Genomic DNA, 115,343 nt, shown 5'->3' on the forward strand with positions numbered 1-115,343 from the left:
TATTGGGTCAACTTCGCCCGCAACGGCGACCCGAACGGCCAAGGCCAAGCCCAGTGGCCCGCCCACACCGCGCAGGACAGGGCCTACCTGGCCTTCACCGACGCGGGGCCGGAAGCGAAGGCCGGGCTGCGCAGTCCCCTCTGCGGACTGCGCCCGCCGGCGCCCTGAGGCGATGGCGCCCCGCTACGCCGCCGCGCGTTCCGCCACCGGCCTGCGGCGCAGCTCCGCCCTAAGGATCGCTGGGGACTGGTAGGCAGCCTGAAGCGTGCCGATATCGGCACCGGGCGGCACGATGGCGTCGATCCGGTCCAGGATGTCATCCGTTAACCGCACCTCGGCCCCCGCCAGCAGGTCATCCAACTGCGCCAGGGTTCGGGGGCCCAGGATGGCAGCGGTCACGCCACGGTGGGCGATGGCGAAAGCCATGGCCAGGTGGGTCAGGGACAAGCCGGCCTCTTCCGCCACACCGATCAACTGCTCCACCGCGTCCAGCCGGCGTTCGTCCGCCATCTGCTTGGGAAAGCGGCGCGCGCGCAGGCTGTCGGGCAGGTCCTGGCCCTTGCGGTAGCGGCCGGTCAGCATGCCCATGGCCAGCGGGCTCCACACCATGGCGCCCATGCCGTAACGCTCGCATACCGGCAAAACCTCCCGTTCAATGCCACGGTTCAGGATCGAGTACGGCGGCTGTTCCATCCGAAAACGGGCCAGGCCGCGCCGCTCCGCCACCCATTGCGCCTCCACGATGTCGGACGCCGGAAAAGTGGAGGTGCCGATGGCCCGCACCTTACCCGCACGTATCAGATCGGTCAGGACGGATAGCGTCTCCTCGATGTCTGTGTCGGGGGCGGGCCGATGGATGAGGTAAAGATCGACGTGGTCCGTTCCCAGCCGGCGCAGCGAATCCTCCAGCGCGCGGGTAATCCAGCGGCGGGAATTGCCCTGCTGGTTGGGGTCCTCACCCATGGGCAAATGGGCCTTGGTGGTCAGCACCACACGATCACGCCGGCCCTTCAGAGCCTTGCCCACGATCTGCTCGGACTCGCCCTGGCTGTAGAAGTCAGCCGTGTCGATGAAGTTGATCCCGGCGTCCAGCGCCTTGTGGATGATGCGGATGGCCTCGTCATGGTCGGGGTTGGCCATGGCGCCGAACATCATGGCGCCCAGGCAATAGGGACTGACCTTCATGCCGGTGCGGCCCAGCGTGCGGTACTGCATCGCCCTCTCCTTCTCTCTCGCGTCGATGGATGCTATGAATAAACGGAACGGTGTTCCGATCACACATACGGAACAGCGTTCCGTTTTTCAAGTGAGGATGGCGTGAGCGGCAAAGCGGGAGAGATCCGTCTGGAAGAAGACGGCAAGCGGCGGGTTCGGGCCGACGCGCAACGCAACCTGGACGCCCTGTTGAGCGCAGCGTTGGCGGTGTTCACCACATCCGGCGTCGATGCGCCGGTGCGGGAAATCGCGGAGAAGGCGGGTGTTGGTGTCGGTACCCTCTACCGCCATTTTCCCCAGCGATCGGATCTGATTATCGCCGTTTTCCGGCAGGAGGTGGATGCGTGCGCCGATGCGGCCACCTCCCTGGCAGCCCGGCATGAACCAGGGGAGGCGCTGGCCCTCTGGATGCACCGTTATGCCGATTTCATCGCCGCAAAACGCGGCCTCGGGGCGGCCCTGCATTCGGGCGATCCCGCCTATGACGTCTTGCCTGGCTATTTCAAGGACCGGTTGGTGCCGGCGCTTCAAATGCTGCTGGAAACCGCTGCGGCGGCCGGGGCGATACGACAGGGCTTCGACGCCACCGACCTGCTGCGGGCCGCCGCGGTTCTGGCGTCACCGTCCCAAGACAGGGAACCGGACCATGGGCGGCGCATGGTGGGCCTGCTGGTGGATGGGTTGCGCTACGGCGCCAACCCATCCGCCTGATCCGCTTCAGCTTTCCAGCCGGTCGGCCATTTCCTCCAGCGACACGCGCTTGGTTTCCGGGAAGAACAGCAGCACCACCACGAACTGCACGGCCATCATGGCGGCGAACAGGTAGAAGGGCGCGCCCTTGGAGTATGTGGCCACCAGGGGGAAGACGCCGGACAGGAAGGCGTTGGCCAGCCAATGGGTGGCGCTGCCCAGGCTTTGCCCCCGCGCCCGCACCGCCGTGGGAAAAATCTCCGCGATATAAACCCAGATGACCGCCCCCTGGCTGAACGCGAAGGAGGCGATGAAGCCCAGAAGCGCCCAGATGAGATAAGCGGCGCTGCCCATGCCCGACAGGATGAGGGCGGCCGCCGCTAGGCTGAGGGCCATGCCCACGGCGCCCATTAGCAACAGCGTCCGGCGCCCCATTCGATCGATGACCGTCATGGCGATGCCGGTGAACGCCAGGTTGGTCGCCCCCACCGCCACGGATTGCAGGTCGGCCGACACCTTGCCGAAGCCGGCGGCGGCGAAAATGTCGTTCAGGTAATAGAGGATGGCGTTGATGCCGCTGAACTGGTTGAACAGCGCCAAGCCCACGGCCAGCAGGATGGGCCGGCGATGGTGGCGCCAGGACAGGCGCCCTGCACCCACGGCCCCCGCACCCGCTGCCAGCGCGCGGACGGCGGTGTCGCCGCCCGCGGGCGGCCCCATGCGGCGCAGCACCGTCGCGGCCTCCTCCACCCTGCCCTTCACCGCCAGCCAGCGCGGGCTGTTGGGGATGAAGGCCAGCAGGATGAGGAACACGGCGGACGGCACGGCGGTGACCGCCAGCTTCCACCGCCATTCGGCGTCGCCCAGGTCCAGGCCGCCGACCAGGTAGTTGCTGAGGTAGGCCACCAGGATGCCCAGGACGATGTTCATCTGGAACAGGCCCACCAGGGCGCCGCGCCGCTGTGGCGGCGCGATCTCCGCGATATAGACCGGGGCCAGGACGGATGACCCGCCGATGCCCAGGCCACCGATGAAGCGGAAGAAAACGAGGGAGGGCCAATCCCACGCCAGGGCTGAACCCACCCCGGAGACGAGGTAGAGCAGCGCCATGACGCGCAGGCAATCACGGCTGCCATACCGGTCGCCCGGCCCGCCGGCACCCAGGGCGCCGACGCAGGTGCCGACCAGGGCGCTGGACACAGTGACACCCACCGCCCCCGGCGACAGGTTCATGACCGTCCGCAGGTCGCCGGTCACGCCGGCGATCACCGCCGTGTCGAAACCGAACAGTAGGCCGGCCAACGCGGCGGTCGCGATGCTGAGGAACAAAAATGCCATAGGCAGGCCCCTCCCCCTTTTTTATTTAACTAAGTTGTTTTATTAAATTGCCAATGCTGCTTTGTCGATAGCCTGTACTAGGATCGGCAACCAGCCTGGTCGGGAAAGGGCGCCCTTCAGCACCTATGTCCGGCCTGAAGAATAATGGGTGGCCCACCGGGCCAACGAGGGAGGGTATCCTTGATGCACGGGATCGATAAGCCGAATGCCGTCCGGCGCCTGCTGTGGGCCTCGCTGATGGTGTCCACCGCCTGGGCCGCGCCTATGAACGCCCTTGCGTCTGACAACGCTGTCAGCGCTGGCCCGTACAATGCCGCCTTCCTGGCGGGCGGCGATGGGCTGACCAAGTCCCTGGGCGGCATCACGCTCCCCGCTGAAGGTCCCTGGACACTCTCCACCTGGTTCCAAGCCGATGAGGTCGGCACCGCGCTGCTGGCCGGCGTGGGCGACCCGGCCCAGGGCCGCTATTTGGGGCTGAAGGACGGCCGGCTGGCCCTGCGCACCGGCACCGGCGAGGGCATCAGTGGCGGGGCGGCCGTGAAGGCGGGCGCCTGGCACCACGCCCTGGCCAGTTCCGACGGCAAGACCGTCCACCTCTACCTGGATGGCGCCGAGGTGGCGCAGGGCGCGGCAGCAAGGAATGCCGTCACGCCGGTGGTTGGGCTGGCCCCGCGCCTGGGGGGCGCCTTCGCCGGCCGCATCGCCGGCTTCACCGTCAGCGCCCAAGCGCTGAGCGCGGCGGAGGCCAAGGCCGCGGCCCAGCGGACGCCCACCGCCGACCTGATCAATTTCGAGGCCGCCAGCCCGACCTGGCCGGTGCAGGTCAAGCAGATGATGGGCCAGGTGACGCCGCAGGATGCCTGGACCCTGCCCAAGAGCGCCGCCCCGTTCTCCCAACCCGTGGCCAAGCCGCTGCCCAACGGCCCGGCGCTGAAGGCCGACGGCGCCGGCAATTGGACCGTCGGCGGCTGGCGCCTGGCGGAGGCACCCAAGGTGCGGGGCGATGGCGCGCGCATCTCCCAGCCCGGCTTCGATACCGCGGCCTGGTACGTGGCGACGGTGCCCGGCACCGTGCTGACCACCCTGGTCGACCGCGGCGTATATCCTGATCCGGATTACGGCCTGGACAACCTGGCCATCCCGGAAAGCCTGAACAAGCAGGATTACTGGTACCGCACGGAATTCGACGCCCCGGCCGACCTGCGGGACCGCCACCCGCTGCTGACCTTCAAGGGGATCAACTACGCCGCCGAGGTGTGGCTGAATGGCGAGCGGCTGGGCGGCGTGCGCGGCGCCTTCATCCGGGGGCGGTTCGACGTCACCGGCCATCTGCGCCCCGGGCAGAAGAACGTGCTGGCGGTCAAGATCAGCCCGCCGCCCCACCCCGGCCTGCCGCATGAGCAGTCGATCGCCGCCGGCGTGGGCGAGAACGGCGGCATGCAGGCCCTGGACGGCCCCACCTTCATCGCCAGCGAAGGCTGGGACTGGATACCCGCCGTCCGTGACCGCAACACCGGCCTGTGGCAGGACGTGACCCTGACCGCCACCGGCCCGGTGCGCATCGGCGACAGCCAGGTGGTGACCAAGCTGCCCCTGCCCGACACGTCCAAGGCCGACATCACCATCACCGTGCCGGTGGAAAACCTGACAGGCCAGCCGGTGCAGGCCGAGATCCGCGCCGCCTTCGATACCGTGACGGTCACCAAGACCGTGACCCTGGCGCCGGGTGCGGGCAGCGTTATCCTGTCCCCCGCCGAGTTCCCGCAGCTAAGCGTGAAAAACCCGGCGCTGTGGTGGCCCAACGGCCTGGGCGAGCCCGCCCTGCACACCCTGACCCTGACAGCCGCCGCTGGCGGCACCCGGTCGGATGAGAAGCACACCCGCTTCGGCATCCGCGAGGTCAGCTATGAGCTGTCGCTGATGGATGCGACGGGGCATGTCCGGCGAGTGGAGGTCGACCCCACTTTGGCGCAGGGACAGCAGGTGGTGGACGGCAGCCACACCGGCATCCACAAGATCGCCGGCGGCTGGGTGTCGTCCCTGACGCCGGGGGCCGAAAAATCGCCGGCGGTGAAGCCGTTGCAGGACTCCAGCCTGGCCCCCTATCTGATCCTGAAGGTCAACGGCGTGCGCGTGCCGGCGCGCGGCGGCAGCTGGGGCACCGATGATTGGCGCAAGCGCGTGTCGCGCGACCGGCTGGAGCCGTTCTTCCGCCTGCACCGCGAGGCCCACGTCAACACCATCCGCAATTGGGTGGGTCAGAACACCGAGGATGTGTTCTTCGACTTGGCCGATGAATATGGCCTGATGGTGCTGAACGACTTCTGGGAAAGCACGCAGGACTACAACATCGAGGCCCAGGACGTGCCGCTGTTCCTGGACAACGCCGCCGATGTCATCCGCCGCTATCGCAACCACCCCTCCATCGTGCTGTGGTTCGGCCGCAACGAGGGCGTGCCGCAGCCGGTGCTGAACGAGGGGCTGGAAAAGCTGGTCACCAGCCTGGACGGCACCCGCTATTACAGCGGCAGCTCCAACCGCGTGAACCTGCAGGACAGCGGACCTTACGACTACCGCGACCCGTCGCAGTACTTCACCAAGCTGTCCCGCGGTTTCGCGGTGGAGGTGGGCACGCCCAGCTTCCCCACGCTGGAGGCGTTCGAGGCCGCGGTGCCGGAGGGCGACCGCTGGCCGGTCAGCGACACTTGGGCCTATCACGACTGGCATCAGTCCGGTAACGGCGACACCCACGGCTTCATGGCGGCCATGGACCGCAAGCTGGGGACAGCCACCAGCCTGGCCGACTTCGAGCGCAAGGCCCAGCTGATGAACTATGAAACCCACCGGGCCATCTTCGAGGGCATGAACGCCGGCCTGTGGACGGTGAACAGCGGCCGCCTGCTGTGGATGACCCAGCCGGCCTGGCCCAGCACCAACTGGCAGATCATGAGCCATGACTACGACACCCACGGCGCCTTCTACGGCGTGCAGAAGGCGGCGGAGCCCCTGCACGTGCAGCTGGATGCGCCGGACGACGGGATCACCGTGGTCAACAACACCCGTGAGGCCAAGAAGGGTCTGACCATCCGCGCCCGCGTCCTGACCGTGGCCGGCCAGGTCATTAGCGACCAGACCCAGAAGATCGATGCCCCGGCCGATGCCGTCGCCCACGCGCGGAAGCTGGACCTGGCGGCCGCCATCCAGGCCAATGGCCTGGTGCTGGTGGCGTTGGATCTGTCGGACGCCGCCGGCACGCTGTCGCAGAATGTCTACTGGCGCGTCGCCGACGAGGCCGCCACCCGCCACCTGAACGACCTGGCGCCGCAGCCCGTCGCCCTATCCACCCGCACGGAACGGGCCGGCGATGAGATCAAGGTGCATGTGACCCTGACCAACACCGGCGGCGCCGCGTCGTTGATGAACAAGCTGACCCTGCAGAACGCCGACGGCAGCCGCCTGCTGCCGGCCTATGCCAGCGACAATTATGTCTCCCTCCTGCCGGGTGACCGGCGTGAGGTGACCATCGCCTACCCCGCCGCCCTGGCGCAGGGCCAGCCCAAGGTGGCCTTGCGCGGCTGGAACACCCAGCCGGCCACGGCGGCGGTGACGGTCCCCTGAGCCGGATACGGAAAGCCCGTCCGAGCCGATCGCGATGACCCTGGCCCACTGCCCGGGTCATCGCCCCCTCTACGCCGGCTTGGGCGGTGTTCCGCCCGGTTCCCGCCCCTGCTCCATCAGCCAATCGCGGAAGACCGTGAGGGGGCGGTAGGTTTTGCGGTTGGCGGGATAGACCAGGTAATAGCTCGTCTCGGCCGGCGACGCTCGGCCCGGCAGGATGACCAACTCGCCGGACGCAAGTTCCTCCCGCACCAGGAAACGGGGCACCAGCGCGCAGCCCAGGCCGGCGACGGCGGCACGAATGACCAGAAGGAATTGCTCGAACACCAGGGCCGGCTGCCCCGGCGGGCGTTTCAGGCCCTGGGCCTCGAACCACAGCGTCCAGCTGTCGAGACGGGTTTCCTGCAACAGCAGGGGCAGCCGCGCCAGGTCGGCGGGGCGCGGCGGACCGTTCGGGCCAATCAGGGCCGGGGCGGCGACCGGCACCAGCTCCTCCCCCATGAAACGCTGGCGGATGAGGTCCGGCACCGGCGGCAGGGCACTCATGATGGCGGCGTCCAGCCCTTCCGCGCGCGGGTCGATGGGCCGCACGCGGGTGGAGAAATTGATGCTGATGTCGCGGTGGCGGGCGAAGAAATCGGGCATGCGCGGAATCAGCCAGCGGGCGCCGAAGGACGGCAGGATGGCCAAGCCCAGGCTGCCGCTGCCGCTTTCAAAGGCGATGGCCTGGGCGCCGGCCTGACCCAGCCGGGCCAGGATGTCGCGCACCTGCTCCGCATAGAACTGGCCGGCCAGCGTCGGCACCACCCGCTGGCGCACCCGCTGGAACAGCGGTACGCCCAACTGCGCCTCCAACTGGGCCACCTGCCGGCTGACCGCCCCTTGCGTCAGGTTCAATTCATCCGCCGCCAGGGTGAAGCTGGAATGGCGGGCCGCTGCCTCGAACGCGACCAAGGCCGCCGTGCTGGGAATAAGGCGACGGGAAAGCACGGGGGTACATCCTCATGATGTCCAATACGATATTGAACAGGAATAAGGTGTTGAGGTCCATAGATCATGAGTAATTCGCATCACCTCATGACGGGACATGACTTGCCCCACCCTGGTCCGGGCGCTTAAATCCAGGGGTGGCGCCCCCGTCGAACCGGCGCCGTCGAGAGGGATCGCACAAGATGGCCAAAGGTGACGCCGCCTCGTTCCAGTGGGACGACGCCTTCCTGCTGAACGCGCAACTGGGTGAGGAGGAGCGCCTGATCCGCGACACCGCCCGCGCCTACGCGCAGGACAAGCTGGCGCCCCGGGTGGTGGAGGCCTTCGCCACGGAGCATACCGACAGGGCCATCTTCCAGGAGATGGGCGCGCTGGGCCTGCTGGGCCTCACCCTGCCAGAGGAATACGGCGGCGCCAGCGCCAGCTATGTCTCCTACGGGCTGGTGGCCCGGGAGGTGGAGGGGGTGGACAGCGGCTATCGCTCGATGATGAGCGTGCAGTCCTCCCTGGTCATGCACCCGCTTTACGCCTACGGCAGTGAGGAGCAGCGCCGCCGCTACCTGCCCCGCCTGGCGTCCGGGGAATGGGTGGGCTGCTTCGGCCTGACGGAACCGGACTCCGGCTCCGACCCCGCCTCCATGCGGACCCGGGCGGAAAAGGTGGCCGACGGCTATCGCCTCACCGGCAGCAAGATGTGGATCACCAACGCGCCCTTGGCCGATGTCTTCGTCGTCTGGGCCAAATCCGACGCGCACGACGGGGCCATCCGCGGCTTCGTGCTGGAAAAGGGCATGGCCGGCCTGTCCGCACCCAAGATCGCCAACAAGCTGAGCCTGCGCACCTCCATCACCGGTGAGATCGTGATGGATGGCGTGGTGGTGGGGGAGGAGCACCTGCTGCCCGGCGTCTCGGGCTTGAAGGGTCCCTTCGGCTGCCTGAACCGGGCGCGCTACGGCATCGCCTGGGGCGCCATGGGGGCGGCGGAAACCTGCTTCCACGCTGCCCGGACCTACACCCTGGACCGCCAGCAATTCGGCCGGCCCCTGGCCGCCAACCAGCTGGTGCAGAAGAAGCTGGCGGACATGCAGACGGAAATCACGCTGGGCCTGCAGGCGGCGTTGCGCGTCGGCCGCCTGTTCGACGAGGGCACCGCGACACCGGAGATGATCAGCCTGATCAAGCGCAACAACTGCGGCAAGGCGCTGGACATCGCCCGCGCCGCCCGCGACATGCACGGCGGCAACGGCATTTCCGGCGAGTTCCCGGTGATGCGCCACATGATCAACCTGGAAACCGTGAACACGTACGAAGGCACCCACGATGTCCACGCCCTGATCCTGGGCCGCGCCATCACCGGCATCGCCGCGTTCTGATCGGCGGGCTTGAACGCATCATGACGGGCGCGCTGACGGGCATCCAGGTCCTGGACCTGAGCCGCATCCTTGCCGGCCCCTGGGCGACCCAGCTGCTGGGCGATTTCGGGGCCACCATCATCAAGGTGGAAAAGCCGGGGGAAGGCGACGATACCCGGCGCTGGGGGCCCCCTTTCGTCGGCGGGGTGGGGGCGGAGGAGGACGGAACCGCCGCCTATTTCCTGGCGGCCAACCGCAACAAGCGCTCCATCGCCGTGGACTTCACCACCGCCGAGGGCCGGGCGCTCCTGATCGACCTGGCCGCCCGCTCAGACGTGGTGGTGGAAAACTACAAGGTTGGCGGACTGGCCAAGTACGGCCTGGATTATCCCAGCCTGCGGACCGTCAACCCGCGCCTGATCTACTGTTCCATATCGGGCTTCGGCCAGGACGGGCCCTACGCCCATCGCCTTGGCTATGACTTCCTGGTCCAGGGCATGTCCGGGTTGATGAGCGTCACCGGCACGGCGGAGGGTGGGCCGCAGAAGGCGGGCGTGGCCCTTGCCGACATCATCACCGGACTCTACGCCGGCAACGCCATCCTGGCGGCCCTGCACCACCGGGAGAAGACCGGCGAGGGCCAGCATATCGACGTGGCGCTGCTGGACTGCATGGTGGCGGCCATGGCCAACCAGGCGCTGAACCACCTGGCCAGCGGCCGTGACCCGCAGCCCCTGGGCAACGGCCATCCCAGCATCGTCCCCTACGACACCTTCCCCACCGGCGATGGCCACATCAACCTGGCGGTGGGCAACGACGGCCAGTTCGCGCGGTTGTGCGCCGTGCTGGCGGTGCCGGAGCTGAGCACCGATCCCCGCTTCGCCACCAACAGCCAGCGCGTCGCCCATCGCGCGGCATTGACCGACCGGCTGACGGCCCGGCTGACGACGGCCCCGTCGGCGCATTGGCTGGCGCGGCTGGAGACGGCGGCGGTTCCCGCCGGGCCCATCAACACCCTGAGCCAAGTCTTCGCCGACCCGCAGGTCAAGCACCGCCGGCTGGCCCTGACCCTGCCCGATCCTGTACTGGGCTCGGCCCCCGGCGTCGCCTGTCCAGTGAAGCTGTCGGGAACACCGATCATGGATGGAAGGGCACCACCCGCCCTGGGCGCCGATACGGCTACGGTATTGCGCGACGTCCTGGGCCTGGACCAGGCGCGTCTGGCGGCGCTGGCGGCGGCCGGGGTGATTGGGGCGCCCTCGGGCTATTCCGCTGGCGACGGCGCGCGGAACACGTAACCCTGGCCGTACACCATGGCCACCGGCAGCTCAACGCCACACGCGTCCAGCACCTTGCGGCGCAAGCGGCTGATGACCGCGTCAAGATTGCGGTCGTTATGAACCATGGACGGCCGCTCCAGCGAGGCGATAAGCTCGGCCCGCGACACGATGGCCCCGCAGGTCTGCATTAGCCGCGCCAGGAAGGCGAATTCGGTGGCGGTCAGCATCGTCCTGTCCCCCGTCGGCGCGACCAGTCGCCAGTCCGCCGCCTCAAGCCACCAGTCGCCCGCTGCTGGCACGGAAACCTTATGCTCCACCGCGCGGGTGCGCAGCCCGCCCAGGCGGCGGATCAAGCCGCGCAGATTGGCTTCGACTTCCCGCATGCTGGTATGTTTGACCAGATAGATATCGGCGCCGCTGGCGAGGCCTTCGACCTTGTCATCGATGCTGCTGTGCCCGGTGAGCATGATGATGCCGCAAACCAGGCCATGGCGCCGGCGGAACTCGCGGGCCAGATCAAAGCCGAGGCAATCGGGTAGGCCAACGTCCAGGATGAAGACCGTGGGCTGACGGCTCTCCGCGATCCGCAGCGCCTCCGCCCCCGTGCCGGCGCCGGCGGCCTGGAACCCTTTCAGGATCAGGTAATCGACCAGGTCCGCACGGGGACCATCCGCGTCCTCGACAACCAGCACGTCCAGCATGCAGCCCCTCTCGCCCCCTGCCGTCCATCTACACCCGCCAGCGGACGGCATCTGTCGGTTTGGGTCTATGCCCCATAATCCGAAGAATCTGCAGGCGCTGTTCCAAGTCCATCCGTCTATCCATCAGGTAATATTTATGCGGATGTCGCTGGTGATTTCAAATTTTATTGGTTCTCAGCCGCCATTAACCGGTGAACTGGCTAGAATTGTGATAGAGCGGCAACCATATTTGATAGATTTTCACACATTCCACCAGAATTCATAGAATTAAACAGAATTGATCATTGTACTTCCCCCGCGCGACCGCATACCCAAGTAGCCCTACCTCTGTAGGATTAATCCCGAATACGACGCCCTGGTTGGCGCCGTAGGTGGGCGGCGGCAAAACGCTCCGAGGCAAGGAGCGGCGGTTAAACGTCAGGCATTGTTGGGGGATGTGATGGGGCTGAACGGTGGGTTGCGCCAGGCGCTGCTGACGGGGTCTTCGCTGGTCATTTTGGCTGCCGTGGCGGGCGCGTCCCGACCGGCGGCGGCCGATATCGTTATCGGCAGCAACCAGCATGACCTTGGGATAACCACCGACCAGGGTATGGTCAGCATACAAAGCGGCGTGCTCGCCACGGGCATTTATGGGGCCTCGATCTCAGCCATCATCGGCACGTTCATCAACAACGGAACCATCGGTGCCAGCGAAGGCTTCGGCCTTTACAGCAGCCTTTCCATCGGCACGCTGGTCAATACCGGCACCATCAGCGGATATACGGGCGCCTTCAACGCCGGCACTATCGGCACGCTGAGCAATAGCGGCACCATCAAGGGTACGGCACGGGGTATTCTGAACGATGGCACCATCGCCACGCTGAGCAACAGTGGATCGATAGTGGGAGCCACCTACGGCGTCCATAACCGCGATGGCACCATCGGCACATTGAGCAATAGCGGCACCATCAAGGGTGCGGCATGGGGTATTCTGAACGTTGGCACGATCGCCACGCTGATCAACAGCGGATCGATAGGGGGGGGCACCACCGGCATCTATAACAGCGGCAGCACCATCGGCGCGCTGATCAATAGCGGATCGATAGGGGGTGCCGCCTCCGGCGTCTATAACAGCTATGGCACCATCGGCACGCTGATCAACAGCGGCACCATCGGCGGTGGCCTTCATGGGGTGCTTTCCACCGGCACCATCGGCACGCTGGACAACAGCGGCACCCTGATCGGCGTCGGTGCCAGCAGCGGGGGCGGCACGGCGGCCGCCGTGTACAACATCGGTAGCGTCGCGACGCTGTCCAATAGTGGGGTCATGCTGGCCGATGGCACCAACCATTTCAGCCTCGGCATTTTGAACAGAGGCACCATCGACACGCTGATCAACAACGGCGGCACCATCGTCGCGCTTCAGAGCGGTGCCGCCGTCGGCAACTTGGGCTTGATCGGCAGCCTTAGGAACACCGGCATTGTCCTCGGCGTCAGCACCGGCGTGGATAACCGGGGCACCATCCTGGTGCTCAACACTGACGGCACCATCACCGGTGCCAGCGCCCTGGAAAACAGCGGCACCATCGGCGCCCTGATCAACAGCGGCAGCATTGGCGGCTATAATGGCCTCTATCAGCACGACGGCGGCACCATCGGCACGCTGGTCAACAGCGGCACCATATCCGGCAATGTGATCAACGAAGGTGCCGGCGATCTGACCATCGGCGGGGGCACCGGTGGGGTCGTAGGCACGTTCACCAGCGGTCAAATCCGCAGCTCCCAGAACGGTGTGGTGTTCACCTCGGGCGCGCTGGCCATCGGGGACAGCTTCGATGTCAGCGCCAACACGGTCACCAACACGGGCGCCAGCCTGACCCTGACCAACGCCATCAGCGTCACCGGCGCCTATAGCCAGTCGGCGGGCACGCTGGTGGTCAACCCCGATGCCGGCGGCCTGCTGATCGTCAGCGGCGTGGCCAATATCAGTGGTGGCACGGTCCTTTCCAGCCTGTCCAGCACCGGCAATTACCTCGCCGGGGACTACACCCTGGTGCAGGGCACCACCGGTTCCAGCTACGCCGGCGCCACCACCACCGTCGTCGGCGACGTCGCTGGCGTCAGCGCCCACAGCTCGACCGCCGCCACCGACAGCACCGCCGCCCTGCTGCTCACTTTCGACAACAATTACATCGGCGGTGCCCTGGCGTATCTCGACAATACGCTGACACTGGCCACGAATTACGCGGTGTACGTCGCCAGCACGGGCAGCCTGGACCTTCTGGAAAACCATGGCACCTTGGGTTCGACGGTTACCGGCCAGGTGTCGCGGGCGATCGTCGTTGGCGGCACCCTCGGAAGCCTCAGCAACTATGGAGTCATCAGCGCCGTAAGCGATAGGGGCGCGGCGATCCTTGTCGACGGCGGCATCGGCACGCTGAGCAACAGCGGTATCATCAGCGGTTCAGCGACGGCCATCAGGCTGCGCGACGCGGGCACCCTCAGCTTGCTGGACAACCAAGGAACCATCGCCGGCAATATCCGTAATGATGGCGCTGGGGCACTGACGATTTCCGGGGCGAATGGGTGGCCCTTCGGCACGCTCACAGGTTATGGCCTCGACAGCCAGGGCACCATCCTCAGTACTGATTCCAACGTGGTGTTCGCCGGCGGCAATCTGTGGCTGAACGACAGCATCAATGCCGGCGCCAACACGGTGCTGAACACCGGCGCCAATCTTGATCTGCCCAATACCGTCAGCATCACTGGCACCTACAGCCAGTCTGGCGGTAGCCTATACCTGGAGGCGGGTGCCCAGCTGGTGGTCAGCGGACCGGTCACCATCACCGGCGGCGGTGTGACGGGCGGGTTCTCACCGGCCGGCAACTATCTTCCCGGCAGCATCGTCGGCACGCTGATCACGGCGGGCGCACCCTCGGATTATTCCGGCGCCGTCGTGTCAGCCGACCTGACCGGGCTGGCGGTCGGCGGGACCGCCGGCAATGACGGCCGCGACCTGATCGCCGTGGCGCAAAACTACTACGTGGGCGGCACGCTGGCCGGCATCACCAACGCCGCGGCGATCACGGGCGTCACCTCGCCCGTCTTTGTCGCCGCCTCCGGGGTTCTGGGCAGCCTAGTCAATACCGGCCAATTGTTCGGCTTTGGGGCCATCGACAACAATGGCGCCATCGGCACGCTGACCAACAGCGGCTCCGCCACTGGCGTGTATGTCGGCATCGGCAACCAGGGCACCATCGGCACGCTGACCAACAGCGGCCGGATTTCAGGTGGTTCCACCGGCATCCGCAACTACGGCACCATCGCGACACTGATCAACAGCGGCACCATCAGTGGCCCGAACGCCGCCATCATGAACGGCGGCGGCCTTTCCAGTTCGTCCACCGGCGTTCACAACAGCGGCACCCTCGGCACGCTGGTCAACAGCGGCGTAATTGCCGGCGTCATCGCCAATTTCAGCAGCACCCCCCTGACCATCGTCGGTGGATCGGACGGAACGGTCGGCACCCTGACGGGCTATGACCTCATCAGCCAGGGCACGATCACCAGCCCCGGCGCCAATGTGGTGTTCGCGGGCGGCAGCCTGCTGCTGAACGACAGCATCGTCGCCGACGGCCAGACCGTGTTCAACACCGGCGCCACACTGACGCTGTCCAGCATCGTCAGCGTGACCGGCAACTACAGCCAGTCCGCCGGCGTCCTTGACGTGGGCACGGATGGGCGACTGGTGGTCAGTGGGGCGGCCAGCATCACCGGCGGCACCGTTCAGACCACGCTGTCCAGCACGGGGAACTATCTGGCCGGCGCCAGCGCCGGCACCCTGGTCCAGGGCGGCCTGGGGTCCAGCTACAATGGGGTCAGCATCGCCGCGGGCGTCACCGGCCTGACCGCAACCGCCGGATCGGTCGCCATGGGTGACCAGGTCGACCTGGTGGCGATGGCGGCCAACGACTATGTCGGCGGCACCTTGGACGCCCTGGGGAACGATACGACCATCAATGGCGTGGATTCCGCCGTCTACATCGCCGGTACCGGCTGGCTGGGCACGCTGGTCAATGGCGGCACCCTGAACGGCAGCATCAACGGCGTCCTCAACCTCTTCGGCACCATCGGTACGCTGGCCAACAACGCCATCATCGAGGGTGGCGCCCAAGGCATCCTCAATGACGGTGTCATCGGCACGCTGTCCAACGGCGGCACCATCAGCGGCGGCAACATCGGCGTCAGCAACGTTGGCAGCATTTCGACGCTGTCCAATACCGGCACGCTGAGCGGGGACCTTTACGGTCTGCTCAACCAGCGCCGCATCGACACTGTCATCAACCAGGGAACCATCTCCGGCACGGTGGCGCTGTACAACCGGGGCACCATCGGCACCGTCCTCAACTATGGCAGCCTGATCGATGCCGCCGCCCCCGTGGCGGCGGGCCTGGCGAATACCGGCTTGATCGGCCTGGTCGATACCCACGGGACCATGACGGGTGCCGTATTCGGCCTGAACAACACCGGGACCATCGGGACGGTGGACAACAGTGGCCTCGTCGCCGGCACCGGCGCGAACGGCGGCATCGGCGTCTACTCCTCCGGCACCATCGGCACGCTGGCGAACAGCGGCACGATTCGGGGCGTGACCACCGCCGTGCGCCTCGGTGGATCGGGCAGCATCGGCCTGTTGTCCAACAGCGGCGTGATCGCGGGCGATATCCGCAACGGCAGCGGCACCGCCCTGACCATCGCGGGCGGGACGCACACCACCGGCACGTTGACCGGCGCCAACCTGGTCAGCCAGGGCACCATCCGCAGCACCGACGCCGATCTTGTGTTCGCGTCCGGCAACCTGCTGCTGAACGACAGCATCAACGCCGGATCCAACACGGTGCTGAACGCCGGCGCCAGCCTGACGCTGCCCAGCACCGTGACCATCACCGGCAGCTATCGCCAGACGGACGGCACCCTGGCGCTGAACGCCGGCGCCAGTGCGCTGATCATCAGCGGAGCGGCCACCATCACCGGCGGCACCGTCGTGGGCAGCCTGGACGCCGGCGGCAATTACACCGTGGGGGCCACCCCCTACACCCTGGCGCAGGGCGGCGCCGGGTCCAACTATGCTGGTGCGACCGTCACCAGCGGCCTGGCCGGCCTGGCGACCGGCAGCACCTCCGACGGCCAGAACCTGCTGATGACCATCGCCAACGACTATGTCGGCGGCACGCTGGCCAACCTCAGCAACAGCGGCACGATCAGCGCCGCCACCGGCATCTTTGTGGCCGGCACGGGCAGCGTCGGAACCCTGTCCAACGACGGCACGCTCAACGGCACCTGGGGCGTCAACAACCAGGGCGGCGCGGGTACGCTGCTCAACAATATGTTGATCAGCGTGGCCGGCACTGGCGTCATCAACGGCGGCACCATCGGCCTGCTATCCAACAGCGGCACGCTGCTGGCCGATGGCACGAACGGCATCGTCAACATCGGCCGCATCGGCACCCTGGCCAACAGTGGCCGCCTGATCAACACGCAGATCAACGCCGGGTCCGGCACGGCGGCGGCCGTGCTGAACCAGGGCACCGTCGGCGTGCTGTCCAACAGCGGCCTGATCAGCGGGCCCGTCGCCCTGGAAAACAGAGGCACCATCGGCCTCGTTGCCAACAGCGGCACCATCGCCGGCGATATCCGGAATGACGGGGCCACCCCCCTCACCATCACCGGCGGCACCGATTTGTCGGTGGGCACGCTGACGGGCTACACCCTGGGCAATCAGGGCACCCTCACGAGCGGGTCCAGCGACCTGGTATTCGCGGGCGGCAAGCTGCTGCTGAACGATGTCATCGACATGGGCGACCACACGGTGTTCAACGCCGGCGCCTCGCTGTCGCTGCCCAACACCGTCAGCGTGACCGGCAACTACAGCCAATCCGCCGGCACGGTGGCGCTGGGCGTGGGCGCGCAACTGGCGGTCAGCGGTGCCGCCACCATCACCGGCGGCACGGTGGTGGCCACGCTGTCCAGCAGCGGCAACTATCTGGCCGGGGCCATCGCCGGCACGCTGATCACGGCGGGTGCCGTCTCTGATTACTCGGGCGCCACCGTGGCCAGCGGCTTGAGCCCATTGGCGCTCGGCGGGACCGTCAGTGGCGACGGACGCAACCTCTTGGCCCTGGCGCGCAATGATTATGTCGGCGGCGCGCTGGAAGCCATCGCCAATACCGGCACGATCCGGGGCGTCAACTCCGCGGTGTACGTGGCCGCCTCCGGCGTGCTGGGCAGCCTGAGCAACAGTGGGCTGCTGTCGGGCCGGTTCGTCGGTCTCAGCAATGATGGCGCCATCGGTACCCTGGACAATGGCGGCAGCATCAACGGCTATAGCGGCGTGACGTCCAGCAACAGCATCGGCCTGCTGATCAACCGCGGCACCATAACATCGACGTCCTCCGCCATCGGGAACAAGGGCACCATTGGCGAAATCCGCAACAGCGGCGTCATCCTGGCCCGGGGCAGCACCAGCGCCGCCGCCGTCGGCGTCTATTCCACGGGCGCCATCGGCACGCTGTCGAACAGCGGCGTCATCAGCGGCAAGACCTACGCGATCTGGATCAGCCAGGGTGGCAGCCTGGGCACGCTGGTCAACAGCGGCACCATCGCCGGCGATGTCCGTAACGACGGGCCGGCCGGCCTGACCATCGTCGGTGGCGCCGACGGGCAAATCGGCACGCTGACCGGCTTCAACGGCGGCAGCGGCACGCTGAGCAGCCCGCAGGCCGACGTCGTGTTCGCGGGCGGCAGCTTGGCGCTGAACGACGACATCACTGTCGACACCCATACGGTGGTGAACAGCGGGGCGGCCCTGTCGCTGCTGCGGACCGTCAGCATCACCGGCGGCTACAGCCAGAGCGGCGGCACGCTGGCGCTGGGCACCTACACCCTGGTGGTCAGCGGCGTGGCCGACATCAGCGGCGGCACGGTGACCACCACCCAGTTGGACGCCAGCGGGAATTACCTGGTGGGCGACAGCCACGGCACCCTGGTCCAGGGCGCCATCGGGTCCAGCTATACCGGGGTCAGCATCCTTTCCGGCATCACCGGCCTGACCCTGGCCGCGAACACCGCCACCATCGGCGGCACGGTCGACCTGCTGCTGACCGCGGCCAGCGACTATGTCGGCGGCACGCTGACCAACCTGGAGAACACCGGCACCATCACCGGCGTGCGGACGGCGGCCTACGTCGCGGACGGCGGCGCCATCGGTACCCTCAGCAACAGCGGCGTGCTGCACGGAACCCGCTACGGCCTATATAACAATGGCGGCATCGACACCGTCAGCAACGCCGGCACCATCAGCGGCACGGTAGGCCTGTACAATGTCGGCACCATCGGCACGGTGCTGAACGCCGGCAGCCTGGTGGACGATTTCGCCCCCAGGGCGGCGGGCCTGGTCAATTGGGGCCTGATCGGCGGTCTGGACAACCGGGGCACCATCACCGGCGAGTCTTATGGCCTGTACAACCTGGGGACCCTGGGCACGGTCAGCAACAGCGGCACCATCGCCGGCCGTATCGGCTTGATCAATGAGGGCACCATCGCGGTCTGGGCCAATGCCGGGGCCGGAACCATCGCCGGTGTCAACACCGGCGTGGAAAATGACGGTGTCCTGGGCACCCTGACCAACAGCGGCACCATCGCCGGCTTCTCCATGGCCCTATGGAACACCGGCAGTATCGTCACGGTGACGAACGGGGCGGTCATCGCCAGCAACCACACCGCGCTGCTCAACCAGGGCACCGTGGGCACCCTGGTCAACCAGGGCACGATCAGCGGCGGAACCTATGGCGTGAACAACGCCGGCACGGTGGGCGGCATCGCCAACAGCGGCGTCATCGCCGGCATCACCGCGCTGTACACCAGCGGCAGCCTGGGCACGATGGCCAACAGCGGCACCATCGCGGGCAACGTGGTGAACACCAGCGCCAACGCCCTGATCATCGTGGGCGGCGGCAACGGCACGGTGGGCAGCTTCACGGGCGGCACCATCACCAGCACGCTGGCGGGGGTGACCCTGGCATCCGGCACCCTGTTGCTTGGGGACGCGGTGAATGTGGGCACCGGCAGCCTGGTCAACAGCGGCGCGTCGGTGACGCTGGCGGGAGCCATCCAGGTCACGGGCTCCTACAGCCAGGCGGCCGGCAGCCTGTCCCTGGGCGGGCAGGCGCTGACGGTCAGTGGTGCGGCCAGCATCACCGGCGGCGGCGTGCTGGCCGGCCTGTCGAACGAGGGCAACTATGTGGCGGGCGGGGTGACCACCCTTGTTGCCGCCGGGGCGGGCTCCACCTACACCGGCGCCACCGTCAGCAGCGGGGTCACGGGCCTGATCGCCACGGCGGGGGCCAGCGGCGACAACCTGGTGCTGACGGCGATCAACGACTATGTCGGCGGCAGCTTGGCCAGCCTGACCAACAGCGGCACGGTGTCGGCGGCCACGGCGGTCCACATCGCCGCCAGCGGCAGCCTGGGTACCCTTGTGAACAGCGGCCTCATCGAGGGCGCCGTCGTCAACCTGTCGTCCCAGGTGTTGAGCATCGCCGGCGGTACGGGCGCCACCATCGGCACCCTGACCGGCTTGGCCGGGGCGCAGGGCACCATCACCAGCACCGGCGCCAACGTCGTGCTGGCCAGCGGCAACCTGGTCCTGAACGATGCGGTGACCGTCGGCACCGGCACCCTGGTCAACAGCGGCGCCAACGTGCTGCTGACCAGCATCGTCAGCGTCACCGGCAACTACAGCCAGACCAGCGGCACACTGGCCCTTGGGCTCAACACGCTGGTGGTCAGCGGCGTCGCCAGCCTCACGGGGGGCACCGTTTCCACCACACAGATGCTGTCCAGCCAGGCGAACCACCTGGTCACCGACAGCGCGACGCTGGTGCAGGGTGGCGCCGGCTCCGACTATGACGGGGTCCGCGTCGTGGCCGCCATCAGCGGGCTGGCGCTCACCAGCAGCACGGCCACCATCGGATCCACCGTCGACCTGCTGTTGGGGGTCGCCAACGACTACATCGGCGGCACCCTGGGCACGCTGAACAACACGGGCACCATCGCCGGCGTGGCGACGGCGGCCTACGTCGCCACCGGCGGCAGCCTGGGCACCCTGGTCAACACCGGCCTGCTGAGCGGCACGCTCTACGGCATCCAGAACCTGGGCACGATCAGCCTGGTCAGCAACAACGGCACCGCCACGGGCCTCGTCGGCCTGTACAACCAGGGGACCATTGGCACGGTGGTCAACACCGGCGCCCTGCTGGACGCCCCGGCGCCGGCCGCCGCCGGCCTGAACAACGCCGGCAGCATCGGCGTAGTGGCCAACAGCGGCACCATCGCCGGCGTGACCGCCCTGTACAACCAGGGCAGCATCGGCACCATCGCCAACAGCGGCGTCATCGCCGGCAACGTGGTCAACAGCGGCGCCAACGCCCTGGTCTTCACCGGCGGCAGCGGCACGGTGGTCGGCACCCTGACCGGGACCAACGGCATCGGCACCCTCACCAGCACGGGCGCCAATGTCACGCTGGCCAGCGGCAACCTGTTGCTGAACGACCAGGTCAACGTCGGCACCGGCACCCTGGTCAACAGCGGCGCCAACGTGCTGCTGACCAACGTCCTCAGCGTGACGGGCAACTACGCCCAAAGCGCCGGCACCCTGGCCATGGGCATCGGCAGTGGCACGGCAGGTGAGCTGCTGGTCAGCGGCGACGCCGCCTTCACCGGCGGCACCGTGGCGGTCACGGCGCTGTCGGGCAGCAACCTGATCGCCGGGCAGAGCTACACCATCGCCGAGGTCGGCGGTTCCCTGACCACCGGCGGACTGACCGCCGCGGCCACGGGCTTCAGCGCCACCCTGGGCACAGGCGCCAATGGTGCTGCCACCGACCTGCTGCTGACCCTGCTCAGCGACTATGTCGGCGGCACCCTGGGCACGCTCAGCAACACCGGCACCATCAACGCCGCCACGGCGGTGCTGATCACCAGCGCCGGCAGCCTGGGCACGCTGGCCAACAGCGGGGCCATCATAGGCAACGTGGTCAACGCCAGCGCCAACGACCTGGTCATCGTCGGGGGCTCTGGTGGTACCGTGGGTAGCTTCTCGGGCGGCACCATCCGCAACAGCCTGAGCAACCTGACCTTCGCGGCGGGTGCCGTCAGCCTGGCCGACGCCATCGACGTCACCGGCCACACCGTCAGCAACAGCGGGGCATCCCTGACCCTGGCCGGCGACGTCAGCATCACCGGCGCCTACAGCCAGACGGCCGGTACCCTGGCCGTGGCCGGCCACGTGCTGAGCGTCAGCGACGCCGCCAGCGTCAGCGGCGGCGTGGTCAACGCCGGCCTGGCGGGCACCGCCAACTACCTGGTGGGCGACAGCGTCACCCTGATCCAGGGTGGCACCGGCTCCAGCTACACCGGCGCCACCGTCACCAGCGGCCTGACCGGCCTGGACGCCGTGGCCGGCACCAGCGGCAGCACCCTGCTGGCGGTCGCGGGCAACGACTACATCGGTGCCAGCCTGGCCACGCTCAGTGTCACGGGGACCCTGGCCAACACGGCCGGGGGCGCCACGGCGCTGTACATCGCCAGCACCGGCACCCTGGGCAGCCTGGCCAACAGCGGCACCATCAGCGGCAACATCACCAACCTGTCGGCCAACGACCTGGTCATCCAGGGCGGGACCAACGGCACGGTGGGCCGCTTCAGCGGCGGCACCATCACCAACACCACCAGCAACGTGGTGTTCGCCAGCGGCGCCGTCAGCCTGGCCGACGCCATCGACGTCACCGGCCACACCGTCAGCAACAGCGGGGCATCCCTGACCCTGGCCAGCGACGTCGCCATCACCGGCGCCTACAGCCAGACGGCCGGCACCCTGGCCGTGGCCGGCCATGTGCTGACGGTCAGCGGCCCGGCGCTGGTGACGGGCGGCACGGTCAGCGCCGGCGTTAGCGGCGTGGGCAACTACTTCGTGGGCGACAACGTCACCCTGATCCAGGGCGGCACGGGCTCCAGCTACACCGGCGCCACGGTCACCAGTGGCCTGACCGGCCTGGGCGCCACCGGGGCCACCAGCGGCACCAGCCTGCTGGCGGTGGCCGGCAACGACTATATCGGCGCCAGCCTGGCCACCCTCTCCGTCACCGGCACGCTTGTTAACACCGCCGGCGGCGCCACGGCGCTGTACATCGCCTCGACCGGCACCCTGGGCAGCCTGGCCAACAGCGGCGTCCTCATCGGCAACGTGGTCAACACCAGCACCCGCGACCTCACCATCAACGGCGGGGCCAACGGCACGGCGGGCCGCTTCAGTGGCGGCACCATCACCAACACCGCCAGCAACGTGGTGTTCGCCAGCGGCGCCATCAGCCTGGCCGACGCCCTCAACGTGGCGACGCACACGGTCAGCAACACCGGCGCCAGCCTCACCCTGGCCAGCAATGTCGGCATCACGGGCAACTTCGCGCAGAGCGGCGGCACGCTGGCCACGGGCGGCCATGTGCTGACCGTCAGCAATGCGGCCAGCGTGACGGGCGGCGTGGTCAACGCCGGCCTGGCGGGCACCGCCAACTATCTGGTGGGCGACAGCGTCACCCTGATCCAGGGCGGCACCGGCTCCAGCTACACCGGCGCCACCGTCACCAGCGGCGTCACCGGCCTGTCGGCCAATGCGGTCACCAGCGGCGGCACCCTGCTGGCGGCGGCGGGCAATGACTATATCGGTGCCAGCCTGGCCACCCTGAATGTCACAGGCACGCTGGCCAACACCGCCGGCGGCGCCACGGCGCTGTACATCGCCAGCACCGGCACGCTCGGCACCTTGGCCAACAGCGGCACCATCAGCGGCAATGTGGTCAACCTCAGCGCCAACGACCTGGTGGTCAGCGGGGGCGCCACGACCAGCGCGCCGGGCGTGTTCACGGGCGGCACCATCGACAACCGCCTGTCCAACCTGCGCTTCACCAGTGGTGCCGTGCGGCTGGCCGACGCGGTGAACGTCACCGGCCACAGCGTGGTCAACAGCGGGGCCACCCTGCTGGTGACCAGTGCCGTGAACATCACCGGCGGCTACAGCCAGACGGCCGGCGGCCTGGTGATCGGGGCCACGTCGCAGACCAGCTACGGCAACCTGGTGATCAGCGGCAGCGCCAGCCTGACGGGCGGGTCGGTGACGCTGCAGGGGGCGGGCGGCAACGCCCTGCAGGCCGGCACCTACACCATCGCGGCGGCGGGCGGCGGGCTGAGCCTCAGCGGCGTCAGCTTCAGCGCCACCGGCTACACCGTGACCAGCGACGTGGTGACGGTGGGCGGCACCACCGACCTGGTGGTGAAGGTGGCGGGCACCGCCACCAACTACACGGCGGTGGGCAACGCCCAGGGTGGCGCGGCGGTGGGCACGGGCTCGGCCCTGGACCAGATCGCGGCGCTGGCCAGCAGCAGCATCACCACCAACACCCAGGTGGCGGCGTTCACGCAGCAGGTGCTGGCGCCGCTGGCGACCCTGACGCCGGCGGCCAAGCAGGTGGCGGTGGCGCAGCTGTCGCCCAGCCAGCTGACGCCGCAGCTGACGGCGACCTCGGTCACGCCCACCACCACGGCCATCAGCCAGCACCAGGAGACGGTGGCCAGCCTGATGGACGGCGGGGAGAAGGGTCTGGCCGCGGGCTCGGCCGGGCGCCAAGGCGTGCTGTGGGGCGAGGTCGTGGGCGCCGGCGTGCTGCGCGGCACCACGACGGAGGCCGCTGGCTACCGCGCCAGCAGCGCCGGCCTGGTGCTGGGCGCCGACTGGTTCGCCGATCCGGAAGTGATGGCCGGCATGGCCTTCAGCTGGATCAACAGCGCCTCGGTCGGCCAGGGGGTCATGGCGGGCAGCACCACCCGCGTGGGCAGCTACCAGCTCACCGCCTACAGCGTCTACCGCCCCGACTGGGCGGACCAGAAGCTGTCGGTCGAGGGCCAGCTGGGCTTCGGCTACAACCACTTCGACCAGCGCCGCGTCATCCAGTTCCTGGGCACCCGCGCCAACGCCAACTACGGCGGCGAGCAGTACCTGGGCAAGGTCACCGTCGGCTATGAACTGCCATCGGCGGCGGACTTCACCCTGACACCGCAGGTGAGCGTGCGGGCCGTGCGGCTGACCAACCATGGCTATGAGGAGCGGGATGCCGGGGCGGCCAACATGGCGGTGGACTCCCTGGTGACCAACGCCATCACCCAGGAACTGGGGATGAAGGTGGACACGACGTGGGACACGGGCATCGGCCGGCTGTTCCCGGACCTGCGGGTGTTCTGGGTGCACGACTACCTGAACGGCCCCATCGCCACCACGGGCGCGCTGGCGGGCGTCAGCTTCGCCAGCACCACCGGCCGCCCGCAGGCGGACGGCCTGGGCCTGGCGCTGGGCACCACCCTGGAGAAGTCGGACGGCTTCAAGCTGCGGCTGGAGTACACCGGCGAACTCCGCCGCGACTACCAGAGCCACGGCGGCATGCTACGCGCCAGTTGGGACTTCTGACCCGGCACCCCTGCAAAACGGGCCGGCACCGCAAGCAGACGGCGCCGGCCCTTCTTTCCGAGGATGGAACGCTTGGGGAGGACGATCAGGCTACCGCCACCCCTTTCAGTTCCAGGAATTCCCCCAGCCCGAACTCGGCATACTCCCGGCCATTGCCGGACTGCTTGTAGCCGCCGAACGGCACGGCCGGGCTCCAGGCCGGGTCATTGATATAGATGGTGCCGGCGCGCAGCTGCCGGGCCACCGCCTGGGCCTGGGCGGCATCGCCCGACTGGACATAGGCAGCCAGGCCGTAAACGGTATCGTTGGCCAGGGTCACCGCCTCCTCCACCGTCCGATAGGTCAGGATGGACAGGACGGGCCCGAAATCTCCTCCCGCGCCACCGTCATTGACGGGGTGACGCGGCCGAAAACCGTGGGCCGGACATAATAACCGCGCGTCAGCCCCGCCGGCCGGCCAGAGCCGCCCGCGATCAGCTCCGCCCCCTCGGCGACACCGACCTCGATCAACCGCTGCACCTTGGCGAACTGATTGGCGTTGGACACCGGTCCCATCGTCGTGGCGTCGTCCAGGGGATCGCCGACCACCACGGTTCCGGTCGCCTCGCGCGCGATCGCCGCGACCTCCGCATAGCGATCCTCGGGCACCAGCATGCGGGTCGGCGCGTTGCACGACTGGCCGGTATTGTTGAAGCAGCGCAGCACCCCCTGCCGGACGGCCCGCGGGATATCGGCATCCGGCAGGATGATGTTGGCCGACTTGCCGCCCAATTCCTGGCTGACCCGCTTGACCGTATCGGCCGCCAGTTTCGCCACCTGCACGCCCGCCCGGGTCGAGCCGGTGAAGGACACCACGTCGATGTCGGGATGGCCGGCGATGGCCTGTCCCACGCCAGCGCCATCGCCATGGACCAGGTTAAAGACGCCGGCGGGCACGCCCGCGGCGTGCATCACCTCCGCGAACAGGGTGGCGCTGAGCGGCGCCAGCTCACTGGGCTTCAGCACCATGCTGCAGCCGGCCGCCAGCGCCGGCGCCACCTTGCAGACGATCTGGTTCATGGGCCAGTTCCACGGGGTGATCATCCCGGCAACGCCGATGGGCTCCCGCCACAGGCGCAAGGGGCCCCGCTCCTCCTCGAACACGAAGTCGCGCAGCGTGTCGACCATCTGCGCCAGGTGAGCGGCGCCGATGCCGGCCTGAACCTGGCGGGCGAAGCCCAGCGGCGCCCCCATCTCCTGCCGGATGGCATCACCGATGTCCGCCATGCGGGCGCCATAGGCCGCCAGGATGGCGGACAACAGGTCCAGGCGCTGCTGTCGGCTGGTCCGGGAGAATGTTTCAAAAGCGCGCCGGGCCGCCGCTACGGCCAAATCCACCTCGGCCGGGCCGGCAAGGGCCACCTGGGCGCAAGCGGCCTCGGTCGCCGGATTGATGACATCCAGCAGGCGCCCCCCTTCAGGCTGACGCCATTGGCCATCGATGTAACAGGGGAGAAGCGGAAGCGAAGACATGGGGTTCGATCCAAGCAGTGAAACCGAAGGAAGTGGGAAGCCGGGCTGCGGGGAGGTCTAGGACCGACGGCGCGCGGCGATGAAGGCGGCGACCGATAGCGCCAGCAGCAGCGCCCCCTGCGCCGCCACGGCGACATAGGTCCCGGCATAGTCCAGGGTGTAGCCCGCCACCAGCGGACCCAGGGCGGCACCGCCGCCGATGATCATGTTGGACAGGATCACCAGCCCGCCGCCGTCATCCGTATCGGCCAGCGCCGCCAACAGCATGGGCACCAGGAAGGACCAGCAGACCTGCAGCAGCACCACCGCGCCGATGAAGGCGCCCCGGCCGGGCGGAAAGGCCAACACCAGCAGGCAGGCCAGCAAGAGACCGAAGACGCCCACCGTATAGGCGCCCCGCCGCCGGGAATGTCCGGAGACGGTGGCCAGGACGGACCCGAGGATAGCGGTGAACATCGCCGCCGCCGTCAAGGTGCCCACCCCGTCCTCCGTCAGGCCCAAGGCCAGACCCGGCACACCGACGAAGGCCCAGGCGCCGCTGATGGCCAGGTAATAGCAGAAGATCGCCAGCAAATTCAGGCGGGCCGCCCCCGAACCGCCGCCCCGCTCAAAACCCGACTGCTCCGGCCAAGCGGCGGGCAGGCCCGCCACCACGGCCAGGGCCAGCAACGCCGCCGCGGCGAGGAGGACGTAGAACCCGGCAAGGCCGACATGCCCGAACAGCCGCGGCAGGTAAAGCAGCCCCAGGGCGGCCGACACCGTCTGTCCGCCCGTCCAGCAAGCGAAGGCGCGATGAGGATCGGCGGATCTGCCCGCCGCCAACAGGCAGACGACCGACAGCACGCCACCCCCCGCCCCGCCGAGGAAGCGCAACGGCATGAGCCAGGCGGCATCGCCGCCGGCCCGGGCCACCAGGGCCGACCCCACCCCGGCGCCCACGAACACCAGGGTGGCCACCACGGTCAGCGGCCGCCAGGAGAAGCGCCGCAACAGAAAAACCGCCGGGAAGGAGACCAGGGCGGCCCCCCCAACTCCACCGACATGAGCAAGCCGATGTCGCCAGGGGACCAGTGCCACTCAAGCGCCAACTGGCCGGCGATGACGGGCGATACCAGGAAGACGAAGGGCCCGATGAGGCCAAAGGCGGTGATGGCCGCCAGCGAGAGCATCAGCGGGACCGGTTGGTCCGTGGACGTGGTAACGGATGCCATGAAGCCTCCCCAGGGGTAAGCGGCGGCGCGTGGCGGGCCACGGCGCCTTACCAGGTCTTCGTCAGGTTCAGGCCATAGCTGACGGGCCGGCCATACACCGAATAATAGCTGCCCAGGCCGTCATTGCTGCGATCGGTGAAGTAATGCCGGTTCAGCAGGTTCTTGCCCCACAGCGACACGCTCCAGCCATCCTGGTCCGATGCCAGGGTCAGCCGCCCGTTCAGCAGACCGTAACCGCCGATGTTGCGCATGGCGCCGTCGACCAGGGTGCTGCCGATCACCTGGGCGCTGCGCACATCGAAATCGAGCTGCGCCGTACCCACCAGATCCGCCGTGACCGCATGGTCGTACCGGGCGCTGAACGAACCGGTCCATCGCGGCGAGTAATCGATGCGCCGTCCCTGCCAGGGCAGGGCCCGGTTGTCGAAAGAGTAGAGCACGTCGTTGCTCTGCGTCACCTCGGCATCGACATAGGCGCCGGACGCCTGCAACGTCAGGCCCGGCAAGGGCTTCAACGTCGTTTCCAGTTCGATGCCGTCGTGGGTGGCCTTGCCCACATTGGTCAGGCGGAAGATGAACTGGCCGGGCGTCAGCACGCTGGGCAGGGTGGTCAATGCCTGCAAATTACTATGGTCGTAATGGAAGCCGGCCAGGTTGACCTGCAGCCTGTGGTCCAGCCAAGTGCTCTTCACCCCCGTCTCATAGGCCCAGACGATTTCCTCCTTATACGGGGTCACGTCGCCCGGTTCCTGGGGGAAGCCGCCGAAGACGCCGCCTGACTTGTACCCACGGGCCGCCGAGGCGTAGAGCAGGACGGTATCGGTCAGGTGGTAATCGGCTGACACCTTGCCCGACACATGGTCGTGCAGGCGGTAGGTGGAGTTCAGGTTGTTCAGCAGGGTGATGCCGGCCAGGGGAAAGAAGTCCTTACCGTTGCGGAAATCCGTCTCCTCCGTCGCGTAGCGCAGCGAGGCCGAGAGGTTCAGGCGGTCGGTCAAGGCGTAGTCGCCCTGGCCATAGATCGAGGCGTGGCGCGTCTGCTGCCGGTACTGCACCGCCAGCACGCCGTCCTGCTGCGGCACGCCCAGCGGGGTGAAGGAGGCGGAGACGACGGCCACGTTGTCGCGCATGTCGAAGGTGCGGTACTCCTGGAAGCCGGTCTGGGCATAGACCGCACCGGCCAGCCACTTGAACCGGCTGTCGCCGGTGGAGGTCAGGCGCAGTTCCTGGGACAGGTTGCGGATGGTGGCCCGTTCCGCCTGGTCACCCAGCCGCAGGTTGGTGGCGTCGTAGTCGTAGACCTGGCCGTAGTGGAAATAGTCCGCCGCGCTGATCGACGTGAGCCGGGCGGCGTCGAAGTCATAGTCCAGGGTCAGCGTGGCGCCCCATTCGTGATTATCCAGCCGGTTGATGGGGCTGGAAATGACGACGCGGCCATCGTTGGACTGGCTGGCCGAGGACAAGGCGCCGGTGGTGCCGGTGATGAGGTTGTTGAACTGGGCGAAGTTCAGGCAGGAGGCGTTGCCGTTGCCCCCACCGGCCACGGCGCCGCAGAAGCCGCCGGTGGCATCATAGGCGGCGTTGCTGGTGGCCAACGTCGTCTGTGACTGGTCCCGGCTGCCGAACAGCTTCAGCTGGGCGGTGAAGCGCTCCGACGGCTGCAACAGGGCCTGAAGGCGGGCCGAGGTCCGGTCGGGCGCCCCCCATCGGGTATTGCCGGCCAGGGTCTTCTGCCAGCCATCGCCCCCTTCCTGCACCGCGGCGAGGCGCAGCGCCAGGGTATCGGTGACAGGGATGGATTGCGCCCCCTCCACCCGGTATTCGTTCCATTTGCCGTAATCGACGGAGGCATAGCCATCCGTGGCGCCCAGCTTGGCCGGCTTGGACAGCACCTGGACGGCGCCGCCGGTGGTGTTGCGGCCGTACAGCCCGCCCTGCGGGCCCTTCAGCACCTCCACCCGCTCCAGGTCATAGAGCGCGCCGCCGCCCATGACGGCGGAGCTTTGGTAGACGTCGTCGATGTAGATGGCGGTGGCGGGGTTGTTGTTGGCGTTGAAGTCGAACAGCGCCACGCCGCGGATGACCCAGGTGGGGGCGCCGCCGCCCTTGTCGTTGTGGATCTGGACGTTGGGGATCATGCCGCCGATCTGGTCGATGGAGGTCACCCCCCGGCTTTTCAGGTCGTCGCCGGCGAAGGCGCTGACCGACACGGGCACATCCTGCAAACTTTGGGCGCGCCGTTGCGCCGTCACCACGATGTCCTGCAACACGTCGTCGGAGGCGCCGCTTGTGGGTGCGGCGGCCGGTTCCGCAGCGCGTGACGATACCCCCAAAATCAGGGAGCAAGACAGGCCAAGGGCCGCATAGGCATACCGTTTCCGCTTCATTTCCGTCTCCCGAATCTTCCCGTTCATCTGTGCGCGGCACGCCTTGGCGGCGGCCATTATCCGGCAAACCGTCCCCGTCCGGGGACGCTTTCGCACCCCGCCAAAAGGACCCGCGCCCCAAAGGGCCAGCCTGCATCGGAAATCACCGGACGGTCGTCCCGTACCGGAGCATCAAAGCCGTTCCCGGCCAGACCCGGCCGGATACCCTGTTCACGTCAATGTTTGATCATTTGACCAATTTATGCCCCAAGTGCGACGCATTTCGGAAAGGTTGTCAAGGATAAAGATTCAAGGTTCGACGAATTATCTGCGAAAGCCACACAGGGGTCGTTTCAAAATTATTCGTTCATAAACAATATGATATATGGATTTTCCCTAGTCGCCATACCGTGCATCCCCTGAGAGGCGCGACAAAAATCCGCCGATTGGCGCCCCATCCTCAGCCCGGACAGGGCCGAAGATAAATTGATCAATTGACTAAATATGATTGACAGCACCATGGACTGCCTGTAACCAGGAAACATGACGAACGTCGATCCGGCCCCCGGGCGCCCCATAAGGCACCCCTAAACCGGTCCGCGGCCTGGCAACGACCCGCCGCACGACGCTGACGCCTTCTTAAAAAATGTCTTTCAGGAACAGGGACAGGACATGGGCGGCACCGCGCTTTGGCAATGGGATGCCACGGATCTGGCATCCGCGATCCGGGAACGACGGGTCTCGGCACGGGAGGCGACGGCCGCCTGCCTGGACCGTATCGCCACCGTCAATCCGGCGGTGAACGCTCTCACCGAGATAAGCCGTGACCCCGCCCTGGCCGCCGCCGCCGAGGCCGACGCCCGGAGGGCGGCAGGCGCCCATCTGCCGCCGCTGCATGGTGTGCCTGTCACGACCAAGATCAATGTCGACCAAGCCGGCAGCGCCACCACCAACGGCGTCGCCGCCTTCACCAGCCCGGTGGCGGCGGAGGACAGCCCGCCGGTGGCCAATTGGCGCAAGGCCGGAGCCATCCTGCTGGGCCGCAGCAACGCCCCCGCCTTCTCCTGCCGCTGGTTCACCGACAACGCGCCGCACGGGCTGACCCTGAATCCCTGGAACGCCGCCCTGAACGTGGGCGGGTCCAGCGGCGGCGCGGCGGCCGCGGTGGCCACCGGCATGGTGCCGCTGGCCCACGGCAACGATCTGGCCGGGTCGGCCCGCCTGCCGGCCAGCGCCTGCGGCGTCTACGGCCTGCGCCCCACCACAGGCCGTGTTCCCGCCTACAACCCCACGGGCAAGGCCGAGCGGTCGCTGTGCCTGCAATTGGGATCGACCCAGGGCGTGCTTGCCCGCTCGGTCCGCGATATCCGCCTGGGATTGGAGACCATGGCGGTCCGGGATCCGCGTGACCCGGCCTGGGTCCCGGCTCCTCTGGACTTCCCCGACGACACGGCTCGGGTCCGGGTCGCCCTGTTCACCGGCACGGCGGACCACGCTGCCGACGCCCCCGTCCTGGCCGCCCTGCGCCGCGCCGCCGACTGCCTGGCCGACGCCGGCTATGAGGTGGTGGAGGCGGCACCGCCCCGCTTCGAGGAGGCGGCAGAGTTGTGGATGACCCTGCTGTCCAACGACTGCCGCAGCCCCGGCGCGCGCGCCACCTTCGCCCTGGGCGACGAGACGTTCCTGCGCTCCCTGGACCTGACGGCGGCCTGCGTCCCCACCCTGTCGGCGGAGGAGATGCTGGCCGGCCTGGCCAGCCGCACCACCTTCCAGCGCGCTTGGCAGATGTTCTTCGAGGATTTCCCGCTGCTGCTGATGCCCACCGCCTGGTCGGCGCCCTTCCCTGTCGGCTACGATGTGCGTGGCGTGGAGGAGGCCCGCCGGCTGCTGACCGCGCACAGCCCTTGCACGGCGACGGCCTTCCTGGGCGTGCCCGCCCTGTCGGTGCCGGTGCACCGGGGAACAAACGGCCCCCTGGGCGTCCAACTGGTGGCCGGCCGCTTCCGCGACGGCCTGGTGCTGGCCGCCGCGGCGGCGCTGGAGGAACGGCTTGGGCCTATCATCCCGATTGATCCCCAGCCGCCATCAACCGCCGCCGTTGACCCCCGCTAACACCCCGATCAGCATGCCGTCCCGCCCCACCGCCCGCGCCACCGCTCGCCCCAGGGGCCAGCCGCCCGCGAGACCAGAGGAAACGCCCGTGTCCAAGCCCCCCAAAACCAAAGGCGAGGAAAAGCGCGAGGAAAAGCGGGAAGCCATCATGGCCGCCGCCGTCACCGTCATCGCCCGCGAAGGCGTGCACGGGACCACCACGCGCAAGATCGCGGGCGAAGCCAGCGTGAACCTGGGCACCCTGCACTATTATTTCGACGGCAAGGACGCCGTGCTGATGAACGTGCTGACCCACCTGGTGGCGAAGTCACGTGAGAGCCTGGCCGCCTATTTCTCCACGCCCGAACGGCTGCACGACCGCATCGACCACCTGCTGACCTTCATCCGGGGAGAGGTGGAGCGCAGCCCCGATGAGCAACTGGCCCTGTTCAACCTGACCCTTTACGCGCTGAGCACGCCGGGGTCCGAATGGCTGGCCAAGCGCAAGTATGAGGAATATCTGGACCTGTACCGGTCCGTCCTGGCCGACGCCAGCGATGTCCGCGACGGCAGCATCAAGCCGGACATCGACGGGCTGGCCAATTTCATCTTCACCGGCTTCGTCGGCATCCTCCTGCAATGGCTGGCGACCGCCAACAGCTTCCGCTCGCGCCAAGCGGTGCAGTCCCTGATCATCGCCGCGCAGCGCACCTACCTCTAAGAACCGGAGAGCGTCATGGGCCAGCCCATCGAGTCCGCCTGCCGCCCGGAATCCGCCTGCGCGGAACCGGTCGATGTCGCCATCATCGGGGCCGGTTTCGCCGGCCTGACCGCCGCCCGCGCCCTGGTGAACGCCGGCCTGCGCGTCACGGTGCTGGAGGCGCGCGACCGCGTCGGCGGCCGCATCCATACCCGCCATGCCCAAGACGGCACCCCCATCGACGTTGGCGGACAATGGGTGGGGCCCGGCCAGGACAAGGTGCTGGCCCTGGCCGAGGAGCTGGGGGTGGAAACCTTCACCTCCTTCGAGGAGGGGGAGAACCTTTGTCTGCACAACGGGCGCCTGATGCGCTTCACCGGTCTGCTGCCGCCCCATGAGCCGGCGGCCCTGGCGGAGGTGGAGGCGACGTTCCAGGCACTGGACACCCTGGCGCAGACGGTGGATGCCGAGGCCCCCTGGACCAGCCCCGACGCCGCCGCCCTGGACAGCGAGAGCTTCGACGCCTGGATCATCCGCACGGCCACCAGCGATGAGGCGCGGTTCTGGATGCGCTTCCTGGCCCGCTCCGTCCTGGCGTCGGAGGCGCGGGAGCTGTCGCTGCTGCACGTCCTTTTCTATATCAAGGCCGCCGGCGGGCTGGCCGCCCTGATCAGCATGGGCGGCGGCGCGCAGGAACGGCGCTTCAGCCTGGGGGCGCAGCATCTGGCGGAACGGCTGGCGGACACGGTGCGGCCGCACCTGCGTCTCGATACCCCGGTGGCCGCCCTGGCCCAGGACGGGAACGGCGTGACCATCACCACCGCCACGGGCGACATGGTCCGCGCCCGCCACGCCATCGTGACCCTGCCCCCGGCGCTGGCGGCCCGCCTGCGCTACAGCCCGCCGCTGCCCGGGACGCGGGACCATCTGGCCCAGCGCATGCCCATGGGCGCCTGCATCAAGGTGCAGTGCCTTTATCCCACCCCCTTCTGGCGAGAGGAAGGGCTGTCGGGGATGGCGATCAGCGAGGACGGCCCGGTCAGCCTGATCTACGACAATTCCCCCGCCGGCGGCACGCCCGGCATCCTGGTCGCCTTCATCGAGGGGGACGAAGCCAAGGAATGGACCGCCCGCACGCCGGCCGAGCGCCAGACCGCCATCACCCGGTCCCTGGCGCGGCTGTTCGGGCCCCGGGCCGCCGATATGCGGGAGTATATCGAGCTGTCCTGGCTGGAGGAGGAATACGCCCGGGGCGGCTATGCCGGCGTTATGGTGCCGGGGGCCTGGACCAGCCTGGGCGCGACCTTGCGCCAGCCTACGGGACGCATCCATTGGGCCGGTACGGAAACGGCCAGCCGCTGGCCCGGCTATATGGACGGCGCCATCCGGTCCGGCGAGCGGGCCGCCGCCGAAATCCTGGCGGCACGCTGAGACACGGCACGCTGAGATAGGGGGACGACAGTGGATCAGACCAAGCTGGACCGCCTGCGGCAGCGCTACGGCGCCGCCTCGCCGGCCGATTTTTTCGACCCGCATTTCCGTGACGTGGCGGAGGCGGTGTTCCGGGGCGCGGAGGCGCCGCGCCAGCCCTTCGCCGACGCCGGCACTCTGCTGGACGCCCCCCTGCGTCCCGAGCTGGCGGCACTGGACGATTTCGGCGGCCTGGACATCGCCTTGGTCGGCGTGCCCATGGATTTGGGCGTCACCAACCGGGCGGGGTCGCGCTTCGGTCCCCGCGCCGTCCGTGGCATGGACCGCATCGGCCCGTATGAGCATGTGCTGCGCCTGGTTCCCTCCGCCCAGGCCAGTATCGCCGACATCGGCGACGTGCCCTTCAGCAACTATCTGAGCCTGGCGGCCTGCCACCACGACATCCAGGCCTTTTACGGCCGGCTGGCGGCGACGGGGGTGGTGCCGCTGAGCGTGGGCGGCGACCATTCCGTCAGCTATTCCATCCTGAAGGCGCTGGGCCGGGAGCGCCCCGTGGGCATGATCCATTTCGACGCCCATTGCGACACCAGCGGCAGCGACGACAGCGCCCGCTTCCACCACAGCGGCCCCTTCCGCCTGGCCGTGCTGGACGGGGTGCTGGACCCGGACCGCACCATCCAGATCGGCATCCGGGGCAGCGCGGAATTCTTCTGGGAATTCTCCTACGACGCCGGCATGACCGTGCTGCACGCCGAAGACGTGGCGGAGATGGGCGCCAAGGCGGTGATCGCCAAGGCGCGGGAAGTGGTCGGCGACGGCCCGGTCTATATCTCCTTCGACGTCGATTGCCTGGACCCGGTCTACGCCCCCGGCACCGGCACGCCCGAGGTGGGCGGCCTGACCTCGCGGGAGGCGCTGGCCATCCTGCGCGGACTGGCCGGCCTGGATGTGGTCGGCGCCGACGTGGTGGAAATCGCCCCGCAATACGACCCCACCAGCAACACGGCCCAGGTCGGCGCCCAAATCCTGTTCGAGCAGCTGTGCCTGGCCACCCTGGCCCTGGACCGGCGACGACAACGCGGCTGACGCCGCGACACTTTAGTCGGCCTGACTTTTCCCATCGACCCGCCGGTCCACCCCGCCCATGCGCCGACGGGATCGCCGCCCCCTACCCTCGCCGCGGAGGATGCCCCATCATGTCCCGTAACGCTGACCTTCTTGCCCGCCGCACCAAAGCCGTGCCGCGCGGCGTGGCCCATGCCACCGCCATCTATGCCGACCGCGCCGACAACTCCCTGCTATGGGATGTCGATGGACGGCGCTATATCGACTTCGCGGGCGGCATCGCCGTGCTGAACACTGGCCACCGTCATCCCCGGGTCATGGCCGCCGCCGCCGCGCAGATGGAGCGGTTCACCCACAGCGCCTTCCAGGTGGCGGCCTACGAGCCTTATGTCGCCTTGGCGGAGCGCCTGAACGCGCTGGCCCCGTTCAGCGGCCCTGCCAAGACCGTGTTCTTCACCACGGGCGCCGAGGCGGTGGAGAACGCCGTCAAGATCGCCCGCGTCGCCACCGGGCGCAGCGGCGTCATCGCCTTCACCGGCGCCTTCCACGGCCGCACGCTCATGACCTCCGCCCTGACCGGCAAGGTCAATCCCTACAAGAAGGACGCAGGCCCCATGCCGCCGGAGGTGTGGCACCTGCCCTTCCCGATACCGCACCATGGCACCACCGTCGCCGACAGTCTGAAGGCGCTGGACTTCCTGTTCCGGGCCGATGTGGAGCCGGAGCGCGTCGCCGCCTTCATCCTGGAACCGGTGCAGGGCGAGGGCGGCTTCAACCCCGCCCCGCCGGAACTGCTGCGCGAACTGCGCCGCCTGTGCGACGCCCATGGCATCCTGCTGATCGCCGATGAGGTGCAGGCGGGCTTTGGCCGCACCGGGCGCATGTTCGGCATCGAGCATACCGGCGTGGAGCCGGACCTGGTCACCATCGCCAAGTCGCTGGCCGGCGGCTTCCCCTGTCCGGCGTCATCGGCCGGGCCGCGATCATGGACACGGTGGCGCCCGGCGGCATGGGCGGCACCTATGGCGGCAACCCCGTGGCCTGCGCCGCCGCCCTGGCTGTGCTGGACGTCATCGAGGAGGAAGGGCTGCTGGCCCGCGCCGATGCCATCGGCGAACGCATCAAGACCAGGCTGGAAACGGTACGGGAGCGCAACGACACCCTGCCCATCGGCGCCATCCGCGGTCCCGGCGCCATGGTGGCCTTCGAGATCTTCAAGGAACGCGGCGGCGTGGACCCGGATACCGACGCCACCCGCCAGGTCACGGCGCGGGCGCTGGAACTGGGCCTGATCCTGCTGTCCTGCGGCGTCCATGGCAACGTCATCCGCATCCTGGCGCCCCTGACCATTCCCGACGCGCAGCTGGACGCCGGCCTGGATATCCTGGCCCAGGCCCTGACGGTGCCGCGATGAGCGCCGGCACGGACCTGAGCCACCTGGCGCTGGCGCGCCCGGACCTGCTGCGCCAGGCCAGCCATATCGGTGGACGGTGGCTGGCGGCCGATGCGGAGACGGTGGCGGTCACCAACCCCGCCACCGGCCAGATCCTGGCCCGCATCCCCCGCGCGGGCGGGGCCGAGGCGCGGGCCGCCGCCGATGCCGCCCACGCCGCCCTGCCGGGCTGGCGCAAGCGCGCGGCCAAGGACCGCGCGGCCATCCTGCGCCGGTGGTTCGACCTCATGGTCGCCCATACCGAGGACCTGGCCCGCCTGCTGACGGCGGAGCAAGGCAAGCCCCTGGCCGAGGCGAAGGGAGAGATCGCCTATGCCGCCAGCTTCCTTGAATGGTTCGGAGAGGAAGCCAAGCGCGTCTATGGCGAAACCATCCCCGGCCACCGTGCCGACGCCCGCATCCTGGTGACCCGCCAGCCGGTGGGGGTGGTGGCCGCCATCACCCCGTGGAACTTCCCCGCCGCCATGATCACCCGCAAGGTGGGCGCGGCGCTGGCGGCCGGCTGCACCGTGGTGCTGAAGCCATCGGAGCTGACGCCGCTGAGCGCGCTGGCCCTGGCCGTCCTGGCGGAGGAGGCCGGCGTTCCGGCCGGCGTTCTGAACATCCTGTGCGGCGACGCGCCCGCCATCGGCGATGCCTGGATGGCCGACGCCCGGGTGCGCAAGTTGACCTTCACCGGGTCCACCGCCGTGGGCAAGCGGCTGACGGCGGCGGCGGCCGGCACCATGAAGCGCGTGTCCATGGAACTGGGCGGCAACGCGCCCTTCATCGTCTTTGACGACGCCGACCTGGACGCCGCGGTCGACGGCGCCATCCTGGCCAAGTTCCGCAATACCGGCCAGACCTGCGTCTGCGCCAACCGCCTCTTGGTGCAGGACGGCATCCACGACGCCTTCGCCCAGCGCCTGGCGGCGCGCGTGGCCGGGATGGTGGTGGGCGACGGCTTGGCCGGCCCCACCGATCAGGGCCCCCTGATCAACGCCGAGGCGCTGGCCAAGGTGGCGGGCCATGTTGACGACGCCGTTTCACACGGGGCCACCGTCTTGACCGGCGGCCATCGCCTGGGGGACAGCGGCACCTTCTACAGCCCGACGGTGCTGACGGGCCTGACGCGGACGATGCGGATCATGCGGGAGGAGACGTTCGGACCGGTGGCGGCCCTGCACCGCTTCACCACTGAGGCGGAGGCGGTGGCCCTGGCCAACGACACGGCGGCGGGTCTGGCGGCCTATGCCTACACCCGCGACCTCAACCGTTTCGTCCGGGTGTCCGAGGCGCTGGACTTCGGCATGGTCGGCATCAACACCGCCGCCATCTCCACCGAAGTGGCCCCGTTCGGCGGCATGAAGGAGTCCGGCCTGGGCCGGGAGGGCTCCCGCCATGGCATCGAGGAGTACCTGGACCTGAAATATGTGTGCCTGGGCACGGAGCCCTGATCCCTGCCTTTCCCCAAGGATAGGCCGGCACCGTATGAGGCGGTGCCGGCCATGGCGGCGGTGCGGCCGCCCAGTCAGAAAGCGATTCTGCCGATCGAAGCGCCCCCATCGACGTGCAGCGTCTGCCCCGTGATGAATCCGGCCTCCTCAGACAGCAGGAAGGCGATGGCAGCGGCGATTTCGTCGGGTGCCGCGAACCGGCCCATAGGGACGCCGGCGAGATAGCGGCGCTCCCCCTCGCTGCCCGGGGATTGTTGGCGCGAAACAGCTCCGTCTCCGTGGGGCCGGGAGCGACCGCGTTCACCGTGATGCCGGTCGCCGCGAGTTCCAGCGCCCAGCCCCGGCTGAAACTGACCAGGGCGGCCTTGGCCGCGGCATAGGCCGTGCGCTCGACCGAACCGAGGACCGTCAAGCTGGAGATGTTGACGACACGCCCCCAGCCTCGCTCCCGCATCCCGGGCAGCAAGGCCTGCACTGTTTGCACCGCCGGGTGCAGGTTGACCCGCATGACCTCATCGAGGGTGGAAAGGTCGACCGCGCCGAGCCGTTGCGGGCGAACCAAGCCGACGTTGTTGACGACGCCATCAAAGCGAAGGCGGGCGGCAAGGTCGGCAAGCACTTCCCCGGTCGCGCGTTCATCCGCCAAGTCAACGGGAATAAGCGTACCCGGAAAGGCCGGTGCCGGGCCTCGCGCCAGGCCGACGACCGTGTGGCCATTCCGCGTCAGACGCTGGGCGAGCGCCAGCCCGATACCCTTGCTGGCGCCAGTGATGAGAAAAGTCCGGGACATGGGGCAAACCTCGTTAGCAGGACGGGGCCATCGGCGCGGCCGACGGGTATGATCAGATGGCCATGGCGCGGCGCAGCGCCGGCAGCATGTCCTCAGGCTCGGGCCGACGGGTGTAATCCGGATTCACCTCGGCGTAGAGGATCGTCCCGTCCGGCGCGATGACGTAGCGGGCCGGCATCGGCAGCGTCCAACTCGGGTCGCCGTTGAAGGCCGGAAGATCGTTCTTCAGGCCCTTGTAGAGATCGACAAGGTACCCAGGCAATTCAAACCGGAGACCAAAGGCGGCGGCCACGTCGTTGTGCGTATCGGACAGGATGGGAAAGCTGAGCGCGTTCTGGCGGACGGACTTGCGGCTGTTCACCGGCAGCTGCGGAGAGAGGGCGACGAGGCTGGCTCCCAGCGCCTCGAATTCCGGCAGGGTGGCCTGAAGCGCCTGCAGCTCCATGTTGCAATAGGGGCACCAGACGCCGCGATAGAAACTCATCACCAGTGGCCCTTGGGCCAGCAATGCCGCCGATGAGACGAGCCTGCCGTCGGCATCATTCAGCGTGAAACGAGGGGCCTGATCGCCGGCCTTCAAGGCACGGGTGGCGGCGCCGCTGGCAATCAGGTCGGCGGTCGCGCGGTGCATGGTTTCGATCACCGACGGTGGCACGTTGTAGGGCGGCTTGCCGGCCTCAAAGTTCGCCTTGAAGGCGTCGAGCTTCGATTGAAGGGACATGGGAATATCTCCGTGAGAGGGCGGGCTCTCTCCCGCCGCGAATTCGGGTCAGTCGGATGGCAGCAGGGCGTTCACGCGGGAAAGGGCGCGCTGGACGGCGGGTCGCGCCGCCACGTCGGCGTACCAGCGCGCGACGTGGGGCGTGTCCTCCAGCCCCACACCCGCAAACTCACGCCGCCACAGCCAGCCGAAATGGGCGATGTCGGCGATGGTGAAGCGGTCGCCAGCGGCGTAGCGATGCCGTGACAGCACGCCGTCCAGCACGGACACGGTGCGCATGGCTTCGCCCAGGAAGCGCTCTATCGCGATCGGCTGCGGCTCGGCCGCGAAGCGCTGGAAAAAGCCGGACTGGCCGAAGGCGGGGCTCAGCCCGGAGGCATGGAAGAAGAGCTGCTCGAACACTCGCGCCCGGCCTTCACCGGAGAGTGGCAGCAAGCGGCCGGTCTTTTCGGCGAGATGGACCAGGATGGCGGCGGATTCGGTCAGGACCAGGTCGCCATCGACCAGCACCGGCACCTTGGCGTTGGGGTTGAGGACGACGAAATCGGGTGCCTTCTGCTCGCCCTTGCGGACGTTGACGCCGTGCAGCTCATAATCGAGCCCCAGTTCCTCCAGGGCGATCGGCACCTTGATGCTGTTGGGCGTGGCGAAGGCGTAAACCTTAAGCATGGTGCGCTTCCTTGTAACGGAGCCCGGCCCGCAGGATCGGCGCTGCCAGCGCCAGAAGTGCCGAAACCGGGCTGCCGGTGATTTGAAAGGCGAGGATTCCCTGAAGGACGGATGGCCCGGCGGCGGTTCCCATCAGCCAGCGGACCATGATCTCGATCTCCTCGCCCCCTTCGGCCCATCCGAAGGCAGGCGATTCATGCCTCTCCGACGCTCGACGCGGCAGCAGGCTCTGGGCGATAATCGTCATTCCAAGGAGGAATGGCATGGACCGATATCAAGCGATGGCGGCCTTCGTGCGGGTGGTGGAGACCGGCTCCTTCTCGGCCGCCGCACGGCAGCTGAATGTCGGCCAGCCCGCGGTGTCGAAGACGATCGCCCAGTTGGAAGACCGGCTTCAGGTCAACCTCCTGATCCGCTCGACCCACGGTTTGAGCCCGACCGAGGCGGGGCACCGCTTTTATGAGCGGGCCAAGACCGCCATCCGGGAAGCCGATGAGGCCGATTTGGCCGCGCGCGGCGCGGGGGCGGGGCTGTCCGGCGTGTTGCGCGTTTCGGCCGCGACCACCTTCGCCCGCCTGCATATCGTGCCGCTGCTGCCACGCTTCCTCGACCAGCATCCCGAGATTGAAATCGATGTGATCCTCGACGACCGCGTCATCGACCTGGTCGCCGAAGGCGTCGACGTGTCGCTGCGTATGGGCACGCTGCCCGATTCATCCGCTGTCGCGCGCAAGCTGGCGACGGGGGCACGCTCCGTGTTGGCCACGCCCGCCTATCTGGCGCGCCGGGGGGAACCGCTCAGCCCCGCCGACCTCGCCGGGCACGAGGCCGTGATCCACAGCCATTTGCCCAGCGTGTGGTGTTTCACCCGCGATGGCACCGAAGCGTCGGTTTCCATGCGCGGGCGCGTCAAGGTGAGCGCCGCCGAGGGACAGCGGGCGGCGGTCCTCGCCGACATGGGGTTGACGGTCGCCTCGGACTGGATGTTCGCGCCCGAACTCGCCAGCGGCGCGGTGCGCCGGGTGCTGCGGGACTGGGCCCTGCCCGCCCTCGACCTGTGGGCGGTCTTTCCCGGGGGACGCATGGCCAGCGCCAAGGCGCGCGAATTCGCCCGCTTCGTGGAAGCGGCGATGGCTACACCCTATTCCGCATTGGAATAAGCCATATCGCCCCGCGCCATCGTCCCGTCCCGCCGTTGGATGGCCTAGCTAATCCGTCAAGCCGCCACTTCCGGACGGCTTGAGATGAAGGATCGGCATCATGGCCAAGTTCGAGACCTATCACGACGCTTTCCCCAACGCCCGCCTGACCCGCAAGGACAATGGCGTGCTGGAGGTCGCCCTGCATACCAATGGCGGCAAGCTCGTCTTCAATGGGCATACGCATGAGCAATTCGTGGAGCTGTTCCACCAGATCGGCGAGGACCGGGACAATCGGGCGGTGATCCTGACCGGCACGGGCGACGCCTTCATGGACATGATCAACCCCGAGGGCTTCGACTTCTTCACCCCCCAGGGTTACGACAAGATCCTGCGCGAGGGCCGCAAGGTGCTGTCCAACATCCTTGATATTGAGGTGCCCATGATCACGGCGCTGAACGGCCCGGTTCTGCTGCACAGTGAATACGCGCTGCTGACCGACATCATCCTGGCGACGCCGGATACCGTGTTCCAGGACAAGCCACACTTCGAGTTCGGCATCGTGCCCGGCGACGGCATGCACCTGTTGTGGCCGCATGTGATCGGCTCGGTCCGGGGGCGCTATTTCCTGCTCACCCGCCAGGTGCTGAACGCCCAGACGGCGAAGGACTGGGGCGTCGTCAACGAGATCGTGCCGGCCGACCGCCTGCTCGCCCGCGCCCATGAGATCGCCGACGGCATCGCCGCGCTGCCGCCGCTGACCGGCCGCTACACCCGCATCGCGCTGACCCAGCAGCTCCGCCGCCTGATCGATGAAGGCACCGCCTACGGTCTGGCCCTTGAGGGCATCAGCGCCGCCGACGTCGCCCGCCGCATGGCCGCCCAGGGCTGAGACAACGGCCGCCGCCCGGTCAGCGCCGGGCGGCGGGCTTCAACCAGGACTGCCATCCACCGACGCAGGGTCAATGTCGCCGGCGACACCACAATCTCTGGGCGGGAAGTTTGGTGGGTTTTGTTCGGATTACGATTAGCGGCTTCTCGCGCTCGCCAAATTCAGTTAATTTCCGGCGTCGTTAAAGGCCAAGGGGGCTCTCGGAATGACCACCGCGCCGATCGCCGCCCTTAGCCTAACCCATCCGGGGACTATTCCCAACCCGTTGAGGACCTGATGAAGAACGGTGTGGAGGCATGACCGCAGCCACGGACGCGAACACGACGCCCCCCGCCGCGAAGCCGGGCCTGCGGGCCCGCTTCAAGGCTTGGCGCCGCCGCCACCGCTTGAACATATTCCTGGCCGTCCTGGTTTTGGCTTTCCTGGTCGTGGCCCTGGCCGACCGGATCTTCATCAACATTCCCGCCGGTTCGGTGGGCGTGTTGTGGCTGCGCTTGGCCGGCGGCACCCAGTTGGGCTTCCACTTCAATCCCGGCCTGAAGATCATCGCGCCCTGGGACCGCATCTACATCTACGACGTCCGCCTGCGGCGGCTGGATGAGACGGTGCAGGCCCTGACCCGGGACGGCCTGTCGGTCGACGTGCAACTGACCATCTCCTATTTCATCGACCGCGACCTGGTCGCCAACCTGCATGAGACGCTGGGCCCGCAGTTCGAGACGACCCTGATCCTGCCGACCATGAGTTCCGAGATCCGCAACGCCATGGCGGAGCTGCGGCCGGACGATCTGTACAGCATCAATCGCTCCATCCTGGAACAGCGGGTGGCGGCCCTGGTCCGCAATGAACTGACCCGCAGCCATCTGGACATGGGCGGTAACCGCCAGATGCTGAACATCCAGGACATCTTCATCCGGAACATCGCCCTGCCGCCCACCGTGCAGGCCAGCATCGAGCAGAAGATCGCGGAAGAGCAGAACGCGCTCCGCTTCCAATTCGTGCTGGAGAAGGAACGGCTGGAAAGCGAGCGCAAGGCCATCGAGGCCCAGGGCGTGCGCCAGTTCCAGGAGATCGTGTCCAACGGCATCTCGGACCGCTACCTGCGCTGGAAAGGCATCGAGGCCACCCTGGCCCTGGCCAAATCGCCCAACGCCAAGGTGGTGGTCATTGGCTCACAGAACGGCTTGCCGCTGATCCTCGACACCACGGAGCGGGGAAGCGCCCTGCCGGTCGACCTGGCCGGATCGGGAACGGAAGCACCACCATCCAAAGGGCCGCGCGTCGGCACCGTGCCGGCGACACAGGGCAACGGCGGCGCGGCGTCGGGGAAAGCGCTTGGCGATCCCCAGGAGGGACGTTCGTGGCCGCCCCCCTGCCCGATGGTGTCGCCCCGCTGGACGCCCCGTCTCGTACGCCACCCTCCTCCAACCAAGGCCCGCCGCATCAGCCGGTATTCCCGGGCGGGGTCGCACCTGGGGGGGGCCAGGGCACGGCACCGCCACCCGCCGCCGCCCATCCCGCCGCCGCCGACACGGTGGCCCCGCAGCCGACGCCCCTGTCGCCGTCCCCCCGCGCGCCGTGATCCCGGTGGCCTTCCGTCCCATGACCATCCGCCGGCGCCTGGCATTCCTGGCGACTCTGTTCGCGGGCCTGGCCTTGATCGCTTGGCTGTTCCCCCAGGGGGTGGTGGCGCTGTACCGCCGAACGGTCGCCCCCGCCCCGGTGGTGGCCATTGCCGGCTTTCATGAGGCCTATGCCGGCTCCGAAACCCTGCATGGTGTTGCCCGGGCCCGCATCGGCGGTCGCGTCACGCTGGTGGCCGTCGGGGAAGGCGGCGTGGTCCTGACCAATTTCGGCGGCCGGGCATGGTCGCGCCAGTACACGCCCATCCGCAGCGAGTTGTATGGCATCGCCAGCGGGCCCGGCGGGCTGGTGGCGGTCGGCTCTGGCGGCACGGCCCTACTGTCCACGGACGCCATCACCTGGCACGTCGAACAGACCGGCGTCGCCGGCACCTTGACCGCCGTCGCCGCGTCACCCGACCGTTATGTCGCCTTGGGTGCGGCCGGCCTCGCGACCTCCACCGATGGCCGGACCTGGACAGCGGTCGAACTGTCCGCCGACGTCAACCTGAATGACGCCAACCTGAACGCCGTGACCTATGAGGCCGGCCGGTTCGTGGCGGTGGGCGAGGGCCTGTCCGCCACGTCCAGCGACGGCGTGGTTTGGACCCCCTGCCTCCTGGGCAACCGGGCGGTTCTGGACGCCGTCACCTATTCACCAACGCTGGGCTTCGTGGCGGGCGGCAGCAATGGCGAATTGCTGCGCTCCAGCGACGGCTGTCATTGGCGCCAGTTGACCCCTGTTCCCGACATCACCATCCATGCGGTGCTGGCGACGACGGAAGGGATCGCGGCGGCGGGCACGGGCGGGGTATTGGGTTTGGCCTGGCCGGGAAAAGCCTGGCAGGAATGGGCCTCGGACGCGCACTATGACGTGCGCGCCCTGGTCCGCACCGATGATCGGTTGGTCGCCGTCGGCACGGGCGGCGTCATCCTGTCATCGACCGACGGGCGGCGGTGGCGGGTGGAACGCCCCTCCATCGGCCAACCCGTCCTGGACGTTGTCTACAACGACGGCGCCGGTTTCACCGCCGTGGGGGGCGGTGGCGCCATCCTGTCCTCCATCGACGGCCAGAACTGGATCCGCCGTACCCCACCCACCCATCACGGCTTGTGGTCTGTCACCCAGTTCCAAGGTGGCCTGGCCGCCGTGGGCGACCGGGGCCTGGTGTTGATGTCGCGGGATGGCGTGCTGTGGTCATCCCGCTTCAGCGGTACCAAGGCCGACTTGATGGGCGTGGCCGCCTATCAGCGCCAATTGTTGGCGGTCGGCCGCAACGGCACGCTGCTGACCTCACCGGATGGTGATCTGTGGGAAGCGCGCGCGGTGTCGGACCCGCTCCAAGCCGGGCATTCCACCTCTTTGGCCCTGCTCGCGGTCGCCGCCGCCCGTAGCTACGCCGTCGCCGTGGGCGAGAACGGACTGATCGCCGTGTCGCGCGACGGTGTCGCGTGGCGCACGCTGCCCCCGCTTACCCACCAGGATCTGCTGGCGGTGGTGACCGATGGCGACAGCGCCGTGGCCGTCGGGTCCGACGGCGTCGCCTTGCGCACCCTGGACGGTCAGACGTGGGCCCGGGAAGAAACGGGCACGGACGAGAAACTGTGCGGTGTGACCCTCACCACCGCCGGCGTGCTGGCCACCGGCAGCGGCGGAACCATTGTCGCCTCACCCGGCCCGGGGCGCTGGATCGCCCGCCAATCAGGCACGCGCAGCACCCTCTGCGCGATCGCCCAGGGTCCGGGCCAAGTGGTCGCCATGGCATATAGCGGCACCAGTGCCCATTCCGAGGATGGCGGGGTCACGTGGCAGACCGTGACCCTGCCCATCAACGAGGGCTATTGGCTGGCCCAGGCCGACGGCCATGTCCTGGCGGCCAAGCCCGCCGTCAACCAGGGCCAGATCAGCGCCACGTCAGGCAGCCCGATCGTCGCCATGGCGGCACCGGTGATGGGTGACGGCTACTGGCTGCTGAGCCGCGACGGCCATGTCCATGCCATCGGCAACGTGAAGGAGTATGGCGAGGCCCGCGATCTGTTGCCTGGCCAGAAGGCGGTGGGGCTGACGTCCAGCCCCTCTGGCCTGGGCTACCGCATCGCCCTGTCGGATGGCACTGTCCAATGCCATGGCGACGCATCCTGCGATTTAGGCCCCGGCCCCGGATCGCCCACCACTCCCGTCGGCGCCCCCGTGGTCGCGATCGCCACCAGCCCCATCGGCGAGGGCTACGCCCTGCTGCATGCCGATGGCTCGGTCCGCACCTTCGGCACCATGGCCCACCTAGGGGACGCCGGCGCCGCCGCCGTCGCGCTGGCCATCCGGCCGGCCGGTGACGGCTATTGGGTTTTGGCCGCTGATGGCCGCGTCGCTGGCTTCGGTGCCGCCCCAAGCTTCTCCGCCGGTGAGATCCTGCCGGCGGCCGGCCAATCCAACGCGCAGAAACAGCGACCGGTGGCATTGGCCTCCCTGGCAGACGGGGCCGGCGTCTGGGTGGCGCTGGCCGGCGGGCGGGTGGTGGAGGTAAGGGCCGACCAGCGGACCAGCAATCCGTGAGGTGCGGCGGCCCGCCCAAGGGTCGCTGGAACGGAGCCGCGGAAGGGCCCCAGCGGAGAGGCCAAGAGGCCGCGCGTATCAGGCGGCCGGCTTGCTCTTGGCGGCCTTTTTGGCCTGCTTCGCCTTTTCCTTGGCCTGCTGCCGGGCTTCGTGGGCCAGTTTCTTGCCCGTCTCGAATTGCTCGGCGATGAAGTCCTTGAAGGTCAGCGTATCCAGGTCCAGCAACGACCCGCCATCTTCATAGTGGCGGACGAAAACCTTGCCCACGGCGTAGGTCATGGCGCCGGTGGCCACCGGCAGGCCGGCCAACGCGACCGCCTCCCCCACGCCCGGCACCAGTTTCAGCAGGCTGACGGCGGCCATGCCACCGGCCAATCCGCTGAAGGTGCCGGCCAACGAGGCCAACACCGACGTTCCCAGTTCCTTGCTGAACGGCTTGCCGTACAGTTGGGACAGCTTCTGCACCATGCGCAATTGAATGAGCGTGATGCCCGCCAGGTCCACTATCGGCAACGGCACCGTGGACAAGGCCATGGTGGCGACGACGTAATCCTTGATCTTGTTGTTGGCGAGCAGGGTCAGGGCCAGATCGCCGCGCACGGACTCGCCGGCGGCGTGGACCACCGCCGGCGTCGGGGCGACAGTCGTGCTTTCCACCATGCCACTCTCCCTCAGGTTCCATGAAAAAGTGCCCCCCGTCGAAGGACGGGGGGCACCGGACAACCAACCCGGCGCCGGACGGCGGCGCCGATCTGCCTTAAGCCGCGACCGCCTCGGGCGCTGGTGCCGCCAGCTCCTTGGCCGACTTGCCGCGCGCCTGGTTGAAGGTGCTGGTGAAGAAGTCGCGCACCTTTGCGACTTCGAAGCTCAGCAGGTCGCCGCCCGTGGCGAAATGATGCTGGAACACCTTGCCGACGGCATAAGTGAAGGCGGCACCGAACGCCGGCTGGGTGGCGATGCGCAAGGCCAAACCGGCGGCGGGCACGGCGTTGGACAGGGCGGTCACCAGACCGGAACGGACGACACCACCCGTCAACAGGGTGGGCGTGACACTGGCCAGCAGCGAGGAGACGGCAGCCTTCCCCACGTCAGCGCGGAAATCCTTGCCGTACACGCCGGCGAGGTCATGGACCAGCTTCAACTGCACGGCGATGAGCGCGGCGGTGTCCACGAAGGAGAACGGGATGACACCGGCGACGGCGGCCAGGTAAATATTGTGGCGGACCACGGTGTTGGCGTGGGCCTCCAGCGCCAGGGCGGTGGATTCCGGCGTGGTGGTCGCCGTCTCGGCAGCGGCGGCTTCGGCGTGGACAGCCTCGGCCTGAGTGGTGTCGGCTTGGGTGGTGTCGGCCGGGGCCGTCTCGGGGGTTTCGCTCATCGGTCGATACTCTCCAGGGGGGTGGTCGGGGATCGGGCCGGCCTCGCTGGCGGCCGGGGAAATCGGGGGAACGTCCAACGCGGCGACCGCCTCGGTCGGCGGCTCTGCGGGAGGGCTGGAGGCGTTTGCGGGGGAACCGGCATCACCACCGGCGCTGGCGGGGGCCGTAACACCGTTCGCCGGGCGCCGCCCGCGACCGCCGGAACCAGAGCGCTTGCCTGCCATCGTACCCTGTGCTCCCGTCAGCGCCCGCAGGCGCAGGCCGCAAATGGCCAGGGGGCGAAACCGTCAGTCACGACCCCACCCAAAACACGTCCACATACTACGTTTAACAATTCCTGATATCCAGGACTTTAACGTTAGAGTTGCTGGAATCTTTGGTTAGACCCAATTTTGGTATACCGCCCAGGCAATGCCAGCGGCGCCAACACGATCGGCATCCCAAGTCCTCCCTCTCAAGATTGCAGTTCCATGGCAGCGGTTACCGAGGACCGCTGTTCCATCACTTGGCCTTCGTTCATGTGATAGATGCGGTCGGCCATGCCGAACCAGCGATCATCATGGGTCACGCAGATGACGATCTTTCCCCGCGCCTTGAACGCCGGCAGAAGTTCCTCGTAGAACACATGGCGGAAATGGGGGTCCTGGTCCGCCGCCCATTCGTCGAAGACCAGGATGGGCTTGTCCTCCAACTCCGCCACCAGCAAGGCCAGCCGTTTGCGCTGACCGGTGGACAGATCGATGGTGCTGAAGGCGCCGTCGGCCACATGGACCTTGCCCGTCATCTCCAGCCGCTCCAGCAGAGCCTCCACCCGCAAGGGGTCGATGGCGCCGACGCCATAGAGGCGGCGGGACAGGTGGTGGTCGGCGAAAATGGCGGAGAAGTGGTCGCGATAGGCCTGCATCTGCCCAGGCGCCACCGGCACGCCATCGGCCAGCATCTGGCCACCGCTCAACGGCGCCAGGCCGGTCAGCAGGCGCAGCATGGTGGATTTGCCCGACCCGTTGCCCCCGGTGACGAAGGTGATCTCACCCGCCTGGAAGGATAGGGTCAGGGGCCCCACGGAAAAGAGGGGGCGGCCCTTGCTGTCAGCGTAGGAGAAAACGGCGTCCTGAAGCGCGATATGCCGCGGCGCCGACAGGGGCAGGGCGGATTCGCCCGCCCGCAATTCCACCGCCCGGCGCAATTGGCTGGTGATGTCGTCCATGTTGGCCAGGGCCATCTCCGTCTCCGTCACCATCGGGGTGACGTGGGCCAGGGTGCCGACGGGGCCAACGACGAACAGCGCGGTCATGGTGGCGGGCACGACCACGTCGGCGTAATCCTTGGCCACCAGCGGCACCAGGAAGACCATGAGGCCGATCAGGGTGTAGAACATAGCCTGCAGCAGGGCGAACTCCCAGCCCCATTGCGCCTTGGTCCGGCTTTTGATGCGCCGCGCCTCCGCCGAAGCCGCCCCCACGTCGGCCACCAGCCCTTTGGCGCGCGTCGTGCTCATGCGCACTTCCTTGAAACCGTCCAGCATGTCGGACAGGCCGTCGAACACCGCCATCTCCGCCGCCACCGCGTCGCGCATGGCCTGGCCCAAGGCCTTCATGCGGGCATAGCGCACCGCCACCGCCACGATGGCGAACCCGAAGGCCATGATGAAGGCGGCCACCGACAGCCAGGCGAGATAGACGCCCAGGAAAACGAGGACGATGGCCTGCTGCACGCCGATGACCAGGAAGGGCAGGCTGCGCGCCAGGGTCTGGGTATCCTGGGTCAGGGCGCTGTACAGCCGGGTACGCCCCAGCCGCTCCACGCTCACCAGGTCGGAGGCGCGAACGGCGTCGAACAGCCGGGTGCGCAGGCGGTGGATGATATTTTCCGCGTCCTGGGACGCGGTGACCAGCACGTAGTTGTCGCTGACGGCGAACAGGGTGATCGACAGGGCGAACAGCAGGACCAGCCGTTCGCTGACCGACCCCTTGGCCGCCTGCTGCGAGGCCTCGTCCACCAGCCACATCAGGGTGGTGGACGCCAGCGCCGACAGGGCCGCGGTCCACGCCAGCGACCGCAGGTTCTGTGGAATTTCCTCGACGACAAGGCGCCACATGCGCATCAGGCGCCCTCCCCCGGCTGGCCGGCGGCAGCCGCGATGGCATGGTCGGGGCGATCCTCGCGGACGATGCGCCCCATCTCCATCCGCAGGCAGCGATCGGCCGCGTCAAAATAACGGTCGTCATGGGTGACCGCGATGATGGTCAGCCCCCGCGCCTTCAGCGCCGGCAGGATTTCGCGATAGAATTTCTGCCGGAAGTGCGGGTCCTGGTCGGCGGCCCATTCATCCAGGATCAGGATGGGCTTGCGCTCCATCAGCGCCGTCACCAGGCCCAGGCGCTTCTTCTGCCCGGTGGACAGGTCCTGCCGGCCGAAATGGTCCCCCTCCAACGCCGTGATCTCCGCCATCTCCATCCAGCGCATCAGGGCCGGCGCCTCATCCTTGGCACCGGGGGCGCTGTCGTGCAGCCGCTTGAACAGATGGAAATCGGCGAAAACGGTGGCCATCAGCTGACGATAGCCGTCATAGCGCTCGGGACCGATCCGCACCCCATCCACGGCCAGGGTGCCGCGCAACGGATGGTACAGTCCCGTCAGCAGGCGGACGAAAGTGGATTTGCCCGAGCCATTGCCGCCGGTGACAAACACCGTCTCACCTCGGCGCAGGGTCAGGTCGATGGGGCCGACCACGAAGGGACGTTCCCCCGCCGGCGCCGGGAAGCTGAACTCGACCCCAGACAGCGTGATTTCCTGGAAATCCGCCGATACGGGCACGGGCGTCACCTCGGGCCCGCCCTCCTCCAGCGCCAGCAATTCCTCCCCCAGGGACAGCATGCGCCCGGCCGCCGCCTCCGACGCGCCCATGAGGGTGACGGTCTGCATCAGCGCGGAGAATGGCGAGGACATGAACAGCACGGCCGCCGCCACCTTCACCACCTGCTGGCTGAAGGCCGTGGAATAGGTGGGCACGATGAAAACCACGGCCCCCATGATCAGGTTGAACACGGTGGCGCCGAAGATGAACTGCTGCCAGCCATGCAGGTGGACCTCGCTCTGCGCGGTCATGACCCGGGCGGAGACACCGCTGAACGTGGCGCCCAGGTCATGGCTGCGGGCGCTGCTCAGCCGCTGTTCCTTGAAGCCGTCGAACAGGTCGGTGACGCCCTCGTGCAGGCCGGCGGTTTCAGCGGCCAGGATACCCTGGCGGTCCGTCAGGTCACGCCCGAGGCGCAGATAACCGACGGCGCAGAAGGCCAGCAAACCGGTCACGACCAGGAAGGCCAAACCGGAGATCCAGGCGATGTAGACCATGACGGCGATGGTCAGCAGGAAGGATCGCAGCGACAAGGCCAGGAAATGGGAATTGGCCGAGATCATTTGCGTGCTTTGGGTGATGCTGTCGTACAGGCGCGTGCGTCCGAAGCGTTCCAACTTCCACAGGTCGACCCGGCTTAGCCGCCGCATCAGCTCCATGCGCACGCCGTCGATCGCCTCCTCCAGGTCGGCGCCCATGCGGGCCACCATCCAGGTTTCCATCAGGGCGTAGACCACCACGCCCACGGCGAAGGCGGCGGCGAACCATAGGTTCACCTGGCTGGTCTTTTTCTCGGCGATCTCGGCGGCGGCGGCGTTCACCACCGCCAACACCAGAGTGCTGGACAGCGCCGACAGCGCGGCACCCGCCAACAGCCGTCGCAGGGGCCCCGGTCCCAGCCGGGCAAGCAAACGGATGAGATTCATCGCGACCCGGGCAAGGCGACGGAACCGGGAATGGGTATCGGATTGGTCGACATACGGACGGGGCCTGTTGATCGGCGGTTGACCGGGTCCAGCCACGATCTCACGTGGGTGGCAAGTTCGGCAAGCCAGGGCTGGACCAACATCTGTCCGTGGGTCCCCTCCATCCACCGCAGGTCCACGCCCTGGGTGGCCAGCGGCCCCCATCCGTTCAGGTCATCGCCGGGGATGCCCGGGGCTTGGCCGGTGACGACGCGCGGCCGCACCAGCAGCAGGCGCGTGTCCAGCGGCCGGGGGCGGTAGCGCACCGCCGCCAAGCCGTTGTTCTGGAACAGGGCCAACAGGCGGCGCATCCCCGCCCGGTCCATGCCGTCCGGCAGGAAATGGCCGCACTTGTTCTGCTCCAGGATGAAATCCAGCCGCTGCTCCGGCGTCATCGGCCGCAGCGTGTCCGCGTCGAACAGCCCCATCTCGTCGAACAGGGCCGCCAGGTATTCCGCTTCGTCCTTCTGCAGCAGCTCACGCACCGGGTCGGGGGCGGCGACGCCGTCCAGGACGATGACGGCACGCAGGTCGACGCCGGCGCGGTGTAGCTGGCATGCCGCCTCCCAGGCCAGCAAACCGCCGAAGCTCCAGCCCGCCACGGCCACCGGACCGTCACCCAGCACCGGCCGCAGCGCCTTCACATAGGCGTCGGCCTGGGCCTCCACCGTTGGCAGCAGGGGCTGCCCCTCCTCCAAGCCGTAGCTTTGCACCATGTAGACCGGCTGGGCCGGCCCCAGGGCCTGCGCCAACTCGCGGTAGCACAGCACGTTGCCGCCCACGGGGTGGAAACAGACCAGCGGCACCCGGTCGCCGGACGGGTTCACCGCCACCACCGGCTGCCAGTCGGCCGCTTGCTTACGGCCATCGATCAGCTGGGCCATGGCCGCCACGGTGGAACTCGCGAACAATTCCGCCAGCGGCAGGCGCACGGCGAACCCCGCCTCCACCGCCGACAGCAGCCGCACGGCCAGCACGCTGTGCCCTCCGCTCAGGAAGAAGTCCGCTTCGGCATCCGCCACCGGCTGGTCCAGCACCTGTTCCCAAATGGCGGCCAGGCGCCGCTCCGTCTCCGTTGCCAGCGGCCGTACCACCGGGGCCGCCTGGTCGGCCGGGTTGGGCAGGCGCGCCTCGTCCAGCTTACCGTTGCTGGTCATGGGCAAGGCGTCCACCGTCAGGATATGGGCGGGCACCATCCAGGCGGGCAGCGCCGCCTCCAGCGCCGACCGTACCTCGGCCGCGTCAAAGCCCGGGCGGGGCACGACATAGGCGACCAGGATCCTGTCGCCGGTGCCGCGCGGGTCCCGGGCCAACACGACGGCGTGGCGGATCAGCGGATGCTTGGTCAGGCGGGTTTCCAACTCGCCCAGCTCCACCCGGTGGCCCCGGATCTTCACTTGCCGATCCTCGCGCCCCAGGAACTGCAACTGGCCGTTGCCCAGGCGCCGTGCCAGATCGCCGGTGCGATACCAGCGCTGGCCGTCCGCGTCCGTCTCGAAATACGCGGCGGTCTGCACCGGGTTGCCCAGATAACCCCGTCCGACGGAGATGCCGCCGATGCGGATTTCACCGGGCACCCCGTCCGGCACCTCGCGCCCATGACCATCGGTCAGGCGTAGCTCAACGCCATCCAGGGGCAAGCCAATGGGTGGCGGCAGTTGCTCCCGCCACGTGGCGGCCGTCATCAGGTATTGGGTGGCGCAGACGCAGGCCTCGCTGGGGCCATACTGGTTCACCACCGAGGCGTCGCGATGGGCGGGCACGTCGAAGAACCGGCGCAACGCCGCTTCCGGAATGACCTCCCCCCAAGGATGAAGCGGCGGACCCGGGTGGATTGGCCACTGTCATGCCAGTAATCCGCCAGCATGCTGAACAGGCTGGGGGTGGCGTCGCACACGTCGATGCCATGGCGCTCCAGGAAGTCGTGCAGGGCCGCCGGGTCGCGCCGGGTGTCTTCGCCGCTGATGTGCAGGGCGTGACCATTCAACAGCGTGGTGTAGATGGCGTGCATCGAGCCATCGAACGCGAAGGTGAAGTTGCAGGTGGCGGCCAACTGCCGCCCCTGCGCCATGGGCTGATGTAGGCTGCGGTCGATGGCAGCGGCCATGTTGACGACGGAGCGGTGCTCGATGACCACACCCTTGGGCACGCCCGTGGTGCCGCTGGTGAACATGAGATAGGCGGCCCTGTCCGGCGTCACCTGGACGGCAGGCGCGGTCGTGGGCAGTGCCTCCAGCGCGCCGGCGCCGGCGATCCAACGGTGGCGGCGCGCGCCCTCGGCCCGGCCGTCCAGGCGGACCACGAGATCGAAATCATAAGGCGCCGGGTCGAAGCCCGGCGCCTCGATGGCGGAAAAATCCAGCGAAGGCGCCTCGGGCCGCCCGGCCGCCCAGTCGCGGAAGAAGGCCCGGGAAACGAAGAAGTTGTCCTCCAGATCCAGGCGGGGGTTATAGCCCTGCCCGGCATGGTCGCGGGCGAACGTGGCCAGATCGGCCAGGTAAGCCTCCTTCCGGTCCAGATCCCAGATGTTGCCCAGGAAGAGGGCGCCGCCGGGCCGCAGCAAGGCCATGGCCTTGTCCAGGACGGACGCCAGGTAACCGAAGCCGGGAAAGCTTTCGATCACACTGTTGAGGATAACCAGGTCGAAGGACCCGGCCGGCAGCAGGTCGATATCATGCGAGACCAGATGCCGGCCGACGACATGGTCCAGGCCCAGGCGGCGGGCCACCGCCTCCGCCCGCTCCGCGTTCAGGCGGGAAATATCGCTCGCTACGTAATGGCCGCACAGCGGTGCCACGCGCCGCATGGTGAAGCCCGAGGCGCAGCCGATCTCCAGCACCCGGGCGGTGGGGCTCAGCAATGGCGCCAGCTTGCGCCGGGCATTGTCACCGAACGCCGCCATGGCCTCGGGCGCCATGGGCCGGCCGGTGAAGGGGCTTTTCCAGCCGCCGGCGTTGACGTCGTCCACCTCCTCCGCCGCGATATGATCCCACAACTCGGTGGACATCATCACGCTGGGGGCCTCGACCATGGCGGCGGGGTCGGCGGCGTCCAGGCAGAGGCCATGCGCCAGGGAGGGGCATTGCCACTGCAGCGTCCGCAGGTCGCCCAGGTTCGCGGCGTCCACGATCATGGCTTCGGCCCCGGCGATACGGACCAGGTCGCGCCGGCGTGACAAGGGCTGGGTCGGATCCAACGGCACATAGACGCAGCCCGCCTTCTGCACCCCCAGCGCCGCCGCCAGATAGCCACGGCTGCGGCCCATCATGACGGCCACCCGGGTTTCCGGCGCCAGGGCCGCCTGGCCCAGCCAATGGGCGGTGCGGTTGGACCAGGCGTCCAGCGCGGCAAAGGTGACGCTCCCGGCCTCGTCCACCAGCGCCGGCGATTCCGGCCGGATGGCGACCCAGCGACTGAACCGGGTGAGGATGGTCTGGCCGGCCAAATCATCGGCAGCCCGGCGGATGCCGGCCTTGGCGGAGGCATCCTCCACCCTCCTGTCCTGTTGGCGCGCGCGATCCTCGTCCAACTCGAACATGAAATCGGCGATTCTCACTCCGCGGCCTCCTTGCCAGGTCGGTTCACGATCATGGTGGCGAATTGGCCCAGATAGGCCAGCCAGCGCTCGGCCGTCGGCCGGTCGATGACGTCGGTGTCGTATTCGAGCAGGAATTCCATGCGATCCGGCCGATCCGTAAGGAACAGCAACAAGTCATGCTTGGCGGTGGCGGGCCGGATGGCGGCCTCCACCTCCTGCATGAAGGCGGGATCAAGGGCCCCGGCGCCCTCCCCTCCCTCGATGCCGTCCCCGGCGGCGCCCAGGGCGGGACCGTCGCTCACCGCCATGTCAGCGCCCAGGTCCTGGAAATGCTGGTATTCGAAGACGACGTTCACCAAGGGCTGGCGATTGCCGCTGCGCTTGGGTGCCACCGCACGCACCAGCAGGTCGAAGGGATAGTCGCGATATTCCAGGGCGCCCATCAGGGCGGCATGGGTCTGGCCCACCAAGCCGTCGAATTCCGTCTCGTCGTCGAAGCTCAGGCGAATGGGCAGCACGTTGACGAAAAAGCCGATCAGCCCTTCAAGCACTGCCCGGTCCCGGCCCGCCACCCCCATGCCGACCACCAGGTCTGTCTGGCGGGCAAGGCGGTACAACAGGCTGGAGAACAGGGCCAAGCCCACCGTGGCCAGGGTCACCCCGCGTTCGCGGGCGTAATCCGCCAGGCCCTGGGCCACCGCCGGTGGCAGCACCCGGGCGACGGTGTCGCCCCGGTGGGACTGGATGGCCGGGGGCGGCCGGTCCATGGGCAACGCGATTGCGCCGGGTGCCCCGTCCAGGGTGCGCCGCCAATAGTCGGCGGCCGCCCGCCAGTCCCGACCCGCCTGCCAGACGGCGAAGTCGCGATAGGTGATGGCGCGTTCGGGTGCGGCGAAGGCCACGCCAGCCACCACGTCCCGGTAATGAGCCGTTAGTTCGCGCAACAGGATACGGGTCGACCAGCCATCGCCCACGACATGGTGCATGACCAACAGCACCAGCCAGCTCCGCTCATCCAGGCGCAGGGCGCGGGCGCGGGCCAAGGGAACCCGCGTCAGGTCGAAGGGCGTCGCCGCCTCCCGCCGGGCCCAGCGCAGGGCCTCGGCCAAGGGGTCGTCCGCCTCCCGCAGGTCGACCACGGCCACCGTCGGCACGGCCTCGGGCTCGATGCGCTGGCGGATCGCGCCATCCGCCTCGAACAATAGGGTGCGGAGCGGCTCATGATCGCGCACCAGGCGATCCAGCGCCCCGGCCAAGGCGTCCGGGTCCAGGTCGGTCGCCGGCAAGGTGAAAGTGATGTTGTAGGCGCCGCTGTCACTGTCCAGACGGTGGGCCAGGTAAAGGCGGGCCTGAGCGTGGCTGGCCGGATAGTCCGCCGCTTCCGCCGCGCGTGGAATGGGCGCCTCCGTCTCCGTGGTCCGGTCCGCCAGCGCCGCCAGTTCCGCTACCGTGTCGGCCGCGAAGAAGTCGCGCATGGCCAGGCGCACGCCTGTCGCCTCGGCGATGCGGTTGACCACGCGGATGGCCAGCAGCGAATGGCCCCCCAAGGCGAGGAAGCCCAGGCGGCGATCCTCCACCGGCCGATTGAACAGGTCCGCCAGGATGTCGGCCACCAACCGCTCCATGCCGGGGCGCGGCGGTTCGGCGGCGACGTCCAGGTCGGCGCCCAGGGCCGCCAGCAGGCGGGCCCGGTCAACCTTGCCATTGGGGGTCACCGGCACATCGGCCACGGCGACGAAGCGGTTTGGCACCATGTACGCCGGCAACCGATCGGCCAGCCAGGCGCGCAGGTCTTCCGCCCGCAGTCCGGTCCCCGCCCATGCGGCCCCCGCCGCCTCCTGGTGGAACGCCACCAGATCGCCGGGCTGCGGCCGGTGCAGGACCACGGCCCGGGCAACGCCGGGACAGGTCGCCAGAACCTGCTCGATCTCGTCCAATTCGATGCGATAGCCGCGAATCTTCACCTGTGAATCGCGCCGCCCGCCGAACTCCAGGGCGCCGTCCGCCCGCCAACGACCCAGGTCGCCCGTCCAGTAGAGTGTCTGGGCCGGATCCTTGGGGTCGGCGCGGAACCGTTCCGCCGTCAGGTCCGGGCGACCGTTATACCCATCGGCCAGGCCCAACCCGCCCACCGCGATCTCCCCCCACACGCCCGTCGGGACGGGGTGGCCCTGGGGTTCCAGGACCGCGACGCGGGTATGGGCGATGGGACGCCCGATGGGCACCGGCCCGGCCCCTGGTTTAAGGTCGTTCGCCGTGACGCGGTGCACGGCGGAGAAGGTGGTGTTTTCCGTAGGGCCGTAGGCATTCAACAGGACGAGATCCGGCGCCGCCTCCAGCACTCGGCGCAGATGGGCGGGGCTGGCAGCCTCCCCCCCGGTAAGAACGGCCCGCATCCCCCGGAAACAGGAGGGGTCGGCGTCCGCCTGCCGATTGAACAGGCCGGTGGTCATCCACCCCACCGTCGCCTGATAGTGGCGCAAGGCACCCGACAGCTGAGCGGGATCCAGCAACTGGTCCCGCGTCACCAGGCACAGGGTGGCGCCTCGTATCAAGGTGGCCCAGATCTCATAGGTCGAGGCGTCGAACGCCAGTGATCCCGTCTGGATCACGCGGTCATCCGGCCGGATGTCGGCATAGTCATCGCCTTGGGCCAGCCGCAACACGGCCCGCTGGGACACCAGAACCCCCTTGGGCCGGCCGGTGGAGCCCGAGGTGTAGAGCAGATAGGCCAGGCCATCCGTCGGCGGGGTCGGCACCGTGTCCGCCTCGGCCTCCCGCATCTCCTCCGCCGCCAGGACGGGCAGGCGGTCGGACAGCACGGCGCGGCCGGCGGCATCCGCCACCGCGACCGCGCACCCGCCATCCTCCAGCAACCAGGCGACGCGGTCGACGGGATAGGTCGGATCGAGGGGCATGTAGGCCGCGCCGGCGCCAACGATGCCCAGAACCAGGGCCACGGCGGCGGCATCCCGTTCGACATGCAGGGCGACCCGGTCCCCCGGACGCACGCCGGCGGCGGCAAGGCGGGCGGCTACGCCACTGGCCCGGCGCAACAGGGCGCCATAGGTGAGGTCACCATCCGGCCCGCGCAACGCCACCTTCGTGGGATTGGACATCGCCTGCCGGGCGACGGCGCCGAACAGGCCGATGTCCAGGTCCAGGGCAGGCATGGCCCCCAGCTCCCAGCCGGCAATACGGGCCGCTTCCACTGGCTGCATCAGGGGCAGGCTGGCCACCATCGTGTCCGGTCCCGCCGCCGACAGGCCGGCCAGCAGGGTTTGGAAATGGTCCGCCAAGCGGGCGATCCGGTCGGGGTCGAACAAATCGGCCGCATACTCGCAGGCGACCTGGACGGCATCCGGCAAGTCGCGCACGAAGATGGCCAGGTCGGCCTTGGCCTCGGTGCGGTTCAGGCCGAAACTGTCCACCGCCGCCCCATCGCCGGCGACCTTGAAATTCATGTAGGACAAGGTGACGTCGGCCAGGGGCGCCCGTCCCGGTTGGGCGGGAACGGCCAAATCGGCCAGCAGGCGGCCGAGGCCATAGGCGCGGTGGCGCAGGGCCTCCGTGCAGGTGGCTTGGGCACGGTCCACCAGATCGGCCACCCTGTCCCCCGCCATGACCGACAAGCGCAGGGGCAGCAGCGAGACCATCATGCCCACCATCCCGGCCAGGCCATCCTGGGCCCGGGAGTCGACCGGCACCGCGATCACCAAATCGTCCACTTGGGCATAACGCGCCAGCAGAACCGACCACGCCGCCGTGACCAAGGCGAAGGGCGTGGCCCGCCGGGCGGCGGCGGCGGCGCGCATCGCCGCCATCACCGCCGGCGGCAAGGTGAATTCCAGGGTTCCGGCGCGCCGGCTGGGCTGGGCCGGGCGGGCACGATCGGCCGGCAGGTCCAACACGGGCGGCAAGGTGGCGAAGCGCCGGCGCCAATAGGCAGCCGCCTCGGCGTCGTCCGATACCCCGGCACCCCGCCGCGACCACCAGGCGTAGTCCTTCAACTCTCGCGCCGGGACGGGGGGCAGTGCCCGCCCCCCCAGCAGCGCATCCAGCTCCGCCAACACCACCTCCACACTGAAGGCGTCGGCCAGGGCGTGGTGCACGTCGAGCAAGAGGCGGCGGGGCTGGCCGGCTACGGCCAGCAGGGCGAAGCGGGCCGGTGGCGGGCCATAAAGGTCGAACGGCCGCACCCAGCCGCGCATGGCGGCGTCCATCCCTTCCTCGTCCGCCACATCCAACCGTTCCAGGGTGATCGGTCCGGGCGGCAGAAGGGCCATGGTGGGCTCCGCCCCATCGGCCACGGCCGGCAGGAAGCGGGTGCGCAAAATCCCGTGGCGGGCGACCAGGGCCTCGACCGCCGCCGCGACCTGCGCCGCGGTCGTCCCGGGGGCAAGGTTCAGGCCCATGGGCAGGTTGTAGGCGGTGCCCATGTCGGCCACGGCCTCGGCATTCAGCACCGCCAGCTGTTCCCAGGCCACCGGATAGGCGCTGGCCTCTGGGGCCAAGGGCAGCGCCGGCGCCTCCGGCGCCTGGGCGGCGGAGGGCGCGGGAACGGCCGTGCCCTTTCGGGATTTGGCCCGCAGCCGGGCCGCGAGCGCCGCCACCGTGCCGGCATCCAGCAAATCGGCCAGGGTGACCGCATGGCCCAGGTCCCGCACCACCCGTTCCACGATCTGCATACCGGCGATGGAATCACCGCCCAGGCTGTAGAAGTCATCCTCCGGCGCCACGGCGTCGTACCCCAGCACCTGGGCCCAGACGGCGGCCAACGCCGCTTCCAACGCGCCGCCGCCAACCGCAGGCGCATCCACCTTGGGCGCGCTGCCCGGGGCGGCGGGCAACCCCGACAGGGGAGGGATGGCGCGCATCTCACCCCTCAAGGGCGGACCGGCATAGGGGTCCAGCATGGCCACCTGCGCCTCACCCGAGGCCAAGGCCCGCCGCCAGGCGACGGGAAGGTCGGCGGCGCCCAGGTGCGCCTCCGTCTTCAGCCGGGCGTGCTGGGTGCGGGCGGCCATGCCGACCTCGCCGATCATGCACCAGTCGACCGTCAGGGCCGGACGGCCCTGCGCACGGCGGTGGGCCGCGAAGCCGTCAAGAAAGGCATTACCGGCGGTGTACCCAGCTAAGCCGGCGGCCCCCAGCAATCCGGTCAGGGAACCCGCCATGACGAAGGCCCGCAGGGGGTCATCCCGCGTCAACTCATCCAACAGCCGGGTGCCCACCACCTTGGCCGCCAGTTCCCGCGCGATGTCATGGCCGGCGGTGACCAGGAAGCCCCCGTCCGACACGCCCGCGTTATGCACCACGGCCGTGATCGGGCCCACGGATTGGCGGATATGGTCCAGCGTGGCCGCCAGCGACGCCCGGTCGGTGACATCGCACGCATGCTGGCTGAGCCTCAGCCCGGACGCCCGCAGCCGCTCGACGACGGCCGCCCGCGCCTGGGCGTCCGGGTCCGCGCCGGCCACCCGGCCCTGACGCGACAACAGCGCCAGGGCGACATCGCCCCCAGCCGCCAGGGTGGGGGCCAACAGCAGCGACAAGCCGCCCAAGCCGCCGGTGACGACGCAAACGCCCTCCGACGGCCACGCGATGGCATGGGGCGCCCCATCCGGCAGGTCCCCGGCCAGGGGCGCGAAGCCCCGCAGCAGGCGCTTACCGTCCCGCCAGGCGACAGCGCGAAATGGCGCCTCCGGCGCGGTGAACTCGGCCAACAGGGCCGCCGCCGGCGTGGCCGGTCCGGCATCCACATACCGGGAGGACAGTAGGGCCTCCTCCATCCCCGCGCAGAGGACGGTGCCGAAGGTGATGGCCTGGGCGGGATCGCCCAGGGACTGGCCATCGACGGCGAAGGCACCGAACCCGACGCCCAACAGGCGGGTGGGACGGACCAGGGCGCCCAACACCACGCGCAAGGCCCCCGTCACGCGTTGGGCCAGGTCCGGGCCATCCCCCGGCACCAGCACCACGTCCACGGGGCCGGCCGCCAGAATCTCGGCCACGGCCGCCTGGTCCAGGGCGGCGCTGTCGCAATGGCCCGCCAACAGGCCGGTGGTGGTCAGGTGGCGCACCAAGCCATCGACCAGCGCCCCCTCACCCACGACCAGAACCGGCGTGTCACCCACCGGCGCCGTGAGCGGCGCCACCGTCCAGATCGGACGGGACGGGACGATATCGGCCGGGGCCGAGCGGGTGGCGGCACCGGTGGCCCGTCGCAGGAAGCGCAGGCCGTGGAAGGCGACCGCCACGCGGCCATCGGCCGGATCAGCCAGCACCACCTCGGCCTCCCGTCCGTCCGTCACGGCGCGCCAGCGCACATGGACCACGGGGACCGACGGCAGGGGGCCATGGATGACAATTTCATCGCACAGGGCGGGGATCAGGCCCGCTTGGTCCAGAGCCAAGCTGGTGGACACGTCCAACAAGGCGGGGTCGAGGGCCAAACCTCCCCCGTCGCCGGGCGCGGTCGCCGGGGAGGCCCAGGCCAAACACTCCCCCTCGCCTTCGACCAGACGCTCCAGCCGCCGCCAACGATCGCTGACCACGACGGGCCCCTCGGTCGGCAGGGGTAGCGCCGCCGTCGGCGCTGCGCAGCGGGCGACGATCTCGGCCACGGGCACGGGCGTCGGCGGCTGGGCCGCATCGTCCAGCCGGGCCTCCACGAAGGTCTGCCAGGCACCGCCACGGGCGCGGCCCTCCAGGCTGGCGCGGCCATCGGCGTAGAAGCGTAAGGTGACGGTCCCCGGCTCCACTTGCGACGCCCGGAGGGGACGCAGCCACCGCAGGTCCCGGAGACGCGATGGTCCCCGGGCGGTCGCCACCAGGGCGGGGAAGGCCATGCCAACCAAGGTGGGCTCGCCATCCAGCCGGTGTTCCGCCATGGGCCAGAAATGGGGGGCGTGCACGTCCAGGAGATGATAGGCGCCCTCCCGCGTCACCGCCGCCGGACCGAGCAGACCGGGCGCGGTCGACACCACGGGCGTCGCCGCCGGCAGATTGGGCGCCAGGCGGCGCCGGGCCAGGGGGCGGCCGGCAGATGGGCACGGCCTGTCGTCGCGTCCGTTGCATCCCAGGTCAGAACCGCGCCGGTGACAAAGGCCCGGGCGGCTGCCTCGGCCGCGGCCTGGTCCGGCCCAACGGCTGCCCATCGGGCGCCGGGCGGGCCGGCGGGCGCCACCCCGACCAGCACCAAATCACCCGCCGCAGCCGGCGCCGCAACGAAGACGGCCAAGCGGGCCATCAAGTCGCCGCGGTCGCGCACCGCCACAGCCAAGCGGGCGGGCAGCGTGTCGCGCCCCTCCGTCAGCGTGCGGGCGATCTCCTCCAGGCTCCAGTCGGGACGGGCGCGCAAGGCCGCGACCATGGCATCGGCGTAGCCGTGCAACGCCTCCGGCTCCGCCGCCGACAGGCCCACGGCCATCCACCGGCCGGTAGCGGGGGCCGCCACGCGCGCGGGGGCCGCCTCCACCACCGCGTGGACGTTCACGCCACTGAGGCCGAAGGCGCTGATCCCCGCCCGGCGGGGGCCGCCCCGATCGGCCAGGGCCATGGCCCGCCGAGGCACGGCAACCGGCGCCCGGTCGAAGGCGATCTTCGGATTGGGCGCGGTGAAATGGGGCTGCGGGGGGGCGTGATCGTGCGTCAGGGACAGGATGGCCCGCGCCAGGCCCAACACCCCGGCGGCGCCATCCAGGTGGCCGTAATTCCCTTTGGCGCTTCCCACCCAGGCGAAGCCCACCTCCGCCGTGTCCGCCGCGAAGGCCGTGGTCAATCCCTGGATCTCGATGGGATCGCCCAACGCCGTGCCGGTGCCGTGGGCCTCCACATAGGACAGGCTGGCCAGCGAGACGCCGGCATCGGCGGCGGCGGCCCGGATGACCTCGGCCTGCGCCGTGGGATTGGGCGCGGCCATCCCGCTGGAGGCGCCGTCCTGGTTGACGGCCGTGCCCAGGATGACGGCGTGGATGGGGTCGCGCGCGGCCAAGGCCGCCGCCAGGGGGCGCAGCAGCAACGCCACCGCGCCCTCGCCCATGCCGGTGCCATCGGCCCCCTCGGCGAAGGCCAGGGTGCGGCCGCTGGAACTGTCGATGGTCAGGCGTTGGTCCTCACCCGGGGGCAGCAGGATGGCCTTGGCCCCACCCACCAGGGCCCAATCGCAATCCCCCGACCGCAGCGCGCGCACCCCCTGGTGCAGCGCGCTCAGCGAGGCCGAGCACGCCGTGTCGACCAGGGCGGCGGGGCCCCGCCAGTTGTGCTGGAAGGACAGGCGCGTGGCGACATTGGACGGAACCGTCAGGGCGAAAGCCTGCTCCACCCGCTGCGGCTCGACGGCGCGCAGCAAGGCCGCCCGCCAGGGGCCGGGGCCGCTGGCGCCGACGAAGACGCCGACCTTGGCGTCGTCCAGGGCGGTACCGCCGCGCCCGGCGTCCTCCAGCGCGCGCAGGGCCACATCCAGGAACAAGCGCTGTTCCGGATCGATCAGGGCGGCGTCGGCGGGCGACAGGCGATAGCGCCGGCAGTCGAAGCCCAGCACCTCCTCCAGATAGGCGGCCTGCCGGAAGGTCGCGGGAACGGGCAACCCAAGGGCGGCGTAGAGTGCGTGGACATCAGCGACACGACCGGCCGGCAGCGGCCGGAACCGGTCGACCCCCGCGGCCACGTCGGTCCATAGGTCGGCCAGCGTCTCCGCCCCCGCCACGCGGACGGCCAAGCCCACCACGGCGATGGCGCCGGACGGAACGGCGGGAAGGGCGCCGACGGGCGCGGACACCGTAACCGGGGAGACACTACCCCCGGGCGGAACGGCGTTCGGGACAGACAAGTTGGGGGTGGCGGGTACGCCCGTGGCCGCCGCCACCCGCCGTGCCTGGTCGGCCACGGTGGCGGCGGCGAACAGGTCGGCGATGGCGAAGACACCGGGCCAGCGCGCGTCCAGCCGCTGGTGCAGGCGGATAACCAACAGGGAGTTGCCGCCCACGGTGAAGAAGCCGTCCCGGGGCCCGAACTCCGCCTCCGGCAAAAGCGCCCGCCAGAATCCCGCGATTTCGCTCTCGATGGCCATAAGGGCGGCCGGGTCCGCGTCCGCCGAGACGGTGATGGATGGGGCGATAGCCGGCACCGGCACGGCCGGAGCGGACCGCAGCGGCGTGCCCGCCAGGGCCTTGCGGTCCAGCTTGCCGCTGGAGGTCAGGGGCAAGTGCGTCATCTGGAAGAAGCGGGCAGGCACCATGGCCTCGGGCAGGCGGCCGGCCAGATGGGCGACCAAGTCGGCCGGGCCGACCGGGCGCCGCAACAACAGATAGGCATGCAGTTCGGTCAGCCCTTCGTTGGTGGCGGGCACCACGGCGGCACGTTCCACCGCCGGATGGGCCTCCAGGGCATGCTCGATCTCGCCCGGTTCAATGCGCTGGCCTCGCACCTTCACCTGGTGGTCGATGCGGCCCAGATAGTCGATGCTGCCGTCGGCCCGCCACCGGCCCAGGTCCCCGGTCCGGTACAGCCGGGCGTCTGGGTCGCCACCGGCGAAGGGGTCGGCGATGAAGCGCTCCGCCGTCAGGTCGGGACGGTTGCGATAGCCGCGCGCCACCTGCACGCCGCCGATGTGGATTTCCCCGGCGACGCCGATGGGCGTGGGCTGACCCCGCCCGTCCAGCACGTAAAGCCGGGTGTTGGCCACCGGCCGCCCTATGGGCACGCCGCCGCCCGTCCAGGGCGTGCAGGGATGCCAACTGACGTCCACCGTCGCTTCCGTCGGGCCATAGAGATTGTGCAGGCCCGTGCCGTGGACACGGTGCAGCAAGCGGTCGAAGCGGTCGGCCAGGCCGGGGTCCAACGCCTCGCCGCTGGCGAAGACGTAGCGCAGGGTCTTCAGGTCCGAGATCCGCACCCGGCCATCCTCCACGCAGGCCAGGAACGCGGCCAGCATGGACGGGACGAAATGCACCACCGTCACGCGGTGGCGGGCGATAAACGCGGCCAACCCCACCGGGTCGCGCTCCAGGCCCGGCGGCGGCAGCGCCAGCGCGGCCCCCGTCCACGACCACCAGAACAACTCCCAGACCGACACATCGAAGGTGACCGGGGTCTTCTGCAGCACCACGTCGCCTGCGCCGATGGGAAACTGCCCCTGCATCCACCACAGGCGGTTCAGCACCGCCCGATGGATGATCTCCACCCCCTTGGGCCGGCCGGTGGACCCCGAGGTGAACAGCACATAGGCCAAATCGTCCGGGCCGGCGGGACCGGGCCCCCAATCATCCGCCGCCGGAACGGTCGTCGCATCAACCCCGAGGATTTGGTCGATCTCCAACAGCCGGGCCGCCCCCGCCACCCGGTCCCGGGTGGCCGTGGTCGCCAGCACCAGGGGCCTGCCCAGGTCGTCCATCATGTCGGCCAAGCGGGCCGGCGGCTGATCCGCGCCCAGGGGCGCGTAGGCCGCCCCGGCCATCAGCACACCGAAGATGGCCGTCAGCAGACCGGGCCCGCGCGGCAGGCAGAGGCCGACGACATCGCCCGGCCCAACGCCCTCCTCGCGCAGCCGCGCGGCCAGACGGGCGGCCGTCCGGGCAAAACCCCGGTAATCCAGCGCGGGGAAATCATCCCCCACCAACGCCGGCGCGGCGGGCGCGGCGGCGACCCGGTCCAGGAAGGGGGCGGTGATTATGCGCTCCACCGGCAGATCCCGGACGGTGTCGTTGAAGCCGTGCACCACCAGCGCCCGTTCCGCCGCCGGCAGCAGGTCCAGCGCGTCCACCGTCTGGGCGGGGTCCGCCACCACCGCGCGGGCCAAGGTTTCCAGCCGGTTCGCCAGCCGCGTGATCGTGGCGGGCGCGAACAGCTCCGCGCTGTACTCGATCTCGCAGGCGATCCCGCTTTCGCGCCGGCAGAAGTGGAAGGCCAGGTCGAACTTCGCCATCGGGAAGTCCAGGTTCACGGCCGCCGTGCGCAAGCCAGGCAGGTTCGGCACCGCCGATGCCGCCTCCTGCCAAACCACCAGGACGTCGAACAAGGGGTTCCGGCCGAGGTCGCGGGGCGCGTCGACGGCCGCGACCAGCGCCTCGAACGGGCAATGCTGGTCGTCCATGGCCTGCAGGCAGACGTCCCGCGTCTCCGCCAAATGATCCCGGAAGGGCCTACTGCCCGCCACGGCCTGCCGCAACACCAGGGTGTTGACGAAGAAGCCCACGGTGTCGGCCAGTTCGGGCCGCTCACGCGGGGCGACAAGGGTTCCCAAGGCGAGGTCGGTTTGACCGGTCAGGCGATAAAGCAGGGCCTGCACCAGGGCGGTGGCCAGGGCGAACGGGGTCGCCCGATGGGTATGGGCCAGCGCCGTCAGGCGGTCGCTCAAGGCCCCGTCGAAGGCATGGACCAAGGTTCCGCCCTTGAAACCGCGCACCGCGGGGCGGCGGTGATCGGTGGGCAGGTCCAGGGGCGGGGGTGGGGGCGTCAGGCGGGCCACCTGCCGCGCCAACGTGGCCCTGCCCCGTGGGCTCGCCGCCAGGGCGCGCTGCCATACGGCATAATCCGACATCTGGCGCTGGGGGGCGCCGGCCACCGCCGCGTCCCCGACGGCACCCGTGCCAACGGCGTAAAAGGCGGCCAGGTCACGCACCAGCAAGGCCATGGACCAGCCGTCACAGAAGGCGTGGTGCACGACCAGCAGGACACGCCATCGCTCCGGCCCGAAGCGCACCACCTGGGCGCGAGCCGGCCCTTCACGCCCAAGGTCAAAGGGCCGCATCATTTCGGCCTCGACATAAGCCTGAGCCGCGGCCGCGTCCGCCACCTCGATCCATTGGGGCCGCAATCCACCGGGGGCGGCCAGACGCTGCCGCAGGCCCGCCTGCCCATCGTCCACGATCCGCAGGCGCAGGGCGTGATGCCGGGTTTCCAGGGCGACAAAGGCCGGTTCCAGCGCCGCCTGGTCCAGCGGCCCCTCGACATCGAACACCACCGGCACGTTATAGACGCCGCTGCCCGGGAACAGACGTTGCAGGACGATCAATCGCTCCTGGCCTGGGGACAAGGGATGGTCCATCCCTTCTGGCTGGCACGGAATCGTGGCGTCACCGTCCAACTCGGCCGCCGCGTCCCGGTGGCCTGTGCTCACCGGCGCCGTCCCGGCCGGCAGCAGGGCGGCGATGGCCGTCACGGTGCGGGCGGCGAACAGCGCGCGCATGGGCAGACGGCAACCCGTCTCGTCCGCCAGGCGCACGGCCAGCCGCATGACCAACAGCGAATGACCGCCCAGGCGCATGAAGTCGCTGGCGCCATCAATGGCCACGCCGGGGAAAAACTCGGTGAAGACGCGGGCCACCAGGCGTTGGCGCGGATCCGCCAGAATGGGCGCCACGACCGGCTCCGTGGTCAGCGTCGCCACGTGCCGGGCCAGCGCCCGACGATCCACCTTGCCGTTCCGGTTCACCGGCAGGGCGGGCACCAGGACAAAACGTGCCGGCATCATGTAGGAGGGCAGCCGTTCCCCCAGGCGCTGGCGCCAGCTCGGTTCAGCCGCCGCATCATCCGCCACCACGCAGGCGACCAGCAGGCGGTCGGCCCCCTGCCCCGTCACGACCACGGCGGCGGCCCGGATGTCCGCCCCTTCCTCCAGCACCGCCTCGATGGCGCCAGTCTCGATACGGTGGCCCCGGATCTTGACCTGGCCATCGCGCCGGCCGCCGAATTCCAGCACGCCGTCATGCCGCCAGCGGGCGTAGTCGCCGCTGCGATAAGCCCGCTCTTCACCCGCCCAGTCCAAATGGACGAAGGACGCCTCCGTCAAGTCGGCCCGGTTGGCATAGCCCAGGGCCAAGCCATCGCCGGCGCACAGCAACTCACCCCAAACGCCCACCGGGACCGGTCGCAGACGGTCATCAACCAGATAGACGCGCGTGTTGGCGATCGGCCGGCCGATGGGCACCGCCCCGGCCAGGTCGGCCAGGTCAGCTGGTGTGACGGCGTGGACGCTGGTGAAGGTGGTGTTCTCGGTGGGGCCGTAGGCATTGATCAGCCGCGTGCCGGGGCAGGCCGCAAGGACCCGGGCCATTTGCGCGGGGTTGGCGGTCTCGCCCCCGGTCAGGACCACGCGGGTGGTGGCGAAGGCGCCCGGCGCCTCATCCGCCACCCGGTTGAACAGGCCCGCGGTCAGCCACAGGACGCTCACACCCGTCTGGCGCAGGGTGGCGGCCAGCGCCGCCGGATCCATCAGGTCGTCATCGCTCAGGATCCGCAGATGCGCCCCGTTCAGCAACGTGCCCCAGATTTCCAGCGTGGCCGCGTCGAAGCCCAGCGGAGCCGCCTGGGGCACCACATCGTCCGCCGTGATCGGTACCGCCACCGGGTCCAGCGCCAGGCGCGCCACGCCGCGATGGGGCACGACCACGCCCTTGGGCTGACCGGTGGAACCCGAGGTGAACATGATATAGGCGGGTGACCCACCATCGACCGCGCGCATCGGCGCGATATCCCTGGCTTGGGTCGGGGCGGGTGGCACGTGATCCAGGCGCACGACGGCGGCGCCATCCTTTCCCTGGCCCCCTTCCGGGCCGCCCAAGTCCGCCAGGCGCTGGGCCGCGCCATCGTCGGCCAGCACCAGCCGCGCGCCGGCATCGGCCATCAGTCGCCGTACCGCGTCCACGGGCAGCTTGGCATCCAACGGCAGATAGGCGACCCCCAGCCGGGTCAACGCCAGGGTGGCAATCACCGCCGGGGCGCCCCGGTCCAAGGCCAATCCCACCGCCGCGTCGTCGCCCACCACGCCGGCCAAGGCGGCGGACAGGGCGCCGACGCGCTGTTCCAGCTCGGCATAGCTGAGGGTCACCCCATCCGTGCCGGTCAGGGCCGGACGGGTAGCGTGGCGAGCGGCGGCGGACCGCCACAGCGATCCCAGGTCGGCATCGCGCGGATAATCCAGGGCGGTCTGGTTGAACCTTCCGACTACGCGCTCGCGCTCCGCCGGCGGCAGGATCTCCAGGTCGCCCAAGGGGGCCTGTGGCCGGGCGCCGATATCGGCCATCAGCACCGCCAGACGGTCGATGAAGGCCCGCGCGTCGGCCTCGTCATACAGCCAGCTGTCGTATTCCACCGCCAACAACCCACCGCCATCGGGCAGGCGGCTGAGGATGAAGGCCAGGTCGTACTTGCCGGTGTTGAGGTCGGGGGCGAACCAGTCCTCCTGTCCCGGCCCCGCGTCGTCATACACGACGACGGCGTCGAACAGGCTGCCGGCGTCCCCGCCGCCGGACCGGGCGCGGTCGGCGATGATGCTGCTCAGCGGATAGTCCTGATGGGCGATGGCGACCGCGATACCCTGGCGGGCGGCGACCAGATGGTCCTGGAACGGCTGGTCCATCCCCGCCGACAGGCGGATGGGCAGGACCTCGGCATAGCAACCCACCACCCCCGCCATCTCCGGCGCCGTGCGGCAAGCGAAGGGCAGGCCCACCGCCACCTCGCGCCCATCCCCCTTCAAACGGGCCAGCAGGGTGGCCACGACGGCGGCGAAAGCCGCGGTGGGTGTGGTGCGCGCGCCCTGCGCGATGGTATCCAGAACGCGGCCTTGGCGCCCCTCCATGCGGACTTGGACCTTGCGTCCCCGCCGGGCGGCGGCGGGCGGCCGGCGGCCCAGCGCGCCCGGCGGATCGCCCAGCACCATCCCATCCAGGGCGGTGCGCCAATACTCCGCCAGGCGAGCCCCCTCCGGCCCGGCCAGCAGCGTCCGGTGGGCCTGCGCCTGGGCGATCGGGGTGATTTCCGGAGCCGGCGGATGCCCCCCCGCCAGCAGGGTATGCAGGTCGCGGGCGAGCAGTTCCTGGGACCAGCCATCGGTAACGATGTGGTCGGCCACGATGTACAGGCTGGCGCCCGTCGTCCCGCGCAGCAGATGGAAGCGGTAGAGCGGCCCCCGCGACAAATCGAAAGGACGGGCCAGCTCAGCCCGCAGGAAGGCGGCGGCGCGCTCCCCATCCATGCCATCCTGGACATCCAGCGCCACCGGGCCCGGTACGGCGACCCGCTGCCACACCTGCCCCTCGCGCTCCACCAGCGTGGTGCGCAACGCCGGATGCAGGGCCGCGAGACGGGCCAGGGCGGACCGAAGCTCCGCCTCCCCCACCCCGGCATCGAGGGGTATCAGGCTGGGGACCATCCAGTTGGCGGCGTCGGGATCATCCCGCCGGGCCAGCCACAGCCCCTCCTGCGCGGGCGACGCCGGCGCCTCCTCGGCGATCACGTCCGGCACCACAGGCGGGGAAGGCGCGGCCCGCGTCCGGCGGTCCAGCACCGCCGCCATGGCGGACAGGCGGGTATTGGCCAGGGCGTCGGCCAAGCTCAGCCGGCCCAGGCCCATCTCCGCCAGGCGGTGGACCATGCGCATCAACAGCAGGCTGTGCCCACCCAGCAGGAAGAAATCGTCGTCCCGGCCAATGCGGGCGGCCTCCAGGAATTCGGCCCAGACCCCCGCCAGGCGACGCTCCGTCCCGGTGGCGAAATCGCCCGCCGCCGGGACCACGGAATCAGGCGTTGACGGCCCAGCCGCGCCAGCCGCCGCCTGAAGGACCAAATCCAGCGGCCGGTTCCAGGCGGCGGGCACGTCCGCCAGCGTCGCCAGGAACTGGTCCCGCCATCTGGTGACGGTCGCCTGGTCCAACAGCGCGGTGGCGTGAATCAGCGACCCCTCAAGGCCACCATCGGCGGTGGGCAGGAGGTTCAGCATCAGCTCGTAACGCGCCGCGACGTTGCCGTCGGGCAGGACGGAAACCTCCAGCCCCACCAGCGCCGGGGCCGTCACCGGCGCCGGCTGCAGGGCGAAAACGGTCTGCACCAGGGGCGTGGTGGCGGCCGACCGGGGCGGGGCCAACGCCTCGACCAGGGCCTCGAACGGCACCGACTGGGTGTCCAGCCCGGCAAGGACCGCCTGGCGCACCCGCCCCACCAGCGTGGCGAAGTCGGCGGCTCCCTCCAGGTCGATGGGAAAAACGACGGTGTTGGACAGATAGCCGATGAGCGCCTCCGCCGCCGCGCTGTCACGCCCGGCCACGGGCGCCCCCACCAGCAGCCGGCGCTGTCCCGTCAGGCGCGCCAGGGTCAGGGCCCAGGCGGCCAGCAGGACCATATAGGACGTTGCCGACACCTGGCGCCCGGCCTGGTCCAGCGCCGCCAGCACCGGCGCGGACACACGCACCGGCAGGGCGGCCCCCCGGCCATCGGCGACCGCACCGCGAGGCCGGTCGGTGGGCAGGGACAGCACCGTTGGGAAGCCCTGGCAAGCCTGGGCCAGACGGGCGACCGTCGCCTGGGCGGCGGCGGTGCCCAGGCGCTCACGCTCCGCCCGCGCCAAGGTTGGGATATCGACGGCGATTTCCGGCAGTGAGGGCGGCCGCCCCTGTCGCCGGGCGGTATAAAGTTCGGCCAGTTCCGCCAGGAAGACGCCATTGGACCAGCCATCCCAGGCGGCATGGTGGGCCGCGACGGACAGGACATGGTGATCGTCCGCCATCCGCAGCAGGGTGAACCGCGCCGGCGCCTCTGTCGCCAAGTCGAAGGCGCAATGGGCCAGGATCGCCAGACGATCCGCCAGGCCACCGGCCGCGATCGGCACCACCTCCAGAGCCGGCGCCTGGGCGGCCGGCACTTGCGTCGCGCCGGACGGGCTATCCCGGAACAGGGTGCGGAGGGGGACATGCCGGGCCACGATGGCCTCGACGGCGGCGGTCAGGGCGGCCAGGTCCAACGGCCCGCGCAGATCCAACGCCAGATGCTCGGTATAGGCGCCGGCCCCCGCCTCCAGCCGATTCAGGAACCACATACGCTCCTGGCCGGACGACAAGGGCGCCGGGCCCGCCAAATGGCCCATCAACGCCGATCGGGCCGACCGCACCCGCGCCTTCAAGGCATCGCTGAACACGCCGGCCGGCGCGTCGTAGCGCAGGCGCCCGCCCTCAACCCGCAAATGGATATCCAGCGCGGCCAATTCAGCCAATAGGGCGGTCGCGTCCGTCACAGAAACCCCTCCTCCCGAAGGCCGGTCGGGCGGACCGCCTCCAACAACCGGGCCAAGCCGGCCACCGTGGCGCCGCGGAACACCGCCTCCGTCGACACCTCACACCCCAGGCGCTCCCGCAGGCGGGCGGCCACGCGCACGGCGATCAGCGAATCCCCGCCCAGCGCCAGGAAATCATCGTCCGGTCCGATGGCGGGGATACCCAGGACGTCACGCCACACGGACGTGACGACGCCTTCGATGGCGCCGCCCGCAACCGGGGCCGCATGCGGGCCCGGTTGCGGGCTGGCGGCCGGATAGGCGGCCGATGCCGTCAACGGGCCCCGCGACATGGCGCCCGCGGCCGCGCCGGGGATCGTGGCCGATGCGGCGCCATCGCCCACCGGCTCGATCCACAGTCGCTGGACGTCGAAGGGATAAAGGGGCAGGCGCGCACGCGGCCCAGCCGGCGTCCGCGCCAGGGGGGCGCCCGCCGTCCACAGCCGCCCGATGGCCGCCAGCAGGGCGGCCCGGCCATCCTCGGCCCCGGCCTGGCTGGCCTCGGGTTGCGTGGCGACAATTCGCGGGGCGGGGACGCCGCCGGCGCGGGCCATGCGGCCCAAGCCAACGCCGGGCCCCACCTCCACCAGCAGGCGCCGGGGCATCTCGGCCAAGCGGGCAATGCCGGCCGCGAAACGCACCGTGCCGCGCAGATGCCGCACCCAATAGGCCGGATCGATGGCGTCGGCGGGCGCCAGCCAATCGCCGCTGAGGTTGGAGACGATGGGAATGCGGGGCGGCGCCAGGGCCACGCGCGCCACCTCATCGGCGAAATCGGACAACACCGGTTCCATCAAGGCGGAATGGAAGGCGTGTGAAACGGTCAGGCGCCGCGCCGTCTTGCCCAGCGCTGCGACACGATCGGCCAGGGCGGCCATCTGGGCCTCGGTTCCCGCCGCCACGCACTGGTTGGGGCTGTTCACCGCCGCCAGGTCGGCCCCCACCTCGGCCACCAGCGGCGCCGCCACCGCCTCGGGCAGGGAAACGGCCAGCATGGCGCCCCGCGCCGCGGCCCCCATCAGGCGGCCACGCGCGACCACGAGGCGCAAGGCGTCCACGAAGGGCATGACGCCGGCCAGGCAGGCCGCCACGTATTCACCCACGCTGTGGCCCATCAACGCCTCTGGTCGCACCCCCTCCGCCATCAAGGCCTGGGCGATGGCGTATTCGGTGACGAACAGGGCCGGCTGGGTCATCGCCGTTTCTGCCAGGGCGCGGGCGGCGCCCGCGTCGCCGGGGTGGGCCATCAACAGGCCCGTCAGGGCCGCCACCGGCGTGCCCTGCAGGACCGCGGCCGCTTCCGCCAAGACGGCGCCGGCCGCGGGCGAAGCGCGATAGAGGTCGCGCCCCATGCCCGGATGCTGCGCGCCCTGGCCCGGAAACAGGAAGGCGACCTCCGCCCCACCCGCAGCCCCGGCGCCCGTTGGCGCCGCGCCGGCGTCGGGTGCCGGATCGACGATCCGCAGGGCCGCCGCCGCCTCGGCGGCTGACGTGGCCACGACGGCACGACGCAGCCGCAACGGCCGGCGCCGCGCCAGGGTGGCCGCCACCGCCGACAGGGGCGGTGCGTCCGGCTGGTCCAGCCGGTCGGCCATCGCCGCCGCCAGGCGGGCCAAGGCCCCGGGGGTGGCCGCCGACAGCGTCAACAGGTGGGGCGCGTCATCCCGGGGGATATCGGGGGCCCGGGGGATATCGGGGGCCCCGGGGAGATCAAGCAGCGCCGCCTCGGGCGGGGCCGCGACCACCAAATGGATGTTGGTGCCCCCCATGCCAAAGCTGCTGACACCGGCCAGGCGCTCCCCCGCCACGGGCCATGGCTCCGCCCCGGCGTTCACGCGGAACGGCCCCTGGGCGAAGGGGATGCGGGGATTGGCGGTGCTGAAATGGGCGGTGGGCGGCACGACGCCATGGCGCACCGCCAGCAGCGCCTTGACCAGGCCGGCCATGCCGGAGGCGGCGTCCAGGTGCCCAACGTTGCCCTTGACCGACCCCAGCGCAATGGCGCCGGCGGGGGCCCCGGCATAGGCCAGGTTCAAAGCGGCCACCTCGATCGGGTCGCCCAGGGCCGTGGCCGTACCATGCCCCTCGACAAACCCCACCTGGGTGGGCTCGACCCCCGCGTCGGCCAGGGCGGCGCGGATGGCGGCCGCCTGCCCCTGGACCGAGGGGGCGGCGAACGCGGCCTTCGCCGCGCCATCGTTGGCGACGCCCACCCCCCGGATGACGCCATGGATCAGGTCGCCATCGGCCAGGGCGTCATCCAGGCGCTTCAGGACCAGCACGGCGCCACCCGCCCCGCCCACGGTGCCATCGGCAGCGGCGTCGAACGGCCGGCAGCATCCGGTTGCCGAGGCGATGCCGCCTTCGGCATGGATGTAGCCCCAGGGTGAGAACATGCCCAGCGACGCGGCCCCGGCCAGCGCCACCCGGCAGCGACCCAGGCGCAGGGCGTCCACCGCCGCCGCCGTCACCGACAGGGCGGTGGAACAGGCGCTGTTCACCGTGGCGGCGGGGCCGGTCAGGTCCAGCTTGTAGGCCAGGCGGGTGGCGGCGAAGTCCTTGTCCGCGCCCACCACCACGGAATATCGGTCCGCACCCCCGGCGAACCCGGCGCGCCCCCGCAAGTTGTCCAGCAGATAGGCGTTGAAGCCCACCCCAGCATAGACGCCAACGGGGCCGTCCCGGGCGGGATCGCACCCCGCCTCCTCCAGCGCATGCCAGGCAAGGCCCAGCAACAGCCGCTGTTGCGGGTCGATCTCGGCCGCCTCGCCCGGGCCATAACCAAAGGGCACCGGATCGAACAGATCCAGGCCGTCGACGGCGGCGTTGGCCGCCACCAGGTCGGGGTGATCGGCCAACACCGCGGGCGCACCCGCCGCCCGCAGATCGGCGCGCTCAAAATGGCGCACGGCGTCGCGGCCGGCCAGCAGATTGTCCCAGAAGGTGGCGGCATCATCCGCCCCGGGAAAGCGGAACGCCCACCCGACGACGGCGATGGGCTGACCGGCGCCGGAGGAGTCGCCGCCCCTCGGGCTCCGACCCGACCGGACGCGGTCGGCATCCGGCGAGGGCACTTCGCCCGACAGGTGGCGCGCCAGGGCCATGACGCTGGGGAAGCGGAACAGGTCCACCGGCGTCAGGCGCCGTCCCGTCGCGGCCTCGATGCCGGCCAGGGCCGGCGGCACCAACAGGGAATGGGCCCCCATCTCGAACAGGTTGGCCGCCGGATCCACCGACCGGCCCAGCAGGCCGGCCCAAACCCCGGCGATGGCATCCTGCAGGCTGGCCACGCTGGGCGTCGGACCGAACGGGATGGGGCCAGACGGGATAGGGGACCGCGTCGGGTCTGCGTCCGGTGGCGGCAGGGCGCGCCGGTCCACCTTGCCGGAGGTGGTCAGCGGCAGGGCCGCCATGGGAATGACGCGCAAGGGCACGGCCGCCGCCGGCAGCTGGCGGGCCAGATCGATGCGCGCGGCCACAGGATCGACCACGCCGACCACATAGGCCACCAACGCCATGCCCCCCGGAGCGTCGGCCCAAGGCACCACGGCGGCGGCGGTGACCCCGTCCAGCGCCCGCACCGCCGCCTCGACCTCACCCAACTCGATACGCTGTCCCCGGATCTTGACCTGATCGTCCTGGCGGCCGCCAAACAGCAGGGTACCATCCGCCGCCCAACGGGCCCGGTCCCCCGTCCGGTACAGCCGGTCACCGGCCACGCCGTGGGGATCGACTATGAAACGCTGGGCTGTCGCGGCATCCAGGCCCCAATAGCCTTCCGCCAGGCCGGCGCCGCCGATGCACAACTCCCCCTCAACGCCCACGGCCACGCGGGCCAACGCTTCATCCAGGACACGGACGCGGCAGCCAGGCAAGGGGCGGCCGATGGGGATTTCCACCTCGTCACCCGCGACACGGTGGCCGGTGGCGTCCACCGTGGCCTCCGTCGGGCCGTACATGTTGTAGACCGGCACCGGCCCCAGCAGCGCGCGGATGCGCTCCACGTGCCGGGGCAGCAAGCGCTCGCCGCCCAACACCACGCGGCGCACCGTGGGCGGCGGCGACAGGGGCGGCCGTGCCAACAGCGCATCCAACTGGGAGGGCACCAAGTTCAAATGGGTGACGCCCCGCTCCACCACCTGCGTCCAGAAGGCCCCCGGATCCAGTAGGGTGGCGCGATCCGGCAGCCACAGCGTGCCGCCGGTGGTCAACGCGAAAAACAGCTGCTGCAGGAATGGATCGAAGCCGATACTCGAGGCGCCGCACACAACCTCATCCCCGCCTAGCCCGAACCAAGCGGTCATGGAGCGAACACGCCGGCTGAGCGTGCCGTGGGCCAGGGCCACCGGCTTGGGTTGGCCGGTGGACCCGGAGGTGTGGTACAAGCAGGCGGTCGCCGCCGGATCAAGGGCGGCAGTCGACGCGGCCGGCGCGTCCCCCTCGCGGGGAGTCGGCGGCCCCTGGTCTAGCCGCACCAAGTCGGCGGCGGCGGCCAGGTCGGCCGGCGCGCTCGCATCGGTCAGCATCAGGCGGCAGGCCACGCCGCCGGCCAAAAGCGCCAACCGATCCGTCGGCAGCGCCGGATCCAGCGGCACCAGCACGCCGCCCGCGCGCATGACCGCCAGGAAGCCGACCACCACCGCCGGGCTGGCGGCGGCGCAAAGCCCCACGGGTCGACCCGCCACCCCCAGGCCAGCCAGATGCGCGGCCCAGGCCGCCACCTGATGTTCCAAGGCCCCGTAGCTGAAGGCGGTGGGACCGACCACGACGGCGGGCCGGTCGGGGTGCCTGGCGGCCACGGCGGCCACCAGGGCGGGCAGGGCGGTCGCGCCCAGGTCAGGCGACAGCGTCCCCCCATCCTCCCAATCGGGAGGGGGGTGGGAACCCGCCGCCGAACCTTTTCCCTTGGACGCCACCACACCCCCCAATAGACCCGCATCGTGCCCGTCAGCCGTCTCTCACCACGCCCAGCCTTGTTGGCAACGCAGCGTAAAGCACATCCAAGAGACACGATGGAAGTGCAAATTTTGTTACGAGTGTTATTCAGGGTTGCAGTTGTAGGCGTTTGGTGCAAGATCAAATCGCGGATAACGGTCACGCGCGTCCGTGCCGAAACGCCCTGTCCCGCAATACGGACGGCTGTTCCCAAGGCTCAACCAGCCCGTTCGCGTTGCAAGGTATATCATTGCACTATTATGGATTGAAGTCGCCAGGATCCCGTTGCCACCGGGCCGTGTCGCCTAAGGAACAGCACCGCGCGAAGGATGCTGCGCCTCCGGGAATCCGCCGCGAACAAGGGAGTTGCCAGCATGTACGCGGACGATATCGCAGCGCCGTCGGCACCGTCGGCCGCCGTCCCCCATCCGCAGGGCGTACGCCTGTCGAGCGCGCAGCAACAGGCATGGTTCCTGGAGCGCCTGGTGCCCGATACCGTGGCCTACAACTTCCAGGCGCGATTCACCATCACCGGGCCTTTGGACGTGGCGGCGCTGACCGGGGCCCTCGCCGATCTGATCATCCGCCATGAAATCCTGCGCACCGTCTTTCTGGAGGGTGAGGACACGGACACGCCCTACCAGGTGGTGCAGGCGCCCTGGCTGCCGGAACTGCCTATGGTGGACCTGGCGGGCGTGCCGGAGGGCATGCGCAACAGCTATGCCGAATTGCTGATCGAGACGGAAATCCGCAAGCGGATCGATGTCGGCCGGCTGCCCCTGGTGCGCTGGCTTCTGGTACGCCAGGCACCCGATCGTCACCTGCTGCTGCATATCGAGCATCATCTGGTCCATGACGGCTGGTCTTACCGGCTGTTCATGCGGGAGCTGGCGGCGCTGTACAGCGCCCGGGTACGCGCCGGTGGGGTGGACGCCGCGCCCACCGGCGATCTGGACGCCACGTTGGGCGAGGTCACCCAATTCGCCGATTACTGCCGGTGGGAGGGGGCGTGGCTGGACTCGGCGGAGGGCCGGGGCCAGCGGACCTTCTGGCGCGACCGCCTGGCGGGCTGGCCGGCCTACGGCCACAGCCTGGTGGCCGGCGTGGCCGAGCGGCGCCAGGCCCTGACCTTCTCCGGCGCGTCGCAATCCTTCCCGATTCCCGGCGCCACGTTGGGCGCCCTGGCCGACTTGGCCACCGCCACCCGGACCACCCTGTTCGAGCTGATGTTGACCATCTTCGGCGCCCTGGTGCGGGAGCGGCGGGGCCTGGACCGGGTCATCATCGGCACCGCCATCGCCAACCGCGACCAGCCGGAAACGCAGACGGTGATCGGCATGCTGGTCAACATGCTGCCCCTGCGCCTGCAAGGTGATGGCAGCTTGAACGACCTGCTGGCCGCCACCCGGGAGGAAGTGCGCGGCGCCTTCCTCAACGGCCGCATTCCCGTCTCCACCATGGTGGAGGACCTGCAGCCGGCACGGGTGGCCAACGCCCTGCCCTACATCCAGACCAGTTTCAGCTTCCACAACTCCATGACGCGCGATCTCGTCTTCCACGGGCTGACCGTGGAGGTGACCGAGGGCGTGTCCAACGGATCAGCCAAATTCGACCTTAACGTCATCGTCGTCTTCGATGACGAGGCCAATCCCCGACGGGGCGGCCGCGTCCTGGCCGAATACGCCCATGACCTGGCGCCCGCCGCCGACATCCAGGCGTTCTTCGAGGATTTCCTGGCGATCGCGGCGCGCTGGGCCGCCGCCCCGCATCTCGATCTGGCCCGCCTGCGCGCCGGCGGCTCCTCCGCGGCCAGCGGACGGGATGTCGATCTGGCCTATTGGCGCCGGGCGCTGGCCGACCTGGGGGACGCCAGGCTGGCGGGACCGGCCTATCACACCGCCCGCGCCAGCGGGCGTCGGGCCCGGCTGAGCCAGTCCTTGCCCAAGACGCCCCACGCCCCGGACCTGCTGGCGGCCTACGCCCTGGTCCTGGCCCGCCACACGGGCGGCGACGACGTGCTGTTTGGTTATCGGCCCGAGGGTCGGGCGGAAGCCCTGCCCCTTCGATTGCGGGTCGACGAGGATCAGTCCTGGACCGCGTTGAAGGGGCACGCCGCCTCAACCGCGGCCTCGGGGTTGGCGCATGGCGACCTGCCCTTGGCCATCCTGGCCGAAGCGGTGGCGGAAGGACGCGACGGCGGCCTGTTCCAGACCGCGCTGGTCATGGGCGCCGGCGCCGCCCCATCGACCGCGCTGGAACTGTGCGTGGCGGGGGACCGCCTGACCCTGGACTATGACGACGGCCTGTTGACGGAGGCGCAGGTGGCACGCCTGGGCGCCAGCCTGGTGCGGGTGCTGGCCGCCGCCCAGCCGGAGGCGCCCCTCGCCGACATCCCCAGCATGGACCCGGCGGAACGGGACCGGGTCCTGGCCTGGTCCACCGGCGCCACACCGGCCTTTCCCGCCCGGACGGTGCACGGCCAGTTCGAATACTGGGCCGCGCGGCAGCCCGACGCCGTGGCCCTGCGCCACGGTGGCGTCCGGGAACCCGCCACCGTCAGCTACGGCGCCCTGGACCAGGCGGCGGCGCGGATCGCGGCCGGACTGCGGTCGCGGGGGGTGGCGCCGGGTGACACCGTGGGCATCGCCGCCAGCCGGAGCCCCGCGCTGATCGCCGCCTTGCTGGGGATTCTGAAGGCCGGCGCCGCCTACGTGCCGTTCGAGACCGACTTCCCGGCGGAACGCCAGCGCCTGATCCTGGTGGAAAGCCGGGCCCGCCTGGTGCTGACGGACGCGCCCGACGCCATCACCGCCGGGCTGGACCTGCCGGTGGTGGTCATCGACCCGCTGCTGTCAGAAGCGCAGCCTGCCCGAACGGACGGCGCGGCGAACACCTCACGAGCCCCAGAGGCAGGACCCACAGATCGCGCGTACATCATGTTCACGTCGGGGTCCACGGGGACGCCCAAGGGGGTGCACAGCACCCACGAGGCCGTCGTCAGCCTGGTATGCGACACCGACTACCTCACCGTCGCGCCCACCGACCGCCTGATGGCTTTCGCGCCGCTGTCCTTCGACGCCTCGACCTTCGAGATGTGGGCCGCGCTGTTGAACGGCGCGTCCCTGCTGCTGCCACCGGTACGGACCGGCCTGGACGAACTGGCGGAGCTTGTGGCGGCGGAGAAGGTCAGCATCCTGTGGATGACCACCGCGTTGTTCAAGGAACTGGTGGAGGCCCATCCCGCCACCGTCGCGGCCACGCGCTGGGCCATGACGGGCGGGGACATCGTGCCGCCGGACAGCGTGCGGGCCCTGTTCGCCGCACCGGGCGCCTGCCGCCTGATGGTGGCGTATGGCCCCACCGAGGCCACGACCTTCACCACCTGTCACGAAATCACGCGGGACGCGCCCCTTGGCGACCGCGTGTCCATCGGCCGCCCCATCGCCCACACCAACCTCTACCTGCTGGACCGGCGGGGCCGGCTGGTGCCTCCGGGCGTGCCCGGGGAGATCGCCATCGGCGGCCGCAGGGTTTCCGGCGCGTATATCGACAGGCCGGCCCTGACGGCGGAACGCTTCATCCCGAATCCGTTCATTCCCGGCGACACCCTGTTCCGCAGCGGCGACGTCGGCATATGGGCCGAGGACGGCACTCTGGATTTCCAGGGCCGCACCGACGACCAGGTGAAAATCCGGGGCTTCCGGGTGGAACCGGGCGAGGTGGAGGCGGTGCTGCGGCGGGTGGACGGTGTGCGGGACGCCACGGTCATCGCCCATCGCACCCCGCGCGACAAGCGCCTGGTGGGCTTCGTCGTGCCCCAGGCTGGCGCCGACCTGACGGAAGCGTCCCTGCGCGCCGCCCTGCGTGCCACCCTGCCGGACTACATGGTGCCGGCACGATTCCTGTTCGTGGAGGCGCTGCCGCTGCAAACCACGGGCAAGCTGGACAAGCGCCGCCTCAACCGGCTGGCGGACGAGGCGGCATCCGACGGCGGCACGCCCGACACCGCGCCGTCCAGCCTGGAGCCGATGGTGGCCGGGGTGTGGCGGGAAATCCTGGGCCTGACGGCGGTGGGACCGGAGGATGACTTCTTCGCCTTGGGGGGCATTCGCTGGCTGCCATGCGCATCATGTCGCGCCTGTCGCGTGAGGTGGGGCGCCGCTTGCCCCTGAGCCTGCTGTTCGAGGGACCGACCGTGCGGGCCCTGGCCGCCGCCATCGACGCCCGCCGGTCCGCATGACCCCGGCCCCGCGCCGCGCCACGGGGATGGCCTGCCATGGATGACGCTTTGGCCCGCGACTTGGCCCCCCGGCTGCCGCCGCCCTCAGCCGCCCAGCGGCGGTTGTGGTTCGTCAGCCAGTTCGAGGACCAGGGTCGCACCTACAACGTGCCGGTCGCCCTGCATCTCCGGGGGCGGCTGGACGTCGCCGCGCTGGAGCGGGCGCTGGCCCTCATGACCCAGCGCCACGACGCCTTGCGTTTCCGCTTCCCCGCCGTGGACGGCGAACCCGTCATCGACGAGGTGGAGGAGCCCTTCGCCCTGGCCCGGACGGAGGCCGCCGATGACGCGGCGTTCGACAGGTTAGCGGCCGCGGAGGCCGCCCGGCCTTTCAACCTGGAGCACGGCCCCCTGTTCCGCGCCACGCTGGTGGCCCGCGGACCAGAGGCGCACGCCCTGCTGCTCAACTGCCACCACATCATCATCGACGACTGGTCGGTGGCTGTGTTGTTGCGCGACCTGGGCCGGGCCTACGATGCCCTGGTGGCCGGCCTTACCCCGCCCCTGCCCCCCACCCAGTTCCGTTTCGCCGACCATCTGGCGCGGGAGGCCACGGAGGGCATTCCCTTCCTGGAGGAGCAATACGACCACTGGGTCCGCCGGCTGGCCGATGCCCCCGCCCTGATCCCCCTGCCCACCGACAACCCCCGCCCCCGGGTCCAAAGCTTCGTCGGCGACCGCGTGTCCTTCACCGTGCCGGCGCCGGCCGCCGCCGCCCTGCGGGGCCTGGGGCGCCAGCTGGGCGCCACCTTGTTCATGACCGGCCTGGCCGCCTTCGCCCTGGTGCTGGCGCGCTATACCCGGCAAGCCGATCTGGTCGTGGGCGCGCCCATGGCCCGGCGGACCACGCCAGAGGCCGAGGGCCTGGTCGGCTTCTTCGTCAATGTCGTGCCCCTGCGCCTGGACCTGGGCGGCGCCCCCACCTTCGCGGAGATGGTGCGGCGGGTGCGCGCGGAGCTGCTCGACGCCCTCGACAACGCCGACGTCCCGTTCGACGGCCTGGTGGAGCGGTTGCGCCCCCGCCGCGACCCCGGCCATACACCCCTGTTTCAGGTGATGTTCGACGCACTGGCCGACAGTTTCGGCACCCTGACCATAAGCGGGCTGGAGGTGGAAGCGAGTCCCCTGAATTCCGGCACGTCCAAATACGACCTGACGCTCAGCCTGAAGGATACGGGCAGCCACATCCTGGGGGCGGTGGAGTACAGCACCGACCTGTTCACCGCCGCCACCGCCGAGCGGCTGGCCCGCCACTACACCACCCTGCTGGCCGCCGCCGTGGCGGCGCCGGAAACGCCCATCGCCCAGTTGCCCCTGATGCCGGCGGACGAGTTGGCGACGCTGCTGGCCCTGGCCCAGCCGGCGAGCCCCTTGGCGCCCCCGCCTTGGCCCGCCTTCCCCCGCCTGTTCCAGGCCGCCGCCGCCCGCCGGGCGACGGCCGTTGCCATCGTCCACGGCGACCGCCAAATCCGCTATGGCGAGCTGGCGGCGCGGGTCGACGCCCTGGCGGCACGGCTGACGGCGGCCGGGGCCGCTCCCGGCCGGCCGGTGGCGGTAATGCTGGATTATGGCCCTGACGTGGTGATGGCGCTGCTGGCGATCCACCGGGCGGGCGCCGCCTTCCTTCCAGTGTCGCCGGAGGATGCCCGGGCCCCCGAGGTTCTGGCCGACGCCGCCCCCACCCTCATCCTCACCACGGCCGCCCGCCAGCCCTCCAACCCGCCAGCCCCCCTGCTGCTGGTCGAGGACGGGCCCGAGGGAGGGGCGATACCGCCGCCGGTGAGTTGGGCGCCGGTGAATTGGGCAGCAGAGGATCTGGCATATGTGCTGTACACCTCAGGGTCGACAGGGCGGCCCAAAGGTGTACGGGTGACGCATGGCGCCCTGGCCGCCGCCTGCCAGGCGTGGGCCCAGGTCTATGATCTGGCCGACCCCGACCTGGCCACCTTGCAGATGGCCAACTTCACGTTCGACGTTTTCATCGGCGATGTCGCCCGCACCCTGGGTTCCGGCGGGCGGCTGGTGATGGTGCCCCGCGACATCCTGCTGGACCCGCCCAGCCTGTATCGCCTGATGCTGGCCGAGACGGTGCGCTTCGCCGAGTTCGTGCCCGTGGTGCTGCGCGAGTTGCTGACCCATCTGGAAGCGGCGGGACAGCGCCTGGACGGCCTGCAGACCCTGGTTTGCGGATCGGACATCTGGTTCGTGCACGAATATCGCAGGGTCCAGGCCCTGTGCGCGGCCGGCGCCCGCGTCTACGGCTCCTACGGCGTGACCGAGGCCACCATCGACAGCGCCCTGATCGCGCTGGAGGCCCCGCAAGGCGTGGATGGGGGCGAGCGGGCCATGCCGATCGGCCGGCCCATTCCCAGCGCACAGTTGCATGTGCTGGACCCCGACCTGTGCCTGGTGCCCGTGGGCGTCCCCGGGGAACTGGTGATTGGCGGACCGGCCGTGGCGGACGGCTATCTGAACCGGCCGGACCTGACCGCCAGCCGCTTCCTGACCGGCGGCTTCGACATCCATGGCCGGCTGGTGACGGGGCTGGGCCCCGGCCGCTATTACCGAACGGGCGACCTTTGCCGGCAGTCGTCCGATGGCGTGATCGAATTCCTGGGGCGGTTGGACAACCAGGTGAAGATCCGGGGGTTCCGGATCGAGCCGGGTGAGGTCGAGACGGTGCTGTCGGAGCATCCAGGCGTGCGCGAATGCGCGGTCCTGGCCCACCCCGCCCCGGGGGGCGAGGCGGAGCTGGCGGCGTATGTCCGGGGGGAGGCGCCATTGGATGCGGTGCGCGCCTACCTGCGCCAGCGCCTGCCAGCCCACATGGTGCCCAGCCACCTGATGGCCATGGACGTGTTTCCCCTGACCAGCAGCGGCAAGATCAATCGCAAGGCCCTGCCGTCCCCGGCGCCGGTCATCGGGAACGGCGTCCAGGTGGCGCCCCGTGACGAGACCGAGCGTCAGGTGGCGGCCCTATGGGTGGAGCTGCTGCGGGTGCCCGCGGTGGGCGCGCACGACGATTTCTTCGCCCTGGGCGGCCATTCCCTGCTGGGCGCCCGCCTGATGTCCCGCCTGCGCGACCACTTCGGGGTGGCGCTGCCGCTGTCGGACCTGTTCGCCGGGCCGACCGTCGCCGACCTGGCCGAGCGGGTGGCCGCCGCCACGCGGGAATCGAACCCGGCGGCGCGGAGGGACGACGCCCCCCTGCCCCAGGCGCCGGCGGATGAGCGGCGGCGCCTGTCGCATGCCCAGCGCCGGCTGTGGCTGACCCAAAGGCTGGGCGGCATGACCGCCGCCTACAACATCCCGGACGCCCAGCGCCTGCGCGGGCCCCTGGACACGGGCGCCCTGGCCCTGGCCCTGGCGGACGTGGCGGCGCGGCACGAAGCCCTGCGCAGCCGCTTCAGCGCGACGGTGGAAAGCATCACCACCGCCGACGGCCACCGGGTGGAGGAACCCACGGTGGCGATCATGCCGCCCGGCCCCGTGGACCTGGTCCAGCGCCCAGCCACGGAGGACACGCTGCCGGGCTTGCTGGCGGAGCAGGCGTCCCGGGTGTTCGACCTGGCACGGGAGGCGCCCCTGCGCGCCCTGCTGCTGACCTTGGCGGCCGATGACCATGTGCTGTGCGTGACCACGCACCACATCGCGTCGGATGGCTGGTCGTCCGGCTTGTTCTGGCGTGAGCTGGCCGCGTGCTATGACGCGCGCCGCAATCACCGGCCCCCGGCCTTGCCGCCCCTGCCAGCCCAGTACGCCGACTACGCCACCTGGCAGCGCGGCCGCCTGGTGGAAATGGAATACGCCCACCTGGCCTATTGGCGCCGACAGTTGGCCAATCCGCCGGCCCCCCTGGCCTTGCCCGTCCGGTCGGGCGCGCCCACCCCGGCCTCGGACGCCGGCGCCACGCTGGACTTCACCCTGCCGCCTGCCCTGGCCCAGGGTCTGCGCCAACGGGCCCTGGCCTGGCGCTGCACGCCGTTCATGGTGCTGTACGCCGCCTTCACGCTGGTGCTGTGGCGCTATACCGGCCAGGACGACATCATGGTGGGTTGCCCGGTGGCCGGCCGCCGCCACCGTGACGCCGAGCCCCTGATCGGCTTCTTCGTCAACATGTTGTCCCTGCGCCTGACCATCGGGGGGACGACACCGTCGCCAGCCTGGCCGCGCGGGCGCGGCAAACCTGCCTGGAGGCCTTCGATCACCAGGACGTGCCCTTCGACCTGCTGGTGGAGCGGCTGAACCCGGAGCGGGGGCCGGGGCAACACCCGTATTTCCAGGTGGGCCTGGTCTGGCAGGACGGGGTGGAGGCGCCCACCACCCTGGGCGACCTGGCGATGACACCGGTGCCCGTGGCCCTGGATCACGCCAAGCTGGATCTGGTGTTGGCGCTGGGGGGGCCGGAGGCGCGCGCCGCCAGCCTGGCCTACCGCACGGACCTGTTCGATGACGCCACCATCGCCCGCCTGCGCGATCACCTGCTGGTCCTGCTGGCCGGCCTGGCCGAGGGGGATGACTCCCGTCGGGTGGCCGATCTGCCCTTGCTGACAGCGGCGGAACGCCGGAAGGCCCTGGTCGACTGGAACGACACCGCCACCCCCTGGGCCCATCCTGAGCCAACCCTGGACGGGGTCATCGCCGCCCAGGCCCAGCGCACGCCGGACTCCGTCGCGCTGGAGCATAGCGGGCGCCGCTGGAGCTATCGGGCCCTGGATCAGTTGGCCGGACGTCTGGCCATGGCCCTGCGGGCCTGCGGGGTGGGACGCGGCGACACCGTCGGCCTGTACACCGGACGCCACCCCCATCTGGTCACGGGCATGCTGGGCATCCTGAAAGCCGGCGCCGCCTATGTGCCGCTGGACCCGGAGGCGCCGGCGGACGGTTGGAGCCGCCACGTCGTGGCCGACGCCGGCTTAGCGGCGGTGGTCACCCGGGCCGACATGACCTCGGCGGCGGCGGCGCTGGGCCCGCCGCTGGTGGTGGTGGACGACCTGATGGATGACACGCCAGCGGCCCCGGACATCGCCCTGGCCGGCGAGCACCAGCCCGGCGACCGCGCCTACATCCTCTACACCTCCGGCTCCACCGGCCGGCCGAAGGGCGTGGCCGTCAGCCATGGCGCCATCCGCAACACGGTCCTGGCCTTTGTCCGGCATATGGCCTTGGCCCCGGGCGCCCGGTTGCTTCAGTTCTTCTCCCCCGTCTTCGACGGTGTCGGCTGTGAAGTGTTCCCCACCCTGGCCGGGGGCGGCACCGTGGTCTTCGCCGACCGCGCCGACCTGCTGCCGGGCCCGCCCCTGGCGCGGACCCTGGCGCGAAACCGCATCAGCCATTTACTGATCACGCCGTCCGCCCTGCGGCTGGTGCCGGAGGATGACCTGCCGGACCTGCAGGTCATCATGGTGGCGGGGGAGGCTTGTCCCCCGGGCTTGGCCCAGCGCTGGGCCACCGGCCGTCGTTTCCTCAACGGATACGGCCCCACGGAAACGGCGGTCTGCGCCTCCGTCACCGACTATTGGGCGGAGCGGGGTCGCCTGGTGCTGCGCCCGTTGGAAAACGCCACGCTGGACGTGTTGGATGCCGCCGGCAACCTGATGCCGGTGGGCCTGGCGGGCGAACTGTGCGTGGGCGGGGCGGGCCTGGCCGATGGCTACCTGAACCTGCCCGACCGCACCGCGGCCGCCTTCGTGGCCGACCGCAACCGACCGGGCGGTCGCCTGTACCGCACGGGCGACCGTGTCCGTCGCCGGGCCGATGGCAGCATCGAATTCCTGGGCCGCGCCGACCGCCAAGTGAAGGTGCGGGGCTTCCGCATCGAGTTGGACGAGGTCGCGGTCGCCTTGGCCCGCCTGCCGGGGGTGCGTGAGGCCGCGGCCCTGGCCCCCGCCGATCGCGAGGGCCAGCGCCAGTTGGTGGCCTACGTCGTCGCCGACGGAACGTCCCAGCAGCTGCTGGCGGCCGCCCGGCGGGCCCTGCCGCCGGCCCTGGTACCGGACCGCATCATCCTCCTGGACGCCCTGCCCAAGACGAGCGCGGGCAAGATCGACCACCGCGCCCTGCCCGCGCCATCGGACCAGCCGGCCCTTCCCACCCCGGCTGGCACTCCGGTAGGCGACGGCACCCTGGCCATCGTCACCGCCATCTGGCGCGAGGTGCTTGACCGGGCGGACGTAGGACCGGATGAGGCCTTCTTCGACGCCGGGGGCCATTCCCTGCGCCTGGCGGTGCTGCATCAGCGGCTGACGGCGCGCTTCGGTCCGCGCCTGGCCCTGGCCGACCTGTTGCAGCATCCCACCATCCGCGCCCAAGCGCGCGCGCTGCAGGGTGCCCCGGAGGGCACCATCATGCCCACCCCCGCGACACCCGCCATGACGGACGCCGCCGCGATCGCCGTGATCGGCCTGGCCGGCCGCTTTCCCGGGGCCGGGGACGTCGCCGCGTTCTGGCGCAACCTGCGTGAGGGCATCGATGTCACCACCCATTTCACCGAGGCGGAATTGCGGGCCCGGGGCGCCGAGGCGGAGACCCTGGCCCACCCGGGCCTGGTCCGCACCGCGCTGCCTCTGGAAGACATAGATCGTTTCGACAGCGGTTTCTTTGGTTTTTCCCCAAGGAAGCGCAGGTGATGGACCCGCAGCACCGCCTGTTCCTGGAATGCGCCTGGACCGCGCTGGAGGATGGGGGTTATGGCGACACCGGCGGACCGGACCGCCAGATCGGCGTCTTCGCCGCATGCGGCATCAGCCACTACCTGCTGGACAACGTCCACCCGCGCCGAGGCGAGTTGCGCTTGCGCCCCGAGCAGTGGGTCCTGGGCAACGACAAGGACTTCCTGGCCACCCGCGTCGCCTACAAGCTGGATCTGCGCGGCCCGGCCCTGACGGTGGAGACCGCCTGCTCCTCCTCCCTCGTCGCCGTGCACATGGCTTGCGAAAGCCTGCGGCGGGGGGAATGCGCCATGGCCTTGGCCGGCGGCGTTTCCATCGACGCCGAACGGGTGGGCTATGTCAGCGCCGACGGCGGAATCCTGTCAGCCGGCGGACGATGCCGCCCGTTCGACGCCGCCGCCGACGGCACCACCAGCGGCAGCGGCTTGGCCGTCGTGCTGTTGAAGCCCTTGGCGGCAGCGCTGGCGGACGGGGACACGATCCATGCCGTCATCCGGGGATCCGCTGTGAACAACGACGGCACGGACAAGGTGAGCTACACCGCCCCCAGCGTGGCCGGGCAGGCGCGGGTGATCCGCCAGGCGCTGGCGGCGGCGGGCGTGGACGCCGGCACCGTCGGCTATGTGGAGGCGCACGGAACCGGCACGCGGCTGGGCGATCCGGTGGAGGTGCGGGCCTTGGCCCAGGCCCTTGGCGACGCGGCGGGAACGCGCGCCCATCCCTGCGTTCTCGGCGCGGTCAAGAGCAACATCGGCCATCTGGACACGGCGGCCGGCGTCGCGGGTCTGGTGAAGACGGTGCTGGCGCTGGAACAGGGGATCATCCCCCCACCCTGGGCTATGACCAGCCCAATCCCGAGATTGATTTCGCCGCCGGTCCCTTCACTGTCGCCGCCTCGGCCCTATCCTGGCCGGCGGGCGTCCAACGGCGGGCCGGCGTCAGCTCCTTCGGCGTGGGCGGCACCAACGCCCATGTGGTGCTGGACGCCGCGCCCGATACGCCCGCCCCCGTCCCTGACGCCCAGGCGGGCGGGCCGGCCATCATCCTGCCGCTGTCGGCCCGCACCCCCCAGGCCCTGGCCATCCTGGCCCGGCGGCTGGCGGACCATCTGCGCCGGCACCCGGAACAGGTGGCAGACGCCGCCTACACCTTGCAGGTGGGCCGCGCCCGCCTGAGCCACCGCGCCACGGTCGTCGCCCACAGCGCCGCCGAGGCCGCCGCCGGACTGGCGAACGCGGTGGCCACGGCGACGGTGGAAAAGCGGGCGGGCCGTCCGGTCGTCTTCCTTTTCCCGGGCCAAGGCAGCCAACATGTGGACATGGCGCGGGAACTCCACGCCGCCGACCCCGTCTTCCGCGCCACCTTCGACCGCTGCGCCGACATTCTGACCGGCCCGCTGGCCATGGATCTGCGCGACCTGGTCCACCCACCGGCGGAGGGTGACCGGGCGGCGGCGGTTGAGCGCCTGACCCAAACGCGGTACGCCCAGCCGGCGCTGTTCGCCATCGAATACGCCTTGGCCCAGTCGCTGATGGCCGCCGGCGTCCGCCCCAGCGCCCTGATGGGCCATAGCCTCGGGGAATACGTCGCCGCCTGCCTGTCCGGCCTGTTCACGCTGGACGAGGCGTTGGCGCTGGTGGCGCGGCGCGGCGCGCTGATGCAGGCGCAGCCCCCGGGCGCCATGCTGGCGGTGGAGGGTCCGGCCCAGGCCATCATCCCCTACCTGGCCCTGGGGGTGGAGATCGCGGCGGAAAACAGCCCCAACCATCGGGTGCTGGCCGGACCGCACGACGCCATCTCGGCCGTGGAAGCGGCGTGCGTGGCGGATGGGCGGCCCCATCGGCGGCTGCAGACCTCCCACGCCTTCCATAGCGTCCTGATGGCGGGCGCGGCCGACGGGCTGCTGCTTGCGGGGACCCCGCCGGCCGGCCGGCCGACCATTCCTTTCGTCTCCAACCTGACGGGAACCTGGTTCAACGCCACCGACGCGGCCGATCCCACCTATTGGGCCCGGCACCTGCGGCAGCCGGTGCGGTTCGCCGACGGCCTTGCCACCCTGACGGCGGAAGGTGACCCCATCCTGGTGGAGGTGGGACCGGGCCGGGCGCTGACCACCTTGCTGGCGGATCAGGACGTGATCCCCTGCCTGCCCCATGCCCGGGAGACGGCGGGCGACGCCGATACCTATGCCCAGGCCCTGGCCCTGCTGTGGCGCCGGGGCGCCGACCTGGACTGGCGCGCCCGACACCGTGACGCCGCAGGGCGCATTATCCGCCGCCGCGTTCCGTTGCCAACCTATCCCTTCCAGCGCGACCGCCACTGGATCGACCGGCCAGGGGCGCCACAGCCGCCGCTGGTGCGGTATTGGCGCCGGGACGGGGCCGATCGCATCATCGTCACCCTGGGCCTGTCGGCGGATCATTGGATGGTGGACGGCCACCGGCTGTTCGATGGCCGCCCAACCTTGCCCGGCACTGGTTGCCTGGAATTGGCACGGGCCGCCGTCGCGGCGGTGAGCGGCGAGCCTCTGCCGACGCTGAGCGAGGTTTACTTCCCGGTCCCGCTGGTGCTGGATCCGGAGGAGGCGCCACAGGTCCGCCTGGTGTTGACCGGAACGGGACCGGTCCGGGACTTCGTTCTGGAAAGCCGGGCAGCCGGGGATGAGGATTGGCGGCCCCACGCCCAAGGTCTGGCCGGGCCGGCCGCCGACCCGCCGCCGCCGTCAGCCATTCCCGAGCCACGGGGCGAGGCGGTGCCTCTGGCGCCCCTGGTCCAGGCGCTGGCCGCCTATGGTCCGGCGTGGCGATGCTTCGAACAGGTCTGGCGGGACGGGAGGGACGCAGGCTGGGCCTGGCTGTGCCAGCAGGACCAGGACATGGACGCCGACTTGGCGCTGCACCCAGCGCTCGCCGACATGGCGACGGCCTTCCTGTCCCTGGCCATCCGCCTGGACCAGGGCGATACCCGGGCATTGGTGCCCTTCCACTATGGCCGGGTCCAGCTATACCAGCCCCTGCCCCGCCGGCTGCTCAGCCACGCCCGCCGCGTGGGCCCGGACGCCTATGACGTTGACCTGTACGCGCCCCGGACGGAGGGTACGGATGGGTTGCGCCGCGTGGCGACCATCGAGCGTTTCACCCTGCGCGCCGCGATGTCGGCACCGGCCGCCGCCCGAACGCCGGCGGACTGGTGCCAAGTCCCGGTCACGCGCCCGGCCCCCGCGATCGGTCCCGCGCTGACGGCCGTGCGCTGGCTGGTGTTCGGCGACCTCCCCGTCGCGGCGCCCCCCGGCAGCGTCATGGTCGAGGCCGGCCCCCACTTCGAGCGCGTGGCGGACGACCGCTACCGCCTGCGCCCCGATCACGCCGCCGACCATGCCGCGCTGTTGGACGCCCTGCGGGCGGAGGGCGGGGTGCCGGGCCAGATGATCCACGCCTGGACGCTCACAGGAGGGACGGTGGCGGGCGGGACGGTGGCGGACGGGTTCGCCTCCCTGCTGGCGTTGGGCCGGGCGTTCGGCCCCGCCATCCACACGCCCACCATCCTGACCTTGCTGACCCGCCAGGCGGGGGGCCTTCCCGGCGAGACCGCCGCCCCCGCCGCTGCGGGAGCCGTGGGCCTGTCCCGCGCCCTGGGATGGGAATTCCCGGCGCTCCGGTGTCGCCAGATCGATCTGGACGCCGAGACGGACCCGGCGGCGCTGGCCCGCGAGCTGGCGGCGACCCCTCCGGACCCGGCCCCGCCCGGCGGCACCACGGTGGCCCTGCGCCAAGGACGACGCCTGACCCTGGACCTGCAGCCCCTGGCCCCCCGCCTGGACGGTGACGGGCCGACTTGGCGCGCCGGCGGCGTCTACCTCATCACCGGCGGCATGGGCGGCATGGGCCTCGCCCTTGCCCACCATATCGCCCGCTCCGCCCCGGGCGCCAAGCTGGCGCTGATCGCCCGGAACCAGCGCGACGAGCCGGCATTGGCCAGCATCGGCGCCTTGGGCGCGGAGGTGGCGGTGTTCACCGCCGACATGGGGGACGCGGCGGCGGTGCGCGCCGCGGTGGCGGCGGTTCGGCATCGGTTCGGCCCCGTGGCGGGCGTGATCCACGCCGCCGGCCGCGAGGCCAGCGGCCTGGTCGAGACCACCACCGAGGCCGCATGGCGCACGGTGTTGGCGCCCAAGGTGACGGGCACGGACGCCTTGATCGACGCCGTGTCGGGCGATGGCCCCGATTTCATCCTGCTGTGCGGCTCGCTGGCGGCCTGGGTCGGTGGCCTGGGCCAAGGCGACTACGCCGCGGCCAACACCTACCTGGAGGCCGCGGCCCGGCGGGCCCGCGCGGCGGGGCACCCTGTCACCGCCGTCGCCTGGGACACCTGGGCCGAGGTCGGCATGGCGGTGAATCATGCCCGCCGCCAGGGTCGCGGAAACGCCGCCCTGGCCGGCCTGACCACGGCGGAAGGGTGCCAGGTCTTCGACCGCGCCATCATATGCGGCCAGCCGGTGTTGGTCGTGGCCAAGGATCGGTCTTTGGCAGCGCTGGCCGACCCGGCGGGGTCCAGGGCCGGCGCCCCAACCACGGGCCGCACCGGGGCTGGCGGGCCGCCGCGCACAGCGACGGAACAGGCGCTGGCCGACCTGTGGGAAGACCTGCTGGGAGTCAAGCGCCCGGGGGTGGAGGACAACTTCTTCGATCTGGGCGGCCATTCCCTGCTGGGCACGCAGTTGATCGCCCGCCTGCGGGAGCGGTGGGGGCGGTGCCTGACCTTGGCGGAGTTCCTGGAGGAGCCAACCATCGCCCGCATCGCGCGGTCCCTGCCGGTCGATGACGCCAGCGGCGGTGGCGGAGTGGCCATCGGGGCCGGCGACGCGCTGGATCCTGACGTTCAATACTGCCTGGTGCCGGTGCAGGCGCGCGGCGCGGGGCTACCCTTCTTCTGCCTGCCGGGCATGGGCGGCAACGTCTCGCAGCTGTTGCCCCTGGCATCGGCCCTGGGGGACGACCGCCCGTTCTACGGCCTGCAATGCCTGGGCCTGGACGGCCAGCGGGAGCCGCATCAGTCGGTGGAGGAAATGGCGGACCACTATATCCGCTGCGTCAAGGCCGTGCAGCCGGAGGGCCCCTATCTGCTGGGCGGCCACTCGCTGGGGGGCAAGGTGGCGTTCGAGATGGCCTGGCGCCTGACCCAGGCGGGCGAGCGGGTGGCCCACCTGGCCCTGTTCGACAGCGCCGCCCCGCCCTATGCCCGCCTGCCTCAACCCGATGACAGCCAGGTGCTCTACACCGTGCTCAGCATCTTCGGTCATTATGTTGGCCGGCGCGTGGCCCCGGACGCGGCGGAGCGGCGGCACGTGGCGGCGCTGGACCTCAAGGGCAAGCTGGCCTTCCTGCAACGCCGGATGGAGGAATTCGGCCTGGTGAAACCCGGATCCGACCCCGGCCCCATCCGCGGCCTGTTCGCGGTCTATCAGGCGGCCGGTCGCTTCGGTGGCCATTACGACCCCGCCCATGCCCCCATCACCGTGCCGATGACCCTCTACCAGGCCAGCGCTCCCCTGCCACCCGGCGTCAGCCTGCCGGAAATCCGCCTCACCCCGGCCTGGGGCTGGGAACGGTTCTCCACCCTGCCCGTCGCCCTGCATGAGGTGTCCGGCGACCACTTCACCTGCCTGACCGCCGCCCATGTCCAGGCGTTGGCCGACACCCTGCGGCGGGAGTTGGCGGTGGCGGAGGGGATGGCGACGGGCAAGGCCGATGCGACCTGAGGTCGCCCGCCGGCCCGGTGTGGACGGTGGGTCATGGGTGGTACTTTGCCTTTCCACCCCATCTTAGGTATTAAAACTTCCTTCGCGCCGCTTGGCGAAGCCCAGCCGGCGAACCTTGACGATTGTATGGGCGACGCGCGGTAGCCGCATGAAAATTGCGATCGTGACTTCGGGCGGTGTCGGCCGAGATGGCGTGCACGGCGCCGTTCCCTGCCTCATGTGGCTCATCGAGCGTTTGGTCCAGGCGGGCGACGAGGTGCATGTCTTCATTTTTCAACAAGAACCGGATGCGTGCACTTGGCCGCTCCGGGGTGCCACTGTCCACAATGCCGGGAGCCGCTCCCCCCGTCGTGGCATGCTCCGGCAGATCATTGCGGAACATCGTCGCGGCCGTTTCGATATTATCCACAGCCTGTGGTCGCCGTGGGCAGAGGCCATTGCCGCGCTGACCGGCCGGCTGCTGCGGGTGCCGGTTCTGCTTTATTTCGCCAATTATGAGCTGGTGGGTTTTCCGGATGTGAAGTACGGAGACCAACTGTCCACCGTCGCCCGGATGCTTCTGCGGTGGGCCCTGGCCCACGCTGGGCGTGTCGCTGGTCAGAGTGAACCCGTGGTCCGCTTATTGGCGCAGAGAGGATACCCGGCGTTACGCCTGCCCTTGGGCGTGGCGCTGAATGAGTGGCCGCTGCGGGCGCCTCGCCGCCGTGATCCGGCGGTACCGGCTAAGCTGTTGCATGTGGCACACGTTACTCCGGCCAAGGATCATGCCATGCTGCTGGAGGCGGCTGCCCGGTTGAAGGCGGCTGGTGTCGCTTTCGAACTGGACCTCATCGGCATTGATATCCCGGGCGATGGCTCTTTAATGCGCCGCGTGTCGGAGTTGGGCCTGGACGGGCAGGTTCGCCATCACGGTTTTCTACGCCGTGAAGCTATCAGGGACTTTTTCGAGCGGGCGGACCTATTGGTGGTGACATCGCGTTTCGAAGCGGGCCCATTGGTTGTATTGGAGGCCGCGATCGCCGGCGTTCCAACGGTGGGGACCGCGGTGGGGCATCTAGCCGAATGGGCCCCTCGGGCGGCACGAGTGGTTCAACCAACCGATGCTGTGGCCTTGGCGGCTGAGCTAGAGGAAATCCTCGGCGATGAGGAGCAACGGTTGGACCTCGCCGTCCGGGCTCAAAGAGCGGCGGTGGAGGAAGACGCCGATATCACCAGTCGCCGTTTCCGGGATGTCTATCAGGAAATGGTTGGGCAATCAGCGACGTGACCCAGTCATGATCGCTGGTCCGGCCAAGGTCTCTTCGCAGGCGCCCTAATCCGCACAGCACGCCCAGGGGCGTGCATAAATTATCCCAGCACCCTCCCCGCGCGGCCGGAAATTCCCCAGCAATTTCAATGCTTGGCCACTTTATGTGATGGAAGTTTGGCCATTTGGTGCGTTGGATGGCCACTTTATGTGTTGGGGGACAGTTGCAATAAAAAAAGCAAAAAATAGAATCGAGTTGACAACGCTGTCAGCGCAACTATTAATAACATGGCTGGCGTTTGATGCGGGCACTACGGTCGCCAACGGTCTAGGTTGACGGCAATAAATTTCCGTACCCTACAGGCAATTCATGAGCCTGACGCCGGCAAAGGTGAGCCTGGTTATCAAGTAAAAATAACTACATCTTCGGGAGGAGAAAGACATGAACGCGCATGCATTCTGCCGATCCTGTCATGGACACACTCACAATAGTTAGCGCTGGTTGACCCCTTCCGGTAACGGGAGGGAAAGGGCCCAGCCGACCGTGAGATCGGCATGCCCTTATTCCAGTAGACGGTAGATTCATCGCGACCGGACAGCAGCGCTGTGCCGTTCCCCGATCTGCGCCCAAAAACCAGGGGTTGCAGGGGGAACCGTGGCCAGCGGCCGGGTTCGCGCACCCACGAATATCCCGCAGGGAGGGACCCCTCATGTACGGAGAGTTGAAGACGTTGCGGCGGCTGTTGATGGGAGCCGCCTCCGTCGCCATCCTGGCGGCACCGGCCGCCTTCGCGCAGAGCGCCCCGCAAGCCGCGGCCCCCGATCCCCAAGGTGCCGCCCCCCAGGCCGGGACCCCGGCCGACCAGGGCGGCGTCGAGGAGATCGTCGTCACCGGCTTTCGCAAGTCGCTGGCCGACGCGCTGGAGAACAAGCGCCAATCGAATCTGATCATCGAATCCATCACCGCCGAAGACATGGGCAAGATGCCCGACCAGGACATCGCGGAATCGCTGCAGCGCCTTTCCGGCGTGCAGATCGACCGCGACAATGGCCAGGGCACCCGCGTCCGCATCCGCGGCCTGAGCCAGAACGTCACGGTGCTGAACGACGAACCCTTCCTGTCCGGCCTGGAAGCCTACGCCTCGGGTGAAGGGTCCGGCGGCGGTGGCGGCACCGCCACCAATTCGCTGGAGGCCATCCCGTCCGACCTGATCGCCGGCGTGGACGTCTACAAGTCGCCCCAGGCCAGCCTGGTCGAGGGCGGCATGGGCGGCATCATCAACCTGAAGACCCGCTCCGCGCTGGACGCCCCACAGGGCTGGACCCTGGGCGGCAACTTCCGCATGACCACGGGCGAGCACGCCCGCATGGAGAATTGGACCCCCATCGGGGCCATCGTCGGCAGCTACAACTTCAACAACAAGATCGGCATCACGGCGGCGTTCTCCTATTCCGAGACGGACACCCACACCGACGTGATGCAGGGCCAGAACCGCGCCGGCTGGGCCATCGAGCCCGCCGCCGGCACGTCGACCAACCCGATGGCGACCATCCCGCGGACCTATATCTCGCCGGAACTGCTCTACTTCACCGACCGCGACACCGACCGCACCCGCATCAGCGGCCAGCTGGGCGTCGACTACGCCGTCACCGACAGCCTGACCCTGAACGCCGACTGGCTGCATTCCACCTACGACATCCTGACCCAGGAGGCGTCGAACAAGGTGTGGTTCAATTCCAACGGCCTGGGCCTGGGCATCGACCCCAGCCAGCCCTATGACATCGACAGCAACGGCGTCATCAAGTCCGCCACCATCCGCGCCCTGGGCGCCGAAGGCGACAGCGACGTGCAGAACGTCCATGTGACGGCGGACAACTTCCACCTGGGCGGCAAGTGGGACAATGGCGGGCCGTTCCGCGCCAAGTTCAAGGTCACCTACGCCACCTCGGAATACAATTCCGACAGCGCGCAGCAGGACGTGGAGTATTCCCAGTACAACGCCGCCCAGCCCTGCGCCACCAGCCCCAACGGCTATTGCAACGCCCCGCTGAACCCCCTGGCCCCGGGCGGCAGCAGCCCGATCAGCCACGGCCCGGCCTATTCCTTCAACTACGTCAACAACGGCACCCTGCCGTCGGTGTCGTACAACGCGCCCTATGCCGACCTGATCAGCAACCCGCGCAACGCCGTCTTCAAGTCGGCCTGGGCGTGGAACATCCACTCCAAGGATGATTTGTGGTCCGGCCACGCCGATGGCGAGTATGACGCCGACTTCATCAAGGCGGTCAAGACCACCTTCACCGTCGGCGTGCGCTACACCGATGACAAGATCAACTACGCCCTGTCGCACTACGAGCTGGACAAATCCTCGGCCGGCCAGACCGGATACTGCAGCAACGGCACCTGCTACGGCACCTACGGTTATTACATGGATCCGGCCATCCTGAACGAAGGCCTGACCAACCCCGCCACCGGCGCCACCGCCGGCGGCAACTTCGTGGGCGCGACCGGGGCGCCGTCGCAGACCCCGCCGGTCATCCCGGCCCAGACGGCGCTGACGGCGCCCAACCGGGCGCAGCTGATCAGCAACTTCTTCCCCACCGGCAACGCGGGCAGCAGCATCCTGGTGCAGAACCTGTCCCAGATGCAGAACCCGGTGCAATGGCTGCAGGGCAACTTCCCGCAGTTCCCGGGCAAGATGGTGCGCGACCCCATCAACTCCTTCGTCATCGAAAGCCAGCGCGCCTCCGGCTACGCCATGGCCGATATGGGCAGCAAGGAGGACCGCTTCCACCTGAACATCGGCGCCCGCATCGTCGACACGGTGCAGAAGGTGACGGCCGGCGCCCTGCCCGCCAACCCCATCTACATCTCCGACGAGTCCTGGGACGGCTCCAACGCCATCACCAACCCGGACGTCATCACCGCGGAACGGCACTACACCGACATCCTGCCCAGCATGAACCTGGTTCTGGACGTGGCGCCGGACCAGAAGGTGCGCTTCTCCGCCGCCCGCGTCATGTCCCCGCCCAGCCCGTACCAGCTGGGCACCGGCGCGCAGTACAACTTCACCCGTGAAACCAACAGCGCCGGCAAGCAGGGCTTCGCCTTCGTGGGCGGCAGCGGCGGCAACCCGAACCTGGACCCGTTCCGCGCCACCCAGATCGACATCGGCTACGAATGGTATTTCGGCACCCAGGGCGCCCTGACCTTCGGCGGCTTCTACAAGTCCATCGACACCTTCATCCAGACGCAGACCACCTCCATCACCGTGATGGACGACTTCGGCGGCAGCACCGCGGGCTTCACCGCCCCCAGCAACGGCGCCGGCGGCAGCATCAAGGGCTTCGAGGTCGGGGCGCAGTACGCCTTCGACTTCGGCGTGGGCTTCAACGCCAACTACACCTACTCGCTGTCCACCTCGTCGACGTCCACGTCCTTCGCCCAGGACCTGCCCATCCCCGGCGTGTCGCTGCACGCCCTGACGGCGCAGGCCTATTACCAGAAGAACGGCCTGGAAGCCCGGCTGTCCTATAGCTGGCGGTCCAGCGCGGTGAACGGCGACGCCATCGGCTCCACCTTCGCCATCCTGGACGCCACCACCAACAAGGCCGTGACCTACGGCGTGTTCAGCCGGCCCTACGGCCAGCTGGACGCCCAGCTCGCCTATCAGTTCACGCCTGAGTTCGGCATCACCTTCGAGGCCGTCAACCTGACCGGCGAGTCTCAGGAGACCTACCTGCAGTACAAGAACCAGCCCTTCACCTACATGAACTCGGGTCGCCGGTTCATGCTGGGCGGCCGGTTCAAGTTCGGCGGCTGATGCCTGTGACCTGCGGGGCCGGACTGGATAACCCAGACTGGGCATCCGGACCGGCCCCGTGGACCCTGGGAACCCTTGGCACCCGTTTCGCCGAAGGTTCCCGATGACGGGGCGGCGGCCCCAGCGGCCGCTTCCCGTTTCTTCTTCTTGATCTCCCTTCTGCGCATACCCTCTCCCCGGGGACTATGCGCCCACTCCGGGCGGCATGATTGCGATCGTGCCGCCCTTTCTTTTTATGCCATTACAAGGGTAGTGACCCTGATCTTCGGGGGTCTTGACGATGGGAGTTGAGTGCGCATGGAAAATGAGGCCCGGAAGCCGACGATCATCGACGTCGCCCGTGAATCCGGGGTTTCCATCAAGACCGTGTCCCGCGTGCTGAATGGCGAGCCCTACGTCAATCGCGCCACCCTGGACCGCGTTCTCAAGGCCATCCATGACCTGGGCTACCACCCCAACATGTCGGCGCGCACCCTGGCCGGCAAACGCTCCTACCTGCTGGGTCACCTCTACGGCGACCCGGCCGGCCCCTACACCATGGAAATCCAGGTCGGCCTGCTGAACCGCTGCCGCGCCCGCGGCTATCACTTGCTGATCGAGGAGATCGACTATCGCGGCCAGGACGTGGAACGCCGGGTGCGCGCCGTGCTGGACTGGCTGCGCCCCGACGGCGTCGTGCTCACCGCCCCCATCACCGATGAGCCGCGCGTCCTGTCGGTCCTGGCGGAAAGCGGCATACCCCTGGTGCGGGTGACGGCGCAGAGCGGCGGCGACACCTATTCCTCCGTCTGGATCGATGAGCGCCAGGCCGCCGCCGCCCTCACCCGCCACCTGCTGTGCCTGGGGCACCGGCGCATCGGCCTGATCAAGGGCGCGGCCCACCATGGCGCCACCGACCGCCGCTATCTGGGTTATCGCGACGCCCTGGCCGAGCTGGGCATTCCCGAAGACCCGGACCTGATCGAGCAGGGCGCCTTCACCTTCCCTTCCGCCCTGCCCTGCGCCGAACGGCTGCTGTCCCTGGCCGAGCCCCCCACCGCCATCTTCGCCTGCAATGACGAGATGGCGGCCGCCGTCATCGTCGTCGCCCAGGCGCGGGGCCTCAGCCTGCCGGGGGATCTGTCCGTGGCCGGGTATGACGACTGCCCCGTCGCCAGCATGACCTGGCCGCCGCTGACCACGGTGCGCCAGCCCATGCGCAGCCTGGGGGAGGAGGCGGCGGACCTGCTGATCTCCCGCTTGATGGAACGGCCACGCGGCGATGCCGGCGTACCCCACCGCCTGGTACCGCACGAGCTGGTGGTGCGGGCCTCCACCGCCCCGCCCAAAGCGCAGAGCCCGGCACGCCGCCGCGCGAAGAAGGTCGGCTAGAAGCCACCGCCGTGACAGGCCAAGCCTTGCGCGTGCGGTAATTTGGCCATACACTGAACCACATGGTTCAGTGTTCGGATCTTTCCCTCGATCTCTCGTTCGCAGCGCTGTCCGATGCGACCCGCCGCGGGATCATTGATCAGCTGGGCCGCGGGGATGCGTCGATCACCAGCCTCGCCGATCAGTTCCGGATGACGCTGACCGGCATGAAGAAGCACATCCAGGTTCTGGAACGGGCGGGGCTGGTCATCACGCGGAAGGTCGGGCGGGTGAGAACCTGCACGCTGGGGAAGCACGGCCTGAGGGCGGAGGCCGAATGGATCGAGGCGCATCGCAAGCACTTCGAGGCCCGCTTTGACGCATTGGACGAGATCATCAGCGAATTGAGACGGGAGGAAAGCGATGACTGAGCATATTGAGGGTGCTGGCGGCGCGCGGAACCCCACGTCCGTCGAGCGCAGGGGCGACCGCGAACTCGTCATAACACGGACATTCGATGCGCCGCCGAGCACGGTTTACCGGGCGTGGAGCCAGGCGGCGCTGTTCCAGCGCTGGTGGGTGCCCAAGTCGGTATCCGGTATGTCGCTGGTATCGTGCGATATGGATGTCCGCACCGGCGGAAAGTATCGGCTGGAATTCGCCTTCGGCGGTTCGGACACCATGGCCTTTTACGGCAAGTATCTGGAGGTGGTGCCGAACGAGCGCATCGTCTGGACCAACGATGAAGGCGAGGAAGGCGCGATCACCACCGTGACCTTCACGGACCAGGGCGGAAAGACGCTGCTGACCTTCCACGAAGCCTATCCGTCCAAGGAAGCGCTGGAGGAGGCGCTGCAGGGCTCGGCGGCGGCGTTGCCGGAGCAACTGGAGCAACTCAGCGAGCTGCTTTACGGCCTGGGCAACCTGTCCTAACGGGCCAGGTCGCGCAAGGCGGCCACGGTGGCTGCCGCCAGGGCGGGGTCGGTACGGACCCCGGGCGGCACCGCCTGGTCGAACAGCAGGCGGGCGGGGCCGGGGGACAGGACCAGCACCCGGTGGGCCAGGGCCACCGCCTCCGCCAGATCATGGGTCACCAGCAGGGTGGGCACCGGCCGTCGCACCAGATGTTCCGCCAGGACGGCGCGGGCCAGGCGCTGGTTGCCTTCATCCAGCGACGTGAACGGCTCATCCAACAGCAGGGCCTGGGCGTCCACCGCCAGGGCGCGGGCCAGCGCCAGGCGGCGGGCCATGCCCAGTGACAGCTGCGACGCCCACACATCCGCCTTGGCCGCCAGGCCCAGCCGCTCCAGCAGGCGCGTCGCCTCCGCGTCATCGGCTCCGGCAAGGTCCAGATTCTGCCGCACCGTGCGCCAGGGCAGCAGGCGCGGCTGCTGAAAGACAACGCCGAGGCGGGGCCTCTCCCCGCTCCACCGCACGGTGCCGGCCAGGTCCCGGTCCAAGCCGGCGATCAGGCGCAGCAGCGTACTCTTGCCACAGCCAGAGGGGCCGACCAGGGCCACCACCTCGCCGGCGTCCAGGCCGAAGGAAACGGGGCCGAGCACCGCGCGCCCGGCCAAACGCTTCTCGCGGATGTCGACGGTCAGCCGGGTCATGACGCCTTCCATCGGGTGGCCCAGCGTTCCAGGGGTTGGAAGACCGCCCATTCGATGATTTGGACGATCAGGATAAAGGCCAGGGAATAGGCCAGGATTTGGGCCACGTCGAACAGCTGGAAATAGACCTGAATCTGAAAGCCGACGCCATCGCTACGGCCCAGCAGTTCCACCACCAGCACGATCTTCCAGATGAGCGCCAGGCCCGACCGGGTGGCGGCGAACAGATAGGGCTGCAGCTGCGGCAGCACGACATGGCGCAGGGTGGCGGCGCGGCCGAAGCGGAAGGCGCCCCCCATCTCCAGCAGGTCCCGGTCCAGCGCGCGCACGCCCTCGCGCACGGTGACGGCGGTGGTGGGCAGCTTGTTCAGGGCCACCGCAGCGATGGCCGCGGCCTCCGTCAGGCCGAACCAGACATAAAGCAGGACGATCAGCACCAGGGCCGGCAAATTCAGCAGCAGCAGCAGCGCGCTGTCCAGCCACAAGTCCACCGTACGCCACCACCCCATGGCCAAACCCAGGGCCGTGCCTGCCACCATGGCCAACAGGAAGGACGCGGCCACCCGCGCCAGGGTGATGCCGACATGATGGGGCAAGGCGCCTGACGCCACCTCGCGCGCCAGGGTGGCCAGCACGGTCGAGGCCGGCGGCGCCAGGGGGCTGGCGGCCAGGCGGCCCGCCCCTTCCCATAAGAGCAGCAGGACCAGGATGGAAAGCGCGCGGACCAGCCAAGCCCGCCCCCGACCTACCAAGATGACGCCCGCCAAAAGGTGCCGGCCGGCAACGTGTCGCCGCCATCGCCCACCAGCGCCGGGCCGCCCACGGCCGCCAGCACCTGGTACAGCCGGGCGGCCGCGTCCCATTCGGCGGGGCCCCAGTGGGGGGAATGCCGCGCCGGTACCAGTCGCGCAAGGTGTGGAACTCCGCGTCGCTGCCGGCGTCGGCCAGGGGACGCAGCAACGGCCACTCCGCCTCATTTTCCGTCAGCAGCGCGCGGGCCTGGCGGCTGGCGGCGATGAAGCCATCCAGCACCGCGCTGTTGGCCTTGGCCCAGCGTTCGGAGAAGACATAGCCCACGATGGGTGGCGTGCCCTGGATGCCCAGGCCGGCCACCGCGTCCCCCACCGTCAGCAGGGTGCGCTGGCCCGCCGCCTGGCCCTTGGCGGCGAACGGCCAATAGGTCAGCAGGGCATCCAGCCGCCCGGCCGCCAGCGCGTTGGCCAACAGCGGTGGCGCCCCGAAGGTCTTTTCCGTCGTCCGATCCAGGTCGATGCCCGCCTGCCGCCGGGCATAGGCGCGCAGGATCAGCCAGCTCTTGTCCAAGGGCCCGCCGGCAATGCCCAGGCGGCGGCCGGCCAGGTCGGCCAGCGTGGCCACCGGGGAACCGGCCGGCACCATCACGGCGCCGGCGACGTTGGAGAAGGGGATGAAGGTCCAGTCGGCGCCGCCCCCTGGTCCTTGGGCCGCGCGCTGCCGCGCCACCCACAGCCAATCCACCGCGATGGTGTCGACCTGGCCCGCCTGCAAAGCGACCTGAGTCGCCTGGCCCGTGGCGAACTCCTGCGAAACGAGGGCGATGCCGTGGGCCGTGTCCAGCCCATGGCGGCGGATCACGTCCAGTTCCCACGACACGGTGCCATAGCGCAGCACCCCCACGCGCAACGGCACCGCCGCCGCCCGCGCGCCGCGGGACGCCACCCCCGCCACCACGCCCGCCATCGCGCCCATGGCCAGCAGGCGGCCCAACAGGCGACGGCGCGTCATGCTCATGATCTGATCCGGAATCGGGGGCATCCTCCACGCCCGGTCCAAGGGACCGGGCCCAGGTTGTTCCTGGTTTCGCAATCCATTATCGGGCCGCCGGCTTCACCCCTGTCAACCCGCCCCCTCTACGACTATAGAATGAGACAGCGCCCTGATTTCCGGCCCTGATTTCCTATGGCGGCCCAGGATGCCAGGGGCCATTATCGGGCCATGGTCCCTGGTCTGACACCAGTCTCTGGTCTGACACTCAAGGAGACGGCGGAGATGTCCAACCGCCGCCATGGTTTGATAGGCGTCCTTCTCGCCGGCCTGCTAATGGCCGGACCTGTGGCCTATGCCGGGCCGCCGGCGAAGGCGCCGGACACCAAACCCGGCCCAACCAAGCCCGAAGCCGCCAAGCCCGACCCCGCCAAAGCCGACCCGGTGGCCAACATCGCCTATCTGGCGCTGACGCAGAAGCGGGTGCTGCCCCAGAGCTTCCTGGACCAGCCGCCGGACGACGACGGGGTGCAGGGCGCACGGCTGGCGCTGGCCGACAACACCACCACCGGCCGCTTCATCCACCAGGCCTATCACCTGGAAGAGGCGCTGGAGCCCGATGCGGACGCGGTGGTCGCCGCCTTCAAGCGGCTGGTGGCCCAGGGCTACCGAGCCTTCGTCACCGACGTGCCGGCGGACCTGCTGCTGCGCCTGGCCGACTTGGCCGAAGCCAAGGACGCCACCCTGCTGGACGCCACCACCACCGACGACGCCCTGCGCGGCGACAAATGCCGGCGCAACGTCCTGCACCTGCTGCCCAGCCGCGCCATGCTGGCCGACGCGCTGATGCAGTACCTGGCGGTGAAGAACTGGCGCGACATCCTGCTGGTGGCGGGCCCCAACCCGGAGGACAAGCTGTACGCCGACGCGCTGCGCAAGTCGGCGCGCAAGTTCCGCCTGAAGATCGTGGCGGACAAGCCGTGGACCTATGACCCCGGCGCCCGCCGCACCGACACCGGTCATTACGCCATCGGGGCGGAGGTGGCGCGCTTCACGCAAGGCATCAAGTACGATGTGCTGGTGGTGGCGGACGAGGGCGACAATTTCGGCGATGAACTGGGCTATCGCGCCACCGACCCGCGGCCGGTGGCCGGCACGCAGGGCCTGGTGCCCGCCGCCTGGGCCCGCCCCTTCGAGCAATGGGGCGCCACGCAACTGCAGGCGCGCTTCCTGAAGCAGGCGGGCCGCTGGATGACGGAGCGGGACTACGGCGCCTGGATGGCGGTACGCGCCCTGGGCGAGGCCGCGACCCGGGGCGGCAGCGTGGAGGGGGCGGCCATGACCGCCTACCTGCGCAAGCCGGAGTTCGAGCTGGCGGCCTTCAAGGGCGCGCGGCTCAGCTTCCGCGCCTGGGACGGGCAGTTGCGCCAGCCGGTGCTGCTGGCCGACGCGCGGTCGCTGGTGTCCGTCTCGCCGCAGCCGGGCTTCCTGCACGAGACATCGGAACTGGACACGCTGGGCCCTGACCAGCCGGAGACGACATGCCATCCAAGCTGATGATGAAAGCCACCCTGGCGGTGGTCGCCCTGCTGTCCGCCACCCCCGCGCTGGCGGAGCGGCTGCTGGTGTCCAATGAGAAGGACAACACGATCACCGTGGTGGACGCCGACACCCTGGCCGTCATCAAGACGGTGAAGGTGGGCGCGCGGCCCCGGGGCATCACCCTGTCCAAGGATGGCAAGGCGCTTTACATCTGCACCAGCGACGCCGACCACATTGAAGTGCTGGATCTGGCCAGCCTGACCGTCACCCGCACCCTGCCCAGCGGGCCGGACCCCGAGCTGTTCACCCTGAGCCCGGACGGCAAGACGCTGTACGTGTCCAACGAGAACGACAACATGGTGTCGGTGCTGGACATCGCGTCCGGCCGCATCGCCACCGAGATCCCGGTGGGGGTGGAGCCGGAGGGCATGGGCATCAGCCCGGACGGCAAGATCCTGGTGAACACCTCCGAAACCACCAGCATGGCCCATTTCATCGACACCCAAACCCACGCGGTGCTGGCCAACGTGCTGGTGGGCAGCCGGCCACGCGTGGCGCAATGGACCAAGGACGGGTCGCTGGTGTGGGTGTCGGCGGAGGTGGGCGGCACCGTCAGCATCATCGACGCCGCCCAGCGCAAGGTCATCCAGACCATCCGCTTCGAGATCCCCGGGGTGCCGAAGGAATCCATCCAGCCGGTGGGCATCCAGTTGACCGCCGACGGCAACACCGCCTTCGTGGCGCTGGGCCCCGCCAACCGCGTGGCGGTCATCGACACCCACAGCTATCAGGTCAAGAAGTACCTGCTGGTGGGCCAGCGGGTGTGGAACCTGGCCTTTTCCGGTGACGGCAAGCGGCTGTACACCACCAACGGCGTCAGCAACGACCTGTCGGTTATCGACGTGGACGCACTCAAGGTGGTGAAATCGGTGCCGGTGGGCCGCCTGCCCTGGGGCGTGGTGGTGGCGCCTTGAACGACTCCTCGGCCGCCGCCCTGGAGGTTTCCGGCCTCAGCCATTCCTTCGGCGCGCGTCCGGCGCTGCGCGATGTCGGCTTCCGCATCGCGCCCGGCGATTTCACGGCGCTGCTGGGCCTGAACGGCGCCGGCAAGACCACCCTGTTCGCCCTGGTCACCCGCCTCTATCACAGCCGGCAGGGGCGCGTCGCCGTCTTCGGCCACGACATCCGGCGCCAGCCCTCCGCCGCCCTGGCGGCCATGGGCGTGGTGTTCCAGCAGTCCACGCTGGACCTGGATCTGACGGTGCGGCAGAACTTGGCCTATCACGCCAGCCTGCACGGCATGGCCGGATCGCGCGCGCGCCTCCGCATCGAGGAAGAGCTGGAGCGGGTGGGCCTGGCCGACCGGCGCGACGCCCGGGTGCGCCAGTTGTCCGGCGGCCAGCGCCGGCGGGTGGAACTGGCCCGCGCCCTGGTACATGACCCCGCCCTGCTGCTGCTGGATGAGCCCACCGTTGGCCTGGACATCGAAAGCCGCCGCTTCCTGATCGAGCATGTCCGCCATCTGTGCCGGCAGCGCGGCCTGGCGGTGCTGTGGGCCACCCACCTGATCGATGAGGCCGACGACACGGCCAAGGTCATCGTCCTGCACCAGGGCCAGGTGCTGGACCAGGGCCCCGTGCCCGAGGTGACCGCGCGGGCCGGCGTGACCACGCTGCGCGCCACCTTCGACACCCTGACGGGCCAGCGGCGGGAAGGGGGCGGGCGATGACCCCGGTCCAATACCTGCGCTGCCTGGGCGGCATCGTGAAACGCGAGGCGCTGCGCTGGACGCAACAGCGCGGCCGCTTCCTGTCCGCCCTGGTGCGGCCGCTGGTGTGGCTGGCCATCTTCGCGGCGGGCTTTCACTTCGTCCTGGGCGTTTCCATCATCCCGCCCTATGACACCTATATCCCGTACGAGGTCTATATCGCCCCGGGATTGCTGGCCATGATCCAGCTGTTCAACGGCATGCAAAGCTCGCTTTCCATGGTGTACGACCGGGAAATGGGCAGCATGAAGACCCTGCTGGTCAGCCCCTTCCCCCGCTGGTTCCTGCTGACGGCCAAGCTGCTGGCCAGCGTCGTGGTGTCGGTGGTTCAGGCCTACATCTTCCTCGGCATCGCCTGGTTCTGGGAGATCGAGCCGCCGCCGCTGGGCTATCTGACGGTGCTGCCGGCGCTGATCCTGTCGGGCCTGATGCTGGGGGCGCTGGGCCTGGTGCTGTCGTCCTTCATCCGCCAGCTGGAGAACTTCGCCGGGGTGATGAACTTCGTCATCTTCCCCATGTTCTTCGCCTCGTCCGCCCTCTATCCGCTATGGCGGGTGAAGGAGAGCAGCCTGACGCTCTATTGGATATGCCAGGCCAATCCCTTCAGCCACGCGGTGGAGCTGATCCGCTTCGCCCTGTACGGCCAGGCGGACCCGCTGGCGGCGGGGGTGGTGGCCGGCTGCACCCTGCTGTTCATGATCATGGCGGTCTGGGGCTACGATCCCGGCCGCGGCCTGTTGGCCCGCCGGGGCGGCGGCGACTAACCCGCCAGGGAGGACAAGGATGCGCGTCACGGTTCCGGTGGCCCTTCTGCTTACCGCCCTCATCGGCGGGGCGTCCCTGACGGCGCGCGCCGCCCCGCCCCAGGCGGACCCGGACTGGCCGTGCCACCAGCGCCTGGTGCCGGAATTGACCGGCGCCACCTACTGGAACGGCCCCGCCCTGCCCGATCAGCCGGACTGGCGGCGCGACAAGGCCGTGGCCGCCGTGGTGCTGGCCGTGTCGCCCCGCGACGTGCCGACCGAGGAGGGGGAGAAAACCCTGGCCGCCTTCGCCGACAAGGTGCCCAAGGCCCGGCGGGCCGCCGTGTACCCCAAGGCCTTCGCCGGCATCGTGGAGGAGGTGAACCGCCAGCGCGGCGATGTCATCGCTCGGCTGAAAAGCCTGGCCCATCGCCAGCGGGAGGTGGGCGACCTGGTATCCCAGGCCACCAACGAACTCCAGGCCATCCCGGCCGACGTCACCGATCCCGACAAGCGCCAGCAGCGGGCGGAGATCGTGCAGCGCCGCGATTACCTGATCCGCAGCTTCGAGGAGGTGGAGCGCACGCTGCGCTACACCTGCGAGGTGCCTGTGGACCTGGAGGCCCGCCTGGGCACCTATGCCCGCGTCCTGGGGGATCGCTTGGCGCCCTGAACAGCCAGCCACCCTTACGATGGCAATCGTTTGCTTTTGCAACCATAGCATCGCATGATGGTGACGCGATGGCGCCCCTCATCCAAGAAATGTCATGCCTATGCTCGAGCCTGTGGAATCCGCTTTCGCCGCCGCCCTGGCTCGTCACGCCCCGGATTTGGCGCACCGTGACGCCGGCGCGCAAGACCAGGTCTGGGTCGAGACGTTGATGGCGCAGGACATACAGGCGATCCTGGGCCCCTTGCCGGCCGAGATCGCCGGCCCCCTGGTGGCCATGCAGGTGCGGGGCCGTCTGGCGGGCCATGCCGCGCAATTCCCCGAAAGCCGCCTGCAAATCATCGAGCACCGGGGCAAGGCCATCGGCTATTGGCGGATGGCGTGGGCCCAGGGCCGCTTGGTCGACATCGTGATCGATGCCGGCTTGCGGGGTCAGGGGCATGGTGGACGCCTGCTGGCGGCGCTGGCGGCCGCCGCCGACGCGGTCAACGTGGCCCTGACGCTGGCGGTGCGCCTCGATAATCCCGCCATCCGCCTTTACCACCGCCTCGGCTTCCAGCCCTCAGGCTCCACGGGGCCATTGCAAGATCTTCGGCGCGCACCACTCGCCCCCTGATAGCAGGGACATGGGGCTCCTACGATAATCCACGCATTACGCCACATCCCTCATTTTATGGTTGTGGTCCAGCCTCGTATCCCGTAAAGCTTGCGCATAATAAACATAAATACCCGTTCGGCGGGCATTTCGTATTGCCCCGGCACGTGCCGGGCCAACGCCATAAAAGCGAGGAAAAACCATGGATTCCTTTATCGGCACCGTCATGCTGTGGTCCGCACCGTGGATCCCCAGCAACTGGGCGGTTTGCGACGGTCGGCTTTTGCAGATCAGCCAATATCAGGCCTTGTTCGCGATCATCGGCACCTATTATGGCGGCGACGGCATCCGCACCTTCGCCCTGCCCGATCTGCGGCAGCGTGTTCCCGTCGGCGCGCCGCAAATCAACAATGTCGGCCTGCAAAGCGGGGCCCCCAGCACCACCCCCGGCCAGTTGGGCAACCCGGTGACCCTCACCGCCGGCAACCTGCCGGCCCACACCCACACGGCCACGTTCACCGGCACCGGTGGTGCCAGTGGCGGCAGCGCCGTCGCATCCGGCCCGGTCAGCCTGACCTTCAGCGACGGCAGCGGCACCATCAGCGGCACGGGCAGCGCCAAGATCGGCACCACCGCGCCCGGCGCGAAATCGCAGACCCTGACCGAAGGCGCCTTGCTGACCCATGGCGGTGCCGGATCGCAGATCTACACTACCAGCGGCACGCCCGTCCGCGTTGGCGCCGCCGACGCCGTCAGCGTGACCGGAACCTGCAGCGGGGTTTCCGGAACCGTTTCCGGAACAATCAGCCTGCCTGTCACTGGTTCGACGGGCGGCATCACCGGCGGCACCGTTGCCATCGGTATTACCGGCAGCAACGCCCCCGTGGATCTGAAACTGCCCACCCTGCTGATGAACTACATCATCTGCCTCAACGGCATCTTCCCCTCCCGCGACTAAGCCTTCTCCGGCCCCCTCCCCTGAGGGGGCCGTTTTATCGAAGGGGTATCTACGCGGAGTCGCGGCGACAACATTGTGCGAACGCGGTAATACGTTCGCAGTAATCCACGCAAACTCACAAGATGTGACGGGTTCTTATATTTTATTTCTCAAGATAGAAATATCATTTTTAGTCATTTTTGAGTTGTTGTCTCTCGTCTTTTTGCGTAAAAATTGTGCGCGCGGCGTAAATTACCCGCAACAATCGCGCCACCTCCGGCGCCGTCATTTCCCTGCATAAATTTTCAACTGAGACGAGGCCGAATCATGGCAGATTCTTATATCGGTACGGTCATGTTGTGGGCCGTGCCTTGGGTGCCGCAGGACTGGCTGCCCTGCGATGGCCGGACGCTCCAGATTTCCCAGTACCAGGCCCTGTTTTCCCTGATCGGCAACATTTACGGCGGCAGCCAAGCCCAAGGCACCTTCGGCCTGCCCGACCTGCGCAACCGGGCGGCCATCGGCGCGGTAAGCACCAACGGCCCGTTCACGCCGCAGGGCACGGTCAACCCCGCCCCCGGACTGTTTGGCAACCCGGTGTTTATCAGCGTCAACAATATGCCGACGCACACCCACGCCGCCGTCTTCACCCCCACGGGCGGCGGCGGGTCGGGCGGCGCCATGACGGCCAGCGGCACGATCAGCGTTCCGGTCACCGCCTCGGGCAGCATCACCGGCACCGGCAGCGTCACCGGCACCGGCACCGCCAATATCGGGACGAGCAACACCGCTGGACGCGGTCCGACGCCCAGCGCAAACGCGTTAATCACTACGGGCGGGGTCAGCACAGCGATTTTCGCGCCGTCGGCCAACACCCCGGCCATTCCTCTGGGTCCGAACGGTTCCGTAACCATTACCGGCACCACCACCGTCACCGGCACCGCCACCGTCACCGGCACGGCTGCGGGCACCATCAGCGTCCCTGTCACGGGAGGCGGCGGCGGCATCACCGGCGGCACGGTCACGATCGGCAATACGGGTGGCGGGGTGGCCCTTAACCTGGGTCTGCCCGTCCAACCCATCAACTACATCATCTGCGTCAACGGGCTTTATCCCACCCGTCCGTAAACCAGGCGACGGGACGCCCGTTACGAAGCGGGCGCCCCGTCACCGGCGGTCGCGATGGCGCCGTCCACCGCATCCGACGGGGAAATGGCGCCCTCCCGCCGCGCCTGCGGCTTGGTTGCCAGGGGCTGCACGCCCTGGCTATAGGGATGGGGAAAGCGGGAATCCAAGGGCAGGTGCACGCGCTGCTGATGCAATGCCGGTTCGCGGAACCCCGGCGAATACGGATGGCGGACGCCGGGATTGAAGGCCACGTCGTAAAGCTCCGTCACCGGCCCCGTTATGGTCAGCCAATGGGCGTTGCGGCCGGTACGCAAATCCACGATCTGCAGGCCACATCGCTGCTTCACCTGGCTTTGCTGCAACTTATCGGTCAAGGCCATGCCGGCCCCGAAGCTGTTGGCCCGCAATTGCGACAGGCCGATCACCGCGTAATCGCCGACGAAGGTCAGGCCGCGGGCGAAGCCAGGGCAATCCACCACGGCCACGAAGCCCCCCCGGTCGCCATCGACGTAGCCGAACTGGCCCGCTGCGGAGTTCAGGACCCACAGCCGGTCCCGATACCACCGGGGCGAATGGGGCATACCCATGCCAGTGGCCACCGGCTCGTTCGCCGCTAGATCCCAGACCATGCCACCAGCATTGCGATTCTGGCGCCAGCCCCCCGGCTCCACGGTCCGGCCGCACAAGGTGGCATAGGCGATGGCGCCGTCGCGGGCGGCGAAGCCGTTCAGGTGACAGAAATCGGCCGTCACCAGCATGGGCACGAAATCCGGCTTCCATAGCGGCCGGAAATTATAGCGTTCATCCAGGGCAGCGATACAGCTGAACGCCGTGCTGATGAACGCCAGCTCATGCGTCTCCCCACCGAAGCGGACATCCGCCAGGACGTCATGGGTGTCGCACGGCCCGACAAAATAGCCTTTGCGCGGCATGTAGACGGCGTCCTTCAATTTGCCATCGACGGTGGCGACGCCCGTATTCGCGAACTTCCACACCTGCTCGCGCGTGCCCACCCACAAATGCCGGCTGCTGAGGGCCAAGCCCATCGCCGTGCCCACCACGCGATCCAGCACCTGCAACTGCCCGTCCTCGACATACAGGAAGATCAGCCGGCCCGATTGATAGGTAGACAGGACAAGGCTGCCGGCGGTCTGGGCCAGCCAATTGGCGAAGTCGGGCGATGGCAGAAAACGGGGTACGGCCTCACCATCCTGGGTGGGCATAAGGGTGGGATCGACGGTGTCCGCCCCGGCCAACCTTGTCGAGGCCCCATGAAGCGCTTGTTCCTGATCGGACATTCGGTACCCCCCTCTAAACCAGCGTCCAAACCCGGCGCCAATGGCACCACGCCGACACCACCTTAAATCGATAAGCCTATGCGCTCAGTCGTACGCTCTCTAACAAATCCCACCCGGCGGCGCCAGGGACCTGGTCGAGGGGTAGGCGTTATTTGTTAATTCCCTGTTAATTGCGGAACCGGTCCACAGTGAAGAAAGCCCAGGGCAAACCGTGAACCGGAAAAGAAGGGGGTCGTTACTGGGTAATCATTTCTTAGGACCTATCCCTCAGAATAGGGGCGACCGAGGGAATCGACTGACCCATCAACTCCGTGAACCACTTATCATAATCTATCACAATCTATCACAATCGCTGCTTTCTTGGCGGAGTTGGGCTCGCCCTCCGTTTTTGACTGGCAGCATCGGGAAAGTTGTGGTTTAAGCGACATGGGGGCGAATTTGCAGTTCTTGATGGCATTACTCACACAGAGGTTGCCGTTGGGGTTTCCGTCCCCCGATGACGCCTATTCCATTTTGGTGAGTTGAACGCCATGCCCGACGGTACGCGCCCCACGGTCCGCAAGAACGCCCCCCGCGCCCTGCGACTGGCCCTTGAACCGCGCATGATGTTCGACGCCGCCGCCGCCGCCACGGTGGCGACGGTCTCCAAGGCCGCCGCGGCCGATACGGCCGACACCCATCACGACGCGGTCGCTACCCAGGCGCTGCTGGATGCGGCCGCCAAGGCCGCCGCCGCGACCGCCACAGACACGGCGAAGACCGGCACCACGAATACCACGACCGCGACCGACACCAAGGATGCCGGCAAGACCTCCGCGGAAACCGTGCAGGCCGCCGCCACCACGTCCACCGCCACCACCCCGGCCGCGACCACCACCAACAGTTCGGTGCATGAGGTGGTGATCGTCGACACCAGCGTCGCCGACTACCAGACCCTGATCGCCGGCATGGACCCCTCCGTGCCCGTCATCCTGCTGGGCCCGGGACAACGCACCATCCATGGCATCGCCGAGGCGCTGTCCCAATACAGCAACCTGGACCAGGTCGTCCTGGTGTCCGAGGGTGGCGACGGCGGCATCATCCTGGGCGGCAACAAGGTGGTCACCGATGCCGATCTGGCCAGCCGCGCCACGGATCTGGCGGCCATCGGTGCATCATTGAAGACGGGCGGCGATTTCGTGCTGCTGGGCTGCTCCATCGCCGAGGACGCCACCGGCCAAAAGTTCGTGGACGATTTCGCCCGCTACCTCGGCAATGACGTGGACGTGGCGGCATCGACCAATCGCACCGGCCCGGCGGCGCTGGGTGGCGATTGGGTCATGGAATACGCCAGCGGCAAGCCGGTGGATGTGGTGCTGCCCTTCACCGTCGCCGGCATGCAGGGCATTGACCATTGCTTGGGCTGCACCACTGTGGACAACACAGACGTAGGCAAGATAAATGGCAACCCACCCGGCAAGATATACCATTTCTTCAACGGTCTATATGAGCGCGGCAATAGCCAAAACGACAATGGCGATTTTTACGACATATTCGCTACAAAATATATAACTATTTATAATAACACCGCACCCAATGGCCTGAAGGCTGTTGGGGTATTTCTTAATTATGCGGCAGGACATCAAGGGGATGCCCATTATAACTACGGCTACAAATTTCAGTCGAATGGGCAATGGGATCCATATAGCAAGTATTCTGGAAGCCTGAGCAAGTTTTTATTTAATCTGCAGGTCAATGGCCTATGCGGCACGCCAACGCAGCCGACGCTGGATGCGACGAAGAGCCCCACGCTCACGTCTGAAAGCCAGGCTGACACCGCCGCGCCCACCGGCGCGGTCGGCACCCTGGTTTCCAGCCTGGTCAACACCACGGGCATCGGCAATTTCACCGACAGCGGCAGCGGGACGCCCGGCCTGGCCCTGACCGGCCTGAACACCACCAACGGTTCCTGGTGGTACACCACCGACGGCGGGTCGAATTGGCATGCCGTGGGCACCGTCAGCAGCACGTCGGCGCTGCTGCTGTCCGCCGACACCAATACCCGGCTTTACTTCCAGGTCACCAACAGCAGCTTCTCCGGCACCATCAGCGACGCCATCACCTTCCGCGCCTGGGACGGGTTCGTGGGAGCCAACGGCATCAATTTAGATCCCACCGACTACGTCAACGGCAGCGTCGCCTTCTCCACGGCCGACGTTGGGGCCAGCCTGACGATCACAGCGCCGCCGCCTTCGGTGGGTGCCACCCATACCAGCACCGCCAACGACAACGCCACGGCCACGCCCTTCAGCAGCGTGACCTTCGTCGATGGCACGAACGGCGCCACCAGCTATCACGTCGACATCACCCTGGACGCCGCCAACGGCGTGCTGTCGGGCACCGGGCTGACCCACACGGACAGCACCCACTACACCCTGACGGCCAGCACCGCGTCCGCCCTGCAGACGGCCCTGCGGGCCCTGGTCTTCACCCCCACCAAGGACCAGGTGGCGGTGGGCCAGACCAAGACCACTACCTTCACCCTGACCCCCGGCGACGATGTCTACAACGGCTCGGTCACGGCCGACAGCACCAGCGTCATCACCGTCACCTCGATCAACGACGCCCCTGCCTTCGTGCAGGCGGGCGCCGCCAGCCTGACCGTCGCGCACAACAGCACGGCCATCGACCTCACCTCCTACCTGCATGTCAACGACCCTGACATCAGCCAGACGGAAACCTGGACCGTTTCCAGCGGGGCCGGCCACGGCACCCTCACACTGACCAGCGCCACCGCCAATTCGGGCAGCAGCGACATCACCCCCGGCGGCACCCTGACCTACGCGCCCACCGGCGGCTATATCGGCAGCGACAGCTTCACCATACAGGTGAGCGACGGCACGTCCACCGTCACGCGCACCTTCAACGTGACGGTCACGGGCCCGGTGATCAGCGGCACCCACACCAGCACCGCCAACGACACCGGCACGGCCACGCCGTTCAGCAGCGTGACCTTCACCGACAACAACGTCGGCGCCACCAGCTACAGCGTCGCCATCACGCTGAGCGCCAACAACGGCGCGCTGA

54 protein-coding genes and 7 pseudogenes (2 of these 61 running past the window's edge) are annotated in these 115,343 nt (G+C 69.3%); 35 read left to right on the forward strand and 26 right to left on the reverse strand.

The window, feature by feature from the left end; translation table 11 throughout:
- On the forward strand, positions 1-168 hold the final stretch of the coding sequence (locus tag UCD39_RS27040; protein ID WP_330498714.1) for a carboxylesterase/lipase family protein. It extends 1,362 nt beyond the left edge of the window; only the last 168 of its 1,530 coding nucleotides appear in the window; its start codon lies off the left edge, out of view; the stop codon is at positions 166-168.
- A 15-nt stretch (positions 169-183) separates the two neighbouring features.
- On the opposite strand, the gene UCD39_RS27045 is transcribed toward UCD39_RS27040, so the two are convergent.
- Positions 184-1,215, reverse strand: coding sequence for an aldo/keto reductase (locus UCD39_RS27045; RefSeq protein ID WP_330498715.1), 1,032 nt, complete (start codon positions 1,213-1,215; stop codon positions 184-186).
- A 102-nt stretch (positions 1,216-1,317) separates the two neighbouring features.
- Here UCD39_RS27045 and UCD39_RS27050 point away from each other — a divergent pair, with 102 nt between their 5' ends.
- Positions 1,318-1,926 (forward strand): TetR/AcrR family transcriptional regulator, encoded by a 609-nt coding sequence (locus UCD39_RS27050; RefSeq protein ID WP_330498716.1) that lies wholly within the window; start codon positions 1,318-1,320, stop codon positions 1,924-1,926.
- Between the two features lie 6 nt (positions 1,927-1,932).
- Here UCD39_RS27050 and UCD39_RS27055 read toward each other — a convergent pair whose 3' ends face one another.
- On the reverse strand, positions 1,933-3,243 hold the full coding sequence (locus UCD39_RS27055; protein ID WP_330498717.1) for a sugar porter family MFS transporter: 1,311 nt from the start codon (positions 3,241-3,243) through the stop codon (positions 1,933-1,935).
- Positions 3,244-3,426: 183 nt separating this feature from the next.
- Between UCD39_RS27055 and UCD39_RS27060 the strand changes: the two genes are divergently transcribed.
- Positions 3,427-6,861 carry a glycosyl hydrolase 2 galactose-binding domain-containing protein gene (locus tag UCD39_RS27060; RefSeq protein WP_330498718.1) on the forward strand — a complete coding sequence of 1,145 codons (3,435 nt, stop codon included), beginning with the start codon at positions 3,427-3,429 and terminating at the stop codon, positions 6,859-6,861.
- 69 nt (positions 6,862-6,930) lie between these two features.
- On the opposite strand, the gene UCD39_RS27065 is transcribed toward UCD39_RS27060, so the two are convergent.
- The gene (locus UCD39_RS27065; protein WP_330498719.1) at positions 6,931-7,851 is read right to left on the reverse strand and encodes a LysR family transcriptional regulator; all 921 of its coding nucleotides are present in this window, start codon (positions 7,849-7,851) and stop codon (positions 6,931-6,933) included.
- Positions 7,852-8,033: 182 nt separating this feature from the next.
- Between UCD39_RS27065 and UCD39_RS27070 the strand changes: the two genes are divergently transcribed.
- Both UCD39_RS27070 and UCD39_RS27075 read left to right on the forward strand, forming a co-directional pair.
- On the forward strand, positions 8,034-9,224 hold the full coding sequence (locus UCD39_RS27070) for an acyl-CoA dehydrogenase (RefSeq protein ID WP_330498720.1): 1,191 nt from the start codon (positions 8,034-8,036) through the stop codon (positions 9,222-9,224).
- A 20-nt stretch (positions 9,225-9,244) separates the two neighbouring features.
- On the forward strand, positions 9,245-10,501 hold the full coding sequence (locus UCD39_RS27075; RefSeq protein WP_330498721.1) for a CaiB/BaiF CoA transferase family protein: 1,257 nt from the start codon (positions 9,245-9,247) through the stop codon (positions 10,499-10,501).
- On the opposite strand, the gene UCD39_RS27080 is transcribed toward UCD39_RS27075, so the two are convergent.
- Positions 10,468-11,184, reverse strand: coding sequence for a response regulator transcription factor (locus tag UCD39_RS27080; protein ID WP_330498722.1), 717 nt, complete (start codon positions 11,182-11,184; stop codon positions 10,468-10,470). The two genes, UCD39_RS27075 and UCD39_RS27080, sit on opposite strands and share 34 nt — an antisense overlap.
- A 439-nt stretch (positions 11,185-11,623) precedes the next feature.
- Here UCD39_RS27080 and UCD39_RS27085 point away from each other — a divergent pair, with 439 nt between their 5' ends.
- Positions 11,624-24,736: a hypothetical protein gene (locus tag UCD39_RS27085; protein WP_330498723.1), complete on the forward strand. Its 13,113-nt coding sequence runs from the start codon at positions 11,624-11,626 to the stop codon at positions 24,734-24,736.
- Positions 24,737-24,821: 85 nt separating this feature from the next.
- Here UCD39_RS27085 and UCD39_RS27095 read toward each other — a convergent pair.
- From UCD39_RS27095 to UCD39_RS27110, 4 genes and pseudogenes are all read right to left on the reverse strand, one after another.
- Positions 24,822-26,248: pseudogene (locus UCD39_RS27095) on the reverse strand (aldehyde dehydrogenase family protein).
- 57 nt (positions 26,249-26,305) lie between these two features.
- Positions 26,306-27,238, reverse strand: a complete 933-nt coding sequence (locus UCD39_RS27100) for an MFS transporter (protein ID WP_330498726.1) — start codon at positions 27,236-27,238, stop codon at positions 26,306-26,308.
- On the reverse strand, positions 27,211-27,459 hold the full coding sequence (locus UCD39_RS27105) for a hypothetical protein (RefSeq protein ID WP_330498727.1): 249 nt from the start codon (positions 27,457-27,459) through the stop codon (positions 27,211-27,213). Before UCD39_RS27105 ends, UCD39_RS27100 begins: the two co-directional genes overlap by 28 nt.
- 47 nt (positions 27,460-27,506) lie before the next feature.
- On the reverse strand, positions 27,507-29,846 hold the full coding sequence (locus UCD39_RS27110) for a TonB-dependent receptor (RefSeq protein ID WP_330498728.1): 2,340 nt from the start codon (positions 29,844-29,846) through the stop codon (positions 27,507-27,509).
- A 651-nt stretch (positions 29,847-30,497) separates the two neighbouring features.
- Here UCD39_RS27110 and UCD39_RS27115 point away from each other — a divergent pair.
- The 6 genes and pseudogenes from UCD39_RS27115 to UCD39_RS27140 all read left to right on the forward strand — a co-directional run bounded on the left by UCD39_RS27115 (position 30,498) and on the right by UCD39_RS27140 (position 38,001).
- Entirely contained in the window at positions 30,498-31,937 is a 1,440-nt protein-coding gene (locus tag UCD39_RS27115; protein WP_330498729.1) for an amidase, read from the forward strand.
- Between the two features lie 88 nt (positions 31,938-32,025).
- A complete protein-coding gene (locus tag UCD39_RS27120; RefSeq protein WP_330498730.1) occupies positions 32,026-32,637 on the forward strand; it encodes a TetR/AcrR family transcriptional regulator in 612 nt (203 codons plus the stop codon).
- 15 nt (positions 32,638-32,652) lie between these two features.
- Positions 32,653-34,047 carry a flavin monoamine oxidase family protein gene (locus UCD39_RS27125; protein ID WP_330498731.1) on the forward strand — a complete coding sequence of 465 codons (1,395 nt, stop codon included), beginning with the start codon at positions 32,653-32,655 and terminating at the stop codon, positions 34,045-34,047.
- Positions 34,048-34,077: 30 nt separating this feature from the next.
- Entirely contained in the window at positions 34,078-35,133 is a 1,056-nt protein-coding gene (speB, locus tag UCD39_RS27130; protein WP_330498732.1) for an agmatinase, read from the forward strand.
- A gap of 110 nt (positions 35,134-35,243) precedes the next feature.
- Positions 35,244-36,526, forward strand: a pseudogene (gene gabT / locus UCD39_RS27135) (4-aminobutyrate--2-oxoglutarate transaminase).
- The gene (locus UCD39_RS27140; protein WP_330498733.1) at positions 36,523-38,001 is read left to right on the forward strand and encodes an NAD-dependent succinate-semialdehyde dehydrogenase; all 1,479 of its coding nucleotides are present in this window, start codon (positions 36,523-36,525) and stop codon (positions 37,999-38,001) included. Before gabT ends, UCD39_RS27140 begins: the two are co-directional and overlap by 4 nt.
- 74 nt (positions 38,002-38,075) lie before the next feature.
- Here UCD39_RS27140 and UCD39_RS27145 read toward each other — a convergent pair whose 3' ends face one another.
- The 5 genes and pseudogenes from UCD39_RS27145 to UCD39_RS27165 all read right to left on the reverse strand — a co-directional run bounded on the left by UCD39_RS27145 (position 38,076) and on the right by UCD39_RS27165 (position 40,446).
- Positions 38,076-38,207: an SDR family oxidoreductase gene (locus UCD39_RS27145; RefSeq protein ID WP_330498734.1), complete on the reverse strand. Its 132-nt coding sequence runs from the start codon at positions 38,205-38,207 to the stop codon at positions 38,076-38,078.
- A gap of 101 nt (positions 38,208-38,308) precedes the next feature.
- Positions 38,309-38,791, reverse strand: a pseudogene (locus UCD39_RS27150) (SDR family NAD(P)-dependent oxidoreductase); the annotation flags it as partial.
- A gap of 52 nt (positions 38,792-38,843) precedes the next feature.
- Positions 38,844-39,512, reverse strand: a complete 669-nt coding sequence (locus UCD39_RS27155) for a peroxiredoxin-like family protein (RefSeq protein ID WP_330498735.1) — start codon at positions 39,510-39,512, stop codon at positions 38,844-38,846.
- Positions 39,513-39,560: 48 nt separating this feature from the next.
- Complete coding sequence (locus tag UCD39_RS27160; protein ID WP_330498736.1) at positions 39,561-40,181, reverse strand: glutathione S-transferase family protein; 621 nt, start codon at positions 40,179-40,181, stop codon at positions 39,561-39,563.
- Entirely contained in the window at positions 40,174-40,446 is a 273-nt protein-coding gene (locus UCD39_RS27165) for a hypothetical protein (protein ID WP_330498737.1), read from the reverse strand. The genes UCD39_RS27160 and UCD39_RS27165 overlap by 8 nt, the downstream gene beginning before the upstream one ends.
- Here UCD39_RS27165 and UCD39_RS27170 point away from each other — a divergent pair.
- The 3 genes from UCD39_RS27170 (at position 40,445) to UCD39_RS27180 (ending at position 43,960) form a co-directional block, all read left to right on the forward strand.
- The gene (locus UCD39_RS27170; protein ID WP_330498738.1) at positions 40,445-41,341 is read left to right on the forward strand and encodes a LysR family transcriptional regulator; all 897 of its coding nucleotides are present in this window, start codon (positions 40,445-40,447) and stop codon (positions 41,339-41,341) included. The genes UCD39_RS27165 and UCD39_RS27170 overlap by 2 nt on opposite strands.
- A gap of 100 nt (positions 41,342-41,441) precedes the next feature.
- Positions 41,442-42,212: an enoyl-CoA hydratase/isomerase family protein gene (locus UCD39_RS27175; RefSeq protein WP_330498739.1), complete on the forward strand. Its 771-nt coding sequence runs from the start codon at positions 41,442-41,444 to the stop codon at positions 42,210-42,212.
- Positions 42,213-42,508: 296 nt separating this feature from the next.
- On the forward strand, positions 42,509-43,960 hold the full coding sequence (locus UCD39_RS27180; RefSeq protein ID WP_330498740.1) for a prohibitin family protein: 1,452 nt from the start codon (positions 42,509-42,511) through the stop codon (positions 43,958-43,960).
- A 2,506-nt stretch (positions 43,961-46,466) separates the two neighbouring features.
- Here UCD39_RS27180 and UCD39_RS27185 read toward each other — a convergent pair.
- The 9 genes and pseudogenes from UCD39_RS27185 to UCD39_RS27225 form a co-directional block, all read right to left on the reverse strand.
- Positions 46,467-47,048 carry a YcjF family protein gene (locus UCD39_RS27185; RefSeq protein ID WP_145735200.1) on the reverse strand — a complete coding sequence of 194 codons (582 nt, stop codon included), beginning with the start codon at positions 47,046-47,048 and terminating at the stop codon, positions 46,467-46,469.
- A 97-nt stretch (positions 47,049-47,145) separates the two neighbouring features.
- A complete protein-coding gene (locus UCD39_RS27190) occupies positions 47,146-47,766 on the reverse strand; it encodes a YcjF family protein (protein WP_330498741.1) in 621 nt (206 codons plus the stop codon).
- Between the two features lie 455 nt (positions 47,767-48,221).
- Positions 48,222-49,871 carry a cyclic peptide export ABC transporter gene (locus tag UCD39_RS27195; RefSeq protein ID WP_330498742.1) on the reverse strand — a complete coding sequence of 550 codons (1,650 nt, stop codon included), beginning with the start codon at positions 49,869-49,871 and terminating at the stop codon, positions 48,222-48,224.
- Positions 49,871-51,550, reverse strand: a complete 1,680-nt coding sequence (locus tag UCD39_RS27200; protein WP_330498743.1) for a cyclic peptide export ABC transporter — start codon at positions 51,548-51,550, stop codon at positions 49,871-49,873. The genes UCD39_RS27195 and UCD39_RS27200 overlap by 1 nt, the downstream gene beginning before the upstream one ends.
- Complete coding sequence (locus UCD39_RS28650; protein WP_442943730.1) at positions 51,547-52,425, reverse strand: thioesterase domain-containing protein; 879 nt, start codon at positions 52,423-52,425, stop codon at positions 51,547-51,549. The genes UCD39_RS27200 and UCD39_RS28650 overlap by 4 nt, the downstream gene beginning before the upstream one ends.
- Positions 52,426-52,463: 38 nt before the next feature.
- Positions 52,464-55,127, reverse strand: a pseudogene (locus UCD39_RS27210) (AMP-binding protein); the annotation flags it as partial.
- Between the two features lie 14 nt (positions 55,128-55,141).
- Positions 55,142-62,116 (reverse strand): non-ribosomal peptide synthetase, encoded by a 6,975-nt coding sequence (locus UCD39_RS27215; RefSeq protein ID WP_330498746.1) that lies wholly within the window; start codon positions 62,114-62,116, stop codon positions 55,142-55,144.
- A complete protein-coding gene (locus UCD39_RS27220) occupies positions 62,074-72,138 on the reverse strand; it encodes a non-ribosomal peptide synthetase (protein WP_330498747.1) in 10,065 nt (3,354 codons plus the stop codon). Before UCD39_RS27220 ends, UCD39_RS27215 begins: the two co-directional genes overlap by 43 nt.
- Positions 72,135-77,093: an amino acid adenylation domain-containing protein gene (locus UCD39_RS27225; RefSeq protein WP_330498748.1), complete on the reverse strand. Its 4,959-nt coding sequence runs from the start codon at positions 77,091-77,093 to the stop codon at positions 72,135-72,137. Before UCD39_RS27225 ends, UCD39_RS27220 begins: the two co-directional genes overlap by 4 nt.
- 393 nt (positions 77,094-77,486) lie before the next feature.
- Between UCD39_RS27225 and UCD39_RS27230 the strand changes: the two genes are divergently transcribed.
- From UCD39_RS27230 to UCD39_RS27275, 10 genes and pseudogenes are all read left to right on the forward strand, one after another.
- Positions 77,487-81,284 (forward strand): non-ribosomal peptide synthetase, encoded by a 3,798-nt coding sequence (locus tag UCD39_RS27230; RefSeq protein ID WP_330498749.1) that lies wholly within the window; start codon positions 77,487-77,489, stop codon positions 81,282-81,284.
- Positions 81,242-81,352 (forward strand): phosphopantetheine-binding protein, encoded by a 111-nt coding sequence (locus tag UCD39_RS27235; RefSeq protein WP_330498750.1) that lies wholly within the window; start codon positions 81,242-81,244, stop codon positions 81,350-81,352. The genes UCD39_RS27230 and UCD39_RS27235 overlap by 43 nt, the downstream gene beginning before the upstream one ends.
- 36 nt (positions 81,353-81,388) lie before the next feature.
- Positions 81,389-84,535, forward strand: a pseudogene (locus UCD39_RS28655) (non-ribosomal peptide synthetase); the annotation flags it as partial.
- Positions 84,536-84,679: 144 nt separating this feature from the next.
- Positions 84,680-88,880: pseudogene (locus tag UCD39_RS28660) on the forward strand (amino acid adenylation domain-containing protein); the annotation flags it as partial.
- A 41-nt stretch (positions 88,881-88,921) separates the two neighbouring features.
- Positions 88,922-93,820 carry an SDR family NAD(P)-dependent oxidoreductase gene (locus UCD39_RS27250; protein ID WP_330498948.1) on the forward strand — a complete coding sequence of 1,633 codons (4,899 nt, stop codon included), beginning with the start codon at positions 88,922-88,924 and terminating at the stop codon, positions 93,818-93,820.
- 148 nt (positions 93,821-93,968) lie between these two features.
- Positions 93,969-95,087, forward strand: coding sequence for a glycosyltransferase family 4 protein (locus UCD39_RS27255; protein WP_330498751.1), 1,119 nt, complete (start codon positions 93,969-93,971; stop codon positions 95,085-95,087).
- A 689-nt stretch (positions 95,088-95,776) separates the two neighbouring features.
- On the forward strand, positions 95,777-98,890 hold the full coding sequence (locus tag UCD39_RS27260; protein WP_330498752.1) for a TonB-dependent receptor: 3,114 nt from the start codon (positions 95,777-95,779) through the stop codon (positions 98,888-98,890).
- 297 nt (positions 98,891-99,187) lie between these two features.
- Entirely contained in the window at positions 99,188-100,261 is a 1,074-nt protein-coding gene (locus UCD39_RS27265) for a LacI family DNA-binding transcriptional regulator (RefSeq protein WP_330498753.1), read from the forward strand.
- Positions 100,262-100,323: 62 nt separating this feature from the next.
- Positions 100,324-100,671 carry an ArsR/SmtB family transcription factor gene (locus UCD39_RS27270; RefSeq protein WP_330498754.1) on the forward strand — a complete coding sequence of 116 codons (348 nt, stop codon included), beginning with the start codon at positions 100,324-100,326 and terminating at the stop codon, positions 100,669-100,671.
- Positions 100,664-101,173 carry an SRPBCC family protein gene (locus UCD39_RS27275; RefSeq protein WP_330498755.1) on the forward strand — a complete coding sequence of 170 codons (510 nt, stop codon included), beginning with the start codon at positions 100,664-100,666 and terminating at the stop codon, positions 101,171-101,173. The genes UCD39_RS27270 and UCD39_RS27275 overlap by 8 nt, the downstream gene beginning before the upstream one ends.
- Here UCD39_RS27275 and UCD39_RS27280 read toward each other — a convergent pair.
- On the reverse strand, positions 101,170-101,853 hold the full coding sequence (locus tag UCD39_RS27280) for an ATP-binding cassette domain-containing protein (RefSeq protein ID WP_330498756.1): 684 nt from the start codon (positions 101,851-101,853) through the stop codon (positions 101,170-101,172). The two genes, UCD39_RS27275 and UCD39_RS27280, sit on opposite strands and share 4 nt — an antisense overlap.
- Positions 101,850-102,605 carry an ABC transporter permease gene (locus UCD39_RS27285; protein ID WP_330498757.1) on the reverse strand — a complete coding sequence of 252 codons (756 nt, stop codon included), beginning with the start codon at positions 102,603-102,605 and terminating at the stop codon, positions 101,850-101,852. Before UCD39_RS27285 ends, UCD39_RS27280 begins: the two co-directional genes overlap by 4 nt.
- Positions 102,606-102,739: 134 nt before the next feature.
- Between UCD39_RS27285 and UCD39_RS27290 the strand changes: the two genes are divergently transcribed.
- The gene (locus tag UCD39_RS27290) at positions 102,740-102,925 is read left to right on the forward strand and encodes a hypothetical protein (protein ID WP_330498758.1); all 186 of its coding nucleotides are present in this window, start codon (positions 102,740-102,742) and stop codon (positions 102,923-102,925) included.
- Here UCD39_RS27290 and UCD39_RS28665 read toward each other — a convergent pair.
- A pseudogene (locus UCD39_RS28665) lies at positions 102,889-103,647 on the reverse strand (ABC transporter substrate-binding protein); the annotation flags it as partial. The gene UCD39_RS27290 and the pseudogene UCD39_RS28665 sit on opposite strands and share 37 nt — an antisense overlap.
- A gap of 234 nt (positions 103,648-103,881) precedes the next feature.
- On the opposite strand from UCD39_RS28665, the gene UCD39_RS27295 reads away from it, so the two are divergent.
- The 8 genes from UCD39_RS27295 (at position 103,882) to UCD39_RS27330 (ending at position 110,979) form a co-directional block, all read left to right on the forward strand.
- Positions 103,882-105,153: a lanthanide ABC transporter ABC transporter substrate-binding protein PedA1 gene (locus tag UCD39_RS27295; protein ID WP_330498759.1), complete on the forward strand. Its 1,272-nt coding sequence runs from the start codon at positions 103,882-103,884 to the stop codon at positions 105,151-105,153.
- On the forward strand, positions 105,138-106,112 hold the full coding sequence (locus UCD39_RS27300) for a YVTN family beta-propeller repeat protein (RefSeq protein WP_330498760.1): 975 nt from the start codon (positions 105,138-105,140) through the stop codon (positions 106,110-106,112). The genes UCD39_RS27295 and UCD39_RS27300 overlap by 16 nt, the downstream gene beginning before the upstream one ends.
- Positions 106,109-106,867, forward strand: a complete 759-nt coding sequence (locus UCD39_RS27305) for a lanthanide ABC transporter ATP-binding protein PedB/LutE (protein ID WP_330498761.1) — start codon at positions 106,109-106,111, stop codon at positions 106,865-106,867. The genes UCD39_RS27300 and UCD39_RS27305 overlap by 4 nt, the downstream gene beginning before the upstream one ends.
- Positions 106,864-107,670 (forward strand): lanthanide ABC transporter permease protein PedC, encoded by an 807-nt coding sequence (locus tag UCD39_RS27310; protein WP_145735183.1) that lies wholly within the window; start codon positions 106,864-106,866, stop codon positions 107,668-107,670. The genes UCD39_RS27305 and UCD39_RS27310 overlap by 4 nt, the downstream gene beginning before the upstream one ends.
- A 19-nt stretch (positions 107,671-107,689) precedes the next feature.
- Entirely contained in the window at positions 107,690-108,322 is a 633-nt protein-coding gene (locus tag UCD39_RS27315) for a hypothetical protein (protein WP_330498762.1), read from the forward strand.
- A gap of 100 nt (positions 108,323-108,422) precedes the next feature.
- Positions 108,423-108,935, forward strand: coding sequence for a GNAT family N-acetyltransferase (locus UCD39_RS27320; RefSeq protein ID WP_330498763.1), 513 nt, complete (start codon positions 108,423-108,425; stop codon positions 108,933-108,935).
- 181 nt (positions 108,936-109,116) lie between these two features.
- Positions 109,117-109,872, forward strand: coding sequence for a phage tail protein (locus tag UCD39_RS27325; RefSeq protein ID WP_330498764.1), 756 nt, complete (start codon positions 109,117-109,119; stop codon positions 109,870-109,872).
- 306 nt (positions 109,873-110,178) lie between these two features.
- The gene (locus UCD39_RS27330) at positions 110,179-110,979 is read left to right on the forward strand and encodes a phage tail protein (protein ID WP_330498765.1); all 801 of its coding nucleotides are present in this window, start codon (positions 110,179-110,181) and stop codon (positions 110,977-110,979) included.
- A gap of 20 nt (positions 110,980-110,999) precedes the next feature.
- Here UCD39_RS27330 and UCD39_RS27335 read toward each other — a convergent pair whose 3' ends face one another.
- The gene (locus UCD39_RS27335) at positions 111,000-112,277 is read right to left on the reverse strand and encodes a TIGR03032 family protein (RefSeq protein ID WP_330498766.1); all 1,278 of its coding nucleotides are present in this window, start codon (positions 112,275-112,277) and stop codon (positions 111,000-111,002) included.
- Between the two features lie 530 nt (positions 112,278-112,807).
- Between UCD39_RS27335 and UCD39_RS27340 the strand changes: the two genes are divergently transcribed.
- A protein-coding gene (locus tag UCD39_RS27340; RefSeq protein ID WP_330498767.1) for an autotransporter-associated beta strand repeat-containing protein crosses the window boundary here: on the forward strand, positions 112,808-115,343 show its beginning. It continues 12,527 nt past the right edge of the window; only the first 2,536 of its 15,063 coding nucleotides appear in the window; it begins with the start codon at positions 112,808-112,810; its stop codon lies off the right edge, out of view.

The sequence above is a fragment of the Nitrospirillum karajorum genome (assembly GCF_036348415.1).
GTDB classification, from domain to species: Bacteria; Pseudomonadota; Alphaproteobacteria; order Azospirillales; family Azospirillaceae; genus Nitrospirillum; species Nitrospirillum amazonense_B.

Bases quoted from the DNA above. Each gene is read 5' to 3' on its own strand.
- UCD39_RS27045 (WP_330498715.1), bottom strand. From the start codon at position 1,215: ATGCAGTACCGCACGCTGGGCCGCACCGGCATGAAGGTCAGTCCCTAT.
- UCD39_RS27055 (WP_330498717.1), bottom strand. From the start codon at position 3,243: ATGGCATTTTTGTTCCTCAGCATCGCGACCGCCGCGTTGGCCGGCCTA.
- UCD39_RS27060 (WP_330498718.1), top strand. From the start codon at position 3,427: ATGCACGGGATCGATAAGCCGAATGCCGTCCGGCGCCTGCTGTGGGCC.
- UCD39_RS27070 (WP_330498720.1), top strand. From the start codon at position 8,034: ATGGCCAAAGGTGACGCCGCCTCGTTCCAGTGGGACGACGCCTTCCTG.
- UCD39_RS27075 (WP_330498721.1), top strand. From the start codon at position 9,245: ATGACGGGCGCGCTGACGGGCATCCAGGTCCTGGACCTGAGCCGCATC.
- UCD39_RS27080 (WP_330498722.1), bottom strand. From the start codon at position 11,184: ATGCTGGACGTGCTGGTTGTCGAGGACGCGGATGGTCCCCGTGCGGAC.
- UCD39_RS27085 (WP_330498723.1), top strand. From the start codon at position 11,624: ATGGGGCTGAACGGTGGGTTGCGCCAGGCGCTGCTGACGGGGTCTTCG.
- UCD39_RS27105 (WP_330498727.1), bottom strand. From the start codon at position 27,459: ATGGCATCCGTTACCACGTCCACGGACCAACCGGTCCCGCTGATGCTC.
- UCD39_RS27110 (WP_330498728.1), bottom strand. From the start codon at position 29,846: ATGAAGCGGAAACGGTATGCCTATGCGGCCCTTGGCCTGTCTTGCTCC.
- UCD39_RS27115 (WP_330498729.1), top strand. From the start codon at position 30,498: ATGGGCGGCACCGCGCTTTGGCAATGGGATGCCACGGATCTGGCATCC.
- UCD39_RS27125 (WP_330498731.1), top strand. From the start codon at position 32,653: ATGGGCCAGCCCATCGAGTCCGCCTGCCGCCCGGAATCCGCCTGCGCG.
- UCD39_RS27140 (WP_330498733.1), top strand. From the start codon at position 36,523: ATGAGCGCCGGCACGGACCTGAGCCACCTGGCGCTGGCGCGCCCGGAC.
- UCD39_RS27145 (WP_330498734.1), bottom strand. From the start codon at position 38,207: ATGGGCCGGTTCGCGGCACCCGACGAAATCGCCGCTGCCATCGCCTTC.
- UCD39_RS27155 (WP_330498735.1), bottom strand. From the start codon at position 39,512: ATGTCCCTTCAATCGAAGCTCGACGCCTTCAAGGCGAACTTTGAGGCC.
- UCD39_RS27160 (WP_330498736.1), bottom strand. From the start codon at position 40,181: ATGCTTAAGGTTTACGCCTTCGCCACGCCCAACAGCATCAAGGTGCCG.
- UCD39_RS27170 (WP_330498738.1), top strand. From the start codon at position 40,445: ATGGACCGATATCAAGCGATGGCGGCCTTCGTGCGGGTGGTGGAGACC.
- UCD39_RS27165 (WP_330498737.1), bottom strand. From the start codon at position 40,446: ATGCCATTCCTCCTTGGAATGACGATTATCGCCCAGAGCCTGCTGCCG.
- UCD39_RS27175 (WP_330498739.1), top strand. From the start codon at position 41,442: ATGGCCAAGTTCGAGACCTATCACGACGCTTTCCCCAACGCCCGCCTG.
- UCD39_RS27180 (WP_330498740.1), top strand. From the start codon at position 42,509: ATGACCGCAGCCACGGACGCGAACACGACGCCCCCCGCCGCGAAGCCG.
- UCD39_RS27185 (WP_145735200.1), bottom strand. From the start codon at position 47,048: ATGGTGGAAAGCACGACTGTCGCCCCGACGCCGGCGGTGGTCCACGCC.
- UCD39_RS27190 (WP_330498741.1), bottom strand. From the start codon at position 47,766: ATGAGCGAAACCCCCGAGACGGCCCCGGCCGACACCACCCAAGCCGAC.
- UCD39_RS27195 (WP_330498742.1), bottom strand. From the start codon at position 49,871: ATGCGCATGTGGCGCCTTGTCGTCGAGGAAATTCCACAGAACCTGCGG.
- UCD39_RS27200 (WP_330498743.1), bottom strand. From the start codon at position 51,550: ATGAATCTCATCCGTTTGCTTGCCCGGCTGGGACCGGGGCCCCTGCGA.
- UCD39_RS27230 (WP_330498749.1), top strand. From the start codon at position 77,487: ATGTACGCGGACGATATCGCAGCGCCGTCGGCACCGTCGGCCGCCGTC.
- UCD39_RS27235 (WP_330498750.1), top strand. From the start codon at position 81,242: ATGTCGCGCCTGTCGCGTGAGGTGGGGCGCCGCTTGCCCCTGAGCCTG.
- UCD39_RS27255 (WP_330498751.1), top strand. From the start codon at position 93,969: ATGAAAATTGCGATCGTGACTTCGGGCGGTGTCGGCCGAGATGGCGTG.
- UCD39_RS27260 (WP_330498752.1), top strand. From the start codon at position 95,777: ATGTACGGAGAGTTGAAGACGTTGCGGCGGCTGTTGATGGGAGCCGCC.
- UCD39_RS27265 (WP_330498753.1), top strand. From the start codon at position 99,188: ATGGAAAATGAGGCCCGGAAGCCGACGATCATCGACGTCGCCCGTGAA.
- UCD39_RS27270 (WP_330498754.1), top strand. From the start codon at position 100,324: ATGGTTCAGTGTTCGGATCTTTCCCTCGATCTCTCGTTCGCAGCGCTG.
- UCD39_RS27275 (WP_330498755.1), top strand. From the start codon at position 100,664: ATGACTGAGCATATTGAGGGTGCTGGCGGCGCGCGGAACCCCACGTCC.
- UCD39_RS27280 (WP_330498756.1), bottom strand. From the start codon at position 101,853: ATGACCCGGCTGACCGTCGACATCCGCGAGAAGCGTTTGGCCGGGCGC.
- UCD39_RS27290 (WP_330498758.1), top strand. From the start codon at position 102,740: ATGCCGCGCCGGTACCAGTCGCGCAAGGTGTGGAACTCCGCGTCGCTG.
- UCD39_RS27295 (WP_330498759.1), top strand. From the start codon at position 103,882: ATGTCCAACCGCCGCCATGGTTTGATAGGCGTCCTTCTCGCCGGCCTG.
- UCD39_RS27300 (WP_330498760.1), top strand. From the start codon at position 105,138: ATGCCATCCAAGCTGATGATGAAAGCCACCCTGGCGGTGGTCGCCCTG.
- UCD39_RS27310 (WP_145735183.1), top strand. From the start codon at position 106,864: ATGACCCCGGTCCAATACCTGCGCTGCCTGGGCGGCATCGTGAAACGC.
- UCD39_RS27315 (WP_330498762.1), top strand. From the start codon at position 107,690: ATGCGCGTCACGGTTCCGGTGGCCCTTCTGCTTACCGCCCTCATCGGC.
- UCD39_RS27320 (WP_330498763.1), top strand. From the start codon at position 108,423: ATGCTCGAGCCTGTGGAATCCGCTTTCGCCGCCGCCCTGGCTCGTCAC.
- UCD39_RS27325 (WP_330498764.1), top strand. From the start codon at position 109,117: ATGGATTCCTTTATCGGCACCGTCATGCTGTGGTCCGCACCGTGGATC.
- UCD39_RS27330 (WP_330498765.1), top strand. From the start codon at position 110,179: ATGGCAGATTCTTATATCGGTACGGTCATGTTGTGGGCCGTGCCTTGG.
- UCD39_RS27335 (WP_330498766.1), bottom strand. From the start codon at position 112,277: ATGTCCGATCAGGAACAAGCGCTTCATGGGGCCTCGACAAGGTTGGCC.